A 111529-nucleotide genomic window follows, 5' to 3' on the forward strand; every position below is an offset into this window, starting at 1 on the left:
CTCGCATTCTTTTAGCAGGTGATGGTCAGACGATCAGGTCGCCGCCGTTGATGTCGACGGCGGCGCCGGTGATGTACGCGGCGCGGTCGGAGGCGAGGAACGCGACGAGTTCCGCGACCTCCCAGGCCCGTCCGGCCCGCGGCACCGGGAACGTTCGGGTAGCGCGCTCGAGGTCGCCGCCGGGCAGCAGGCCGCGCGTCATCGGGGTGTCGATCAGGCCGGGGCAGACCGCGTTCACCGTCACGCCGTCCGGCCCGTAGTCCTTGGCCAGATGCCGGGTCAGCCCGAGTACGCCGTGTTTCGCGGTCGTGTAGTGCGCGCCGCCGGCTGTACTGATCGTCTTGCCGGCGGTGGACGAGAAGTTGACGATCCGGCCCCAGTGCCGGTCACGCATCGCCGGAAGCGCCCGCCGGCAACACAGGAACGTGCCGTGCACGCTGACCGCGAGGACGCGGTTCCACTCGCTGTCGGTGATCTGCTCGAACGTGGTCGGCGGTGCGATCCCGGCGGCGTTCACGAGGATGTCGAGCCGCGACTGCTCTGCCAGCAGCGAGGCGAACGCGTCGTCGACCTGATCGCCGTCGGTGACGTCGACCTGCACCGACCGCACGTCGTCGACCGTTGCCTCGAGCATCGATGCCAAGTCGCTCCGGCGAGGTGGCGCGACGTCGAACACCGCCACCGTCGCACCCCGGCGCACCAAGGCATGTGCGGTCGCCAGCCCCATGCCGCTCGCTCCACCGGTCACGACCGCGACCCGGCCCGTGAGCTCGTTGCCGTCGGCACTGACCGGAGCACCGAGACCTGCCGCGGTCGTGGTCATGCAGCCGCCAGTGCCGTACGGGCGCGGGCGAACGCAGCCGCCGCGAACTCGAGCTGCCCGCTCGTGTGCGCCGCCGACACCTGGACCCGGATCCGCTCCTCCCCGGCCGGGACGACCGGATGGGAGAGCGCGAACGCGAGAGCCCCCTCACGGCGCAGAGCCTCCGCGACGTCTCGCGCCAGCGTCCCCCCGCGCAGCATCACCGCGACGATCGGGTGCTCCCCCGGCAGTACGTCGTACCCGAGATCGCTCAGTGCCCCGCGCAGCCAAGCCGTGTTGGCGGACAGACGCTCGCGCAACTCAGAGCGTTCGCGCGCGATCCGGATGGACGTCAGCGCTGCGACGGCGAGCGCGGGGGCCATCGCGTTGGTGAAGATGTACGGGCGCGAGCTCTGACGCAACGTCTCCACCACAGCACGAGGCCCGGCGACGAATCCGCCGGCCCCGCCGCCGAGTGCCTTCCCCAGTGTCCCTGTCAGTACGTCGACGTGCTGTACGCCGAAGTACTCCGCGGTGCCGGCGCCGGTCGCACCCAGTACGCCGGTCGCATGCGAATCGTCGACCAGGAGCGCGGCGTCGTACTGCTCGGCGAGCTTGCACAGCGCCGGCAGCGGGGCGATGTCACCATCCATGCTGAAGACGCCGTCGGTCACGATCAGGCGGTGCCGCGCGTCCTGCGAGTACACGAGACCGCGCTCGAGGTCGTCCAGGTCGGCGTGGGCGTAGACGCGGGTACGGGCGCGGGTCAGGCGGATGCCGTCGATCAGGCTGGCATGGTTGAGGCTGTCGCTCAGAACGACGTCGTCCGCGCCGAGCAGCGCGGCGAAGACGCCGAGGTTCGCGTCGAAGCAGGAGCTGTAGAGCACGCTGTCCTCGGCCCCGACCAGGCCGGCGATGCTCGCCTCGAGTTCGCCGTGGACGCCGCGGGTACCGCACAGCACCCGGCCCGCGCTGACGCCGAGCCCGTGCTCGCCGAGCGCCCGCCGTGCCGAATCGATCACCTCGGGATCACCGGCGAGTCCGAGGTAGTCGTTCGACGCGAAGTTCACCAGCGTCTCGCCCGCCACCTCGAGCGTCGTACCTTGCGGGCCGGAGGCAACCAGATCGCGCCGCAGCCCGGTCGCGGCCGACTGCGCGTCGAGTTCAACTGTGAGACGGGTCAGCAGCCCGGCGTTCACGACGTACTCGCCGCGGGCCAGTCAGCACAGGTGAGCACCTCGAATCCCCGGCTGGGGAAGACCGCGTCCATGAAGAAGTCGTTCATCGCCTGGTCGCCGTCGCCGCAACCGTCCCGCAGTACGGCGACCCCGTACCCGCGGTCCGCAGCGTCGTAACAGGTCGCCGCGACCATCGCGCTCGTCCCGACGCCGGCGATCACGACCTGGTCGACACCGCGCGCCCGCAGCACCAGGTCGAGATCCGTCCCGGCGAAGGCACTCGCCCGGCGCTTCAGCACGACCACGTCGTCGGCGGTCACCGGCAGGTCGATCTCCGCACCCGAAGTGCCCTCGTGGAAGGCGTCCCCGGCGTCGAAGAACGAGCGGAGCAAGGCACTGTCCGGTACGTCGGTCCCGTTCGCACGGAACGCGAAGTGCACGAAGACGACAAGTACGCCGGCCGCGCGCGCCCGCGGGAGCAGTTCGGTGACGGCCGGAACGACCGCGCCCGCGAACGAGTAGTTGCGCGTGATGCCCTGCTGAAGATCACCGATGATCAGTGCGGTGGTCATGGACGACTCCCAGATAGTTGTTCCATTCGGCGTCCTGCGGTGAGCAGGACGAGCATTCCGGCGGCCATCAGGATCGCGATCGTGAGCAGCGCGTAGGTGAAGCTGCCGGTCGCGGTCTCGATCCAGCCGGTGATGTACGGCCCGACGAATCCGCTCAGGTTGCTGACCGAGTTGATCAGCGCGATCCCGGAGGCGGCGGCCGCGCCGGTCAGACCGATCGCGGGGATCCGCCAGTACTGACCCATCGCGCAGACGATCCCGGTCACGCTCAGGCAGACCGCCAGTACGAACGGGATCCCGCTGCTGGCCAGCGTCGCGAGCACGAGTCCGACCGCGCCGAGAGCCATCGGGATCATGGTCGCGGTGACTGCGCTCCGGCGTGCTGCCAAGGACGCCCAGATCAGCAGGCCGACCATCGCCGCGGCCCAGGGGATCGCGGACAGCAGCACGCTGCTGACGTCGCCCGCGGGGCCGATGCTGTGCGTGATCGACGCGATCATCGTCGGCAGGAAGTACGCCAGCGGGTACAGCCCGAACGCGATCGTGAACCAGGTCACGGCCATCGCCCAGACCCGTCCGCTGCCCAGGGCCTCCCAGAGCCCGGAGAGTGCACCGTTCGCGCGGTGTTCGGCGGCCTCGGCGGCGATCACGTTCTCGATCCCGTCCCGCTCGTGCGGCTCCAGCCAGCGGGCGTCGCGCGGACGGTTCGGCAGGAAGCAGAAGATCAGCACACTGACCACGACCGTCAGCAGCCCCTCGACCAGGAACAGCGCCCGCCAGCCGGTGATGCCGAACACCCGTTGTCCCCAGGTGAGCACCGCGGCGGCCAGCGGCGAGCCGATGATCGCGGAGATCGGCGTCATCAAGATGAACAGCGACATCGCCCAGGCCCGCTGGCGGCGCGGGAACCAGTACGTCAGGTACAGCAGGATCCCCGCGCCGAGGCCGGCTTCGGCGAAGCCGAGCAGCAACCGGGCGAGGAAGAGGGTGCCGGCGGAGTTCACCGCCGAGGTGGCGGCCGTGATCAGGCCCCAGGTGATCATGATCCGGGCGATCCAGATCCGGGCGCCGAAGCGGCGCAGCAGCAGGTTGCTCGGTACCTCGACCAGGACGTACCCGATGAAGAAGACGCCCGCGGCCAGGCCGATCTGCCGGCTGGACAGGTGCAGGTCGCGTGACATCGGGGCGGCGATGAACCCGAGGTTCGCGCGGTCGGTGAAGCTGACGACGTAGGCGAGGCCGATCAGCGGAATGATCCGCACACTGACCTTGCGCCAGGTGCTGGGGGCGACGGAGTCCTTGGTGCTTGCAGCGGTTGAACTCATCTCGGTCGGTCCAATCGGGAGTAGAGAGGGGGTGTCAGCCCGCCTGACCGCGCAACCTCGCGGTGGCGTCCACATCGATGGCGTCGTCGTCGGTGATGACGACGCCGTAGTCCCGCTCGGCACTCTTATGGGTGACTTTGCCGTCAAGGACATCTTCGAGCACCCGGTCGGGGTCACGCTCGAAGGGGACTCCGTGTCCGCCACCGCCCGCGGTGACGTGCCGGTGCCGGGTACCGGCCGTCATCACGAGGTGCGGTTTGGAGTCCAGCAGTTGTTCGCCCGGCCCGTCGGGGTCGAGGACGTTCAGTGAGGGCGTGCCCGGGGCACCGCCGGCCAGTCCGTACGGAAGGAACTTCCGCCGGTCCGACCTGATCTGCACGCTTGCCTCGGGGACCAGGACGGTCATGTCCCGGAAGGTCGCGAGCCCACCGCGCCAGCGGCCGGCCCCGCCGCTGTCCGGGAGGTAGCCGTACCCGTCGAAGCGGATGTGCCCCGACTGTTCGAGCTCCTCGACCGGCGTGTTCGTCAGGTTGGCGCCGAGCGAACTGATCCCGTCGACACCGTCGCGGTCCGGGCGCGCGCCCCACGCGCCGGCGAGCGCGTCCCACAGGACGACGGACTCGCCGTCCTCGCCGACGATGCCGATCGCGATGCCGTTCGGGCCGCCGTCGCCCGCGGCCGGGACCCGGTTCGGGAACACCGGGGCGAGCGCGCCGAGCACCGCGTCGACGATCCGGAAGCCGACCAGGCCACGGGCGCCGCGCGCGGACGGTCTGCGCCCGTTCAGGATCGACGCCTCCGGGATGACGAACGTGAACGGCCGGTAGAAGCCGCTGTTCGCGGGGATGTCCGAGGCCAGGACGCCTTGCAGGGCGGCGTACCCGGCCGATCGGGTGAACGACTCGGTCGCGTTCAGCGCGGAGTTCACCTGCGGGGCGGACCCGGTGAAGTCGAGCTCGATCCCGGCCGCCGACAGCGTGGCCCGCACCTTGATGACGATCGGCCCGGACCCGAGGCCGTCGTCGTCGATGTGGTCGGTGAACTCGTACGTACCCGGAACGGCTTCGGCCAACGCGTTGCGCAGCAGGGTCTCCGAGTAGTCGAGCAGCTCGTCGATCAACTCGGCGTACCGATCGACGCCGTAGCGCGCGGCCAGGGCGCGCAGCCCTTCGGCACCGGTGTGGCAGGCCGCGAGCTGGGACTCCAGGTCGCCGCGGAGCAGCTCGGGTTCGCGGACGTTGCGCAGGATCAGCCGCAGGAACGACTCGTTCATGGTGCCGGCCTCGATCAGCCGGGTCGGCGGAATCTGGATGCCTTCGGCAAAGATGTTGGTCGACTGCACCGCCATCGAGCCGGCCGCCCAGCCGCCGACGTCGGTGTGGTTGACGACCGTGACCGAGAACCCCAGCAGGGTCTCACCGGCGAAGACCGGCGCGAACACGAAGATGTCCGGCAGGTGCATCCCGCCCAGCGACGGATCGTTGAGCAGGTAGATGTCGCCGCGGTGGATGCTGTCCCCGAACTCGTCGAAGACCGCCTCCATCGCGGCCGGGATCGACCCGAGGTGCAGCGGCAGCGTGTTCGCCTGCGCGATCACCCGGCCCCGCGGATCGCACAACGCCGCCGAGAAGTCCATGCTGGTGGCAACGAGTTGTGAGTGCGCGGTCCGCAGTACGGTGATCGCCATCTCGTCGGCCAGGCCGGTGACGGCGTTGCGGAAGACCTCGAAGGTCACGGCGTCGCGGATCATGAGGCGCTCCACGTGATGACGATGTTGTTGAACCGGTCCCGGTGCACTCGCGCGCCGGGCGGGACGAGCGTGGTCGCGTCCATGTCCTCGATCACCATCGGGCCGTCCACAGGGTCGGCTCCCAGCGCTGTCCGGGGTACGACGGGCGTCGGCAGGTTCTCGTCGAACCGGCACTCCCGGGTGTCCGGCGCGCGGTCGGCGTCGTCGGGGAGATTCAGTACGTCCGCAATCGACACCGGCGTCGGTACGGCGCCGCGCACCCGGAGATTGACCAGCTCGACGAGGTCGTCCGTCCCGGCGCGGCCGTAAGTACGTTTGTGCTCGGCGTGGAAGCGGGCGCGCGTCTCGGCGAGCAAGTCGTCGGTGAGATCACCGTCCGGCACCCGGATCCGCAGTTCGAACCGCTGACCGCGATAGCGCATGTCCAGCAGGCGATCCACCACGGCCTCCGGTCCCAGCTCCGCGCGGACCTTGCCGGCCAGCTGGTCGAACTCGGCAGCGAGCGCGGTCACGTCGGAGAGCTCCGTACGGTACGGCGTGAGCTCGTGCCGTTCGGTGTCCGCGACGAGCAAGCCGAGGCTGCTGAACAGGCCCGGGTACACGGGCACGATCACCGTCGAGATGCCGAGCTCGCGGGCCAGCGACGCGGCGTACAGCGGGCCGGCACCACCGAACGCGACCAGAGTCGCCTCACGCGGATCGCGACCGCGCTCGCTGGTCACCGCTTTCACTGCAGTTGTCATGCTCGAGACAGCCACCTGGTACGCGCCGCGCGCCGTACCGGCGATGTCGGTACCGAGCTGGTCGGCCACGGCGGAGAGGGCTTTCGTGGCAAGGTCGGGATGGACGGCGACACGTCCGCCGGCCAGCGAGTGTGGACTGAGATATCCGAGTGTCACGTTGGCGTCTGTCAGGGTCGGCAGCTCACCGCCGAGGCCGTAGCAGGCAGGCCCCGGACGCGAACCGGCGCTGGCAGGGCCGACATGCAGTGCACCCGCGGCGTCGACCGAGATGATGCTGCCGCCGCCCGAGCCGACCTCGGCGATGTCGATCGAGGGCGCCCGCACCGGGTAGCCGGCGCCGGAGCTGAGGCCGCGAGCAACGTTCATGCCGCCGCCGACCTCGTAGTCGGCGGACACGAACGGCTCGCCGTCCTCGATCAGGGACGCCTTCGCCGTCGTCCCGCCCATGTCGAACGCCACCACGGTGGACAGACCGATCAGCTGCGCAAGCTTCTGTACGGCGGTCACACCGGCGGCCGGGCCGGACTCGATGATCTGCACCGGTCGCTTGGCGACCGATGCCGCCTCGAGCAGTCCCCCGCTGGACTGCATGACCATCAACGGGGCACGTACTCTCGCGGCACGCAGTCCCTCCTCGAGCCGCGTCAGATACCCGTGCACCGCCGGACCCACGTACGCGTTGACCGCTGCAGTGCTGGTGCGTTCGTACTCGTGGGGCTGCGGCGAGACGTCAACAGATGCGGTCACGTACACGTCGGGGAGCTCGGCGCGCAGGAGGTCGGCCACCCGTCGTTCCTCGTCGGGGCAGGCGTAGGAGTTGATCAGGCAGACAGCGACCGCTGCGATGCCATCGGCCCGGAGCTGCTTCGCGAGTGCGCGCACCTGGTCCGCGTCGGCCGGTGGGTCGAGTTGTCCGTCGGCGGTGATCCGCTGGTCGAGTTCGTACCGGTTCCGGCGGCGGGCGAGCGGCGTGGGCTTGGTCCACGAGAGGTCGTACAGGATCGGCCGGCGCAGCCGCCCGAGCTCCAGCACGTCCCGGAATCCGTGGGTCGTCACGACCGCCGTACGGACGCCACTCATCGAGAGGATCGCGTTGGTGGCCACGGTCGTGCCGTGCAGCATGGCGCTCACGGCCGTCGGCTCGACCGCCGCCGATGCGAGGACGTCGGTGGTTGCCGTCACCACGCCTGCCCCGTAGTCGGGCGGCGTCGACGGCACCTTCATCGCCACGACCTCGCCGGCCGGGCCGAGCGCGATGACGTCGGTGAAGGTCCCGCCGATGTCGGCGCCTACGCGCCAGCCACCGGTTCGCGGGTCGTGACTGGAAACCACTGCGATCTCCTTCACTCGAGCTGGAAGTGAGATCACAGTAGATGCGAGTTGAGATATCAGCAAGGGCTAGATGGAGTTTCATGGATTCGCTGGTGATCCAGCACGTCGCGGGGATGCAACGCGTGTGGTACTACTACCGGTATAACTATCCCGGAGGAATCATGGTCGAGCTGAAGACGCCGGCGGAGATCGAGCGGATGCGCGCGGCCGGTCGGGTCGTTGCCACTGCGCTGCACACCGTGAAGAAGCACGCCGCGGCCGGGGTCTCGCTGCGCGAGCTCGACGAGGTGGCGCGGGACGTGTTGCGCTCAGCCGGGGCGGTCTCGTTGTTCGACGGGTACCAGCCCGGGTTCGCCACGTCACCGTTCAGCGGCGTGATCTGTACGTCGGTGAACGACGCCGTACTGCACGGCCTGCCGAACGACCTGTGCCTCACCGACGGCGACCTGCTGAACGTGGACTGCGGCGCGTCGATCGACGGCTGGTGCGCCGACTCGGCGATCAGCTTCTGCGTCGGGACACCGCGGACCGAGGACCTCGAGCTGATCGCCACGACCGAGAGCGCACTCGCCGCAGGGATCGCCGCCGCGGTCCCGGGCAACCGGATCGGCGACATCGGCGCCGCGATCGGGCGGATCGGGACGGACGCCGGCGTCGGCACCAACCTGGACTTCGGCGGGCACGGGATCGGACGCCGGATGCACCAGGAGCCGCACATCCCGAACGGTGGCCGCGGCGGCCGCGGCCTCAAACTCCAAGCCGGCCAGGTGTTCGCGATCGAACCCTGGTTCTGGACGGGGCCCGGCTCCACCTACCTGATCGACAACGACGGCTGGACCCTCCGCTCCGCCGACCGAACCCGAGGCGCTCACGCCGAACACACCGTGGCCATCACACCCGACGGCCCCGACATCCTCACCCTCCCTTAGAACAAAGGCTCTTGCGTCGGTTTGGGCGGCGGATGCATGCCGCTGATCGGCTGGGAGCGGTGCATGGAGTCGCCACCGAAGCCATGTTTGCGGAGCAGCGGCTGGATCTTTTGGGTGAAGGCCTTGCGGTAGGTGGGAGCCGCGTACGAGCCGTGCGCATACAGCGATTCGTAGCGACTGACCAGGTTGGGATGGTCGTGCGCGAGCCACTGCATGAACCAGTCCTTGACGCCAGGGCGCAGATGCAGCAGCAGCGGTGTGACTCCGGTGGCGCCCGCGTCGGACAGCTGGGCCAGGAGTTGGTCCAGCTGGTCTGTCGAGTCGGTCAGCCACGGGAGTACTGGCGCGACCATCACGCCACACGGCAGCCCGGCCTCGCGGATCGTACGGATGAAGTCGAGGCGACCGCGCACCGACGGCACGCCAGGCTCCAGGCGACGACGTAGCTCCTCATCCCCCAACGCGAGCGAGACCGCGATCCCGACCGGCACCTCGGCAGCCGCCGCCGTGAGCAGACCGAGGTCGCGACGGAGCAGTGTCCCCTTGGTGAGGATGGACAGCGGCGTGCCGGACGAGGCGAGTGCATCGATGATCCCGGGCATCAGGCGGTACCGCCCCTCGGCCCGCTGGTACGGATCGGTATTGGTGCCCAGGGCAACAGGTTCGTGGGACCAGGACGGGCGGGCGAGCTCGCGGCGCAGCACCTCGGCGACATTGGTCTTCACCACGATCTGCCGATCGAAGTCCTGCCCGGTGTCGAGCTCCAAGTACCGATGGGTCGGCCGCGCGAAGCAGTACCGGCAAGCGTGCGTGCAGCCGCGGTACGGATTGACGGTCCAGTTGAACGGCAGCGCCGAGCCCGGCACGGAGTTCAGCGCCGAACGCGCCAGCACCTCATGGAACGTGATCCCCTGGAACTCCGGCGTCGTCACCGACCGAACCAGACCCGCGATCGACCCGAGCCCCGGCAACGCCCCCGGAGTCTCGACGTCAATCCGCTGACCTGCCCACCTCATACCCACAGTCGAACACATGTTCGAGATCAGGTCAAACCACGCCGCCCGAAACCGGGTTGACGGTGCACGGGCCGAGCCGTTCCGATGGGGCTCGTGAGTCCTCGCAAGGTCCATGCCGATCAGATCCACATCGACACGCCGCTCGTCCGCGAACTGGTGGCCGGCCAGTTCCCGCAGTGGGCCGCGTTGCCGCTGGAACCGGTCGACTCCGGCGGGATGGTGAACGCGATCTACCGCCTCGGTTCCGACCTGTCCGTACGGCTGCCGCTCCGGCCCTCGAGCATCGACGCAGTCCGGCGGGAGCAGGCGAAACTCGCGGCACTCGCACCGGTCCTGCCGGTGGCCATCCCCGCTGTCGAGGCGATCGGCTCACCCACCGACGCGTTCCCGGGCGAGTGGTCCGTCCACCGTTGGCTGACCGGTACGCACCCTGCCGCCGGCGCGCTCGCCGACCCACACGGGCTGGCGACGGACCTCGCGGCGTTCGTCGAAGCGTTCCGGCGGATCGACCTGCCGGATCGGCCGCCGGCGTATCTGGGCGAGCGCCGTACGCGCGCTCCGATGGTTGACATGGACGACTCGACGCGACAGGCGATCGGCGAGCTGGACAGCCTGATCGACACTCGCGCAGCGCTGACCTCGTGGGAGGAATCGCTCGCGGCGCCGTACGACGGTCGCGAGGTGTGGGTGCACTCGGATCTGACGCCGGGCAACCTGCTCGTGTCCGCGGACGGCCGACTGACCGCGGTGCTCGACTTCGAGACCTGCGGTGTCGGTGATCCGGCGTGCGACCTGTTCCCCGCATGGCACCTCCTGCCGACGAACGTTCGCGACGAGTTCCGTACGGCGCTGAACGTGGACGATGCGACTTGGCTGCGCGGACGCGGACGTGTGCTGTCCCAGGCCGTGAACGTCTGGGCGTACCAGAAGGACACCAACCCGGCGATCGCGAACTACGCCCGGCCCGTCATCAGCGAGGTGCTCGGCGACGCCTGAAACCCCGCTGCGGTCCTTCAGTTGCGCGCGGCCTCCTCGACCCGGGCGCGATACGCCGCCCACCAGGCCGCGTCCTGCTCCGGTAGGTTCGAGTTGCCTGCGCTCATCCCGCCGGCGCCGTCCAACTGCTCGCGCAGGATGTCCGCGTGCCCCGCGTGCCGGTTCGTCTCGGCGAGCACGTGGACGAGCATCGCATGCAAGGTCACCGACGACTTCCCCCACCACGGCACCTGGCCCGGCGCGTCCAGCTCCAGCGCCTCGATCGTCGCGTCGGCGTGCGCGCACGCTCGCCGGTAGCGGTCGATGATCTCGTCGCGGGTCTCGTCCGCGGTCGCCCACATGTCGATGTTGGGCTCCGCGTCGTCGTCCCACCAGTCCAGTTCCTCGGGGAACGGCCGGTCGAACGTCTTGCCGAAGTACCACGCCTCGACGATCGACAGGTGCTTGATCAGCCCGAGCAGATTCGTCCCGGTCGGCGTCAGCGGCCGCCGTACGTCGTAGTCACTCAGCCCGTCGAGCTTCCAGAGCATCGCTTCGCGGACCTCACGCAGATAGCCGTGCAGAGTCGTCTTCACCCCCGCGATCATGCCAGTCAGCGGAAGGCGTCCGCATGAACAACAGCCCATTCGGCGTACGTCATCGGCGCCCGTCCGGTCAGGTCGAGGACCGCCGGCTCCGGCTTCATGGGGTGCTCGGCCATCATCCGGAACCCGTCCAGCAACCACTGCGCCGTCTGTAACCCGATCACCGGTGCCAGCCCATCCACGTACTCCGACGGCGTCAGCTCCTCGAAGCGCACCTCCCGCCCGATCGCGGCCGAGATCTGCGCGACCTGCTCCGGCGGCGTGATCCCCTCCGGCCCGCTCATCGCGATCTTCTGACCGCCGTACTTCTCCGACAGCAGCACCACCCGCGCCACCGCCGCGATGTCGCCGAGGTCGATCGGCGTCTGCACCGCGTTCGCGTACGGCGTGCGCACCACCCCGTCGGCCCGGATCGACGCCGCCCAGTCGAGCGTGTTCGTCATGAACTGTCCCGGCCGCAAGAACGTCCACTCGAAGCCGGCCGCCTCGATCGCCTGCTCCAGGCGGTAGTAGTGCCACGTCGACGGATCCCCCTGCGCCTCGTAGTCCGCCGGCTCGCCCGACAGTACGACGACCCGCCGCACACCGGCGTCCCGCGCGCAGCGGACGAAATCATCGACGTACGCCGGAAGCGGCGCGAGGTACACCGTGTCGATGCCCTGGAGCGCCGCGGGCAACGTCCGTGGTTTGCCGAGGTACCCGCGGGCGACCTCCACACCGTCCGGCAGCGCGGCCCGGGCCGGATTGTTCGTCAGCGCCCGCACCGGCGCCCCCTCCGCCAGCAACTCGTCGACCAGCAGCCGCCCCACGCTCGCCGTCGCGCCCGTCACCAAGATCGTCATCAACGTCCCCTCTCGACTCGAATTCCCGTAGGGTATACGAGAATTCAAATCAGCGCCTATCGTTGGCCCGTGAGCGAGCGGCGCAGTGGTGAGGGGCAGCCGGACCGGACGCTGGCGTTGCTGTGGCGCAACCACAGCCGGCCGACCGTGCCCGCCGGGGAACCGGCCCGGAAACGTGGCGCCGGGCGGCGGCCGTCGCTGACCGTGGACGACGTCGTCGAGGCAGGGATCCAGCTCGCCGACGAGCAAGGCCGAGCGGCCGCGTCGATGGGCGGGCTTGCGAAGGAGCTCGGCGTCGGCACGATGACGCTGTACACCTACGTACCGTCGAAGGAAGAGCTGCTCGACCTCATGGTCGATCAGGTGCTCGGCGAGCGCCGCCTCCCGGCTCCGGGCGAACCGCGGCCAGCAGACTGGCGCGAGCAGGTGGAGATGTACTCGGTGGAGACCCGCGCCATGTTCCAGCGGCACTTGTGGTTGTCGCAGGTCTCCACGATCCGCCCGCCGGTCGGCCCGGGCATGCTGGCGGGCCGCGAGTACCTGCTGTCCGTCCTGCTCGATCTCGGCCTGACTCCTGTGGAGACGAACACCGCGGCGCTGGCCATCACCACGTACGTCGACTCAGCGGCCGGACTGGAAGCGGAGAGCCGACTCGTGGAGCGGACGACCGGACAGACCAACGACGCCTGGTGGTTCGAGCGGAACGACCTGTGGGAGACGTACTTCGACGTCGACCGGCACCCCGCGATGACCACCATCTGGCACGCCGACGGCTACAAGTCGACCGCCCACGACGCCTACCGCTACGGCCTCGACCGCCTCCTCAACGGCATCCAGCCGCACTGACATGTACAGCTCGACAGTACGTATATGTCCACTGCCGACGCGGCCACGCTCAGCCGCGCAGTAGTTGCGGCCGGAATCGCATACACATCCTGTCGAGCTGCACATCTAACAGCGGGCTCCGGTGAGGACGTGGGCGCCTACCGGGTTGAGGATGTGTTTGACCGAGCTGCCGGTGCGGTGGGTGGTGACCAGGCCGGTGTCGTGCAGGACCCGCGCGTGCTCGCTGGCCGACGCGAGCGAGATCCCGGCGCGGACTGCCAGTTCGCTGGTCGAGCAGGCTCCGGCCGAGATGCTCTTGAGCACCCGCGCCCTGGTCTTCCCGAGCAGGTCCGCGACAGCACCCTCGCGATCCGGTCGCCGTACGACGGTTGCTGTCCCCGTTGCATCGCTTCGCACCGGATAGACCAGCACGGGCGGCAGCTCCGGATCGAGCAGCATCATCGGGTACTTCCAGCAGAAGAACGACGGCACCAGCCGCAGGCCCCGACCGTTCAGGTACAGGTCCCGGGAGATGTGCGGCATGTCCACCGACAACACCGGCGCACTCCAGCTCAGCGACCGGTGCAACTCCGGCAGCAACGACTCGAATCCGTTGCTGGCAACGGTTTCGCTGTACTTCGCGACGGCCGGCTCGATCGCGCCGGCGATCATCGGCATCTGCGGCGCGATCTTCGTCCGGTGGAACGATCGGAGCCCCTGAACGAGCCGCTGCATCAAGCTGGTCTCGCCGGCCGCGAGGCGCCGCGTCCAGCCAGGCAGCCGCACGCTGTCGGACAGTTGCCGCAGCTCGGCCGTCAGTTGTGCGGGTGGAGTGGCGGCGACCGCCGTCAGCCCCGCCTCGAGCCCTTGCGCCGCGGCACCTGGTGTCAGGAAATCCGGCGAGTAGCCCACCGGTGGCGCCAGCGCGAGCAGGTCGTGCTCCAGCTCGGTCAGCCGCGCCCGGGCCCGCTCCCGCCAGGTCCCGAACACTTCCGGCTCGTTGTCGCCCTGCAGGACGTGGAGGCCCAGCAGGACCTCCCACAACGGATCCGGCTGCTGAGCGATCGTCGTTCTCGCCAGATCTGCGCAGTCGAAATGAATGCGGAACACCACGATCTCCTCCCCCGAGGAAATCACCCGCCGTGGTCAACGGGTGACGATTCCGACACTAACAGTCGCCGGGGTCGCCCGCTGTGATGTGAACTACTCCCACTCGATGGTGCCCGGCGGCTTGCTGGTGACGTCGAGGGTGACCCGGTTGATCTCGTCGACCTCGTTGGTGATCCGGGTCGAGATGCGTTCGATCACGTCGTACGGGACGCGGGCCCAGTCCGCGGTCATCGCGTCCTCGCTGGTGACCGGGCGCAGCACTACCGGGTGCCCGTACGTCCGGCCGTCGCCCTGGACGCCGACCGAGCGGACGTCGGCCAGCAGTACGACCGGGAACTGCCAGATGTCCCGATCGAGCCCGGCCGCGGTCAACTCCGTACGGGCGATCAGGTCCGCGGCGCGCAGAATGTCCAGCCGCTCGCGCGTCACCGCGCCGATGATGCGGATCGCCAGACCGGGCCCCGGGAACGGGTGCCGGTAGACCATCGTCTCAGGGAGCCCGAGCGCCAGCCCGAGCTCGCGAACCTCGTCCTTGAACAGGGTCCGCAGCGGCTCGATCAAGCTGAACTCGAGGTCGTCCGGCAGACCGCCGACGTTGTGGTGCGACTTGATGTTCGCCGCACCCGCGCCGCCACCGGACTCGACCACGTCCGGGTACAGCGTGCCCTGGACCAGGAACTCGATGTGCCGCTCGGCGTCCACCTTGCGCGCGGTCGACTCGAACGTCCGGATGAACTCGCGGCCGATGATCTTCCGCTTCTGCTCCGGGTCAGTGACGCCGGCCAGCGCGCCCAGGAACTGGTCCTCGGCGTCGATCGCCTCCAGGCGGATCCCGATCGCGGCGGCGAAGTCCTTCTCGATCTGCTCGGACTCGCCGGCGCGCTGCAGGCCGTGGTCCACGTACACACAGGTCAGCTGGTCACCGATCGCCTTGTGCACCAGGGCTGCCGCGACCGCGGAGTCGACGCCGCCGGAGAGCGCGCACAGCACCTGCTTGTCGCCGACCTGCTCGCGGATCAGCGCGACCTGCTCCTCGACCACGTTGGTCGTCGTCCAGTCACCCTTGCAGCCGGCGATCTCGTACAGGAAGTGCTCCAGCACGGCCTGCCCGGCCTGCGAATGCAGGACCTCCGGGTGCCACTGCACACCGGCGAGCCTGCGGTCGAGGTCCTCGAACGCGGCCACCGGTGCCCCGTCGGACGCGGCCAGTACGGCGAACCCGGCCGGCGGCGCGTGCACGGCGTCACCGTGCGACATCCACACGTTCAGATCCTCGGGTACGTCGGCCAGCAGCCGGCCCGCCGCGGTCACGGTCACCGGCGTACGGCCGAACTCACGCAACCCGGTCCGCCGGACCTCACCGCCGAGCGACTGCGCCATCGCCTGGAACCCGTAGCAGATCCCGAACGCCGGAACGCCCGCCTCGAACAGCCCGGAGTCGACCCGCGGCGCACCCTCGGCGTACACCGACTGCGGCCCGCCGGACAGGATGATCGCCTTCGGCCCCTTCGCCAGCATCTCCTCGACCGGCATCGAGTGCGGCACGATCTCGGAGTACACCTTCGCCTCGCGCACCCGCCGCGCGATCAACTGCGCATACTGCGCCCCGAAATCAACAACCAGAACCAGCTCATGCTCCGCCACCGCCCCAGCGTATCGGTGCACCTCAGCAGGACTGTAATCCTGCACCGACGCGCCGAGGCGTCACCAGGAGTTGCCGGGGTGCGCGGAAGGACAGGAGGTTGATCGTCGGCGCCGGCTCCGCCAGCTGCACGGTGGGTAGGAGGGGTTGGGCGGCTTCGAGGGCTATTCGGGTTTCCAGGCGGGCGAGGGTGGCGCCCAGGCAGCGGTGGATGCCTAGGCCGAAGGCCAGGTCGGCGGGGCCGTTGTGAGCGGTGAGGCCCAGGAGGACGGGGGCGCCGGCTGGGAGGTCGACGTCGCCGAGGGTGGTCGGGGCGGCGGTGATGCGGCGCCAGGTCGGGACGGACGAGGACTCGCGGAGTACCTGTTCGACGACCTCCGGCGGGTCGATCGTCCGGCCGAGGGAGCGGTGGAAGGCGGTGGAGATGAGCTGGGTCGTGGTCTCCTGGCCGGCGATCAGCAGGAAGTAGCCGACCGCGCACACCTCCTCGTCTGACAGCCCAAGTCCGACCAGCACACCAAACAGGTCACCACCTACCCGCGCAGCCTTGCGAGCGGCCGTCGTACGGGCGCGCAGCCAGGCGTAGAACTCGGCTGCACTGTGTGCCAGCTCCAGCTGCCGGTCTGCGTCCGGCCAGCCCCAGAACAGCTCGAGCGAGTCGAGACTCCAGTCCTTCAACGCCGGTACGTCAACGTTCGTCAGCCCGAGCAGGTGGAGCAGAACGAGCGCAGGCGGCTCCGCGGCGATCGCCTGTACGAGATCGACCTGCTCGCCGTTCGCCAGCGCTGCACTGGCCGCCGCGACCCGCTCCACGTTCAGCTCCCGCGCCAGCGGCTCGATCGCGGCCACCCGCGCCGGGCTGAAGAACCGCGCGACGGCCGCTCGGATCGGGCGGTGCGACGCGCCCCCGTTGTTCGCCAGCGTCGGCGGCAGCGCGAACCCGACCGCCGACAGCACCCGCAGCGCCTTCACGGACAGCGGCGTGTGCGCCAGTACGGCGTTGTCCGGGCGGAACGTCTGCGGGTCGAGCAGCACCTCGCGCGCCAGCGCCGGATCGTCCACCCGCCAGTACCCGAGTGCGTCGTCGAACCGCGCCGGGCAACCGCTCACTCGAACCATCCCGGTACGGCCGCCCGGAACTCCTCCCGGGACCAGCCACCGACACCGGCCGGGATCCGCGCGATCACCGGCACCCCCGTCGTCGCCGGAAGATCCTCCAGGTTGCAGCGCTCGGCAAGATCCGGTTCCGCCGGCCAGGACCCGATCACGAGCCCCTCGACCGGCAACCCGCGCGACCGCAATGCCTCGACCGTGAGCCCGGCGTGGTTCAACGTACCGAGGCCGGCGCGAGCAACCACCACGAACTGGAACGGCGACGTCAGATGCTCTGCGAGATCCGCGAGGTTGTTGCCCTCGGCATCGAGCCCGACGAGCAGTCCGCCGGCGCCCTCGACGAGCACGGTCTCGTACGTGCGAGCAAGATCGTCGATCGAGGCCGCACACTCCTCGACCGACGGCAGCACGATCCCCGCGCGCCGCGCCGCAGTGGTCGGCGCGAGCGGCTCAGGCAGCCGAACGCCTTCGTGCAGCACGGTCGCGCCGCTGAGCCGACCGACCTCCGCAAGGTCCCCCGGCTCCCCCGGCAGCACACCGGTCTGCGCCGGCTTGACCACCACAACCGACTCACCCGCAAGCACCGCAAGCGCCGCCGTAACAACCGTCTTCCCAACATCGGTATCGGTACCGGTGACGACAATGATCACGAGACCTGACCGATCGCGTCGGTGATCACGGCGCAGGCGCGATCGAGGTCCTCGACAGACAGTCCGGCGTGAGCTGTGAGTCGTAGCCGGGAGATCCCGTCCGGGACAGACGGCGGCCGGAAGCTTCCGACTCGTACGCCGTTGCGCAGGCACAGTTCGGCCGCCTGTACGGTCTCCCGCGGGCCTGGCATCGGGACCGACACCACCGCGCCACGCGACCGCGGCACCTCGCAGGCGTCCGCCAGCCGCGCCGCGGCAGCGTGGATCGCGGCCGGGCGATCGGGCTCGGCCTGCAGAACGCCTAGTGCAGCAAGGGCTGCGGCGCAAGCGGCTGGGTTCAGGCCGGTGTCGTAGATGAACGGGCGGGCGCGGTTGACCAGGTGTTCACGCAGCACGGTCGGACCGAGGACGACCCCACCCTGCGAGGCCAAAGACTTCGACAGGGTCATGGTGACGATGACGTGGTCGAGGCCGGCTAGGCCTAGTGCGTGGACCGATCCGTGGCCGTGGCCGGTTACGCCCAGGCCGTGGGCTTCGTCGACCAGGAGTACGGCGTTGTGTGCGGCGGCGGTGGCGGCGAGGGCGGTCAGCGGGGCCTCGTCGCTGAGGACGGAGAAGACCGACTCGGTCATCACCAGGGCGTGCGGCTCGTTGCGTTCGGCAAGGAGTTTCTCGACGGCGTCGACGTCGTTGTGCGGGACGACCTCGACGCGGGAGCGGGACAGGCGGCACGCGTCCACGAGTGAGGCATGGATGTGTTCGTCGGAGATCAGCAATGTCCCCGGTCCGCCGAGGGCGGTGACGACGCCGAGGTTGGCCAGGTACCCGGACGAGAACACCAAGCCGGCCGGCTGTCCGACGTACGCGGCGAGCTCCGACTCCAACTCTTCGTGCAGTGCGGTGGTGCCGGTGACCAGGCGGGACGCGGTTGCGCCGGTTCCCCACACCCGGAGCGCCTCTGCGGCGGCCTCGATGACGCGGGTGTCCCGGGCGAGGCCCAGGTAGTCGTTGCCGGCCAGGTCGATCAGCCGATCGCCGGCCGCGCGCGGCCGCAGTCGCCGCGTCAAACCGCGGGCCTCCAACGCAGCAGCCTTCGGCCCAAGCCACTCCTCGAGCATCACAACCCGCCCCTCTTGCGCATCAGCCGGCCTCCTCGATGGCACCGGTGATCGCCGTCGCGATCGTGGCGATCTCGTCGGCGGTGCAGATGTAGGGCGGCATGGTGTAGACGAGGTCGCGGAACGGGCGTACCCACACCCCGCGCCGCAGCGCCGCGTCCGTCATCGTTGGCAGGTCCACCGGTCCGGCCAGTTGTACGACGCCGACCGCGCCGATCACCCGGACGTCCTTCACCGCCGGCAACTCCCGCGCCGGCGCCAACCCCGAGGACAGACCGGCCGAGATCTGAGCGACTCGCCCGGCCCAGTCCTGCGATAACAGCAGGTCCAGCGAGGCCAGAGCAACCGCACACGCGAGCGGGTTCGCCATGAACGTCGGCCCGTGCATCAGCGCTCCACCCGGCCCGTCCGAGACGGTTCGCGCGACCTCCGTCGTACACAGCATGGCCGCGAGCGTCAGGTAGCCGCCGGTCAACGCCTTGCCGACGCAGAGGATGTCGGGCTCGACCCCGGCGTGCTCGGACGCGAAGAGCGTGCCCGTACGGCCGAACCCGGTCGCGATCTCGTCGAAGATCAGCAGGAAGCCGTGCTGATCGGCCAGCTCGCGCAGGATCCGAAGACAGGCAGGGCCGTACGGATACATGCCGCCGGCGCCCTGCAGGACCGGCTCGACGACGATCGCCGCGATCTGATCCGAATGTTCGGTGGCCAGCGCACTCATCGCGTCGGCCCACGCCAGCAACTCGGGATCGTCCGAAGGACGGTTGAAGTCGGCCGGTGGTTGCGGGCCGAAGACCTGCTCCTGCAGAGCGCCGGTGAACAACGAGTGCATGCCGTTCACCGGATCGCAGACGCTCATCGGGGCAAAGGTGTCGCCGTGGTAGCCGCCGCGGACGGTCAGCATCCGCGTCCGCCCGACCCGACCGCGAGCCACCTGGTACTGCAGTGCGAGCTTGATCGCGACCTCGACGGAGACCGATCCCGAGTCGCAGAAGAAGACATGCTGCAGCGGAGCCGGCGTGATCTCGACCAGCCGCTCCGCCAGCCGGATCGCCGGTTCGTGGGTCAGACCACCGAACATCACATGACTGAACTCGTCGACCTGGCGCTTCACGGCAGCATCCAGGACAGGATGACGGTAGCCGTGGATCATGCACCACCAGGACGCCATCGCGTCGATCGCCTCGACCGTTCCACCTGCGCCGTCGTCCAGCTGCAGCCGTACGCCGGAAGCGCCCCGGACGAGCCGCACCGGCGACGGTGAGGTCAGCGACGAGTACGGATGCCACAACAGCTCCGCGTCACGCGCCACCAGACCGGACATCAGGACGGCACCCGACCGTCGGCCGCGCCATCAACCGAGTCATCAACCGAGCCGTGCACAGAGCATCGGGCGGTCCAGCCCATCGGGTGCACCTGGACGATCATCCGCCGCCGGCAGTGCGCGCAGTATCGCGGAGGTTCCAGCGCCAAGGCCTGCACGCACGCCTCGTGACGCCCCTCGAGCCCGCAACGACCGCAGTACGTCATAGCGACTTCTGGAGTTCCTTCACCGGCATCTTGAGCTCGGCGAGGAGATCGAGGTCGGCGGTCGCCGGGCGGCCGAGGGTGGTCAGGTAGTTGCCGACGATGACGGCGTTGATGCCGCCGAGCAGCCCGTCGCGGGTTCCCAGGTCGCCGAGGGTCAGCTCGCGGCCACCGGCGTACCGCAGGACCGTCCGCGGCATCGCCAGCCGGAACGCGGCGATGGTGCGCAGCGCGTCCTTGCCGTCCATCACCTCGAGGTCGCCGAACGGTGTCCCGGGGCGCGGGTTGAGGAAGTTCAGCGGGACCTCGTGCGGGTCGAGCTCGGCGAGCTGGGCGGCCAGCTCCGCGCGCTGCTCGAGCGTCTCGCCCATCCCGACCAGTCCGCCGCAGCACAGCTCCATCCCGGAGTCGCGCACCATCAGGCAGGTCTCCCAGCGCTCCTCGAACGAGTGCGTGGTGACGACGTCGCCGAAGTACGACCGGGCGGACTCGAGGTTGTGGTTGTAGCGGTGCACGCCCCACGACTTCAGCTCGTCGACCTGCGCCTGGGTGAGCATGCCGAGCGAACAGGCGATGTTGATGTCGACCTCGGCGTTGATCGCCTCGATGCCGGCCTTCACCTGCGCCATCAGCCGCTCGTCCGGCCCGCGGACCGCGGCGACGATGCAGAACTCGGTGGCGCCGGTCTTCGCGGTCTCCTTGGCGGCCTCGACCAGCTCCGGGATGTTCAGCCAGACCGAGCGCACCGGCGAGGTGAACTGGCCGGACTGCGAGCAGAAGTGGCAGTCCTCGGGGCAGCCGCCGGTCTTCAGCGAGATGATCCCCTCGACCTCGACCTCCTCGCCGCACCACTTGACCCGGACGTCGTGGGCGAGCGCGAGCAATTCCGGCAGCTGCTCGTCGGGCACCCGGAGGACCTCGGCCAATTGCTCCTGGCTCAGCCCGGTGCCCTCTTCCAGAACCTGCTGACGTGCCACGTCCAGGATCTCGCTCATAGTTCTCCTGCCTCATCAGAACGGTCGGCTCAGAGTAGGTCAGGTCCCTCCGCGGGCTCTGCGGCGGGCGTCACGTGGAACACCTCGGACCGAAGTGCCTCACGACCACTCTCCGCACTTCCCGCAAAAGAATCTGGAATTTTCTGCGAAACCTCGTAACCCCCTGTAGAAGGGCTCGTTGATGTGTGCAGAGGCGGTTACCGCAAGGAAGACCGCCACCCGGTTACCAAGAGCAACAATGCCGATCATTACGATCAGCACGCAGAGTGGTCACAAGCCACGAAGCTCCAGGAAATCGGATGTAAGGTAGTAACCAAGAGCTCGGGTCGCCAGCCATGGTTGGTGACCCGATCCCAAGCGCCGGGCGCCTCACCCCGGCTTGAGTGGGTCCCTCGGGAAACGATTTGGGCGGAAACGTTCCCGAGGGACCTGCTCCCTTTTCCGGACCTTTTCGAAAAGCCTCAGCAACTTACTGCTGAGGCTTTTTCATTTGTTGCGCATTCCGTCGTTCTGTTACAACCCCGTCACAGCCTGCTTCCCTCCGGCCCGACACTTCCAGGGGCGTGAACAGTCAGCGGGGACCCACTGCCGTTGCTCCCCTCCCCGCTCCCATCCAAGAGGCAAACGGGCAATCTGAAGGGTGAAGGGATGGCCCAGGCCGCCGCCGGCTGGGATGGGTCGGACTGGGGTGAGGGTTATGGGTTGGGGGTGGGGTGCTTCGGGAAGATCGGGAGCCGGAGGGCCCCGGGGGCGTCATCCGGTACGACCGGGTGCTCCGGCTTCACCGGCTGGATCCGGCGGTACTCCTCGCCCGCCGCCGGCCGCGGGTCCGCCGCGCCCTTGTTCGGCCAGAACGACAGCGCGCGCTCGGCCTGGGCGGTGATCGTCAAGGACGGGTTGACGCCGAGGTTCGCCGAGATCGTGGAGCCGTCCACGATGTGCAGCCCTTCGTACCCGTAGACGCGGTGGTACGGATCCACCACCCCCGAGGCGGCCGAGTCCCCGATCGCGCAGCCGCCGATGAAGTGCGCGGTCATCGGTACGTTGAACGGCTCGCCGATGGTGCCGCCCGGCGTACCGTTCATCAGCTTGGCCATCCGCCGGACCACCTGGTTCGCGACCGGGATCCAGGACGGGTTCGGGGCGCCGTGGCCCTGCTTGGACGTCAGCTTCCAGCGGCCCAGCCGGTCCCGCTTGCCGTACGTCGTGATCGAGTTGTCCGCGGTCTGCATGACGAGCGCGATCACGGTCCGCTCCGACCAGTGCTTCAGGTCGTACAGCCGGCGGATGTTCTTGCGCTGCACGCCCAGCTCGCGCAGCCAGGTCCGCCAGCGGGGCTTGTCGCCGTCGCCGTCGGTCAGCACGGTCTGCAGCAGCGACATCGCGTTGCTGCCCTTCCCGTACCGCACCGGCTCGATGTGCGTGATGTCGTCCGGGTGGAACGACGACGTGATCGCGACCCCGCGGGTGTAGTCGACGTCGCCGTCGCGGGCGATCGCGCCGAGCAGCGACTCGGAGTTCGTCCGGGTCAGTACACCGAGCCGGTCCGACAGCCGGGGCAGCTTGCCCCCGTCGCGCAGCCGGTGCAGGAGCTTTGCCGTACCGAGCGCGGACGCTGCGAACACCACCTGCTGCGCGGTGAAGCGCCGGGTCACCTTGCGATGGGACGTACGACAGGTGTCGATCGCGTACCCGCCGTCCGGCAGCGGCTCGACGGACGTGACCGTGGTCATCGAGTAGACCTCGGCGCCGGACTTCTCGGCCAGGTAGAGGTAGTTCTTGGTCAGGGTGTTCTTGGCGTTGTGCCGGCAGCCGGTCATGCACTCGCCGCAGTCGATACAGCCGGTACGCCGCGGTCCGGCGCCGCCGAAGTACGGGTCGTCAACCTCGACGCCGGGCTCACCGAAGAACACGCCGACCGGTGTCGGGTGGAACGTGTCCCCCACGCCCAGGTCGTCGGCGACCTGCTTCATCACCTTGTCCGCGGGCGTGAAGCCCGGGTACGTCGTGACGCCGAGCATCCGCTTCGCCTGGTCGTAGTACGGCGCGAGCTCGGACTTCCAGTCGGTGATGTGCGACCAGGCGCTGTCGGTGTAGAACGCGGGCAGCGGCTCGTACAGAGTGTTCGCGTACACCAGGCTGCCGCCGCCGACCCCGGCGCCGGACAGGATGATCACGTCGCGCAACGCGCTGATCCGCTGGATGCCGTACATGCCCAGGCGAGGCGCGAACAGAAACCGCTTGGTGTCCCACGAGTTCTTCGCGAACCCGGCATCGTCGAACCGCGCGCCCGCCTCGAGTACTGCGACCCGGTAGCCCTTCTCGGTCAGCCGCAGCGCCGACACCGATCCGCCGAAGCCGGACCCGATGACGAGGACGTCGTAGTCGAAGGTCATGGGGCCTCCCGGTCTGGGCTGAGGAGCGGCGGGAGCGAAGCGACCAGAGCGACGAGGGAAGACCGGGAGTCACAGCCCCATGACCCGCCGAGCGGCAGCGAGGCATTCAACACAGTCATGGACGGCCGATCTTCTTCAGGACTCGGAGGGCGCCGGTCATCAGCTCGGCGAACTTCTCGTCGGAGATACCGTGCGACGCCGCGATCGGGATCACCCGCTGGGTCGCGATCGCCTGCGGTTCGACGTACCGGCGGATGCCCTCGACACCCTGGCGACGGCCGAGGCCGGACGAGCGCATGCCGCCCATCGGAGTGTCGATCGAGCCGAACGTCGCGCCGTACCCCTCGTTGACGTTGACGGTGCCGGCCATCAGCTGCGCGGCGACGGCGCGGCCGCGGCGGCCGTCCCGGGTCCAGACGCTCGCGTTCAGGCCGTACTCGCCCTCGTTCGCGCGCTGGATCGCCTCGGACTCGTCGGAGAACCGGTAGATCGAGACCACCGGTCCGAACGTCTCGTTGTCGAAGCACTCCATCGCCGGGGTGACACCCGACAGCACGGTCGGCTCGTAGAACAGCGGGCCGATGTCCGGACGCGGCTTCCCGCCGGTCAGTACGGTGGCGCCCTGCTCGCGAGCGTCCTCGACGTGCCGGGTGACCGTCTCGAGCTGCGCCTGCGATATCAGCGAGCCCATGTCGACGTCCCAGCCGGTGCCCGCCGACAGCCGCAGGTTCTTCACCCGGTCGACGAACGCGGTCACGAACGCGTCGTACACCTGGTCGGCGACGTACAGGCGCTCCATCGAGACACACAGCTGGCCCGCGTTCGCGAAGCAGGCGCGGACGGCGCCTTCAGCGGCGCGGTTGAGGTCCGCGTCCCGCAGTACCAGCATCGGGTTCTTGCCGCCGAGCTCGAGGCTGCAGCCGATCAGCCGCTCGCCGCACTGCTTCGCCACCAGGCGGCCGGTCTTGGTCGAGCCGGTGAAACAGATGTAGTCGGCGTTCTGGATCAGCGCGCCGCCGACGGTCGGGCCGTCGCCGTTCACCGCTAGCCAGGCTTCGCGCGGCAGACCGGCCTCGTACAGCAGCTCGATGGCGCGGAGCGCGGTCAGCGGGGTCTGGCTGTCGGGTTTGTGGACGACCGTGTTGCCGGCCAGGATCGCCGGCAGGCCGTCCGAGATCGCCATCGTCAGCGGGTAGTTCCACGGCGAGATGATGCCGACGACGCCCTTCGGGACGAAGCGTTCCTCGGCGCGGGTGAGCAGCGGGAAGATCCCGAGCTTGCGCTGCGGCTCGAGCAGCTCGAACGCCTTGCGGCCGTAGTACCGGGCCGTCAGCGCGACGTGCGCGAGCTCCTCGAAGGCCTGCTTCCGCGCCTTGCCGGACTCGCGGATGATCAGGTCGACCAGCTCGTGCCGGTGGTCGAGGACCAGGTCGTGGTATCGCAGCAGGATCGCGGCGCGCTCCGCGAGCGGCACCCGCGCCCAGGTCTGCTGGGTCCTGCGGGCGGTCCGGACCGCGGCAGTCACGTCGTCCGCACTCGAGGTCGGCAGGTCCGCGATCGGCTGCCCGGTGGCCGGCGCGTACGACGTCCGCGTGCCGGACGTGGCCCGCAGCAACCCCGCCAACCGCCGGATCACCGACTGGTCGGTGGCATACGACGCGGTCGGATCGAGCTCAGGATCCGCGGGAATCGACGTCTGCTCGCTCATAGCTGAAGGCTACCTGTCGGTAATAGTCAGTGTCAGTATCAGAGGATGGTTAAGCTGAGCGGCTGAAGCCTGCGAAGGGGTGGACTGTACAGATGGTGGACAGCGGGGGGCTCTGGACGCCTCCTGAGGACGAGCTCGGTGAGGCGCTGCAGACCGCCCAGGTGCTGATCGAGGAAGGCCGGGCCGACGAGGCTGGGCCGTACCAGCAACGGGTCATCGAGCTGGCCCGGGAGCGCGCCGAGGCACGCCCGAACCATTACGAGGCCAAGCACCTGATGGCCGCGACCCAGTACGAGCTGGCCGGCTCGCTGAACGCGTCCGGCCGGCACGAGGAGGCGCTGGCCGCGCTGCACGAGGCGCAACTCGGCTACACCGAGCTCCAGGACGCCGGTGTGCTCGACGCGACCTGCTTCCTCGCGGACGTCCGCGCGCGGCGTGCGATGACCCAGGCACATCGCGGCCACGGCGCCACCGCCGTACTGGAGATGGACGGCGCGGTGATCGCGTACGGCCAGCTCGTCGGCGGCGAGGACGGGCTGAAGCACCAGCCGGACTTCGCCCGGGTGCTCGCGATGAACGCGCTGATCCTGCGGCGGTACGGCGACCCGGCGCTCGCGGTCGCGTCCGCGGATGCGGCGACCCAGCTGTTCCTGCAGCTCGCCGACCAGATCAACGAGAGCCCGCAATCGCTCTCGTACGCCCGCTATCTGTGTACGGCGACAGCGGTGTCGGCCGACGTCCACGCGGCCGAGGGACGGATGGACCTCGCGCTCGAGGCGGACGAGATCGGGCTGACCACCGCCGACACGCTCGCCGACTCGGACTCCGCGACGGACATGCGCACGCTGGTCGCCGCCCTGGTTCGGAAGGGCAAGCACCTCGGCAGCGTCGGACGCCTCGAGGGTGAGGCCTGCCTGCGGACTGCGTACGACACCGACCCGGAGACCGCGGGCCGTGTGGTCGAGGAGCTCGACCGCGGGCTGCCGCCGACGCTGGTGGCGGCGCTTGAGAACGCGGAGGTCAAACTCGGGCCGTTCGAGCAGTACCACCGGCTGGTGGCGCTGAGCGAGCCCGCGCCCGGCATGACCCTGGCCACCGTCTCCGGCCGGACCGATCCGGAGTCGGCGGCACAGCGCGCGACCGAACTGGCGGAGCTGGTGCGGCCGTTGCTGACGCAGGACGGCGCCACCGCACTCACCCTGGGCCTCGAGGCGCACTACCTGTTCGCGATCTCGTCCGAACGCGAGTCGCACCGGATGCGCTTCCAGACCGCGACGTACGTACCGATCTGGGCGCAGCTGCTGCTCGACGTGTCGGAGGCGTACTTCCAGGCCGGCCGGACCGACATCGCGCTCGACCTCGGCGGCTGGTGTGCCGAGGTCGCGACTGCGCTGATCCCGTACGCCGACGACAACGAAACCATGAAGGACCTGGCCGGGTCCTGCTACCGGCACCACGGCAACCTGCTCGCCGCGACCGGCGACCTGGCCGCGTCACACCACGCGCACGAGGCGGCGGAGCAACTCCAACTCGGCCGTTGACGTCCCCGCCTTCCCAGGCGGACGCTGACGCTTGGGGGTGGGGAACGATGGAAGTCGTGGAGCTGCACAACTGCACGGTCGCGAACTTCGCGGAGCTGGTGGCGCAGGTGGGGCCCGGTCAGTGGTCGGAGCCGACGCCGTGCACGGACTGGGACGTCCGCGCGCTGGTGAACCACGTGGTCGGCGAGGAACGCTGGACCGTACCGCTGATGAAGGGCTGGACGATCGCCGAGGTCGGCGACACGCTCGACGGTGATCTGCTCGCGGACGATCCGTCCGGCGCGGCGTCGCACGCGGCCCGGGAGGCGGCCGTCGCGGCGACGCTGACCGTCGACAAGGTGCATCTGTCGTACGGCGACGAGGATCCGCAGGAGTACCTGCGCCAGCTGGCCGCGGATCATCTGATCCACGGATGGGACCTGGCGGTCGCGATCGGCGTACCGCCGCGGCTGGAACCGGAGCTGGTGGACGAGGTCGGGACCTGGTTCGGTGAACGCGAGGAGCTGTACCGGTCGGCCGGGATGATCGGCGCCCGGCTCGACGGGTTCACCGAGTCCGGCGACGCCCTGCTCGCCGCGTTCGGCCGCAATCCGGAATGGAGCCCGGCCTAGACGGTTAGTCGGTGTCCTGGGCCTGAGCGCGGAGGGCGCCGACGAACAGACCTGCCTCGGCCTCGGTCATGCCGGTCTCGGAGACGACCAGCGCGGTCGCCTGGTGGAGCTCACCGGCTGCCTTGAGGGCACGGGTGCGCTCGGCCAGGTTGGTGCCCGGGCGGCGGACCAGCGGCGTACCGGTCGTCGGTGGTACGTACCGGCCGAGGCGGATGTCGTCGACCAGCTCCTTCGACTGCTTCAGGTCGAGGCCGGTCCGGTCCCGGATGAGTTTGACCGCGTGCACGGCCTTCTTGGTGGTGATCAGGAACCGCACCTGATCCACGTCGTCCGCGGACAGCCGGCCCCGTGCCGCGGCGAGGGCAACATTGTCCGTGTCCTGGCTGCTGGTGCGTCGGCTGAACAGTCCCATGCCGCAATCCTTCCAGAACGCGTCAAACCTGGTGCACTCGACGCACGTCGCTCAGGCCCCGAGCAGCTGGAGGATCTCGGGCCACGCGCGGGCACCGAGCTCGCGGTCGGCCTGATCGGTCCCGCCGCGGGCCATCCGCGCCCCTGCGGTCTTCGGTTCCTCGCCGGGCAGCACCGCACGGTGACCGGCCTCAGCCACCGTCACGAGCCGCGTCGGACGGTCGCCACGGCGCCGCACGATCTCCTCCGCGAACTCGACCGCCGGCCAGACCTTGTCGTCGCCGCCGGCGACGAGCAGCACCTCACCACGGATCTGCTCCACTGCGATCCGGGTCTGCTCGGTCGCCGCCTTCAGGCTCTGGCGGTAGCACCCGACGTAGCTCGGTGGGTTGTCGTCCGGCCGCCAGTCGAGATCGAACGGTACGAACGGCAGCGGTGCGCCCTGCCAGGTCCACGCCGACCGCTGACTGCCGTCCTCCAGATTCCGTCCCCACACGTAGGCGCTCGGGGCGAACGCCACCACCGACTCGACCCGCTCGTCGAGCGCACCGAGCAGCAGCGCAGCCTCAGCACCCCACGAGCTGCCCATCGTGATCACCCGGTCGTTGCGAGCCGCCAGCTCGTCGAGCGGGAACGACTCCAGCGGAACCTCATGGGTGACCGGCCAGCTCGGCGCGACCACGTCGTACCCCTCGGCCTCGAGCAGCCGCGCCCGCCCAAGATCCGGCACCCCACTCGAACCATGCAGGAGCAGTACGCCGGTCATGGGGCTCAACCGACGACGACCTCGACCCGCTGAAACTCCTTGAGCTCCGTATAGCCGGTGGTGGCCATCGCTCGCTTCAGGGCGCCGACCAGGTTCATCGTGCCGTCGGGGACCCAGGACGGGCCGAACAGGATCTGCTCCATCGTGCCGGTGACGCCGACCTCGACCCGCTCGCCACGGGGCAGGTCCTGGTGCCAGGCCTCGGCGCCCCAGTGGTACCCACCGCCGGGGGCGTCGCTCGCCCGGGCCAGCGGCGAGCCGACCATCACGGCGTCCGCGCCGCAGGCGATCGCCTTCGCCACGTCACCGGACCGCCCGACCGAACCGTCCGCGATGACGTGCACGTACCGCCCGCCGGACTCGTCCATGTAGTCCCGCCGCGCCGCCGCGACGTCGGCCACCGCGGACGCCATCGGCACCGCGACGCCGAGCACCTTCCGCGTGGTGTGCGCGGCGCCACCGCCGAAGCCGACGAGCACGCCGGCCGCACCGGTCCGCATCAGGTGCAGCGCCGCCTGGTGCGTCGCGCAACCGCCCACGATCACCGGTACGTCGAGGTCGTAGATGAACTGCTTCAGGTTCAGCGGCTCGGCCTGACCGGAGACGTGCTCGGCCGACACCGTCGTGCCGCGGATGACGAACAGGTCGACGCCCGCGTCCACGACGTGCTTTGCGAACTGCTTGGTGCGCTGCGGCGACAGCGCGCCGGCGACCGTCACGCCGGAGGCGCGGATCTCCTGCACCCGCTGGGAGATCAGCTCGGGCTTGATCGGTGCCGCGTAGATCTCCTGCAGCCGATGCGTCGCCTGCTGCCCGTCGAGATGCATGATCTCCTCGAGCAGGCTCGCCGGGTCCTCGTACCGCGTCCAGAGGCCTTCGAGGTTCAGGACGCCGAGGCCGCCGGCCTTCCCGATCGCGATCGCGGTCTGCGGCGACATCACCGAGTCCATCGGCGCGGCCAGGATCGGCAGCTCGAACCGGTACGCGTCGATCTGCCAGGCGACCGAGACCTCCTCAGGATCCCGCGTCCGCCGCGACGGCACGATCGCGATGTCGTCGAACGCGTACGCCTGCCGGCCGCGCTTGGCCCGGCCGATCTCGATCTCGGTCATCTGGTGGATTCCTTCGGTTGGCAGACGGTCAGCGGCCGGAGTAGTTCGGGGCTTCGACCGTCATCTGGATGTCGTGCGGGTGGGACTCCTGCAGGCCGGCCGAGGTGATGCGGACGAAGCGGCCGTTGTCCTGGAGCTCTTCGACGGTGCGGGCGCCCGTGTACCACATCGACTGCCGGAGGCCGCCGATCAGCTGGTGGGCGACCGCGGACAGCGGGCCCCGGTACGGCACCTGGCCCTCGACGCCCTCGGCGATCAGCTTCTCGTCGGAGCCGCCGTCGTGCTGGAAGTAGCGATCCTTCGAGTACGACTTGCGCAGGCCGCCGGACGACATCGCGGCGAGCGAACCCATCCCGCGGTACGCCTTGAACTGCTTGCCGTTGATGAAGACCAGATCGCCCGGCGACTCCTCGCACCCGGCGAGCAGCGACCCCAGCATCACGGTGTCGGCGCCGGCGACGAGCGCCTTCGCGATGTCACCCGAGTACTGCAGGCCGCCGTCGCCGACGACCGGGACACCGGCCGGTTTACAGGCCAGCGACGCCTCGTAGATCGCAGTCACCTGCGGCACGCCGACGCCGGACACGACCCGGGTCGTACAGATAGAGCCCGGTCCGACGCCGACCTTCACACCGTCCGCGCCCGCATCGACCAGCGCCTGCGCGCCCGCGCGGGTGCCGACGTTGCCGCCGACGATGTCGACGCCACGGGTCGCCGGGTCCGCCTTGAGCTTGCGGATGATCTCGATCTGCGCCTTGGAATGGCCGTGGGCGGTGTCCACGACGAGCACGTCGACGCCCGCCTCGACCAGCGTCATGGCGCGCTTGTACGCCTCGCCGAAGAAGCCGATCGCGGCGCCGACCATCAGCCGGCCGGAGGCGTCCTTGGTGGACAGCGGGAACTTGTCGCGCTTGACGAAGTCCTTCAGCGTGATCAGCCCGGTGAGCCGGCCGGCGTCGTCGACCAGCGGCAACTTCTCGACCTTGTGCTTGCTGAGCAGCGCCATCGCGTCGTCGGCGGCGATGCCCTGCTTGCCGGTGATCAGCGGCTGCCGGGTCATCACCTCGCGGACCGGGCGGGACATGTCGGTCTCGAAGCGCATGTCGCGGTTCGTGACGATGCCGACCAGGACGCCCGCGTCGTCGACCACGGGGACACCGGAGATCCGGTACTGCGCGCAGAGCGCGTCGGCCTCACCGATGCTGGCCTCCGGGCCGATGGTGATCGGCTGCGCGATCATCCCGGACTCGGAACGCTTGACCAGGTCGACCTGCTGGGCCTGGTCCTCGATCGAGAGGTTGCGGTGCAGGACGCCGAGGCCGCCCTGCCGGGCCATGGCGATCGCCATCCGGGCCTCGGTGACGGTGTCCATCGCGCTGGACAGCAGCGGGATGTTCACCCAGACGTTGCGGCTCACCCGGCTCCGGGTGCTGACCTCGGAGGGGATGACGTCGGACTCGTTCGGCTGCAGCAGTACGTCGTCGAAGGTGAGGCCGAGGACGGCGAACTTGTCGGGAACTCCAGCGGGGGTGATGTCCATGAGGAAAACTAGCACCTTCGTACGGCGAGAACGGAACCTCATCCTATCCGCGCCCTTACCAGACCCCGAATCCGCCGTCCACAGGCAACCGCCCGCCGCGGGGTGCGCGACGGGCGGCTGGACGGCCGGGTGAGTTACCGCTGCTTGTCGGTCGGCGCGTTCACGATGCCGAGGATCGCCAGCAGGCTGGCGTCGGCGGTGGAGCCGTGGGTGCGTGCGATCGCGGCGTGCTTGCCCTCCGGGTACAGGCCGGTGGAGTGCTTGCCCTTCGCGTAGGACTTGCGGACCGAGCCGGTGCTGACCTTGCCGCTGGAGTGCTTCGCGGCCTTGATCGCGGCGGCCTGCCTGGCCTTCGCTGTGGCCCTGGCCTTCGCTGTGGCCCTGGCCTTCGCGGCGGCCTTGGCCTTCGCCGCACTCCGGGCCTTCGCGGTGGCCTTCGGCTTGGCGGCCGCAGGTTCGCCGGACTTCCCGAAGTACTGATCGGCGCTCTCGAGCGGAGTCTGCTGACCGGTCGGCGTCGGCAGCACGCTCGGGTCCGCGACCGCGTCGACGATCTGGGTCACCACGGTACCGATCGAGCTCGGTACCGCCGACAGGCCGCTGGTCAGCGGGTCGGTCCCCGGCGTGGTCGTCCCGGCCGGGTCGGTGCTCGGGTCGGTGCTCGGGTCGACGCCACCGGTCTCGTCGGCCGGCGGCTTGGTCGTCCCGTCGGCCGGCGCCGTGGTGTCGCCGGTGGTCGGGTCGCCGCTCGGCAGCGTCGTCGGGTTGCCGCTCGGGTCGCTGCCGTCCGGATCGCTGCCGTTCGAGTCGCCGCCCGGCGCGGTGGTCGGGTCCGAGGACGAGCCGTCGTCCGTACTCCCGTTGTCCACGTTCTCCGGCGGCGTGGTGGTGCCCGGGTCCGTCGGTGTCGTGGTCGGAGCACCGGTCGGATCGGTCGTCGGGTCCGCCGGCGTCGACGGTGCCTCCGTCGGCTGGTCGGTCGGCGCGGTCGTCGGCGCACCGGTCGGGTCGCTGGTCGGATCGTCCGTCGTCGTGCTGTCGGTCGGTGCAGTCGTCTCGGTCGCGGACGGGTCCGTCTGCTGGTCGTCGTCCTGCGTCTGCTGCACGACCGGCGGGACGGGTGCGCTGGTCTCGGGGATCTGGACCGCCATCGGCTTGTCCACCGGGAGCGGCGGGAGTACCGGCGGCTCGACGGTCTTCTGCGCCTGTGGCGTGTCGGTCGGGTCGTCGGTCCCGGTCGAGTTGATGTGACCGGCCCGCGTCTTGTCCTGGAAGTCCTTGCCGACCTTGACGATCTTCGACCGGTCGACGACCGGCAGCCCGTCCAGGTCCTCCTTGGGGAAGCTGGTCTGCGGCCGGACCGCGTCGACCATCTTCTCGATGACCTTCTCGTACGGCGACAACGGGTCACCGTTGACCGCCGCCGCCACCCCGGAGACCGACAGTGCGGCGACCGCGGCGACACCGAACGCCAGACCACGGGTCGCCACCTTGCGGGCGAACGGGTCGGTGATCGGGTTCAGCGCGGCGCAGCGCGCCAGGAAGCTCTCCGGGTCGTCGATGGACTCCTCCGGGAGCTCGTCCTCGACCTCCACGGCCAGCCGCAGTTCGGCCAGCAGCGCGATGGCCGGGTCGTGTTCGCCCGCCGCACGGGCGGACTCCCCACCGGCGGCGAGCAGATCGAGCAGTGCGTCATCGGCCTCGATCGCGTCCAGGTCGAAACGGTCAGCCATGATGCCCCTCCCCTGCTCTTCCTCGTTCCAGCTGTGCTTCATGTCCCACATACCCCCTGAGCGTGTTCAACGCTCGATGCTGTGCGACCCTCACCGCCCCCGGTGTCATCCCCAGTGCCCGGCCGGTCTCCTCGGCTGACATCCCCGCAACGACGCGCAGTCGTAGGATCTCGCGCAGTTTCTCCGGCAGCTTGTCCATCAGGCCCGTGATGTGCTGGACCTCGGACTGCCGTACCGCACGCTCCTCAGGCGTCGGTGACTCGTCCGCGCCGTCCGGCAGGTCCGGCGTCGAAACGTCGGCGACCGCGAACGCACGCTGGGCATCGGCGACCTTGCGGGCCGCGATGCCGTAGACGAAAGCCTCGAAAGGCCTCCCCTCGTCCCGGTACCGGCTGAGTGCACCGAACACCGCGACGCAAACTTCCTGGGCGACGTCGTCGATCATGTCGGCGCCGCCGGGATAGGTCCACAGACGGGACCGGACGTAACGGTGCGCCACAGCGCGCACCCTGGTCAGTAGGTCGTTCAGAGCTGCTCGGTCCCCGGCGCCGGCCAGCGCGGCAAGATCCCTGAGCTCGACCTGGGTGGTGTCAGGCACCCGGACCCCCTCGGACCTTTGTCACCGTCTCCCCCTCGTGATCAGACCGGTCAGCCTGAAAGATGGTACGGCGCTCAACTCTTCTTGCCTAGTGCGGAATCTGGTGCAAGCCCTTGTTTTGATCACGATCTGTCACTACTCACCGGTTCGCCGAATGGCGGGCGCCTCGAAGCGGATCAGCTCCGTGGCCTGGTCGCCACCCCAGGTGATCGGGGTACGGCCCTGTTCGAGCCAGCCGGCCCGGCGGTAGACGGTGATCGCCGCGCCGCGGTTGTCGACCACCTCGAGCGAGAGCTTCCGGCCCAGCTCGTCCGCGGTCCGCACGCAGTGCTCGAGTAGCTGCCGCCCGATTCCCTGCCGCGTGGCCTGCGGATCCACGAACAGCCGCTCCACCTCGGCGCGATCCTCGACAGCCGTCAGTACGACATGGCCGACCACCTGCTCGTCCTCACCCACCGCAACCCAACACCCCAACGCACCCTCCGGCGTCAACCATCCCCCCGGATCCCCAGGCCAGTTGATCGGGTAGCCGGCTTGCTCATGGACAGCGCCCAGCAACTCGACACACACCGCCAGATCGTTGTCACGACGTTCACGAATCAGCACCGGCCCATCTCATCAGATCGACCGGAAGCTGTCCGCAGGACAGTGCCCCTGGCGGTGGAGTCGCCAGGGGCACCGCCGGTCTCAGGCCTGCCGCTGGAAGTGCACCGGGTTCTGATAGTGGAGCTTGCCGTCGTCGCCGAGCTTGACCTGCTGGACCGTGATGTCGACGGTCTCCGATTCGGGGATGTCACCGGTGGCCCATCCCGTGCAGTACCCCGACTGGTGACCACGGGTGTCGATGGTCCGGGTGTGGGTGGCATCTCCCCAGTTCAAGCTCACCTGGATGGCCCAACCGTCGCTGCTGGTGTCGCAGGCCTTGATCGCGTCACCGGGGTCGCCGCTGCTGGGATCCGCGGACCACAGGCCGTACCCACCGGCGGTCCACAGGTACTCCGTACTCGCCCAGGCGGGTGCCTGCAGTCCGGCGATCATGGCCGCCGCGGCGATTCCGGTACACAAACCGAGCTTCAAGATTCGCATGTTCCGCCAATCCCTTTCCCGAGATGAACAAATGTCGGGGAATTCTAGGCGGACCGCGACTCGGTTACACCGCTGTTGCAGCCTGTGGAACACGGCTGCCGGTATTTCCGCGAACGACTTAGGATCGCTGGCCGACAAACGGCACGATCTGCCTTTTCCCGAAAGGAACCGAGTGAACATCCGAAACCTTCTCGGCGGCTTGCTGGTCAGCACCCTGGTCACCGGCGCAACCCTGGTGGCCGGCGCCTCGACGGCCGGCGCGGCCGGCTACAGCCTGACCTGCTCACTGACCGACTCCGCGCACAACAGCAAGCTCATCAGGATCTACGACAGCAACGTCAACGAGGTCGGCCAGGTCGAGTGGAACGGTGACCCGGTCAACGGCGACCCGGGCGACGCCTTCCGGGTCTACGACGGCAAGGGCGACGGCTGGGGCCTAGAGGCGCACCTGAGCACCGGCCGTACGGCGACGACGGTCGGCCACACATCCCCGTACTGGAGCCCGTGGGCCACCGGCGACCTGCCCGAGAACACCGATTACAGCCTCTGGGTGGTCATGCGCAACGGCGGCTCGTCGGTGACCACCAACAAATGCCTGGTCACGACCTGAAACAAAAATAGTGCGCAACGTTTTTCCGGCGCGCAACAATAAAACTGATCGGCGCAACAAAAACAGCTCTTCACGATTGGGGGTGCAGCGGATCTAAATCCAGCAGGCACCCGGCGTAGGTTGCCTCGCCGCTGGCGGGTTATGTCACCACTGGCGTGTTGCTCGACGCCACCGGTCAAATAACCCGCCAGTCAGCGGCCTGTGCCATCCGCGTGTGGGTGGTTCACCCCCCGTACCTTCCGCAGCGACGACCGGCCGCGGCTCGCAACACCTTGAAGCACGCAACGAGGAACAAAAGAACACCGCCCGGAGGTCCGAGGACCTTCCGGGCGGTGCTTTGGTGCAGCGCTTCGTCTGCGGTGCTGCGAACTAGCTGTGCCGAGGGTCAGTGACCGTGGCCGTGGCCGTGACCGGCCGCCGCGGGCTCTTCTTCCTCGGGCTTGTCGACCACCAGGGTCTCGGTGGTCAGCAGGAGCGCGGCGATCGAGCCGGCGTTGGCGAGCGCGGACCGGGTCACCTTGACCGGGTCCAGGACGCCCTGCGCGAGCAGGTCGCCGTACTCGCCGGTGGCAGCGTTGAACCCGCTGCCGAGCTCCAGCTCGGCGACCTTGGCGGTCACGACGTAACCCTCGTAGCCGCCGTTCTCGGCGATCCAGCGCAGCGGCTCGACGATCGCCTTGCGGACGATCCGGACACCGGCGAGCTCGTCGCCGTCCAGGTCCAGGCCGCTGTCCAGCACGGAGGACGCGTGCACCAGGGCGGAGCCGCCGCCGGCGACGATGCCCTCTTCGATCGCGGCCCGGGTCGCGGACACCGCGTCCTCGATCCGGTGCTTCTTCTCCTTGAGCTCGACCTCGGTGGCCGCGCCGACCTTGATCACGCAGACGCCACCGGCCAGCTTGGCCAGCCGCTCCTGCAGCTTCTCGCGGTCCCAGTCGGAGTCGGTGCGCTCGATCTCGGACTTGATCTGGCTGACCCGGCCCTCGATGTCCTCGGCCTTGCCGGAACCCTCGACGACGGTCGTGTTGTCCTTCGAGACCACGATCCGGCGCGCCGAACCGAGCACCTCGAGGCCGACCTGGTCGAGCTTCAGCCCGACCTCGGGGGCGACGACCTGCGCGCCGGTGAGCGCGGCCAGGTCCTCCAGCATCGCCTTGCGGCGGTCACCGAAGCCCGGCGCCTTGACGGCGACCGAGGTGAAGTTGCCGCGGATCTTGTTGACCACCAGGGTCGACAGTGCCTCGGCGTCGACGTCCTCGGCGATGATCAGCAGCGTCTTGCTGGACTGCACGACCTTCTCCAGCAGCGGCAGCAGGTCCGCGATCGCGGAGATCTTGCCCTGGTGGATCAGGATGTACGGGTCCTCCAGCACCGCTTCGCCGGCCTCGGCGTCGGTGATGAAGTACGGCGAGATGTAGCCCTTGTCGAACTGCATGCCCTCGGTGAACTCGAGCTCGGTCCCGAAGGTGTTCGACTCCTCGACGGTGATCACACCGTCCTTGCCGACCTTGTCGAACGCGTCCGCGATCAGGGCGCCGATCTCGGCGTCCCGGGCGGAGATGGTGGCGACGTGGGCCATGTCGGCCTTGTCGTCGACCGGCCGCGCGGTCTCCATCAGCTTGGCCGACACGGCGTCGACGGCCGCCTCGATGCCCTTCTTCAGGCCCATCGGGTTGACGCCCGCGGCGACCGCCCGGAGGCCTTCGTGCACCAGCGCCTGCGCCAGCACCGTCGCGGTGGTGGTGCCGTCACCGGCGATGTCGTTGGTCTTGGTCGCGACCTCCTTGGTGAGCTGCGCACCAAGGTTCTCGAACGGGTCGTCCAGCTCGACCTCACGGGCGACGGTGACACCGTCGTTGGTGATGGTCGGGGCGCCCCACTTCTTGTCCAGGACGACGTAGCGGCCCTTCGGGCCCAGCGTCACCTTCACCGTGTTCGCGAGCTTGTCGACGCCGCGCTCCAGCGCGCGCCGCGCGTTCTCGTCGAACTCGAGGATCTTCGGCATGAAAAATCCAGTCCCTCTCTGAAATCTCTGTACCTGCGAGGCGAACCGTCCCGCTGCTCCAGACCGACTCCGCCCCGGCGCCGGGCTACGGCAACCGAGGCGGTGTCAGTCAGGAACAGCGGGGGTTCGTCACTTGCTGACGACTGCGAGGATGTCGCGGGCGCCCAGGATCAGGTAGTCCTGACCGTCGTACTTGACCTCGGTGCCGCCGTACTTGGAGTAGATGACCTTGTCGCCGACGGCGACGTCCAGGGGGACGCGGTTGCCGTTGTCGTCGATCCGGCCCGGGCCGACGGCGAGGATCTCGCCCTCCTGCGGCTTCTCCTTGGCGGTGTCCGGGATCACCAGGCCGGACTTCGTGGTCTGCTCGGCTTCGAGCGGCGCGACGAGGACGCGGTCCTCGAGCGGCTTGATCGTGACCGACACTTGCTGACCTCCACGGTCGAATTCGCTTGTCTGTGGCATGTGGTCGCGCTCCCCTGCCGTCGCGGGGGTCAGAGGCCGGACCGCTGGCACCCTCACACAGAGAGTGCCAACACCGAATCTAGGCCGCGATTAGCACTCGGTCAACTCGAGTGCCAAACCTGGTCCATCTAAAGTTGCCCGGGTGAGTGTCACAGCGCTGCTCGACGGATCGGGCGCCGAGGTGCTGGCAGCTGCTTGTGAGGGGTTTCGGGCCGGTGCGGAGCTCAAGCTGGTCGAGCAGCTCAGGCGGCGGTACGACGCACCGCTGGTCACTGCCGCGGTCACCCAGGCGGCCCTGCGGCACCGCGCCGTCGCCAAGTTCGGTGCGGACGCGGCGCGGATGTACTTCACGCCCGACGGCCTCGAGCAGGCGACCCGGACCACGGTCAGTACGCACCGCGCCATACGGGTGGCAGCGACCCGGATCGGCACGATGGTCGATCTTGGATGCGGCATCGGCGGCGACCTGATCGTGATGGCCCGGGCCGGAATCCAGGTGACCGGCGTGGAGCGGGATCCCGAGACCGCGGCCGTCGCCCGCGCCAACCTGGCTGCGTTCGGGCTGCCCGGCGAGGTCGTGGTGGGCGATGCTGAGACGACGGACCTGACGCCGTACGAGATGGTGTTCGCCGACCCGGCGCGACGAGCTGACGGACGGCGCGTGTTCGACCACAACGCGTACTCGCCGCCATGGTCCTTCGTCACGTCTCTGCTGCAACGGACCGCCTGCGTGAAGGTGGCGCCCGGGATCCCGCACGACGCGATCCCGGCCGGCGTGGGGGCGGAGTGGATCAGCGACGCCGGCGAGGTGAAGGAGGCCGCACTCTGGTCCGGCGAGCTGTACGACGGCACACCCCGCCGCGCGACCCTGCTGCCGGGCGGAGCGACCGTCGCTGATGCACCGGAGGCCGTGACCGGCCCGGTCGGCCGCTACATCTACGAGCCAGATGGTGCCGTCGTACGGGCTGGTCTGGTGACTGCGGTCGCCGCCGAGGTTGACGGTTGGCTGCTGGATCCGCGCATTGCCTACGTGAGCGCCGCCGAGTACGTCCCGACTCGACTCGCGTCGGCGTACGAGGTGCTGGAAGAGCTTCCGTACAAGGAGAAAGCGCTCCGCGCCTGGGTCCGTACCCAAGGCATCGGGACGCTCGAGATCAAGAAGCGCGGTGTCGACCTCGACCCCGCCCAGCTCCGCAGGAAGCTCGCCCCGAAAGGCTCCGCGGCGGCGACGCTGATCATCACCAGGATCGGCCGCGACGCAGTCGCCTACTCCTGCCGCAGACGAACTACCCCCTAACCGGTCACCCCACCCCCTCCACCCCCACCATCCCCTTGGCGTTTGAGAGGTCCACCTGCCAAGTTGCCCCTTCCCACATCGCAGGCAGGCGAGGAACGGACCAGATGCGAGGTGACCCCCCAAACGGGGCCCGGCAGGGCGCGGCGCGGCACTGCGGCGCGGCACGGCGGTGCGGCGCGGTGCGGCGGGGCATGTGGTGCGGCGGGGGGTGTGGTTGCGGGTCGGCTGAGCTGAGTTGCGCTTGACCTGCATTCGAACATATGATCGATCTGCGAGCGGGTCTCCGGGGACTTGCCGACGAGCGAGGTGCTGCGCCCGTTGCTGCACTCCCCGGAGGCCCGCCACTAAGCAGCCATCCTGCGTTCATCTGCGTCCGCCAGGCTGTGGGTGGAACCGGTTGGCCGCTGACCGTTTACCTGGGGTGAGAGCGGCGCAGCAACCCCAGGCCTTTGCTCTTCGTGCTGCTGCCAGACAGCTGGAAGCGTGCTTTCACCCGCAGTCGAAAGCGCGTGGCCGCGATGTCCCACACCGCGGCCAGTGGCGTCGCAGGCTCGAGCTGTGGCAGGTGCTCGGTGCCACCGCCGGCAGCTGATCCGGCGCCGGCAGTTGATTCGGCGCGGGCGGCTGATCCGGCGCGGGCGGACGTGACGAACTCGGCGACCAGCCGGTTCCAGTCCTTGGCGCGGCGCAGCATTGCGTGACCTTCACCGGCGAGCGAGTACGTCGTCACCGCCACCCCGGCGTCGCGCAGCCGGTCGGCGTACGCGGTCGTACCGGCCGGATCGGTGATCGTGTCGTCGGTGCCGTGCACGAACGTGACGGGCGGGCGAAGCGCGCTGAGCGGTTCGTCGACCGGCAGCCACGGAGCCAGCGCGAGCACCCCCGCGACCCGAGGATGATTGCCAGCGGCAACGACAGCGCGGCCACCCATCGAGTGCCCGATCAGGAACACCCGCACGATCACCGACGGCAGTTCGTCCAGGACGGCCCGAAGGTCGAGAGCCGGATCGCCGTCGTCGTTCCACCCACGGAAGCGATACCGCACGAACCCGACCGCGGCATCCGGTGCGGCCGACGCGGCCATCCGCGCGAACGGCCACATCCGCAACAACGCCGGCCGCCACCGATGCGGATCGGCCCGCGAGTACTCCTCACCACCATGCGCGAGCAACACCAGATCCGTCGCACCAACAGGATGCCGAACAAGATCGACACCCGGACAGCTCATGGTTGCGAGTACAGCTCGGCCGGCTCCTGACGGATCGCCATCATCCGGCCCGGCGCCGTCTCCGTGAACCCGTACGAACGGTAGAGCTCGTGCGCGTCGGCGGTCGCCAGCAGGACCTGCCGCAAACCCTTCAGATCCGGATGCTCGAGCAGCGTCGACACAACGAACCGCCCCAGACCGTGACCGCGGTGCGTCTCCAGGACGAAGACGTCGGCGAGCCAGGCGAAGGTGGCGTAGTCCGTCACCATCCGCGCGTATGCGACCAGTGCTCCGTCGGGGGCGTACACGCCGAGGTTCAGGGAGCCGGCGATCGAGCGTTCGACCACGTCCCGCGGGATGCCGGTCGCCCAGTACGACGTACTCAGAAAGCCTTGCACCACGTCGATGTCGACGCGCTCGGGATTGTCGTCCGCCTCGAAGCCGTCCGGGCCGGTCCACTTCATTTGTTGAGTACCTCCGTGATGGGCATCGAGGAGTCTGCGGGCAGGTCCAGCGGCGACGGGGTACGGCCCGCGCGGACGAGCTCCGATCCGAGGGCGGCGACCATCGCGCCGTTGTCCGTGCACAGGCCGGGCCGCGGGACCCGGACCGCGATGCCGGCCGCGGCGGCGCGCTCCTCGGCCATCGCGCGCAGCCGCGAGTTCGCCGCGACGCCACCGCCGATCAGCAGGTGCTCGAACCCGCGGTCCTTGCAGGCGTCGATCGCCTTCCGGGTGAGTACGTCGCAGACCGCCTCCTGGAAGGCCGCGGCGACGTGATTCACCGGTACGTCCTCGCCGTCGCGCCGCTTCGCCTCGACCCAGCGCGCGACCGCGGTCTTCAACCCGGAGAACGAGAAGTCGAACCGGTGCCGTTCGAGGTCCCGCTGCGACGTCAGGCCGCGCGGGAACTTCACGTACAGCCGGTCCCCGCCGTCCTGCGCCGCCTTGTCGATCCACGGACCACCCGGGAACGGCAGCCCGAGCACCCGCGCGACCTTGTCGAACGCCTCGCCGGCGGCGTCGTCGATGGTGCTGCCCATCGGTACGACACCATCGGTGATGTCCTCGACCGACAACAGCGAGGAGTGCCCGCCGGAGACCAGCATCGCGACGCAGCCCTTCGGCAGGTCGCCGTGCTCCAGGGTGTCCACCGCGACGTGCGCCGCGAGGTGGTTCACACCGTAAAGCGGCTTGTCCAGCGACAGCGCGAGGCCCTTGGCCGCGGCGACGCCGACGAGCAGCGCACCGGCCAGACCGGGACCGCTGGTCACCGCCACGGCGTCCACGTCGGTCGGCCGGATACCGGCGGTCTCGCAGGCGCGGCGGATCGTCGGCACCATCGCCTCGAGATGCGCACGACTGGCCACCTCGGGCACCACACCGCCGAACCGGGCGTGCTCCTCGACGCTCGACGCGACCGCGTCGGCGAGCAGCGTCTGCCCGCGTACGATCCCGACGCCGGTCTCGTCACACGACGTCTCGATCCCCAGGATCAGAGGCTCTTGTTCCATGCTTCCTCCTGCCACCGCATGATCACCGCATCCTCGCCACCGCCGTAGTACCCGCGCCGCCGGCTGATCTCCGCGAACCCGAACCCTGCGTACAACCCTCGCGCCGACTCGTTGCCTGCAGCAACTTCTAGTAGGACGGTCCGGCCGGCGCAACGTTCCAGGACGGTGGTCATCAGCTGCCCACCGATGCCTGTACGCCGCGCGTCCGGCGCCACCGCGATCCGAAGCACCTCGACGACGTCCTCGACCACGGGCGGCAAGAGCAGTACGACGTACCCGGCGATCGCGCCCTGGTCCGCTACCAGTACCACCCGGTCCTCGGACAGCCGGTCGAACTCGTCCGCCCACGCGTCGGCGCTCCAGGCGGTCGCGCCGAAGCACAGCTCGTCCAACCCGACCAACTCGGTCGCATCGGCCGCGCGGGCGGGCCGGATGGTGGGTCTCACAGGACGCTCTTCGGGCCGCCGGACATGGTCACGTCCGGGCGGCGCAGATACAACGGCTCCGGCTCGACAACCACCAACGTCCCGCTCGCCACACCCGTAGCAAGCACCTCAGCAGACGGATACTCAACAACACCAGCAACCCCACCAGCCGCGCTGGTGGTGGCGGCTGCTGCGGTGGTCGGCTGGGGGCCGAGTACGTCGGCGTACAGGACTGCACCACGACCGATGACGGGCAGGCCTGACAGGACGTGGGCGACCTCGGCGGGCTTGTCGACGGCTGGTCCCTCCAGGCGGCGACGGCTGCCATCTGCGGCGGGGCCGTCGTACAGCGCCCAGTAGATCTCCTTGCGGCGCGCGTCCGTGGCGACCGCGACCGGCAGCGTCAGCGTCGACTGCCGCGCAAGGACATCCAGGCTGCACACCCCCGCGACCTCGATCCCGAGCACCTCACCCATCGTGCGTGCGGTCACCAGACCGACCCGGAGTCCGGTGAATGGTCCAGGACCGACTCCAACCGCAATCCCGGTCAGCTCCCGCGGCGTGACACCGGCGGTCTTCAGTGCGGCCGCGATCGCCGGCGCCAGCAACTCGCCGTGCCGCAGCGCATCCACAGTCGTCGACGAAGCGACGATCTCCCCGTCCGGCGTCGCCAGCGCAACGGTCACCGCAGCACTCGAGGTGTCGAAGGCAAGCAGCATGTCAGTTCTTCTCTCGTACAGAGATGCGGACACCGGACGCCGCCCAGCGCGGGCCGATCGGTGTGATCCGCAGCGACCGCGTCTCGTCGGAGTCGTCGTCGCCTCGCGTCACGACGATGTCGAGCCGATCCGGCGCGAGCGCCTCGGCGAGGCCGTGACCCCACTCGACCACGGTGACCGCGTCCTCCAGGCTCGCGTCCAGGTCGAGGTCGTCCAGCTCCGCGAACCCACCGACCCGATAGGCGTCGACGTGCACGAGCGCCGGACCGTCAGCAAGCGACGGATGCACCCGGGAGATCACGAACGTCGGCGAGGTGATCGCGCCGCGCACCTTCAGCCCGACGCCGAGGCCTTGCGTGAACGTCGTCTTCCCGGCGCCGAGATCGCCGGACAGTACGAGCACGTCGCCCGCTCGCAGCTGGCCGGCCAGCTCCTCGCCGATCGCCTGCATGTCGTCGGCGGTCGGTACGGTCAGCTCGACCGGCATCGCCTTCGCGTAGATCAGGTTGTGCGCCTGCCGGTCGACGACGGAGTACCCGCGGCGCCGCCAGAACTCCACGGTGTCGGGCAGTTCGACGCGCGCGATCAGGTTCACCCGGCCGAGTCCGCGCCGTACGGCGACCTGCTCCGCGCACCCCACCATCGCCGAGGCGACACCACGCGTCTGGTACCGCGGGTCGACCGAGACGCGGCGCAGGTTGAGGATGTCGCCGGTCTGCTCGAACAGCATCGCCCCAAGCGGAACCCCGTCGCTGAGCACCAGCAGCCCGCCGTGCTCGGCGATCGCTGCGGCCACGGTGGTCGCGTTCTCGGACAGTTGCGTCGAGGGCGGGTCCAGCACCCGGCGCGCGGAGAACGCGTGATGAATCACGGACACAATGTCGTCGACGTGCTCCTGCGTGGCATCGACGACGTGCAGATCGGTCATTGGGGCCCTAACGATTGTTCGGCTCGCTCGATCATCCCAAGGAGGGCGGCGGTGAACTCACGGTGGTGCTCGATCAGGCCCAGGTGGCCGCAGTTCTTGACCTCGACGAGCTCGGCGCCGGGCACCCGGCGGACGATCTCCTCGGCGTGGCTGAACGGCGTCAGCTGGTCCTTGTCGCCGCCGATCACCACGCACTCGACCTTCTGCAGCGGCTCCAGGGACTCGTGCTTGTCGTGCAGCGCGAAGATCGGGTAGAAGTCCGCGATCACCTCGATCGGCGTCGCCGCGATCATCTCGTTCGCGAACTCGGTGAACGCCGGCGGCACCTCGGAGCCGAACGCGTACTTGCGGGTCAGCAGGTAGATCAGGTCCGAGCCGGCCTTCCGGCTGCGCTCGACGATCTCCGGGATCCGGGCCAGTGCGGCCACGGTCGGGTTCGCGAGCGTACGGGCCAGCATGCCGGCCTTGCCCGGGAACACGATCGGCACCTGGTCGAGCCTGCCCGCGCTGGTCGAGCAGAGGCCGACGCCGATCACCCGGTCGCCGAACAGCTCCGGGTGCTGGTCGGCGAGCGCCATGATCGTCATGCCGCCCATCGAGTGCCCGATCAGGATCACCGGGCCGGTCGGGGCGAACTTCTCCACGATCCCGTACAGGTCCTTGCCGAGCTGGTCGATGCTGACGCCCGCCTTCGGCGACCGGCCGGACCGTCCGTGTGAGCGGTGGTCGTAGAACACCATCGTGCCGATGCCGGCGAGATCGCGGCGCTCGAAGTGCCAGAGGTCGAGGTTCAGCCCGTAGCCGTGCGCGAAGATCACGGTCAGGTCCTCGGGTGGTACGGGAAGCTTGCGGCCAAGTCTGCGCTTCGGCGGCGGTGCTGGCCGGCGCGAACGCTTCAGCTCGTCCACCTCGACGTACAGCTCGACACCGTCGTCGGCGGTGAAGATGTGCGGCGTCCCACGCTGGGAGCCGAACGGCTCGGCCTCCAGCTGCTTGCGCTGACCCGACCGCCGGCCGATCACCTGGCGCTCGACCGCGACACCGGCGGCGGCACCCGCGGCCAGCACTCCGACCGCGGCCCCGATCAGACCAGCAGTCCGCCCTGCTTTGGACATGCTGATCTACCTTTCGACTGGGGCGGTGGGACGGTCCTGTGCACTGTCGACGTACCTGCGGGGGATGCGTGCGCCCAGGCGCGTCACGATCTCGTAGTTGATGGTGCCGGCGGCGTCGGCCCAGTCGTCCGCGGTCGGCTCGCCCGACGTACCAGGACCGAACAACACGACCTCGTCACCCGCGGCAGCCTCGTCGTCGCGGAGGTCGACGACGCATTGGTCCATGCAGATCCGGCCGACGATCGTGCGGCGCTGACCACCCGCGAGCACCGGCCCGCCGTTCGAGGCGTGCCGCGGCAGACCGTCGCCGTACCCGAGCGGGATCAGCCCGAGCGTCGACGGCCGCGGGGCGGTCCATGTCAGCCCGTACGAGACGCCTGCGCCGGCCGGCACCCGCTTGACCATCGCGAGCCGCGCCTTCAGCGTCATCGCCGGCACCAGGCCGAGCTCCGACGAGGGCAGCGCGTGCCCGAACGGCGAGAGCCCGTACGTCGCGACACCGGGCCGTACCAGGTTGAAATGCGTGCCGGGCAGCGCGAGCGTGGCGCCCGAATTCGCCAGGTGCTTGAACTCGGCGTCGATCCCGAACGACTCCGCGACCTCGATCGCCTCGGTGAACGTGGCCAGCTGGGTCTCGTTGACCGCACTCTTCGGCTCGTCCGAGGACGCGAGGTGCGACCAGATGCCCTTGATCTCGATCCGCCCGGTCGCCTGCTCGCGGAGCGCGGCGCGGATCAGGGCCGGCCACTCCTCGGGTACGGCGCCACCGCGCGACATCCCCGTGTCGATCTTGAGGTGTACGCGCGCGGGCCGGTCCTGCACCGCGGCCGCCAGCTCGTCGATCTCCCAGGGCGCGCTCGCGGACAGGTCGATGCCGGCCTCGACCGCGTCGGCCAGCGGCTCGCCCGGCGTGGTCAGCCAGCAGAAGATCGGCCCGGTGTCGCCGGCGGCGCGCAGCCCGAGGGCCTCCTCGAGCACCGCGGCACCGATCCAGTCGGCCCCGGCCTCACGCGCTGCGCGGGCGACCGGCACCATCCCGTGCCCGTACCCGTCAGCCTTGACCACGGCCATCAGTTGAGCACCCGGCGCGCAACCACGCAGGGTGGTCACGTTGTGACGGATCGCCGCCAGATCGACAACCGCCTCAGCGCGGACCGGGTGTGACTGATTGGTAGACATGGTCCGACCAGTCTCTCAGGCTGCGTCGATGAGGCCAGGCAGGGCGGTCATGTTGTGGAAAACCGTGTCCGCATCGACAAGTTTCGCGGGGTCGGTCATGCCGGCGTACCCGAAGACCTTCATTCCGGCCGCGACCGCGGCGGCAACGCCGAGCGGACTGTCCTCGATCACCAGGCAGTCGGCCGGCTTCGTGTCCATCGACGCCGCCGCGTGCAGGAAGAGGTCCGGCGCGGGCTTGCCGTGCTCGACGTCCTCCGCGCTGAAGATCCGGCCCTCGAACCGGTCGAGGAAGCCGACCGCGGTCAGCGCCGTCCGGATCCTGCGATGGGTGCCCGACGAGGCCAGGCAGTACGTGACGCCGCGCGCGTCCAGGTGGTCGAGGACCGCCTCGACGCCGTCGATCGCCTGCAGGTGCGCGAACCCGTCGAACAGCCGCTGGTGGTACCGGTCCTCGAGATCGGCGGGCAACGGCCGCCCGAGCTGGGCCTCGGCCTTCAGCCGCATCGACGCCATCGACCCGCCCATGAAGTCCCGTACCGCCTCGTCGAACGTGTACGGCAGCCCGGCCTCGGTCAGCAGCTCCGCCAGAATCCCGTTCGCCAGCCGTTCGGAATCCACCAGCACACCATCGTTGTCGAAGATCACCAGTTCGGTCACAGGTGAACCCTAAGCGGCCGTCGCATCGCCGCGACGGCCGCCAAGGCAGGAGAGCTGGTGGGGTCAGTTCTCCTGGAGGGAGAAGTCGTTGAAGCTGAAGCGCTGCTTGGTGTTGCCGGTGGACACGACCTCGACGCCGTAGTCGACCTGCCAGGTGGTGGCCTTCGGCGCCCAGCCACGGTTCGTCATGTCGGTGAAGAAGCTGGCCAGCGGCATCGTCCCGGACTTCTGCGTCACCTGCGAGACGTACGCCGTGTAGCCGTCCTGATGCCACACGTCGTACGTGAAGCCACCGAACGTGACCGTGCCGACCTTCTTACCGGCCGGGACCTGCGACTTGTTGTCGGTCCAGATCATCAGCTCGTTGTTCAGCCCGTCCCCGATCCAGGCATCGAACGCGACGTTGTAGATGCACCCGCTGCAGTTCGCGGGCGTGGTCGCGGCGAACTTGGCCGACTTGATCTTCGACAGCGGCACGTCGTTGTAGTCCTTGTGCACGTTCGGGTACGCCTGCACGCCGCGATCACCCGGCAGCGGCTGCGTCACGTCGAGGTACCAGTTGTCGTAGTTGCAGGCGCTCAACGTGTACGTACCGTTGTCGTTGTTCCACATGTTGTTGTGCACGTAGTACGCACCGAACGTCCGGCCGTCGCCCTGGTTGTTGGTGGACGTGGTGACGAACGACGGATTCGTGCAGGTCGCGCTCGGACTGGTCGTCGAGGTCGGCGTACTGCTCGTCGAGGTCGGGGTGGACGCCGGCGGCTTGGTCGGCGTCGTCGTGCTGTGTGTGGTCGTGGGCGTCGTCGTGGCTGTCGGCTTCGTTGTCGGGGTGCTGGTCGCCGGCGGCTTGGTCGGCGGGGTCGACGCGGTCGGGGCCGGTGCCGTCGGCTGACCTGCAACGGCGGCGAAGTCGTAGTGCACGGTGTAGGTGAGCTTGGTCCCGGCCCGGTACGGCTTGCCGTCGTACCGGAGCGCGCGCAAACGGTAGCTCTTGTCCGTCGTCCGCCGAGTCTCGATCGACAGCAGTGCGGGACCGGACGCCGTTGCGGTGATCGCGACCGGCTTCCGGCCGAAGCCGTGCAGCACCGTGCAGCCGGAGTACCTGTCGAGCACGCAGGTCTCGACGCGGCCGACGTTCGGGAGGGCGGCCGTGGTGGTGTCGGCGGCGTTCGCGGTTGCGACCGGGGTCTGCTTGTTCGCGTTCACGACCATCGGTGCGACGACGACCGCGCCGGCCGCGAGCAGCACGGCGGGTACGAGGATGCGGGTCCGAGGGATTCGGAGCGAGGGCATGCGAAACCTTCCTGTTTGCTTCGGCGATCCCCCAGGAAGATTGCGTACGGCTGTTGACGTTATCGAACCGTGACCATGAGATGTCAACCCCGGATCGTGAATTAACACAGCCTTCACCTGCAACGCCGAGGCTACTGTCAGCGTCCTTCTGCTGTGAACAAACGGATGCTTGCTCTGATCGGGACCGGTCTGCTCGCCCTGTGTGCCTGCGGTAACGAGGCCGGGGCGGGCGCCGGCTCCGACTCAGGTTCTGGCTCTGGTACCGGCTCGGACTCCGGTGCGGCGCTGGCCGGGCGGACGTTCGTGTCCACCTCGATCGTCGAGAACGGCAAACCGCGGCCGCTGCTGCCGGGCACGCAGGCGCGGGTGCAGTTCACCACCAACGGCCGGATCTCCTGGAACGCCGGCTGCAACTCGTCGGAGACAAGCGTGTCGACCGCCGACCAGCACCTCAGCCTGGGCACCGAGATCACCTCGACGCTGATGGGATGCGGCGGCGGCCGGCAGGAGCAGGACGGCTGGATGGGCGGCGTCCTGACCAAGAAACCGATCTGGAAGCTGGACGGCAGCAAGCTGGTACTCACCACGAGCACCACGACGATCTCGCTGATCGACAAGGAAGCCGTCACCCCGAAGCCGGCCCTCGACGCCACCAAGTGGAAGCTGACCACCTCCGTCACCGGTACGACCGCGTCGAACCAGGCCGGCTTCGCGAAGGTCTGGCTGACGCTGAACGGCGAACGCGTCACCGGGTCGACCGGTTGCAACGAGTTCCAAGGCACGGTCGCACGGTCCACGGGCCAACTCACCTTCGGCGAGCTGGCCACCACCCGCCGGGCCTGCAGCGGCGACGCCGCCAAGGTGGAATCCCTTGTTCTGAAGGCCTTGAAGGGCGACCTGGCCTACCGGATCGACGGCTCGACGCTGTCCCTGCGCAACGCGAACGGCGGACTGGACTTCACCGCGACACGCTGACCCGAGCGAACAGGTCCGCGAGGCGGCCGGCTACGCGATGCGGATGTCGAAGGCCTGGACCTCGTTCTTCGTCGTCTCGTAGGACACCAGCAGGTGGCCGTGATCTTTCAGCTGGAGGCGCTGGGCGGCGGTCAGCGGGATCGTCCAGTGCTGGACACCGCGCGTCACCTTCTGGCTGGCCTGCTTCACGAGATGGCCGCTCATGTCCGGTGACCACGGTGGCGTGGCCCCGTCGGTGATCGCGCACGGCGTGAACCCGTAGTCCGGGGCCGGGTCCGACGTACACGACGTCGTCCACACCGGGATGGCCCCGATTTCGCCCGAGGTCAGGAACGCGCGGGCGGTGCCGGTCCCCTTCGACGAGGTGACCAGTTGGACGGCATTGCCGCGCAGGGCGGCGGACCGGATCTTCAGGTCGTCGGTCGGGACCCTGCCGGAGATCGGTACGCCGTTGCGGACCGACTGCGCAATCGTTTGAGGCGAGAGAGCACCGTTGAGGTTCGGGTTCGAGACGTCAGGCGGCGCCGGGGTGGTCGGACGGTCCGCGGGCGGTGTGTACCCGGGGAGGGTGGCGAGCCCCCAACGGTACGGGTCGGACTGCACGGACCCGAGCGCCGACCAGCCGAGTCGCGTACTCATGTCGATGTGCCGCAGCGTCGTCGTACCGGGCGCTGACGTGTCGTCGTTGTCGTACGGCGTGATGTTCAGCCCGAGCCGCGACGGGTCGACGGCGGCCGGGAGATCGGCGAGCGGGATCTTCACCTCGAGGTCGTACCCGCCGTTGGCGTAGGCGTGCGGCACGGTGGTCTCGTTGCTGCCGACCCACTGCGCGGTCGACGCGACCTGGACGCCGGGCGCGTTGCCCGTGTCGAGCGAACCGCTCGAGTAGCCCTGGTGGTTGTCCGCGTCGCGTTCCCAGCACGGGCCGCCGCTCTGGCTGAACGGGAAGATGCCGAGCTTGAACGTGTTCGCGGTGTCCTTCAGGTCCTGCGACGCGGTGCCGCGCGGGTCGAGCAGGATCTCCACCGAGTCGGCCTGCCAGTGCCCGACACATTCGGCCGGCGTCACGGCGTACGACTGGTAGTCGTCACGGATGTGGACGAAGAAGTACAGCGCATCGTCGGACCAGCTGACCTTCGCGGTACTGCCCTCTCCCGTTGCCGAAACGCCGCAGTCGTCCACGCCGGTGCAACCCGAGGCACCCTGCCAGATCCGCCCGAGGTCGAGCGTCAGCCCCGGGTACTCGCCGGCCTCCGCCTTCCCGTCGACGACAGGCGTCGCCTGCGGAATGACCGTCGTCGGAACGAGCGTCAACGTGAGCGTTTCCGATCCCGTCGTGCCGTCCCCGTACGAGGTTCTGATCGGGATCGCCACGTTCTGCTGCGCGGGCAGACTCGTGTCGGTATTGGTCAGCTTGAACGTCACCGTGACGTCCGCGCCGGGTGCCACGTCGTACGGCTTGTTGTCGGCGTCGACGCGTAAATTGCTCGGGAGGTCGAGCGACACGGCGCCGGTCTGCTGCTCGGCCGACCAGTTGTGCACCACGACCGGTACGTCGATCGTCTGGCCGATGCCCATCGACTGGATCGCCGGCGAGCGGCCAAGGCGGTCCGCCTGCGGCGCGGTGTTCTGCAGCCACTCGTCGTACTCCTGCCAGTTCCCCCATCGCTGGAAACGTCCCTCGGCCGCGGAAACGATCCGTACAACGTTTTCCGTGTAGCCGGTCGCGCGCTTCGTCGAGTACAGCGCGGAGATCTTGGCGTTCTGGCCGGCGGTCGCATCGGCGGCCGGCGTAACGGTGAAGGTGACATCTGCGCTCGAGCCGCCGCGCACCGGCTTCGGCCCGTCGGTCGTCCAACCGGCCGGAACCGTCAGCTGTACGTTGCCTTTGGCAAGCTTTCCGCGGAGGTGCAGGGTGGCCTGGAACGGCTCGCCGGCGACGTTGTAGAAGCGGGAGAACGTCAGGTACTCGAGGGTCCCGAGCGGCAGCCCGCCCGGGTCGGGCTTGGTCGCACCGAACAGGATCGCGTCGTCCCGACCCGCCTGGGTGCTGCTGTTCGGCTGGAACGGCACAAACGATTCCGTCATCCCGAAGCGCGGACAGGCCGGCGTCGAGACGCCCTTGTACATCACGCGACTCTGCGTCGGGTACGCCGCGCGTCCCTCGTCCGACACCTGCTGCCAGATCTTCGGCGTACCGGCGGTCTGCCCTTGCGAGTTGCCGGCCGGCCAGGTGTACGGCGAGTTGTACCCCGTCCAGACGCCCGCGACCGTGTCGACGCCGCTCGGGGTGAACCCGGTGGTGCAGTTCGCGGCCGTTGTCGTACCGCCGGTCCCCGCGGTGCTGCCGCCGGAGAAGACCTTCTTCACCTGCCAGGTGCTCAGCGCGTGCGGGCCCTTGAGCTGCTCCGGGAACATGTTCGGATCGGCGGCCGCGAGCACGCCTTCCCAGATCAGCCGTCCGGCCTGTTGGTGGTTCCCATGGCCCGCGGCCTGCGTCGGCGTGAAGCCGATGTAGACCTCCGGCTGGGTCTCGCGGATCACCCGCGTGACCCGGCGCAGCGTCTCCTGCTCGTCCCAGAAGTACTGCGTCAGCGGCGCGCTCTGGTTGTAGAAGAAGTCGATCCGGTCCAGGTTGAAGATGTCGACCGTCCCGGACCGGTAGTGCGCGACCCGGTCCTCGTTCTCCCGGCGGAGCCCCAGGTCGGGCCCGAGCTCGGTGCCGGCCGCGTTGCCGCCGCCCTCACCGCGGGTCACCATGATCACGCCACACTTCACGCCGTACTGCTGATGCCACACCCCGCACGGCCCGATGAAACTCGTGTCGTCGTCGGGATGCGCCCACTCCCCCATCACGTCGATCTTCGTCTGCCGATCGGCGACGTAGCGATGGGTCGATTGGGCCGACTGCGCTGACTGTGCCTGCGCGGGCAGAGCCGGCAGGACAGCGAGCAGACCCAGGACCAAGAACCCCACAAAACGCTTCACGAGCACGCTCCAAAGGCGGCGGAGGCACCAGCAACCTCTCCAGTCCTACGTCCGCCCCACCCCACCCCGCAACACCAAACCGCGCGCCGAACCCCCGAAACGCCAGTTCAGCTGAGGAGGAGGCGGGTGGCCTCGGGGAGGGCGTGGGCGACGCCCGTGGCGGTGGTTGGGCCGTGGCTTGAGGCGAGGTTGGCGGCGGCTGCGTGGAGATACGCGCCGACGGCGGCTGCGTCCAGCGTCGAGAGGCCGGCAGCCAGGAGGGTGCCGCAGAGGCCGGCCAGTACGTCCCCTGCGCCGGCCGTCGCGAGCCACGGCGTGGCGTTCGAGTTCACCCGGACCTCGCCGTCCGGATGGGCGATCACGGTGGTGGCGCCCTTGAGCAGGACCGTCACGTCGAAGCGCTCGGCCGCCAGGCGCGCGTGCTTCAACCGCTCGGCCTCGACGGTCGCCCGGTCGACGCCGAGCAGCCGGGCGAGCTCACCGGCATGCGGAGTAGCCAGTACGTCGACGTGATCACCGGAGTCGTCGAGCGCCTTCAACCCGTCGGCGTCCAGTACGACGGGCTCGTCGGCGTCGAGCAACGCGCGGACCCGGGCGACGTCGAGCTCGTCACCGAGGCCGGATCCGATCGTCCACGCCTGCACGCGGCCGTCCCCGACCACCTCCGGATGCGCCTCCCGGACCGCGGCAGCCACCGCATCCGGCCCGACGTAGCGAACCATGCCGACCGGTCCGGCAAGCGCGCCGGCGGTAGCGATCACGGCCGCCCCCGGGTACTGGGTGGAGCCGACCATCAAGCCGAGCACACCGCGGGAGTACTTGTCTGACTCTCCGTGCGGGACCGGGTAGAGCGCTCGTACGTCGGAGGCCTGGAGCGACTGCACGGCGGCGGGCGGGAGGTCCAGGCCGATGTCGACGAGGTGGACGGGACCACACGCGGTGGCTGCCGGGTCGACAAGGTGGCAGATCTTATGGGTGCCGAACGTGACGGTGAACGCGGCGCGGACGTGTGGTTCGGGCGCCTCGCCGGTGTCGACGTCGACGCCCGACGGCGTGTCGACGGCCACGATCGGTACGCCGTACTGCTCCGCCAACTGCACCGCCTTGAGCGCGTCGGGCCGGAGCCCGGGGCGGCCGCCGATGCCCACGATCCCGTCGACCACGACGTCCGCGGACGGGATGTCGTCAGGCGATCCGGTCCGTCCACCCGCTGCGTGGAGAGCGGCGAGTCCAGGTGCGTGGGTCTTGGGTGACAGCAGTACGGCGGTGACCTGCGCGCCGCGCCGGGCCAGCAGCGCGCCGGCGTACAGGGCATCGCCGCCGTTGTCGCCGGAACCGATCAGGAGCACGATGCGAGCGCCGTACGTACCACCGAGAAAGTTGCTGATGGCAACCGCCAGGCCGGAGGCCGCGCGCTGCATGAGGGTGCCGTCGGGGAGCTTCGCCATCAGCTCGGCCTCGGCGGACCGTACCTGTTCGACAGTGTGCGCGTAGCGCATCCGCAAACCTCCTTCGGCAGTGCGCGTTGGTCAGCCTTCGAGTACGACGACCGCCGAGGCGATGCCGGCGTCGTGGCTGAGGGAAAGGTGCAGGCTCTGGACGCCGAGCTTGGCCGCCTGCGCCGCGACGGTGCCGGTGACCTCGAGCCACGGCCGCCCGGTCTCGTCGGTCTGCACCTCGGCGTCGTGCCAGTGCATGCCGGCCGGCGCCCCGAGCGCCTTCGCCAGCGCCTCCTTGGCCGCGAACCGCGCCGCGAGCGATGCTGGCGGTTTCACCGCTTCCAGCTCGGTGAACACCCGGTCCCGCAACCCCGGCGTCCGCTCCAGCGTCCGCATGAACCGATCCACGTCGACCACATCAATACCCACGCCGACGATCATGTCCTCACCCTAACCGCCCACCCGCCGCCGACCCGAGCGGCCCGGTAGAGCGACGCAACCGCATGTCGACCGCCAGGTCGAGGCGCAGGGCGGGTGGGGTTTTGCCGCGGGAGAGGTCGAGTACGACGCGGGCGGCGAGCTCGGCCATCTGGTGCAGGGGCTGGTGGACGGTGGTGAGCGCCGGCGTGACCCACTGGGCGACCGGGAGGTCGTCGTACCCGACGACGGACAGGTCGCGCGGGATGTCCAGGCCGAGTTCGCGGGCGGCCTGGTAGACGCCGAGCGCCTGCATGTCGCTGCCGGCGAAGATCGCGGTGGGCGGGTCGGGCAGGCGGAGCAGGGCGAGCGCCTCGCGGTACCCGCCGTCGACCTCGAAGTCGCCCCAGCGGATCAGCGCCGGATCCACCTCGACGCCCGTCGACCGGAGGCCGTCGGTGTAGCCGTCCACGCGTTGCCGCGAGCACAGCGTGTCGATCGGGCCGCCGATCGCGCCGATCCGCTCGTGCCCGAGGGTGCGCAGGTGCGTGGTCGCCAGGCGGCCACCGTTCCAGTTCGCGGAGCCGATGGACGGTACGTCGTCGCCGACGTCCCCGACCGGGTCCACCACCACGAACGGGATCCGCCGCGTCTCCAGCTGCGCCCGCTGGTCGGTGTCCAGGTCCGAGAACACCATGATCACGCCGAGCGGGCGCCGGTTGAGCACCGACTCGATCCACTCCTGCCGCGGGCGCAGCGTCCCGCCGCACTCGGACAGCACCAACTCGACGCCCTCGGAGCGCGCGACCTCCTCGACGCCGCGGATCAGCTCCATCGCCCACTCGCCGCCGAGCTGGTTGAACACCAGGTCGATCATCGGGCCGGCCGCCGTACTCGCACTCCGCCGCCGGTACCCGTGCTCCTGGATCAGGCTCTCGATCCGCGCCCGGGTCGCCGCCGCCACGTCCGACCGGCCGTTCAGCACCTTGGACACGGTCGGCACCGAGACCCCCGCCTGCTCCGCAATTTTCGCAATCGTCGGCCGCTCCGCCACCAGACCTCCGCTCCGAAACTTTCGCTCAGTTTAGCGGTGAATTGTGCGGCCTTGGGTGTCTGGGACTCCGCTGAGGCGGTAGAAGTAGGTGTTCACCTGGTCGCGCCATTCGCGGGCGGTGGCCAGTTGGACGTCGAAGCGGGCGGTCACGTTCTCGCGGACGACGGGCTCGAAGCGCTCGGCGATCAGCCGCCAGCGCGCCACCATCGCTTCCACCTCGGCGTACCCCTGGAAGTGGGTGTCGTAGATGTGTTGCAGCACCGTCGTCCCGCTCTGCAGCAAGTGGTCGTACGGCACGTGGTGGAAGAACAGCAGCAGCTCGTCCGGACACGTGTAGACGTCCTCGTACAGGCTCGCGAGCGGCTCCGGGTACTGGGCGGTGAACGCGGAACCCGTTTTCACGGTCCGATCGGCACCGACGCCGTACCGATCCGCGTAGTGATGCACGCCGCGCCCGGAGTACTCGTACCCGTTCACGCTCGGCCCGTAGTGCGTCGCCGGTGTGACCATGAAGCCGACACCGAGCGGCGCGGTGTACCGCTCGTACGTCCGCCACGAACCCGCCATGATCGTGACCAGCTCGCTCCGCGTCCGGTCGTCCATGGCGAACGTCGCGGCGGCCCACTCGTGCAGCAGGCTGACCGGATCCGCCGCCGGGTCCCACGCGAGCCGGCCGAACGCGTACAGGTTGCTCTGCGCAAGCTTGTGCCCGGTCCAGTTCGGGTCGGCGCCGACGTTGGAGACGGCAACGATCGCACCGATGCGGTCGGCAACGGTCGCCCCGCCGGCGCCGGTGGTGTCGAACTGGAGAATCTCCCGCCACCAAGGCCCCAGGTAGCAGAGGTCCTGCTGCTGACCGGAGTACTCCTGCGTGACCTGCAACTCGACACCGAAAACGGTTTCCTGCAGCTCCCCGAGGAGCGGCGACATCGCCTCCCGGACCTGGAAGCCGAGCGGCCCGTGCTGGACCTGCAAAACAACGTTTTCCTCGAACCGCCCGTCCACCGGGACGAACTCGTCGTACGCCACCCGCGCACGGTCCGTCCGGCGGTCGCGCCAGTCCTGGGCCTGCTGCGCCGCGGAACATCGCCAGAAAACCGTTCCGCCGTACGGCGCCACCGCTCGCGCGAGCAGGTTCGCGCCCTCGAGATCGCGGGCGTTCCGGACCACGAGACCGCCGAGATCCGGCACCGCGTCGTACACCCGGGCCACCGCCGTGGACCACCAGCGCACCACGCGCTCGTCGTGCGGATCGTCGATGAAGTCGATCGCCAGGCTGACCGCGATCCCGTACTCACGGAACACCCCGGCCAGCCGCGCCACGTCCGGCAGTTCCGCGTTCGCCAGTGCGACGGCGTTGATCCCGATCGAGGCGAGCAACCGCGCGTACGCCCGCACCCGGGTCAGGTCCTGGACCACCTCACCACCGGCGAAGAAGATCGATCCGCCCGAGTACCCACGGCGAACCTCGCCGGACAGCTCGTCCCAGTGGTCCAGCATCCGGATCGGTACGACGGGCCGCTCGACGACAGTGAAGTCGGCGGTCATCCACTCGAAGTACCGCAGCAGGTAGAAGTAGCCGTACAGGAGGCCGTGGCCGCCCTCGGCCGCGACCACCAGATCGTTGCCTCGTCGCACCACCACGAATCCCTCGACGCCCAGGCCGTACTCGGGGACGGCGGCCTCGACCTCCTGCCACAGCGGCGTCTCGCGGACCCTGCTGAGGGTGCACACCGCCACCTGGACCTCGGTCCGGAACCGGCGGGTCTGCCGCACCTCGGCCCGGATCGTCTGCGCCAGCACCCCCGAGGCATGCACCGTCACCTCGGGCAGCCGCTGGGTGGCGAGCCACGCTAGATCGCTCATCGCGGGTGATGCTTACATATCAGCCGGTCACGGAACGGTGACCGAAAGTTTCGAGACCGTACCGTAGCTGAGACACTGGGCGGTAGCTGAGACCAAGGCCACGCTCGCTCGATGTGGGTGCATCCGCTGCCGATGGGAAGAATGGGCCACATGCTGCAGCCGTCGCGGGAGGTGACTCCCTACACCGAGCTCGACCGGGCCACCTGGGCCCAACTGGCCGAAACCACCGTCTCGCCGCTGACAGCCGACGAGGTCGAGCGGCTGCGTGGTCTCGGCGACGAGATCGACATGGACGAGGTCCGCGAGGTGTACCTCCCGCTGTCCCGGATCCTGTCGCTCTACGTCCGGCACGCCCGCGCGCTGCACGCGGACACCGAGAGTTTCCTCGGCCAGCCGGCCGCCACCCGGACCCCGTTCGTGATCGGCATCGGCGGATCCGTTGCCGTCGGCAAGTCCACGACCGCGCGGCTGTTGCGTGAGTTGCTGGCCCGCTGGCCCGAGCACCCGCGGGTCGCGCTCGTCACCACCGACGGTTTCCTCTGGCCGAACGCCGAGCTCGAGCGCCGCAGCCTGATGCAGCGCAAGGGTTTCCCGGAGTCGTACGACCGCAAGTCGCTGCTGCGCTTCGTGGTCGAGGTGAAGTCCGGGATGGACGCGGTCGAGGCCCCGGTCTACTCGCACCTGCACTACGACCGCATGAACGGCGTCCGGACCACGGTCGAGCAGCCGGACATCCTGCTGCTCGAGGGCCTGAACGTGCTGCAGCCGGCGCCCCGGCACGCGGACGGGAAGAGCGGCCTCGCGGTCAGCGACTTCTTCGACTTCTCGGTGTACGTGGACGCGGCGGCGGACGACATTCGCTCCTGGTACGTGGCCCGCTTCCTCAAGCTGTGGGAGACGGCGTTCCGCAACCCCGAGTCGTACTTCGTCCGCTACGGCGAGCTCAGCCGCGAGCAGGCGATCAAGAAGGCCGAGTCGCTCTGGGACGGCATCAACGGCCCGAACCTCCGCGAGAACATCCTCCCCACCCGCTCCCGCGCCACGCTGGTCCTCCGCAAAGGCTCCGACCACACAGTCCGCTGGGTCCGACTCCGCAAACTCTGAGGAGTCAGCGGCGTTTGAGTGCCGGTACGACGGCCAGTGCTACGACTGCGGCGGTCAGGGCGAAGGCGGGCTGGTAGCCGGTGCCGGTGACGATTGCGCCGAAGACCAGAGCGCCGAGGCCCCAGCCGCCGTCGTACGCGAGATTCCAGAGCGCGCTGACCTGACCGTAGCGGGCGCGGTCGACGCGGTTGTACATGAGCGTCAGTGTCAGGTTCTGCGCGGCGCCGAAGCCGATGCCGAAGCAGGTCGAGCCCATCAGGATCGCGACCGTACTGGGCAGGAGGACGAGCGCGCCTGCACCGGCCGCGGCGAACATCAGCGCGGGTGCGAGCAGCTTCGCGGGACCGATGCGGTCGGCGTACCGGCCGGCGAGCCAGCGGGCGAGCGGCGCCGCAATCGCCTGCAGTAGCAAGGCCGTCGCCACCATCGATTGCTTGTCCGAGGCAACAGCCAGCGGAAGGAACGTGACACTGATGCCGGCGGCAACAGTGACGGCCGCGAACACCAGCGTCGGCATCAGCAGACCACTTCGCCGGACGCCGCCGAGCACCTGAACGTGCTGCTCCTCGGTGCCGACCCTCGCGGGCAGACCGGTCAGCGTGACGAGACCAGCGAGCGAGGCGACCGCCGCGATCACGAACAGAGCGCCGAATCCGATCACGTGGGTGAGGTAGACGCCGAGCGGGAGGCCGATCACCGCCGGTACGCCGACCGCCACCCCGTACACGCCGAGCGCCTCGCCCCGCCGGGTGGACGGGGCCAAATCCGCGACGAGCGCGACGGCGCCCACGACCAGGATCGCGAGGCCGGCGCCGCGGACGACGCAGACGGCGAGCACGAGCGGGAGTTCGACGGTGGTGAGCAGGACCATGGACGGCGCACCGAGCAGAACCAGTCCGAGACCGAGGACGAGTTGGTAGCCCCAGCGGGCGAGCATCCGCGGTACCAGCAACTCGACGCCGACCGCGGAGAACATCATCGCGGCGGTCGAGAGGCCGGCGCCGATCCCGCCGGCGCCATTGGCCGCGAGGTAGAGCGGGATCACGGAGGTGAGCAGGTACATGCTGAGTCCGGAGCCGAACACCATCACGAGCACCCGCACGAACTGGCCGTTCAGGAGTCGGCCGGCGACTGGCAGCTGGATTGGTTCGCACGCGGTGGTCATGGTTCGACGGTAGGGAGATACCGGTACGGGCTACAGATCCAGTTCCGTGACCGTTGACAGGACCAGTTCTGGACCTTTGTCGACATGGCGCCTCGTGTACCGTCCCGTACGTGGGAAGTTCCGTACACGTCCGCGTGGCCCCCGCCGAGGCGTCACCCCGAGCGGCACACGACCTCCTGCTGAACCTCGCGAGCACCCTCGTCGACGACCCGGTCCTCACGCACGACGACGCCGGTCGCCCTCACATCCCAGGTCTCGCCGTCAGCCTGACCCGTACGCCGCACCGCATCGCGGTCGCCGCAACGTACGACGGGCCCCTCGGCATCGACCTCGAAGAACTCGAGCCGCGAGACTTCACCGCCCTCGCCAACCGTTGGTTCACCCCACAAGAGCTCACCTGGCTGAACCACCAGCCCGACCCCCTGAGCGCCTTCCTGCACCTCTGGACAGCCAAAGAATCCACCACCAAAGCCCTAGCCCGCCCCCTCCACCAAGCCGCCCTCACCCGCCCCGTCCCCCTCCCCCAACCCCCCACCCCAACCACCCTCCCCGCCACCCGCGTCCCCAACCACAACAACCTGGCAGTCATCCACATCCCACTCACCGGAGCAGTCCTCGCCCTGACAGCCCGCACCCAAACCACCGAGGTCGTCTTCCAGGACCACCATTTCGCGGTGCACCCAGCAGCCTGAGCGTCAGAACGACACGACGTCAGCCCCGGCAACTCGTCGACTTGGGGAGGATCCTCTACCCGATTCGGGACAGGATCCTCCCCGGCGGGCCGGGCCCGGCCTGGCCTGGCCTGGCCCAGGCCCGGAACCCAGCTTTCGCGAGACAAGCCCGCGCACCCCGCCGCACCATCGGGGCCGTTTGGATGGTTCACCTCTCAGCTGGCCCGTTCCGCACCGGCATGCAGATGCCGAAGGGACCACTTGAGGGGTGAACCACCCAAACGAAGCCGGGCTCGCAGCGGCTGAGGAGGTGGCGGGGGTGCGGTACGAGTGGCGCGGCGGATTGCTGGATCAACGCACGGGGTGTTACCGAGGGTTGACCTGGTGTGTGGGTGTGGGTAACTTTCGCGTTCTGGGGGAGTATTTGTCATTGAATTACGTTGGCGTTCGCCCTGCCCGCCCGGACTGAGTTGGTGACACCGATGGAACTGACCCGACGCCAGACGCTCGGACTTGCGGCGGCCACCGTCGCTGGATCGACGGTCGCCGGCACCACCGCCGCCGCTGCACACACGGATCGCTGGGTCCGCGACACCCTGCGCCGGATGACGCTCGAACAGAAGGTCGGCCAGCTGTTCGTCTGCTATGCGTACGGCCCGACCGCCGCCACCGCGGATGCTCGCAACACCAGCCTGTACGGCGTCGCGACGCCGGCCGAGGTGGTCGCGAAGTACAACCTCGGCGGCGTCATCTACTTCACCTGGACCGACTCGGTCCATGACCCTGAGCAGATCGCCGGCCTGTCGAACGGTCTGCAGGCGGCCTCGCTCGCGAACACCGGCGTACCGCTCCAGATCGGCGCCGACCAGGAGTACGGCTCGGTCGTCCGGGTCGGTCCGCCCGCGACCCAGTTCCCGGGCGGGATGGCGCTCGGCGCGACCCGTTCGGCCGCGTTCGCGCGCCAGGCCGGGGCGATCGCCGGCCGCGAGCTGAAAGCGCTCGGCATCACCACCGACTTCGCGCCGGACGCCGACGTGAACGTCAACCCACTGAACCCGGTGATCGGCGTCCGCTCGGTCTCCTCCGACCCGGCCCTGGTCGCGGAGCTCGTCGCCGCGCAGGTCAAGGGCTACCAGCGCGACGGGCACATCGTCTCGACCGCGAAGCACTTCCCCGGACACGGTGACACTGCCACCGACAGCCACACCGGCATCCCGGTCATCGACCACACCCGCGAGGAGTGGACGCGGATCGACATGCCGCCGTTCCAGGCCGCGATCCGGGCCGGCATCCAGTCGATCATGACCGCGCACATCGTCGTACCGGCCCTCGACCCCGCGGGCGATCCGGCGACGCTGAGCCGGCCGATCCTGACCGGGATCCTGCGCGAGCAGCTGCGCTTCGACGGCGTGGTGATCACCGACTCGCTCGGGATGCAGGGCGTGCGGGACAAGTACGGTGACGCGGAGATCCCGCTGCGCGCGATCGAGGCGGGCGTCGACCAACTGCTGATGCCTGTCGATCCCGGACTGGCGTACAACTCGGTCCTGGACGCGGTCCGGGGCGGCCGGATCAGCGAGGCCCGGATCGACGAGAGCGTCGAACGCATCCTGAAGCTCAAGCACGACAACGGCCTGGTCGATCGCCCGTACGTCGACGTGTCGCGCGTCCTGAAGATCGTCGGCACGCCGGCCGGTACCGCGGAGGCGCAGCGGATCGCGGACCACAGCACGACCCTGCTCCGCAACGACGCCGAACTCCTGCCGCTCTCCCCCGCACCGCGGACGATCGTCGTCGCCGGGTACAGCCCCACGACGCTCGCGACCGCTCTGCAGCGCCGGGGCGCGACGACGGTCGTGAAGGACACCGGCAGCACGCCCACCGACGCGAAGATCACCGACGCCGTCACCGCTGCCTCGACTGCGGACCTGACCGTCGTACTCACCAACAAGGCGTGGGACACCGCGGTCACCGACAAGCAGGCGAAGCAGCAGAAACTCGTGAACGCCCTGCTCGCCACCGGCCGGCCCGTTGTCCTCGTCCCGGTCCGCGACCCGTACGACGTCGCGTACGTCGATCCGGCGCCGACCGTACTGGTCACGTACGGCAGCACCGCGGTGTCGATGGAGGCGCTCGCGAAGGTGCTGTACGGCGAGATCGCACCAACCGGCAAACTGCCCGTGGAGATCCCCGCGGAAAATGCAGAAACACTGTTTCCGTTCGGGCACGGGCTGACCTTCGACCCGCGGGACACCAGGCTGACCGTTGCCTCGTACAACATTCACGCGGGCGCCGGTGAGGACAACGTTTTCGACCTCGACCGGACCGCGCGGGCGTTGAAGGCGCTGGACGCCGACATCATCGGCCTGCAAGAGGTCGACGTGCACTGGGACACGCGGAGCCAGTGGCTCGACACGATTGCCGAACTGGCAACCAGACTCGGAATGTTTCCGGCGTTCGCACCGATCTACGACCTCGACCCACCGGCCGCCGGTCAGCCGCGCAGGCAGTACGGCGTCGGCGTGCTGTCACGTTTTCCGCTGGTACGCGTCGAGAACCACTCGATCACCCGGCTGTCCACCCAGGACCCGAATCCGGTGCCCGCACCGGCACCAGGTTTCCTCGAGGTCGAGGTGGAGGTCCGCGGCCGCCGGCTGCACGTGTACTGCACGCATCTCGACTACCGGGGAGACCCGACCGTCCGGACGCTGCAGGTGGCCGACACGGTCAAGATCCTCTCCCAGGACCGCCGCGGTGACCTGCAGATCCTCGTCGGCGACTTCAACGCCGAAGCCACAGCGCCTGAGCTCAGCGGTTTGTGGACGCGGCTCAGCGACTCCTGGACCACGGCCGCGTCGACGACCGGCGGTCCGGACACCTACCCGGCGGTGGCCGCGAACAAGCGGATCGACTTCGTCACCGTCGGCTCGGGCCTGAACGTCCGCAGTGCCGCCGTACCCGCCGAGGTCCCGATCGCCGAGGCCGCCAGCGACCATCGCCCGATGATCGCCCACCTGTCCTTCCGCCGCTGACCGTCCTGGTTCCGAGGAGACTCCATGAAGCGACGCAGTTTGCTTGCCGGCGCCGGTGCACTCGCCGCCGCCCCGCTGATCGACGTACCGGCCGCGCAGGCCGTCTCGAACCGGAAGGTGATGACCGGCGCCGAGGTGCTCGCGCGGGACGACTGGCGGGCGCTGGCCGGCCAGAAGGTCGGGGTGATCAGCAACCCGACCGGGATCCTGCCGGACTTCCAGCACGTCGTGGACACCATGCACGCCTCCGGCAAGGTGAACGTGGTCGCGGTGTTCGGTCCAGAACACGGTTTCCGCGGTAGCGCCCAGGCCGGCGGTTCCGAGGGCGACCACGTCGATCCGCGGACCGGGATCATGGTGTACGACGCGTACGGGGCGAACGCCGACAAGCTCGCCGGGCTGTACGCGAAGGCCGGCGTGGAAACGGTTGTCTTCGACATCCAGGACGTCGGCGCCCGGTTCTACACCTACATCTGGACGATGTTCGAGGCGATGCTGGCCGCGGTCCGCACCGGCGCGCGGTTCGTCGTCCTGGACCGGCCGAACCCGGTCGGCGGGTACGCCCGCGGCCCGATGCTGAAGCCCGGGTACACCTCCGGCGTCGGCAAGAAGGAGATCATCCAGCAGCACGGCATGACGGTCGGCGAGCTGGCCCGGATGTTCGACGCGGAGTACCTCCCGCTGGAGCCGAACGGCGGCCGGCTGAAGCAGCTCACCGTCATCGAGACCAAGAACTGGAAGCGCGACCAGTTGTACGACGACACCGGCCTCACCTGGGTGCTGCCGAGCCCGAACATGCCGACCCCGGACACCGCGCTGCTCTACCCGGGCCTGTGCCTGTTCGAGGCGACGAACATGTCGGAGGGCCGCGGTACGACGCGGCCGTTCGAGCTGATCGGCGCGCCGTACATCGACTACAAGTGGGCCGAGGCGCTGCAGACCAAGCACATCCCGGGCGTCGCGTTCCGCGAGGCGTACTTCACCCCGTCGATCAGCAAGAACGCGAACGTGCTCTGCGGCGGCGTCCAGGTGCAGATCACCGACCCGCACAAGGTCGAGGCGATCACTGCGGCGACGCACATGATCGTCGAGGCCCGTAAGCTCTACCCCGAGTTCACCTGGCGGGCGGAGACCCCACCCGGCCGGTGGATCGATCTGCTGACCGGATCGGACCGATTCCGGACCATGCTTTTGGCGGATGCGACCGCCGAGGAGATCGTGGCAGCCTGGAAGTCCGAGACCGACGCCTGGACGGCCCGGCGAGCGAAGTACCTGCTGTACAAGGGAGCTCACCGATGAAGAAGCGGTGGGCCGCACTAACGACACTTTCCGCGGTGATTCTCACGATGGCGAGCCCTGCAGTTGCCGGCGGCAACAACTCCGGCCGGTTCGACCGGCCGTACGACGGCTATGCGCCGAAGACCACGCTGCTGCGCGACGCGACCCCGGCCAAGGCCGGCCTGGACCCGGCGCCGATCGACGCCGCCCTGGCCCAGGTCGCCGCCTGGACCCAGCCGATCGGTACGGCGAAACCGATGTACGCCGGCGCTGTGACGCTGCTCGGCCACGACGGCAAGGTGGTCACCCGGAACGCGACCGGCATGGCGCTGAAGTACGCCGACGGGCAGGGCACCGAGCTGCCGCCGGACCAGCAGATCCCGATGCGTACCGACACGATCTTCGACATGGCCTCGGTCTCGAAGCTGTTCACCTCGATCGTCGTGCTGCAGCTGGTCGAGAAGGGCAAGATCGACCTGGACGCCCCGATCGCGACGTACGTGCCGGAATTCGCGGAAAACGGCAAGGAAAACGTCACCGTCCGGCAGGCACTCACGCACACCACCGGGTTTCCGTCCTGGCTGCCGTTGTGGAGCTCCCAGCCGGACCCGGCGTCCCGCCTGCACATGGCCCTGACCGCGAAGCTGCAGAACCCGCCCGGCTCGACCTACCTCTACAGCGACCTGAACCTGATCTCCCTCGGCGAGGTCGCGCACCGGGTCAGCGGCAAGACCCTCGACAAGCTGGTCGCGGACGGGATCACCAAACCGCTGCGGATGCGCGACACCGGCTACAACCCGGACCCGAAGAAGAAGCCGCGGATCGCCGCCACCGAGTACCAGTCCTCGCCGCCGCGCGGGATGGTGTGGGGCGAGGTGCACGACGAGAACGCCTGGTCCCTGGGCGGCGTCGCCGGGCACGCGGGCGTGTTCAGTACTGCCGACGATCTCGCCGTACTGGCGCAGACCTTCCTGAACGGCGGCAGCTACCGCGGCGCCCGGATCCTCAAGGAATCCTCGGTCACCGCCATGATCACGAACTTCAACCAGGCCTTCCCGGGGAACGACCACGGCCTCGGCTTCGAGCTCAACCAGCGCTGGTACATGGGCGGCCTGTCCGGACCGCGCGCGGCCGGCCACACCGGCTACACCGGGACGTCGATCGTGATCGACTTCGACTCCCGTTCGTTCGCGATCCTGCTCACCAACCGGGTCCACCCGAGCCGTGACTGGGGCAGCAACAACCCGGCCCGGCGTGCGGTCGCACAGGGCCTCGCGCTGGCGCTCGGCGTCGGCCCGCGGCACGGCAAGGACGCCTGGTTCTCCGGGACAACGGACAACTCGACGACCACGCTCGCCACCACCGTCGACGTACCGGCGGACGGCGCCAAGCTCGCGTTCGACCTGTTCGTCGACACCGAGGACTCCGACCTGCTGTACCTGGAGACGTCCACGGACGGTACGACCTGGTCCAAGGTCCCGTTCTCGGTCCGGGACCGGGGTTCGGTGATCGACACCGACGGTTCGATCAGCGGCTCGGGCAACCGGCACTGGCACCAGGTCGCCGCCGACCTCGGGGCGGGCAAACAGACCGTCCGCTGGCGCTACACGAGCGATCCGCTGTACCAGGGCCGCGGCGTGTACGTCGACGGTGTGAAGATCACGAGCGGGAGTGGTGTACTCCTCGACGGCGAACGAACGCCTGAATCATTTACCGCAACAGGTTGGAGACTTTCGCGTCGGTGACCCCATCTCGTGCATGGGCGCCGTACCGTGGCTGTCATGAATTCAACAACCTCTCCAGAACCCACGGGGCCGCTGCTGGTCCGGGTCCGCGCGGTGATGCCCGCGCTGGCGCCGGCCGAGCAGCGGGTGGCGAACGCGGTCCTCGCTGACCCGGGCGGAGTGGCGGCGATGACGATCTCCGAACTGGCCGAGGTGGCGTCCACCTCGGAGACCACGGTCATCCGGTTCTGCAAGCAGATCGGTGTCCCCGGCTACCCGCAGCTGCGGCTGCAACTGGCTGCCCAGTCGGCGCAGGAGAGCATCCGTCCGGAGGTCGGCGGGGACATCGAGCCCGGTGACTCCCTGGCGGACGTGGTCAGCAAGGTGTCGTTCGCCGACGAGCGCGCGGTCCGCGAGACCGCGCAGCAGGTCGACGTGAACGCCCTGGGCAAGGTCGTCGACGCGGTCGCGAAGGCGCCGCGCGTCGATCTGTACGGTTTCGGCGCGAGCGCGTTCGTCGCGATGGACCTGCAGCAGAAGCTGCACCGGATCCGGCGGGTCGCGTTCGCCTGGAACGACGTGCACGTCGCGCTGCCCAGCGCGGCCCTGCTCGGCGACGGCGACGTGGCGATCGGCATCTCCCACACCGGGACGACGGTCGAGGTCGTCGAGGCCCTCGAGGAGGCCGCGAAGCACGGCGCCACCACGGTCGCGGTGACGAACTTCCCGCGGTCCCCGCTGGCGAAGACGGCCGACCTGGTCCTGACCACGGCCGCGCGCGAGACGACGTACCGGTCGGGCGCGATGTCGAGCCGGATCGCGCAACTGACGGTGATCGACTGCCTGTTCATCGGAGTCGCTCAGCAGGTGCTGCCGGACGCCCGGAAGGCGCTCGAGGAGACCGCCACGTCGGTCCGCGGGCACCGGCTCAAGGGATCCGAGTGACGCCGAGCCTGCTTGTCAACGATGAACGGAATTGAAAATCCTTCAGTAGAAAACTAACATCAATCCCGTGACCTCACCGACCGAGCAGCGCAACCCGAGGACGCTGGCCATCGACGCGGTGGGCACGTCCGAGATCCTCCAACTCGTGAACAACGAGGACGCCCTGGTCGCCGGGGCCGTCAGCGCCGTGATCCCGGAGCTGACCAAGGCCGTGGACGCCGCTGTCGAGGCGGTCCGTGGCGGCGGCCGGGTGCATTACTTCGGCGCCGGTACGTCGGGACGCCTGGCCGTTCTGGACGCGGCCGAGCTGCTGCCCACGTTCCACGTACCCGACGGACTGGTGGTCGCCCACCACGCCGGCGGCATGCAGGCGCTGCTCCGCGCGGTCGAGAACGTCGAGGACTCCGAGGAGGGTGGTGCCGCGGACGCGGCCGCTGTCACCGGACAGGACCTCGTCGTCGGCCTCGCTGCTTCCGGGAGTACGCCGTACGTCGCGGGCGCGCTCAAGGCTGCTCGTACGGCCGGGGCAACCACCGTACTGGTGACGTCGAACCCGGACGCCCCGCTGGCACCGCTGGCCGACATCGTGGTGGCTGCGGACACCGGCCCCGAGGTGATCGCGGGCTCGACCCGGCTGAAGGCCGGCACCGCGCAGAAGATGATCCTGAACGCGTTCTCGACGACGCTGATGATCAAGCTCGGCCGGACCTGGTCGAACCTGATGGTCGATCTGGTGGCGACCAACAAGAAGCTTCGCGGCCGGATGCTGCGGATCCTCGGCGAAGCCACCGGCGCCGACCCCGCCGCCTGCGAGGCCGCACTGGCCGAGGCCGACGGCGAGCTCAAGCCCGCCCTCGTCCACCTCCTGACCGGCACTCCCATCCCCGCCGCCCGCGCTGCCCTCGAGGCAGCCGAAGGCCGCGTAGCCACCGCCCTCGCCGAGCTCAGCTAACTAACGCGCTGCACCGGCGGTCTGATGACCAGCGTGGCTACTACTAGCGCCATGAAGACTGCTGTCAGGGCGAACGGGATCGGGATCAGAGGGTCCAGCAGGACCAGGACGGCTCCGAGCGGTACGACGGCGTTGACCACTCGGTCGGCGTTGTCGCGGAGCGCTATCCACCAGACGCCTAGGACGAAGATCGCGATCGGGATCGTCACCGTGTAGGACGCCGCGACCTCGCTCAGCTCGGTGTGGTGCGTGATGCTGTCGATCTCGACCTCGATGCCGGCCGAGAACGCACCGGCGGCAGCGAACACGAAGTAGTGCACGTACCCGTAGCGCAGCGACCGCGCGAACGACGTGATCGCCGTGTGGTGCGGCGGCCAGAAGTAGATCCACCACAGCGCCGCCGTGACGACGAGCATCAGCACCGACAGCGCGATCAGCTTGCCGAGCGACTCGTGGTCGTGGACCGCCTCGATGATCGCGTTCGCGGACGCGAGCAGACTCTCGCCGAGCAGGATCAGGGTGAACAGCCCGTACCGCTCGGTGATGTGGTGCGGGTGCCACGGCGTCACCCCGCGGCGCTCGGCGACCACCGGTACGGCGAGCTCGGCGATCACGAACACGGCCCACGCAGCGAGCTGGATCGACTCCGGGAGCACCAGCAGCACGAGCCAGAGCACCTGGACGATCGCGATCCCGATGGCGTAGATCTGCGTGGCACGGCGGCTCGATCCGGCCGAGCGCGAGGCCCGCAGCCACTGCGCGATCATCGCGATGCGCATTACGACGTACCCCAGCACGACGACCGTGAAGTCGTGGTCGCTGAAGACCCGCTCGATGCCGGCCGCGAGGACGAGGACGCCACTCATCTGGACGATCGTGAGCAGCCGGTACAGCCAGTCGTCGGTGGCGAACGAGGTGGCGAACCAGGTGAAGTTCATCCACGCCCACCAGATCCCGAAGAACACGATCGCGTACGACAGCAGGCCGTCGCCGATGTGCTGCTCGGACAGGGCGTGATGGAGCTGGGCCGCGGCGACGCTCACCGCGACCACGAACACCAGGTCGAAGAACAGCTCCAGCGACGAGGCCACCCGGCCAGGCTCGTGCGGATCCCGCGGTCGCATCGGAACCAGCCGTGCCCGGGTCATGGGAGATTCCATGGCCGAAAGATTAGACGGAGATGTCCACTGAGGGGCGGAGTTCGGCTGCGGCGGCGAGTGCTTGGTGGGCGGGGTTGTCGAGGAAGGTCTTGATCAGGGTCTGGTCGGCGGGGCGGGCCAGGTGCGGGAGGGCGATCTGTTCGTACGCGGCCTGGAAGCGCGGACCCCAGCGCCGGGTGCCGAGGCGGGCCGTACGGGAACAGTTGTCGACCATGTACGCGACATCGCGGGCGTGCATGTACGGCAGCAGCGAGTCGACCGCCTCGATCACCGACTCGTTGACGATCTCCGACCACGCATGCCCCCGCGCAGCAAACTCGTCCACCTGAGCCATCATCGTCCCCACAAACAACCCAGCAGTCATCGCATCAACTCGCACTGCCCCGGCGTCGTCGCCGTTGGGCGTGGACCGGTCTGGTGTTTGCCGGCGGGCGTGGACCTCGGGGCTGTGGGACCACATCGGGCTGCCGCCGATCTCGGTCATCGGGCGGTTCGCGAGCCGCTGCTCGGCGAGGATCACGCTCCGGAGTTCGGTGCCGTCGGCAACCTCGTCATAGATCTCGGCGACCAGGTCCCGCGCCGGTGAATACGCCGCGGAGTAGGCGCGATCGAACAACTCCTCGTCGCCGGTCGCCGCCCGCACCGCGGCCAGCCCGTCGTCCGAGATCGTCCGCGCGATCGGCCCGGTGATCGCCTCGGTGGACCGCTCGTAGGCCGTCACCGGATCCGCACCCTCGATCCGGAAATGCCGGTACAGCGCCTCCACGAGCCCATGCACCGCCCCGAGCAGGATCGCCCGCTCGCCGACGATGTCGGAGTGGTACTCGGCAGCCAGCGTGGTCGCGAATGTGTACGGCGACCCGAGCGCGATCGACCACGCCAGCGCCCGATCCCACCCGTACCCATCCGGATCCGCGTGCACAGCGATGCTCGCATTGATGCCGGCCCCGTTGACGGTCGCGCCCTGCCGATACAGGCGACGTACCGAATCCCCCATCCCCTTGGGGCAGACCGCGATCACGGGATGCCCGGCGGGGAACGTACTGCCGAGCTCCTTCAGATGACCGAGCAGGAAACCGTGGGACAAGCCAATGGTCGCACCAGGCTTGAGCACGGCGAAGATCTCCTCGTGATGCGCCGCCAGCGCCGCGTCCGCGATCAGCAGGATCACCAGATCAGCACCCGCCGCGACCTCGAGCCAGTCACCGAGCGTCCCGTCGGCCTCGCTGAATCCCTGCTCGCGAGCATCCTCCACGGACCGCGACCCCGGCCGCAGCCCGACCGCGACGATGATCCCGGTCCCGTCGAGCGAGTCCCGCAGGTTCAGCGCCTGCGCCCGCCCCTGCGGCCCCCATCCCAGTACGCCGATGCGCTCCACCCCGTGCAGCGCAGCCGGCAGCAGCGGGAACAGGTCCCGCCCACCCCGCACGATCGCCTCGGTCCCGCCCGGCACAACCATCCGCTCAACCCGAAACACCGAACTCTCCATAACCCCCACCCAACGCCCCATCCACGCCTTGCAGCAAGCGCAACCTCCGTACCGCACCGTTGCACCTTGTGAAACACTCGGCTCTGTACCCAAGAACGGGTAGTGGTAGCCGATTCCGGCCTGTCGGGCGGCACGGTCCCGCGGGCCGGGGGTCGCGAGAGCCGACCACTACCCGTCCTTCGGCACACCATCGAGGAGGATCCACGTGGAGCGGCGGGAGTTGGAGCTGTTCTTGCACTTGGGGCGGTCGCTGAACTACGGGCGGACCAGCTTGGAGTGCCATGTCAGCGCCGCCACGTTGACGCGGACGATCCAGCGGCTGGAGGGGCGGATCGGGGCGCGGCTGCTCGATCGTGGGCCGCGGGGCGTGATGCTGACGGCCGAGGGGCGGCGGTTCACGACGTACGCCGAGCGTGCGCTCGAACTGTGGGCGGACTACCAGGCGGGTTCGGACGAGCCGCAGGGGCTGACTGGTGAGCTGCGGATCTTCGCGACCGTTACGGCCTGCCAGACGCTGCTACCTCACTTGCTCAAGCCGTTGCGGATCGCGCATCCGCAGATCCGCCTGAGTCTGCGGACCGGCGATGCGGCGGCGGCGCTCGCGCGGCTCGACGAGGGCGAGGTGGATGCGGCTGTCGCCGGCATCCCGAAGCGCCTGCCGCAGACGATGGTCACCCGTACGGTCGCCGTCACCGACCTCGTCCTGGTGAAGGCTCACGACACCCCGCCCGACGGTCCGTACGTCGTGCCCGCGCGCGGTCTGGTCCGCGAAGCGGCCTTCCGCTGGTTCCGGAACATGAGGGTCAAGCCAACGATCGCCGCCGAACCCGACGGCCACGAGGCGCTGCTTGCCCTGGTGGCGCTGGGATGCGGCGTCGGCGTCGTCCCTCGGCTCGTACTGGAATCGTCGGCCGTGCGGGATCAGTTGGAGGAACTGCCGGCCGACCTCGAGCCGCTCACGATCGGGCTTTGCGCGCGCCGCGCCGACCTGCACCGGCCTTTGGTCGCGGCGCTCTGGGCGCTGCGACCGTAGCGCCCGGGAACAGCTTGGCGGGGACGAGCTGCGGCGGCAGCGGGTCGTCGTCCTCGAGCTGCCGGATCAGCGCCTCGGTGCCCAGCTGACCCAGCTCCGGGCCGGGCGTCCGCATCATCGTCAGCTCGGGATCCGCCATCGCCGCGGTCTCCGGAACCATCAGCAGCGCGAGCACCGACATGTCCCCCGGTACATCCTGACCGGCGCGCTTGAGCCCCGACACCACGCCGAGCGCGGCGTACTCGTTCAGCACGAGCGCCGCGGTCGTCTCCGGATGCTCCGACAGCAGCCGCTCGGTCGCCGCCTTCCCGGCCTCGGTGGTGTCGGAGCAGGGCAGGACCACGACCGGCAGATCGTACGCGGCGGCGACCCGGCGATAGGCATCCTCGACCCGCACCCACGGGCCGTACGCATGGAAGCGCGGATCGTCCAGATCGCCCGAGATCAAGGCCAGCTGCCGATGCCCGTGCTCGTACAGGTGGCGCACAGCATCCTCGACCGTGGTGTCGAAGTCGATGTCGACGTGGGACAAACCGTCCAGCTCCGTGGTCCGTCCGATCAGCGCGAACGGGGTCGAAGCCTTCTGCAGTACGTCGATGCGCGGATCGTCGAGCTGCACCTCCATCAGCACGACGCCGTCCACGAGGCCCTGCCCGAGCAGCTCGCGCAACTCGACGCCGTCGTTGCCGACCGGCCACAGCACCAGGTGGTAGTCCTCCTTGCGGGCGGCCTCGGCCGCACTGGTGAAGAACTCCGCCGTCGACATCCCGAACCGGTGCTCGAGCGCCGGGTAGGCCATCGCGATGATGTGCGTACGCCGGGAGGCCAGCGCGCGGGCGACCATGTTCCGGCGGTAACCGAGGTCGAGCATCGCCTGCTCGATCCGGGCCCGGGTCGCGGCGGTCACCGGCTTGGTGTCGTTCAGCAGGAACGAGACGGTCGCGATCGAGACCCCGGCCCGCTGAGCGACGTCCTTCATCGTGACCATCGATCGACCCCCTCTGACCTCTTGACAGCGATGTGACGTAGGGAACATAGTCCTTCAACACCTCAGTTAAGCGGTTTACCGCCTAATCCACAAGCACTTCCTCCAGCTCCCCGGTCCATCGGTTAAACGCTTAGAAGGAGTCCGATGTCATGATCAGCAAGCGGATCGCCGCCGCGCTGGCGGGTGCGACGACGGTGTCGCTCCTGCTGGTCGCCTGCGGCGACAACGGCGGCGGGCAGTCGTCGTCCACCTCCGGCGACAGCGTCAAGAGCCTCACGATCCTGGACTACTACAACAACGACCCGGACAAGTCCCTGGTGCAGAAGGGACTCGACACCTGCGCGTCGCAGCTCGGCATCACGATCCAGCGCGAGACTGTGCCCGGTGACACCTTGATCCAGAAGGTGCTGCAGCAGGCGTCGTCGAAGACGCTGCCCGACGTCTTGATGCTCGACAACCCCGACGTCCAGCAGATCGCCGCGACCGGTGCGCTGGCGCCGCTGAACGACATGGGCCTGAACGCGGACGGCGTCATCAAGGGCATGGTCGACGCGACGTCGTACCAGGGCAAGCTCTACGGACTGGCGCCGGTGACGAACACGATCGCCCTGTTCTACAACAAGGACATGCTGGCCGAGGCCGGCGTCCAGCCGCCGAAGACCTGGGACGAGCTGAAGGCGGCCGCCAAGAAGCTCACCAAGCCCGGCCGGTACGGCATGGCCTTCAACGCCAACGCGACGTACGAGGGTTCCTGGCAGTTCCTGCCGGCGATGTGGACCAACGGTGGCGACGAGACCGACCTGACCAGCCCGCAGGTGGCCGAAGCCCTGCAATTGTGGACGGATCTGGTCAAGTCGGGGTCCGCGAGCAAGAGCGTCATCAACTGGACCCAGGGCGACGTCAACGACCAGTTCATCGCCGGCAAGACCGCGATGATGGTGAACGGGCCGTGGCAGATCCCGGCACTGAACAAGAACCCGAAGATCAAGTGGGACGTCGTCCAGTTCCCGGTGAACAAGGTCGGCCAGACGCCGGTCGCCCCGCTCGGCGGTGAGGCCTGGACGGTCCCGTTGAACAAGGACCAGGCCAAGCAGCAGAAGGCCGCCGACTACGTGAAGTGCCTGAACTCGGACGAGAACGAGCTGGCCTGGGCCAAGGCCCGGTTCACGATCCCGACCAAGACCGCGCTGCTCGACTCCTACGTCAAGGACGTGCCGTCGATGAAGGCGTTCAGCGAGCAGGTCGTGAATGCCCGGGCGCGGACCGGCAAGCTCGGCGACAAGTGGCCGGACGCCGCGAAGGTGATCTATCAGGCGATCCAGCTGGCGTTGACCGGCAAGGCCTCGCCTCAGGACGCCTTCAAGCAGGCCTCCGGCGGCTGATCGCATGGCGACGCTCACACGTACACCGGGTACGCCGAGTACGCCGCCCACGAACACGGCCGGCCGCGGGTGGGTCCGCGGCCGGCACCACCGGGGCGAGACGCTGACCAAGGTGCTGTTCGTGCTGCCGGCCGCGGTGGCGATGATCGCGCTGTTCGGCTACCCCGTGGTGAAGAACCTGCTGATGAGCCTGCAGGACTACGGGCTGAAGACGTTCTTCACCGGGGTCGCCCCGTGGGTCGGCCTGCAGAACTACCGCACCGTCGTCACCGACAAGCTGTTCTCGGACGCGATGCTGAACACCGCTCTGTTCACGATCGGCTCGATCGCGTTCCAGTTCGCGATCGGACTCGGACTCGCACTGTTTTTCCGAAACCGTTTTCCGCTGAGCGGCGTGCTGCGCTCGCTGCTGCTGTTGCCCTGGCTGCTGCCGCTGATCGTGTCCAGCGCGACCTGGCGCTCGATCCTCGAGCAGGACAGCGGGATCCTGAACAGAACGCTGATGGGGCTGCACCTGATCGGCGATCCGGTGCCGTGGCTGAACTCGCCGTCGGTCGCGCTGATCGCGGTGATCGGCGTGAACATCTGGATCGGCATCCCGTTCAACGTGACGCTGCTGTACGCCGGGCTCGCAGAGATCCCCGACGAGCTGTACGAGGCCGGTCAGCTCGACGGCGCGACCGGGTGGCGGGCGTTCCGCTACATCACCTGGCCGAACCTGCGCTCGGTGGCGAGCGTGCTGCTGATGCTCGGTGTCGTCTACACGATCAAGGTCCTGGACATCATCCTCGGTCTCACCGGCGGCGGGCCGGCGAACGCGACGCAGACACTCGCCACGCAGTCGTACGAGAAGTCCTTCGTGGACTTCCGGTTCGGCCAGGGCGCGGCACTGTCCAACATCCTGATCGCGATCTCGTTCGTGTTCGCGATCTTCTACCTGCGCGGCACCCGTCGCGCGGCCGACGAGTAGGAGGGGCACGATGCGACGTACGGCGTACACCATCATCGGCGTGCTGATCCTGTGCGTGATGCTGTTCCCGGTCTACTGGATGCTGAACGCCTCCCTGCAGCCGTCCGGAAACACACTCACCGCCGGTTTCCTGCCGTTGCATCCAACGTTTTCCGGCTATCGACGCGCCTTGGACGAGCAGGGTGGAAACCTTGTCACGAGCATGATCATCGCGGCCGGTACGGTCGTGCTGAGCCTCCTGATCGCGACCCCGTGCGCGTACGCGCTCTCGCAGTTCCGGTCCCGCTGGGTGTCGGTCGGGCTGCTCGCGATCCTGATCTCGCAGATGATTCCGGGCATCGTGATCGCGAACGCGCTCTACACCGCGTACGAGAAGATCGGCCTGCTGAACTCGATCCCGGGCCTGATCATCGCGAACTGCGCGAGCGGGATCCCGTTCGCGATCCTGATCCTGCGGTCGTTCATGCTCTCGCTGCCGCCGTCGCTGGTGGAGGCCGCGCGGGTCGACGGCGCCGGGCTGTTCCGGGCGTTCGTCGCGATCGTGCTGCCGATCAGCAAGAACTCGCTGATCACCGCGGGACTGTTCAGTTTCCTGTTCTCCTGGAGCGACTTCCTCTTCGCGCTGACGCTGACCACCAAGGGTGGCGTCCGGCCGGTGACGCTCGGGATCTATCAGTACCTCGGCACCCAGGTGCAGAACTGGAACGCGGTGATGGCGACCGCGGTGCTCTCGGCGATCCCGGCCATCGTGCTGCTCGTCGCCGCGCAGAAGTACATCGCCGCCGGCGCCATCGGCGGAGCCGTCAAATAACCATTGGGGATACCAATAATGAACGTACTTGTCTGGGGCGAGAACCGGCACGAGCAGGTCGAGCCGCACGTCCGGGAGATCTATCCCGACGGCATGCACGAGACCATCGCCGCCGGGATCCGCGAGAACCTCGACGATGCCAAGGTCAGCACGACGACGCTCGACGAGCCCGAGCACGGACTGACCGAGGAGGTGCTCGAGCAGACCGACGTACTGGTCTGGTGGGGGCATGCGGCGCACGGCGAGGTCGACGACCAGGTGGTCGATCGCGTCTATCAGCACGTGCTGTCCGGGATGGGTCTCGTCGTCCTGCACTCCGGCCACTGGTCGAAGATCTTCGGCAAGCTGATGGGCACCAGCTGCACGCTCCGCTGGCGCAGTGAGCGGGACCGCGAACTGGTCTGGACGATCAACCCCACGCACCCGATCGCGCAGGGCGTACCGCACCCGATCGTGATCGAGCAGCAGGAGATGTACGGCGAGTTCTTCGACATCCCGGTGCCGGACGAGCTGGTCTTCGTGTCCTCGTTCTCCGGCGGCGAGGTGTTCCGCTCCGGGTGCACGTTCCGCCGCGGGCACGGGAAGATCTTCTACTTCTCCCCCGGCGACCAGGACTTCCCGGTGTACCACCACAAGGACGTCCGTAAGGTGATTGCGAACGGCGTCGCGTGGGCACGCTCGGACCGGGCGGAGCGCGCAGTGCCGACGTTGCTGCGCTACGAGACCGACGATTTCTTCCACGGACACGGGTACACCGGACCCATCGAGGAGCCTGCCGATGCCTGAACCCTTGCGCCTGCTACAGGTCGGAGCCGGCGGCATGGGCCGCGCCTGGCTGCGGAACATCTCGGCCAACCCTGACGTCGTGCTGGTCGGCCTGATCGACCTGGACGTCGAGGTCGCCCGAGCCGCAGCCGACGAACACGGCTACCCGGACCTTCCGGTCGCGGCCTCGATCGACGAACTCGATGCCGACTTCGAGGCTCTCGTCGACGTGACCGTGCCGGTGGCGCATCCGAAGGTCAGCGTCGACGCGTTGCTGCGCGGCATCCCCGTACTGTGCGAGAAGCCGCTGGCGGAAACAGTTCGCGAGTGTTTGCAGATGGCGGCCGCATCCGAGGCCAGCGGCAAGCTGCTGATGGTGTCGCAGTCCCGCCGGTACTTCCGCGCGATCGAGACCTGGCGGCGTCAGCTCGCCGAGCTCGGTCCGATCGGGACCCTCACGTGCGAGTTCTACAAGGCGCCGCACTTCAGTGGCTTCCGTGAGCGGATGGCCGAGCCGCTGCTCGTCGACATGGCGATCCACCAGTTCGACCTGTCCCGCAAGCTGATCGGGTCGGAGCCGGTGTCGGTGTACTGCGACTCGTACAACCCGTCCTGGAGCTGGTTCGACGGCAACGCGGCGGCGTCCGCGATCTTCACGTACGCCGACGGAACACGTTTTACGTTCGCCGGGAGTTGGTGCGCGCCCGGTCTCGAGACGTCCTGGAACGGCCTCTGGCGAGCCAGCACAGCAGGCGGTACGGCGACCTGGGACGGCGACAACGCCCCGGCCGCTGCGCTTGCGTCAGGCGACGTACTGCCTGCAGAGCTCGCGGACGAGCCCGAAGAGATCGCCGGATCGCTCGTCGAGTTCGTGGACGCGGTCCGTACCGGGAAGACGCCGCAGTCCGAGGTGCACTCGAACGTGATCAGCCTGGCGATGGTCGAAGCGGCCGTACGGTCCGCGAACACCGGCGTACCGGTCCGGATCGCCGACGTCATCACCGAGGCATACACCGAAGCCCTGTCCACAACCCAGAACCCCGACCTGCTCGCCGTCCTCAAGTCCTGGCCCAGCCCGCTCGCCGCGGTCGGACTCACCTAACCCCGGCGCGGGGCTGTCGAGCCGGCGAGGCGGATCGTCGGTTGGGGGACCTGGTAGATGGTGGGCTCGGCGCCCTGGATGACGGTGAGGATCGCCTCGCCGACGATCGTGCCCAGGCCGTGGACGTCGACCGTGACGACGCTGAGCGGTGGCGTGGCGAGCCGCGCCACCGCAGTGTCGTCCCAGGCGATGATCGACAGCTGATCGGGGATCGCGACGCCCAGCTCGCGCGCCGCCGCCAGGCCGCCGATCGCCATCAGGTCGTTGTCGTAGACAACGGCTGTCGGGACCTGGCTGCCGGTGAGTAGTTGCTCCGTGGCCTCCCGCCCGGAGTCCTCGGAGTAGTCGCCCTCGATCACCCGGCCCTGCACGTGCTGCTCCGCACAGGTCTCCATGAACGCGTCGTCGCGGGCCTGGCAGTGCAACATGTCCCGCGGCCCGCTGACCCGCGCGATGTCGCTGTGCCCGAGGTCCGCGAGCGCCCGGATCGCCGCGCGGGCACCCTCGGCGTTGTCGACCAGTACGTTCGTGATCGGCGCCTTCAGCTCCGGACCACCGAGCAGCACCGCCGGTACGCCCAGCCGCTGCACCTCGTCGAGCCGCGGATCATCGGTCCGCAGGTCGACGAGGACGATGCCGTCGACGTGCCCGTTCGGCACCCAGCGCCGCCAGATCTCGATCTCGCCGGTAATGTCCGCCGCGAACTCGATCAGCAGACTGCACCCACGGCCGGTGAAGACCTCTTCGATCCCCTGGACCACGTCGGCCATGAACGGCTCCATCCCGAGCAACCGCCCGGGGCGCGCCAGCACCAGCCCCGCGATCCGCTCGCGCGACGCCACGTCCTGCATAAACTTCCCTCCAAGGCGACCGAAGCCACTATATTCACAGACCAAACAAACTCGACAGAATGCGGATGTCCCGATGCAGCAGGTCAGCGACACGTCGCGATCACCGGGTTACGACCCGGCACCGACGAACAGCCGTGCCCTCATTGTGGACAGCATCCGCTCGGCGGGCACGGTCAGCCGGGTGGAACTCACCCAGATCACCGGCCTCGCCGCACCCTCGGTCACCACGCTCGTCCGGCGGCTGATCGACGACGGTCTGGTGGACGAGGCCGGCCGCGGCTCGTCCACCGGTGGCAAGCCTCGCACGATGCTGCGGATCAGGGCGGCGGCCCGGTACGTCCTGGGCGTCCACCTGAGTCCGGACAGCGTGACGTACGTGCTCGTCGACTACGCCGGCGGTGTGGTGGCGCGCTGGCGCCGGGACGGGCCGGGCGACGAGAGCGATCCCGAACAGGTGGTCGAGCGGATCGCGACCGAGACCACCGAGCTGATCGAGCGCGCGGGCGTCGACCCGGCGCTGATCCTCGGGCTCGGGTTCGTCTGCCCCGGCCCGCTGATCCGCAACCTCGGCGTCACCTCGGCCCCGCCGTCGATGGCGAACTGGGTCGGCTTCCCGATCCACACCCGGCTGGAGGAGCGGCTCGGCCTGCCCGCGCTGCTCGAGAACGACGCGACCGCGGCCGCCGCGGGCACCCGGCTCACCACCAGCCACGACGTGTCGGTGATGGCCGGGTTGTTCATGAGTGAGGGCATCGGGTCCGGCCTGCGGCTGAACGGCCACGTCTACCAGGGCGCGCACGGCAACGCCGGCGAGGTCGGCCACATCTGCGTACAGATCGGCGGCCCGCAGTGCTGGTGCGGGAGCACCGGCTGCCTGGAGGCGATTGCCGGCCCTGCCACGGTGGTGGCCAAGGCGCGCGCCGCGGGCCTGGACCTCGGCTCCCAGCGACGTACCGGGGTCGCCGCGTTCGCCGCCATCGCCCGGCTGGCGCTGACCGGGGACTCGCGGGCCGACGCGATCCTGCGGGACTCCGCGTCCTGGCTCGCGCTCGGCGCGCAGGCGATCACCAACATGTACGACGTCCAGCTCCTGGTGCTGACCGGGCCGGCGTTCGCGGTCGCCGGGACGATCTACCTGCCGATCATCCAGGACCGGATCATGAGCTCCGCCTTCGGCCGGGCCGTGAACACCGAAGTGGTGCTGGACGAGCGCGGGCACGACGCGGCCGCGATCGGTGCCGCGCTGATGATGCTCCGCTCCGAGCGCGCGATCTCGGTCTAGCGCGCAATCTGGGCCTAGCGCGCACCAGCAAACCCTTTCCCTGCACGCCCGGTGGCGAAATCGTTACCGTGCCGACCTCTTGCGCCTTCTTTGTTAGCCGAACTAAGTTACGGCCAGCTTCCCTGGCGGGTGCCGGGTGACGCGTTCGAGGACCGCGTTGGAAAGGAATCGATCAATGCTCCGGAACCCGACGAAACATCCGCGTGTACGGCGCCTGGTGAGCGCCGCTGCTGCCGCGACCGCCACCGCCTTGCTGCTCGCCGCCTGCGACGGTGCGGCCGCCGGCAACCAGGCCGCCACGAAGGACGCCTCGGTCACCGTCGCGGCCGGCGACATCACCACCGAGAACTTCAACCCGTTCAGCAGTACGGCGCTGCAGCCCACGCTCGGGGTCATCTACGAGCCGCTGTACTGGTACAACTTCGCGAAGCAGTCCGAGCCGACGCCCGTACTCGCATCCGGCTTCTCCTGGAACGCCGCCGGCACCGATCTCACGATCAAGATCCGCCCGGGCGTGAAGTGGAACGACGGGCAGCCGTTCACCGCGAAGGACGTCGCGTTCACGTTCAACCTGGTCGCGAAGACGCCCGCGCTGAACCCGTCCGGGCTGGCCGCGATCGCGAAGGCGACCTCGGACGACACAGCCGTACTGACGTTCAAGACGAAGTCCCTGATGCAGGAGCCGGCAGTGCTCGCGAACCAGGCGATCGTGCCCGAGCACATCTGGAAGGACATCAAGGATCCGACCACGAACCTGAACAAGAACCCGGTCGGCACCGGGCCGTTCAAGGTGAAGTCGTACACGCCGCAGAGCTTCGTGCTGACGAAGAACGACCAGTACTGGGAGGCGGGCAAGCCGACCATCAAGGAGGTGCGCTACCTCCCGGTCACGTCCGCGGACGCGGCGAGCGCCGCGCTGGTCGCGGGCAAGGTCGACTGGGCGAGCGCATACCTGCCGGGCATCGACAACATCATGAAGTCCGGCAAGAACCTGACGTACGTGAACACGCCTGTGATGACGACCGTGATCGTCACCTGCTCCAACTCCGCCCTCGGGTGCACCGGACCGCAGACCGATCCGGCCGTCCGCAAGGCGATCTCCCTGGCGATGAACCGCGAGCAGCTCGCCAAGCTGGCCGGCGGCGGCGTCGCGGGTGTCGGGTCGCCGACCCTGCTGCTTCCGGGTCGCGACGACCAGTGGATCGCGGACGCCGGTACGGCGAAGCTCCCGCAGAGTGCCGACGCCGACGCGGCGACCAAGCTCCTCGACTCGGCCGGCTGGGCCAAGGGCAGTGACGGCATCCGGACGAAGGACGGCAAGCGGCTGTCGCTGACCGTCCAGACCGTCACCGGGTGGAGCGACTACATCCTGATCAACGACACCCTCAAGCAGCAGCTGGCCGCGGTCGGCATCGAGCTGAAGCCCAGCCAGGTGTCCTGGAACGAGTGGAACGCCGCGCAGACGAACGGCAAGTTCCAGCTGTCGCTGGACTCGGTCGGCCTCGGCGCGTCCACCAACCCGTACTTCACGTACAACAGCAAGCTCGCCACCACGAACACCGCACAGGTCGGCAAGAGCGCCTCGGCCGGCAACCAGGCCCGCTTCTCCAACCCGGCCGTCGATGCGGCCCTGACCGCGGCCGCCGGAACCACGGATCCGGCCGCGCAGAAGGCGGAGTACGCGAAGATCCAGGGCATCATCGCGGACCAGCTGCCGTACGTCCCGGTCTACGTGAACTCCATGCTCACCGAGTTCAACACCTCACGCGCCACCGGCTGGCCGACCAAGGACAACCTGTACGTACTGCCCGCGGCCTGGAAGGCGTGGGACGCCGGCATCGTGCTCAAGACGATCAAGCCCGCCAACTGAGCCCGGGCCGGCTGTGCGCTATCTGCTGCGGAAACTCGCGTTCTACCTGGTCGCCCTCTGGGCGGCGCTGACGCTGAACTTCCTGATTCCCCGGCTGATGCCGGGGAACCCGGTCGACCTGATGCTGTCCAAGCTCGCCACCAAGGGCCCGGTCACGCCAACCACCCGGGCTGCCATCCAGGCGCTGCTCGGGACAGACACCAGTTCGTCGCTCTGGAACCAGTACTGGACGTACCTGCACCATCTGCTGACCGGCGACCTCGGGACGTCGATCGCGTACTTCCCCGCGCCGGTCTCGCAGGTGATCGGCCAGACGCTGCCCTGGACCGTCGGCCTGATCGGGATCGCAACGGTGATCTCGTTCGCCGTCGGGATCCTGCTCGGTCGCGCGGCCGGGTGGCGCCGCGGGTCCTGGATCGACAACCTGATCCCGCTCACCACGATGCTGCAGTCGGTGCCGTACTTCTGGCTCGCACTGCTGCTGCTCTTCGTGCTCGGCAGCACCTGGCCGGTCTTCCCACTGAGCGGCGGGTACGACGTGTACTCGGTGACGCCCGGCTGGAGCCTGCCGTTCGCGCAGTCGGTGCTGTACCACGGCGCGCTGCCGGCGCTGACGATCGTGGTCTCGTCGATCGGCGGCTGGATGCTCGGGATGCGGAACATGATGGTCTCGACGCTGTCCGAGGACTTCGTCGTCACCGCCGAGGCGAAGGGCCTGACCCCGCGCCGGATCCGGTCCCGGTACGTCGCCCGGAACGCGATCCTGCCGTCGGTGTCGGGGTTCGCGATCTCGCTCGGGTTCGTGGTCGCCGGGTCGATCGTCACCGAGGCGGTGTTCTCGTACCCGGGGATCGGCTCCGCGCTCCTGCTTGCCGTCGGCAACAACGACTACGCACTCATGCAGGGCGTCTTCCTGATCATCACGCTGGCCGTCCTCGGCGCGAACCTGCTCGTCGACCTGCTGTACGGCGTCATCGACCCCCGTACGCGGGCGCGGTCCTAGGAAGGGACGACCATGGCAATCACCACCGAAGGCGCGGTCGCCGTCGCCACACCGTCCCGGCGCCGGCTGCCCCCGATGACCCTCAAGCTGGCCGTCGGGCTGTCCATCGCCGGGCTGATCATCCTGTTCGGCGTGCTCGGTCCGTTGCTCGTCGGCAATCCCTCGACGGTCCGGGACATCGGCCTGACCGGACCGGGCAACGGCTTCCTGCTCGGCACCACACAGAGCGGTCAGGACATCTTCGCCCAGCTCGCGTACGCCACCCGCGGTTCGCTGATCATCGGCGTCGTGGTCGGCGCGATCACGTTGCTGCTGTCGTCGTTCTTCGGCGTCGTCGGCGCGTTCGTCGGCGGCTGGGCGGACGAGGCGTTCTCGCTGTTCACCAACATCATGCTGGTGATCCCCGGTCTGCCGCTGGTGATCGTGATCTCCAGCTACGTACCGAACAAGTCGATCTGGCTGGTCGCCGCCGTCCTCGCAATCACCAGCTGGGCCGGGTCCGCCCGGGTACTGCGCGGATTCACGCTCAGCGTGCGCAGCCGCGACTACGTGCTGGCGGCAAGGATCGGCGGCGAGAAACGCTGGCGGATCCTGAGCGTCGAGATCCTGCCGAACCTGATCCCGCTGCTCGCGTCGCAGGTGGTGTTCGCGGTGATCTTCGCGATCCTCGGCGAGGCTGGTCTGTCGTTCCTCGGGCTCGGCGCGTCCGGGTCCTTCACCTGGGGCACGATGCTGTTCTACGCGCAGAACGGGCTGGCCCTGCGGCTCGGCGCGTGGTGGTGGTTCGCGCCGCCGGGCCTGGCGATCGCGCTGTTCGGCGCGGCGCTGTCACTGATCAACTTCTCGATCGACGAGATCATCAACCCGAAGCTGCGGGCGCAGACGCGTGCCGAACGCAACAAGTGGAGCGTGCACGCATGACCGTCCTGATGCCGCGACTCCGTCGCGGCGGGTCATGGGGCTGTTGCTCCCGGTCTTCCCTCGTCACTCCGGTCGCTTCGCTCCCTCCGCTCCTCAGTCCAGGCCGGGAGGCCCCATGACCGTTCTGAGCATCGAGAACCTCAGCATCGACTACCTCGCGGAGACCACCGTGCACGCCGTACGCGAGGTCTCCCTCACGCTGCAGCGCGGCGAGATCCTCGGGCTCGCCGGGGAGAGCGGGTGCGGCAAGTCGACTCTTGCGTACGGCATCACTCAGCTCCTGAAGCCGCCGGCCAAGATCACCGGCGGACGCGTCGTCTTCTCCCCCGAGGACGGTCCCGACGTCGACCTGTCGGTACTGGCCGGTGAGGAACTGCGCGCGTTCCGGTGGGACAAGATCGCGATGGTCTTCCAGGGCGCGATGAACTCGCTGAACCCGGTCCTGCGCATCTCCGAGCAGCTTGAGGACGTCTTCATCACGCACCGGCCCGAGGTCGGCAAGGCGGAACGCCGGATCCGTTGCGCCGAGCTGCTCGAACGCGTCGGCGTCGACCGCGAACGGCTACGCGCGTACCCGCACGAACTCTCCGGCGGCATGCGGCAGCGGGTGATGATCGCGATGGCGCTCGCGCTCGAGCCGCAGGTACTGATCATGGACGAGCCGACCACCGCCCTCGACGTCGTCGTCCAGCGGGAGATCCTCCGCGAGATCACCCGGCTGCGGTCCGAGCTCGGGTTCGCTGTCGTCTTCATCACCCACGATCTCCCGCTGCTGCTCGAGATCAGCGACCGGATCGCGGTGATGCGGGCCGGCCTGATCGTCGAACTGGACGACGCGCTGACGCTGTACACGAAGCCCAAACACCCGTACACGAAGCGATTGCTGTCGTCGTTCCCCAGCCTGACCGGCGAACGCGGCAGCTTCGTCCGGACCGGCGAGATCGCCCTGGACGAGACCGACCAGGAGGCAGTATGACTGAGCTCGAGCTGCGTGACGTGGTGAAGGAGTACCGGCTGCGCAACGGACTACGGACCACCCGGCTGCGGGCGGTCGACAACGTGAGCTTCGAGCTGACGCCGGGCCGGACGATCGCACTGGTCGGGCAGTCCGGGTCGGGCAAGTCGACGATCGCCAAGCTGCTGATGCAGCTCGAACGGCCGACGTCCGGCGCGATCCTCGTCGACGGCGAGCCGATGCGGTACCGGGGTGCGGCCGCGGCGACGTACCGGAAGACCGTGCAGATGGTGTTCCAGGATCCGTTCGCCTCGCTGAACCCGTATCACTCGATCGCCCATCACCTGGAGCGGCCGGTGAAGCTGCACCATCCGGGCTTCAGCCGGGAGCAGGTCGACGAGCGGGTGCTCGAACTACTGCGACGGGTCCGGCTCGACGAGGACTTCGCCCACCGGCGGCCGCACGAGCTGTCCGGCGGTCAACGCCAGCGGGTCGCGATCGCCCGCGCCCTCGCACCCGAGCCGGCCATCCTGGTCGCCGACGAACCGGTCTCGATGCTCGACGTCTCGATCCGCCTGGGCGTCCTGAACCTCCTCGCCACCCTCCAGCGCGAGGAGAACCTCGGCGTCCTGTACATCACCCACGACCTGGCCACCGCCCGCCACTTCAGCGACGAAATCATGGTCCTCTACCACGGCGCCGTCGTAGAACACGGCCCAGCCGACGACGTAATCCTCAACCCCACCCACGAATACACCCAACTCCTGGCCGAAGCCGCCCCCGCCCCCGAACGCCGCCTCACCCAACTGAAGAGCTAGAAAAGAAGAGAAACAAGAATCAAAGAGAGAGGAATTTGGAGAGGTGGCCGGGTCCGGCGACCGACTGACGGTTGCCTTCACCGGATGCAGAGACGTGCGTGGAGTTCCTCGCGTCGGATCTGACTGGTGAGCAGGACTACGCGGCGGCCATGCAGCGTCGGCTTGAACGGCAGCAGATCCTGTACGACCAGTCACACACGTTCGAGTTCCTTCTCACCGAGGCAGCCCTTCGCTGGCGGCCGGGGCCACGTGAGCTGATGGTTGCGCAGTTAGACCGTATCGCCAGCGTTGCCACACTCAGCAACGTGACCATCGGCGTCGTCCCGCTGGATGTCGAGGCGCACGCCGTTCCCTGGCACGGGTTCACTCTCAACGAGGATGTGGACGACGGAGAGCCGTTTGTTCAGGTCGAGACGATGCACGCTTACCTGACGGTTGAACGGCCGGAGGATGTGGACGTGTACCGGCGGCAGTACGCCGTGCTGCGGGAGTCGGCTGCCATGGGGCAACAGCTCACGGACTTCCTGAACTCATTGCGCTTGGAGCTGTAAACGAAAGTGCCGCCGGATTCTCCGGCGGCACTCGATGTTTCAGAGCTTCAGGGAAGTGGCGACTACGTCGGCCAGCGTGTGGGCTATTTCGTGGGCGGTGTCGGAGGATTCGGCTTCGACCATTACCCGGACCAGGGGCTCGGTGCCGGAGGGACGGAGGAGGACTCGGCCGGTGTCGCCGAGGCGGGTGGTCGCTTCGGTGACGGCGGTCTGGACGGCGGGGTCGCTGCCGGCGCGGTTCTTGTCGACGTTCTTCACGTTGACGAGGACCTGGGGCAGACGGGTCATCGCGGCGGCCAGGTCGGCCAGGCTCTTGCCGGTCTGGGCGACCCGCGCGAGCAGCATGACCGCGGTCAGCGTGCCGTCGCCGGTGGTGGCGTGGTCGGACAGGATCACGTGCCCGGACTGCTCACCGCCGAGCTTGTGACCGCCGGCCTTCATGGCCTCCAGTACGTACCGGTCGCCGACCTTGGTCTGCTCGACCGCGATCTGCTCCCGGACCATCGCCTGGACGAAGCCGAGGTTGCTCATCACGGTCGCGACGACAGTGTCGTTCGACAGCCGGCCGCTGTCCCGCATCGCGAGCGCCAGCACCGCGAGGATCTGGTCGCCGTCGACGGGCTCGCCGTTCGCGTCCACCGCGAGGCAGCGGTCCGCGTCGCCGTCGAGCGCGATGCCGACGTCGGCGCGGTGGCCGATCACCTCACGCTGCAGGCCCTCGATGTGCGTGGAGCCGCAGTTCAGGTTGATGTTCAGGCCGTCCGGCGCGGCCGCGACCGTGACCACCTCGGCGCCCAGCCGGCGGAGGGCCTCCGGTGCGGTCTCCGAGGCGGCGCCGTTGGCGCAGTCGATGACGACCTTCAGGCCGTCGAACCGGTTCGGTGCCGAGCGGACCAGGTGCGAGACATAAGTCTCGAAACCCTGACCGTCCTCGGTCACCCGGCCGACGGACGCACCGGTCGGACGCTGCCACTCCTCGCCCATCTGGGCCTCGATGGCGTCCTCGATCGCGTCGTCGAGCTTGATCCCGCCGCGAGCCAGGAACTTGATGCCGTTGTCGGGCATCGGGTTGTGGCTGGCGGACAGCATCACACCGAGGTCGGCGCCGGTCGAACCGGTCAGGTACGCGACGGCCGGGGTCGGCAGTACGCCGAGCCGGACGACGTCGACGCCGGCGCTGGCCAGACCGGCCACCACGGCGGCTTCCAGGAACTCACCACTGGCACGAGGATCCCGGCCCACAACGGCGCGTGGCCGGTGCCCTTCGAAGGCACCGGCCTCGCCGAGTACGTGAGCTGCCGCGACCGAAAGGTCGAGCGCCAGCTCCGCGGTCAGGTCCACGTTCGCCAGGCCACGGAATCCGTCCGTGCCGAACAAACGCCCCATCAGGTGATCAGCGCTTGCTGTACTGAGGCGCCTTACGGGCCTTCTTGAGACCGGCCTTCTTACGCTCCTTGATCCGCGCGTCGCGGGTGAGCAGACCGGCCTTCTTCAGGCCCGGACGGTTGGCCTCTTCGTCCGCGGCGTTCAGGCAGCGGGCGACACCGAGCTGCAGCGCACCGGCCTGGCCGGTGATGCCGCCACCGTTGATCCGGGCGATCACGTCGTACGAGCCCTCGAGGCCCGCGACGACGAACGGCTCGTTCACGTGCTGCTGGTGGACCTTGTTCGGGAAGTAGACGTCGAGCGCCTTCCCGTTGATCTTCCACTTGCCGGTGCCCGGGACGACCCGCACGCGGGCGACGGCCTCCTTGCGGCGACCAGTGGCGCCGGCCGGGTTGATGACCGCGACCCGACCCGTCTCGGCGCGCTGCTCCGGAGCCGGGTTCGTCTCGGAGGTGTAGGCGACCGGGCCCTCGGTGTCGATGGGGACCTCGGTGTCGAGTTCTTCGGTCTCGGTGGTGATGTCGCTCACGCTGTGAATCCTCGTTTACCTGGTTCGTCGATCGCTTACTGGGCGATCTGGGTGATCTCGAACGGCTTCGGCTGCTGGGCCGTGTGCGGGTGCTCCGGACCGGCGTACACCTTCAGCTTGGTCAGCAGCTTCCGGCTCAGACGGTTCTTCGGGAGCATGCCCCAGACGGCCTTCTCGACGGCCTTCCGCGGGTCCTTGTCGAGGATCTCGCCGATCGGCGTGGCGGTCAGACCACCCGGGTGACCCGAGTGGCGGTAGGCCAGCTTGTCGGTCCGCTTGGTGCCGGACAGCGCCACCTTGGAGGCGTTGACGACGACAACGAAGTCCCCACCGTCCACGTGCGGCGCGAACGTCGGCTTGTGCTTGCCGCGCAACAGGGTGGCGATCTGGACGGCGAGCCGACCGAGCGTGACGTCGGTGGCGTCGATCACGTGCCACTCACGGGTGACGTCAGCAGGCTTCGGGCTGTACGTGCGCACGGTCGTTGACCTTCGTTTCTCAGAGGTTGAACAAAACAGGACGTCGGCGAGCGGTCGGCCGACAAGAACTGAGCCTGTACTGGACCTGGAACGCACAACAGCAGCCCAGAATACCGGCGTCGGCATGCGCGGGTCAAAGTGAGCCCGGACGCCGAGGGGACCCCGGCTTGGAACGAGCTGAGGACCGCACTAGTTTAGCGGTGAAGATTGCAGTCCGAACCCGCGTCCCGCCGGCTGATCTACCCTCATTCATCCAGGCGATGACGCCAGCTTCCGAAGAGGGCATTGTGACCGAACAGTCGCTCACCGTCCGGGACAACCGGACCGGCAAGGACTTCGACCTTGCCATCACCGATGGCACCATCCGTGCCGCAGATCTCAAGCAGATCAGTGCAACCGACGGCGACGGTGGCCTGGCCACCTACGACCCCGGTTTCGTCAACACCGCTTCCACCCGTTCCTCCGTCACCTTCATCGACGGCGACAAGGGCATCCTGGAGTACCGCGGATACCCGATCGAGCAGCTCGCCGAGCAGTCGAACTACCTCGAGGTCGCGTACCTGCTGGTGAACGGCTCCCTGCCGAACAAGGCGGAGTACGAGGCCTGGGCGCACGACGTGACGTATCACACGTTCGTGCACGAGAACCTGAAGACCTTCATGCAGGGCTTCCGGTACGACGCCCACCCGATGGGCATGCTGCTCGCCTCGGTGGGCGCACTGTCCACGTTCTACCCGGAGTCGCGGGAGATCTTCAACGAGGAGTCGCGGGCGCTGCAGATCCGCCGGCTGATCGCGAAGATGCCGACGCTGGGGGCGTTCGCCTTCCGGCACGCGCAGGGCAAGCCGTACGTCTACCCGGACAACGAGCTCAGCTACGCGGCGAACTTCTTGTCGATGCTGTTCAAGATGAGCGAGCCGAAGTACGCCGCCGACGACCGCCTGGTGCGGGCGCTGGAGATCCTGTTCATCCTGCACGCCGACCACGAGCAGAACGCCTCCACCAACGCGGTGCGGGCGATCGGCTCGACCCAGGTCGACCCGTACAGCGCCGTCACCGGCGGCATCGCCGCGCTCTACGGCCCGCTGCACGGCGGCGCCAACGAGGCGGTGCTGAAGATGCTGCGCCGGATCGGCACGGTCGACAACGTGCCGGCGTTCATCGAAGGCGTGAAGAACGGCGAAGAGCGGCTGATGGGCTTCGGCCACCGGGTCTACAAGAACTACGACCCGCGGGCGAAGATCATCAAGAAGGCCGCCGACGACGTCTTCGAGGTGACCGGGATCAACCCGCTGCTGAAGATCGCCGTCGAGCTGGAGAAGATCGCGCTCGAGGACGAGTACTTCGTCTCCCGCAAGCTCTACCCGAACGTGGACTTCTACTCCGGCCTGATCTACGAGGCACTGCAGTTCCCGCCGGAGATGTTCACCGTGCTGTTCGCGATCCCGCGGACCTCAGGCTGGCTGGCGCAGTGGGAGGAGTCGCTCGGCGACTCCGACCAGAAGATCGCCCGGCCGAAGCAGATCTACACCGGCGCGCGCGGCGTCCAGTACGTCCCGATGGGCGACCGCTGACCGGCTAGCTGGACCTGCACGCAGGCAGAACCCCCGAAAACCCGCCTTGAGCACCCGCTCAGGGCGGGTTTTGCCTGCGTGGGCGACCAGATTGGAAACGGCCCCGGGCGCGCTGGGTGCCGCGGTCCGGGGCCGTTCGGCGCCTCTGCCGACTACGACGCGGCCGGCGCGCTCTCCGGTTCCGTGAGGTGCGCGACCAGTTCGCCGACCTGGCCGCGGGCGCGGATCATCGCCAGGTGGTCGATGTAGTCCCGGGACTCGACGATCAGCCCGTCGCGGACCCGCAGGACGAAGATCGCCGGCACCCGGAACGGCTCGCCGGTGGCTACCACCGTCCCGGCGTACTCGAACTCCGCGACGATCACCTCCGGGTCGGCGGTCCGGTGGACGTGGATGTTGTCCGGCTGGAAGCGCACCACCTCGGTGACCCGCGGGCCGACGCCGCCGAAGTGCTCGCGGAGCGCGTCCTTGCTGAGCAGCGGGTGGTCGCCGTACGGGTTCATCGGGTGCCGGACGTCGGTCCGCTCGGCATACAGCTCAGGCAGCGCGCCGAAGTCGCGGTCGGCGACGCCGTGGACCAGTTTCAGGAAGACCTCTTCAGGAGTCATCGGATTCCTCACCAGATTAAACGGAGTGACAACTTCGAATATATGGAGTCTCAACTTCGTTTACAACCCGACAACCGTTCGTGGCGTCTTCTAGGCTGAGAACGACGGAGGGGAGCTGGGGTGCGAGCAGACGCGCGGGACAACCGGGCGCGGATCATGACAGCCGCGGACGACGTCTTCGGCCGGTCGCCGGGGGCGTCCACCGACGACGTGGCGAAGCTGGCCGGTGTGGGGATCGCCACGGTGTTCCGGCACTTCGCCACGAAGACCGAGCTGCTCGAGGCGGTGCTGACGCTGCGCCTGGAACGGCTGCGGGACCGGGCCCTGGAGCTGGCCGGCGGTGACGACCCCGGGACGGCGTTCTTCGAGTTCTTCACCCAGGTCGTGTCGGAGTCGGCGTCCAAGCTGGCCATCGGCGAGGCGCTGACCGCGTCCGGCGTGGCCGCCGGCGAGGAGGCACGGACCGCCGGCCGCGGCATGCGGGAGGCGTTCGACAGCCTGCTCACCGCCGCGCAGAAGTCCGGCGCGGTCCGCGCGGACGCCGGCTTCGGAGAGGTCTACGCCCTGCTGATCGGCGCGTCCCGCGGTGCGACCGCGGCCAATCTCGACCCGGAGACCCGCGACCGGATGCTCTCGCTGCTCTACGACGGCCTGAAGCCGCGTCTGTGAGGCGTCGCTGGCGATCGTGGTCCCGAGCGCTCCGCGTCCTGGTGTCCGTCGCCCTCGCGATCGTCGTCCTGCTCGTCGCTCCGCTCGGGACCTACGCAGTCTCCCTGCGGGTGCAGTACGCCGGCGATCCGTCCGCGCGGACCCGCAACCAGGACGCGTTGTGGCTCGGCCACGCCTGGGTCGACGGCCGGAAGACGGCTGCCGACGTGACGGCGCTGGCGCAGCGCCTGCAGGGCACCGGGATCCGCGACCTCTACGTCCACACCGGGCCGCTCGAGCACGACGGTTCGTTGCCGTTGGCAAAAGTTTCCCCGAAGGCGCGGTGGTTCGTCGACGCGATCCGGGCCGCCGCTCCCCGCGTACGCGTACAGGCCTGGCTCGGCGACGTCGTACAGCCCGGCAAGGATCCGGGCATGGACCTCGACGACCCGGCGGTCCGCAAGCGGGTGGTCGAGTCGGCGGGAGCCGTTCTGCAGCAGGGGTTTCAGGGCATCCACTACGACTTCGAGCCGGTGCGGTCCGGGTCGAAGGGCTACCTGGCGATGCTCGACGAGACGCGTGCGCTCGGTACGACGTTGTCGGTCGCGGCGGCACAGATCGACCCGCTCTGGTACCTGCACGCGATCCCGATCGAGAAGTGGTGGTCGCAGGACTACTTCCGCCAGGTCGCCGAACGCGTCGACCAGATCGCCGTGATGTCGTACGACACCGCGATGCCGCTGGAGTCCTTGTACGGCGGGTACGTCGCCAAGCAGACCAAGCTGGCGCTGGAGGTCACTCCCCCGACCACGGACCTGCTGATGGGCCTCCCTGCGTACTGGGAGAACAACCTGGCCCACTGGGGCCACGCGGAGACGGTCACCGCAGCAGTGCGCGGCGCCCGCCTCGGCCTGAGCGACTCCCCGCGCCAGAACTTCGGCCTGGCCCTGTACGTCGACTTCGCCGCCACGGACGAGCACTGGGCCGCCTACCGCGACGGCTGGTGCCTCAAGCCCTAACAAGCCCTAGCGGGCTCGCTGTACGCGGCCCTCGTCCCAGACTGGTTCGTCGGGTTCGTAGACGGAGCCGTCTGCGCCGAAGACCAGGTAGCGGTCGAAGCCGCGCGCGAACCAGCGGTCATGGGTCACGGCGAGGACCGTGCCGTCAAAGGCGTCCAGCCCCTCCTCCAGCGCCTCGGCCGACTCCACGTCCAGGTTGTCGGTCGGCTCGTCGAGCAGGAGCAGCGTCGCACCGGACAGCTCGAGCAGGAGGATCTGGAAACGCGCCTGCTGACCGCCAGACAGGCTGTCGAAGGTCTGCTCCGCCGCGTGCGCCAGCTCGTACCGGTCCAGCTTCCGCGACGCCAGCTCACGCCCCATGCCGTCACGGTGGTCATCGCCGCGATGCAGGATCTCCAGCAGCGTCCTACCCATCAGCTCCGGGTGCTCGTGCGTCTGCGCGAACCAGCCAGGACGTACGCGCGCACCCAGCTTGGCGTTGCCCGTGTGGGCCACAGGTGCGATCTGTACGTCCCCGATCGGCTGGTGCTCCACGTCCGGATCCGACCCGCCATTGGCGAGCAGCCTGAGGAAGTGCGACTTCCCGGACCCGTTGGAGCCCAGTACTGCAACCCGTTCGCCGTACCAGACCTCGAGGTCGAAGGGCTTCATCAGTCCGGTCAGCTCCAGCGCTGTGCACACGACGGCCCGTTTGCCCGTACGGCCGCCGGTGAGGCGCATGCTGACCTTCTGCTCGCGCGGCAGGGCCTGCGGCGGACCTGCCTCCTCGAACTTGCGCAGCCGGGTCTGTGCGGCCTGGTACCGCGACGCCATACCGGAGTTGTAGGCCGCCTTCTGCTTGTACATGAGCATCAGGGCACGCAGCTTGGCGTGCTCCTCGTCCCAGCGCTTGCGCAGCTCCTCGAAGCGTTCGAAACGATGCCGCCGAGCCTCGTGGTACGTCGAGAAGCCGCCGCCGTGCGTCCACGCGGTGTTGCCGGCCGCACCAAGCTCCACGGTGACGATCTGGGTAGCGGTGTTGGCCAGCAGTTCGCGGTCGTGGCTGATGTACAGCACGGTCTTGTCGGAGCCCTGCAGCTGTTCCTCGAGCCACCGCTTCCCCGGTACGTCCAGGTAGTTGTCCGGCTCGTCCAGCATCAGCACCTGGTCCGGCCCGCGCAGCAACGCCTCCAGCACCAGGCGCTTCTGCTCACCGCCGGACAGCGTTTTCACCTCACGCCAGCGGCAGCGGTCGAACGGGATGCCCAGCGCGGAGGTCGTGCAGACGTCCCAGAGCACCTCGGCGTCGTACCCGCCGACCTCACCCCAGTCCGCGACCGCCTGTGCGTACGCGAGCTGGGACTTCTCGTCGTCGGCCTCCATCATCGCGAGCTCGGCCTTGTCCAGCTTGGCCGACGCCTGCTGGATCGCCTCCGGCGCTACGCTCAGCAACAGGTCCCGTACGGTCGACTCGTCCCGTACCGACCCGACGAATTGGCGCATCACGCCCAGCCCACCGGACCGGGAGATGCTCCCGCTGTGCGCCTTCAGATCGCCCGCGATGATCCGGGTCAGTGTGGTCTTGCCGGAACCGTTCGCACCGACCAGCGCGACCTTGGCGCCGTCAGCGACCCGGAACGAGATGTCGTCCAGCAGCACCCGCCCGTCCGGCAACTCGTAGCCGACACCGGCGACCTCCACGTGACCCATTCCCTTAGTCTGACCGGCCACCCCCGCAGAGGCGAACCGATATCGTCGCGGGAGGTGTGGTGGGGGCGAACCTGGGGTGAGGAATGATCGGGGTGGGACAGAGGTGAGGGAAGGTCGGGATGGACGCTTACCGTGAGGCGCAGCGGTTGTATGCCGAGACGTTGTCGTCGGGTACTGCCGGAGCGGAGCGTCTTGCTGTGCTCGAGAAAGCACTGCAGGAGATCGGCGCACTGGTCCCAGAGGCCCTGCCGGACGTACGTCCCGCTCTGCTGCTGATGACCAGTGCACTCGCGGAGCAGATCGCCGGTCTTCGGGAGGAGACCAGGTGACCGATGTGCAACGTGGTCCGGAGATCCTTCCGGACACCTGGGAGTACCGGTGGGTCGCAGCAGTCGTCGCCAAAGCAGCCGAGTACGCGGGCCGGCCCTCCAATTGGAACGGCGAGCTGTACGAGCAGCCCGGCCCGATCAGCGGCGTGTACGAACGCGACGGCAGCATGACAGTCAGCCGCTCTCACGTACTCGACCCAGCGCGCCCCGCGTACACCCCAGGCCACTCGCTGACGTCCGACGAGAGCCAGGCCGCAGCCGGAGCAACCAGAATCCTGGTGTTCCAAGCACGGCTGTCCCTGACGGACCGCGGCGACGACACTGTCCCGGGCGCAACGCCGATCGGATCGCTGGAGGATCTCGCGCTCGAGGGCGGGCTCGCCGACCAGTTCGCCCGGCGCTACACGACCCAGATCGCAGACGAACTGGCCGAGCAACCACTGCCGACGCTCGCCCATCCCCCGGCGTTCCCCGCGTACATCGCGGCCACCGACCGACTGATGTATCCGCTCAGCGGCGCGACGGGGATCGGGCCGGACCAGCTCCGCGACCTGATCGAGAGCACCGAGCGCCCGCAGCGCTTCAACGAGATCGCCGACCGGGTGATCGACCACGAGCTCGGTGATCTGGTCCCGGACGCGCACCGGGACGAGTTGCGCCACGAGCTGACCGGGCCGCTTCGGCGCGGCCTCGGTCACCTGACGCTCGTCGAAGCCGGGCAGCTGACCGATCCGGGGACGAAGCACGGCCAGGGTGACAGTACGGCCGAACTGACCACCCTGGAGTTCCAGGAGAACCTCGACGACATCCTGGACCACTACGAGAGCTGGGCCGAGCAGAATCCAGGCGCGGTGCCGCCGCGGTTGCCGGACTCGCTGCTGGACACGTTCCGCGAGCGCGAGAACGAGGTCCGCGAACTCTGGGCAGCTGCGGGCTATGCGCCGGACGCCCAGCAGCCCGCGGTGCGGAAGGCCGAGATCACCGATCTGCAACGGTTCCTCGGGTCGTACACCGCCACGAGCCGAAACGGCACCCCCAGGTACGACCCGGAGCCGCGTGCCGACAACGTCCGGCCGATCGGATCGGCCCGGACGCCGAAGCGCGAAGTCGAGTGACCTACCAGTCCTTCAGCGCCCGGAGGTAGGTCCCGTCGGTCGGCCGTACGTCACCGACCATGAACAGCTTCAGCGGTGCGGAGAACAGGCCGTACATGTGCGTCCCGGTGAAGAACCCCGCCGAGGTACAGCCGTCGTACTCGACCCAGATCTCCCGTGGCCCGTCCGCGGTCTCGAAGCGCAGCACGATCGCCTCGGACGGCTTCGCTGCTTGCGGTGCGCACTTGAACGCCGGCAGCGCCGCGTTCCGCTCCGGCAGCACCTTGATCGCATCCACCACCTGCTGTGCGATCGCGGCGTCGAACACCTGCTGCCCGAGCACACGGCTGTCCGTCAGGCTGTAGCGGCAGGCCGTCAAGCCGGTCACTGGCGTGTTCACGTCGAGCCCGGCGCCGGTCGGCAATGCGTTCGGCGCCTCGGCCTGCCGGATCGGATGGTCCGGCGGACAAGAGGTGCTTGCCACCTTCGGGGTGGAGATCCCCTCCGACTGGTGCTTCGGCGCAATCGCAGGTGCTGACCCGGCGTCGCTGTGACTCGTCGCGACCGGCGACTCGCCGCCCACCAGCCCCCACACGCCGCCAACAGCTGCAACCACCAGCACTGCACCAGCTGCCATCGACCATGCCTGGCGGCGGCGGTGGACGCGGCGACGCGCCTCACGGGCCATGCCGGTCTTCTGCGTACCTGTCAGGCCGGCGTGGTCCTGGAGCGCGGACGTGATCTTGGGGCCGAGCTCCTGCTCAGGGTCGTGCTCAGGCATCCTCGGCTCCTTCCGTGCTCTCCTGATGGCTCAAGGTGGTCTTCAGTGCAGCCAGTGCTCGATGTACGTGGGAACGGGCGGTCGCCTCGGCGCAGTGCAGCAGCTGGCCGATCTCGGCGTACGACAGCTCCTCGTAGAACCGCAGTACGACGGCGGCGCGCTGCTTGTCCGGCAGCGTCGCGCACAGCGCCCAGATGGCGTCCGCGTCCGCACGGTCCGCCGTACCGTCCGGAACCGCGCGGGCCGTCCGCACCGGGTCGTCTACCGGCGCCTCCCGCCGACGGAAGCGCCGCCACCACGAGATGTGAGCGTTCACCACCATCCGCTTCACGTACGCCTCGGGGTCGTCCGCGCGGCTCACCCGCCCCCACCGCGCACAGGCAGTCGTGAGCGCGTCCTGAACAGCGTCCTCCGCCAGGCTGCGGTCCCCGGTCAGGACGTAGGCGAACCGCAGCAGGGCGTCAGCCTTCTCGGTGACCCACGCCTCGAAGTCGTACGGCTCAGCCCGTACGTCCGCTGCCGCCAAGGCTGCCTCCATGTCCTCAGGACGGTGCCGGTCCTGCATTCGTTGCACGTAGTACGCGGAATCCCTTGGCACTGCCGACCCGCTCGCACGGGTAGCCCTGGTCGGTCATCCAGCGCTGCAGGGAGTCTCCGCCCAGGTTCTTGCCCACGACGAACCATGCCACCCCACCGGGGGCGAGGCGGCCGAGCCAGTGCAGCAACATCTTGTGCAGCTCGGCCTTACCGATGTGGATCGCCGGGTTGGACCAGATCTGGTCGAAGCGCAGTTCCTCGGGTACGTCCTCCGGCAGCACCGCACGTACTCGCTCAGCAACCCCCGTGGCCTGGGCATTCACCTGTGTGAGCTCCAGCGCCCGGTTGTTCACGTCGACCGCCCACACCGTCGCGGCCGGCGCCTCCACGGCCAGTGCGCAGGCGATCGGCCCGTACCCGCACCCCAGGTCCAGGAACGTCCCGCCCGTACGCGGCGGATCCACCTGACGCAGCAGCACCGACGTACCGATGTCCAACCTGTCCCGGGAGAACACCCCGGTCGCCGTCGTGAACGTGTACTCGCGTCCCCAGATCCTCGCCTCGACCGTACGTCGAACGTCGGCCGACTGCGGCTCCGCCGAGAAAAAGTGGTCACCCACGTTGATGTACCTCTCCTCGCACCTGTCGCGCCTGCAACGCCCGCGCAGCCAGCTCGTCGTCCGCCGGGTACTGCACTTCCTCCAGCGTCAGCCCGTGTGCCGGCAGCACCGACACCGCCGAGTCCCGCACCTTGCCGGCAAGCACTGCGGCCGGCCACGCCACGTCCCGGCGTCCGTCGCCGACAGGGATCATCGACCCGACCAGCGCCCGCACCATCGAGTGGCAGAACGCATCTGCGATCACGGTGCCCTCCAACTGCCCAACACCCGTCCGCTGCCACGAGAACTCCAGCAGCGCCCGTACTGTGCTGGCGCCCTCCCGTTTCTTGCAGAACGCGGCGAAGTCGTGCTCCCCGAGCAGCCCGGTCGCAGCTGCGTTCATCCGATCCACGTCCATCGGCCGGCCCACGCGCAAGACATGTCCCCGGGTCAGCGGGTCCCATCCGTCCGGAGCGTCGCACAGCCGGTACACGTACCGGCGGGTCAGCGCGGAGAACCTGGCGTCAAAGCCCTCTGGAGCCGCCGTGACGGCTGTGACAGCCACATCCTCGGGGAGTACGCCGTTCAGCCCCCTGAGGAGCCGTAGCGGGTCCACAGCGCCTTCCAGATCCACATGGGTGACCTGTCCACGCGCATGTACGCCCGTGTCGGTCCGCCCGGCGCAGGTGACGGTCAGCGGGTCCGGCAACCGCAGTACGACGCGCAGCGCCTCCTCCAGCACCCCCTGCACCGTACGGAGACCGTCCTGACGGGCCCACCCGTGAAAGGACGCCCCGTCGTACCTCAAGTCAATCCGCCAACGCACACGGCAATCTAACGCAACGAGGCCCCCGCACCGTGGGGTGCGGGGGCCTCGTCGAGGGTTCTACTTGTCGTCGTCCGAGCCGCCGGCCTTGGCGAAACCAGCCGCCTCGGCGTCCTCGGCGGTCTTGAACCAGACCTCGGCAACGGTCTTGTCGTACCACGGGGACTCGGTGGTGTGGTACTTCATCGAGTCCTCGTTGCCCTTGACCGTGTAGCCCTCCGGCGCGGAGCCGTCGGCGTTCGGCGCGGCCGAGTTGTCGTACTTGCCGGCCACGACGTCCTGCACCGGCGCGTCGGCGGCCGGGGCGTCCTCGACCTTGTCCTCGACCTTGGTCTCGGCAGCGGCGGCCTTCTTCGCCGGAGCCTTCTTGGCGGTCTTCTTCGCCTTCGGCGAGTCGGACAGCGCCTCGACCAGCTCGATCCGCGCCATCGGGGCGTTGTCGCCCTTGCGCGGGCCGAGCTTGGTGATCCGGGTGTAGCCGCCCTGACGGTCGGCGTACCGCTCGCCGATCTCGGTGAAGAGCACGTGCACGATGCTCTTGTCCTTGATCCGCTTCATCACCTGGCGGCGGGAGTTCAGGTCACCACGCTTCGCCTTGGTGATCATCTGCTCCGCCAGCGGCTGCAGGCGCTTGGCCTTCGTCACGGTGGTGGTGATGGCGCCGTGCTCGAACAGCGACGTCGCGAGGTTGCTGAGGATCAGCTTCTCGTGCGCCGGGCTGCCGCCCAGCCGGGCACCCTTGGTGGGGGTTGGCATCTCGTTAACTCCAGAAATCTAAGGCCCGTCGGGCCGAAGGGATGTAGGGCCCGACGGGCCGCAGGTACGCTCAGTACTGCTCGGTCTCGGCGAAGCTCTCGTCCTCGTCGTCCGCCTCGTTGCCGTAGGCACCGGACGCGGCGCGGAGGTCGAACCCGGGCGGGGAGTCCTTCAGCGACAGACCCATCTCGGCCAGCTTCAGCTTGACCTCGTCGATGGACTTGGAGCCGAAGTTCCGGATGTCCAGCAGGTCCTGCTCGCTGCGCGAGATCAGCTCACCCACGGTGTGGATGCCCTCGCGCTTGAGGCAGTTGTAGGACCGGACGGTCAGCTGCAGGTCCTCGACCGGCAGGGCCAGGTCGGCGGCCATCTGCTCGTCCACCGGGGACGGGCCGATGTCGATGCCCTCGGCCTCGACGTTCAGCTCGCGGGCCAGACCGAACAGCTCGACCAGGGTCTTACCGGCCGACGCGACGGCGTCGCGGGGCAGCATCGATGTCTTGGTCTCGACGTCGACCACCAGGCGGTCGAAGTCGGTGCGCTGCTCGACCCGGGTGGCCTCGACCTTGTAGGTCACCTTGAGGACCGGCGAGTAGATCGAGTCGACCGGCATCCGGCCGATCTCGGCGTCGGCGGACTTGTTCTGGACGGCCGAGACGTAGCCGCGGCCACGCTCGACGACCAGCTCCATCTCGAGCCGGCCCTTCTCGTTCAGAGTGGCGATCTTCAGGTCCGGGTTGTGCACCTCGACACCGGCCGGCGGCGCGATGTCGGCTGCCGTCACGTCACCGGGGCCCTGCTTGCGCAGGTACATGGTGACCGGCTCGTCGTGCTCGGAGGAGACGACCAGGTCCTTCAGGTTCAGGATCAGCTGGGTGGCGTCTTCCTTGACCCCGGCAACGGTCGAGAACTCGTGCAGGACACCGTCGATCTTGATGCTGGTGACGGCTGCACCGGGGATGGAGGACAGCAGGGTCCGGCGGATCGAGTTCCCGAGGGTGTAACCGAAGCCCGGCTCCAGCGGCTCGATCACGAACCGCGAGCGGTACTCGTCGACGACCTCTTCGGTCAGGGTGGGGCGTTGTGCGATCAGCACTGTGTTTTCCTTCTTTCGTCGCGACGACCACTATTTGAGGTCGCGAGGGGTGAAGAACGCGCCGGGCCGGCCGGCAGCCCGGGGGCCGCCGGCCGGCACGCGGTCAGTTCTTCGAGTAGAGCTCGACGATCAGGTGCTCGGCGACCTGGGTGTCGATCTGCTGCCGGGTGGGCAGCTGGTGGACGAGGATCCGCAGACGCTCCGGCATCACCTCGAGCCACGCCGGGACGACACGCTCGCTGTGCGCCTCCCGGGCGATGATGAACGGCGTCGTCTCGACCGACTTCTTCTTGACATCGATGATGTCGTGAGCAGTCACCCGGTACGACGGGATGTTCACCTTGACGCCGTTCACGGTGAAGTGACCGTGCACGACGAGCTGACGGGCCTGGCGGCGGGTACGGGCGAGACCGGAGCGGTACACCACGTTGTCCAGCCGGGACTCCAGGATCTGCAGCAGGTTGTCACCGGTCTTGCCGGAGCGCCGCGAGGCCTCCTCGTAGTACCGGCGGAACTGCTTCTCGAGGACGCCGTACGAGTAACGCGCCTTCTGCTTCTCGCGCAGCTGGAGCAGGTACTCGCTCTCCTTCGGGCGGCCGCGGCCGTGCATACCCGGCGGGTACGGACGACGCTCGAACGCCTTGTCGCCACCGACGAGGTCGACCCCGAGACGGCGCGACTTCTTGGTCATAGGTCCGGTGTAACGGGCCATGGTTCGCTACCTTCCTCTCTCTGGGATCAGACCCGGCGCCGCTTGGGCGGGCGGCAGCCGTTGTGGGCGACAGGGGTGACGTCCTGGATGGTGCCGACCTCGAGGCCGACCGCACCCAGCGAACGGATCGCGGTCTCACGGCCGGAGCCGGGACCCTTCACGAACACGTCGATCTTGCGCATGCCGTGCTCCATCGCCCGGCGCCCGGCGGCCTCGGCGGCCATCTGCGCGGCGAACGGGGTCGACTTGCGCGAACCCTTGAAACCGACGGTGCCCGCGGAGGCCCACGAGATGACCGCGCCGGTCGGGTCGGTGATCGTCACGATCGTGTTGTTGAACGTGCTCTTGATGTGCGCGTGGCCGGCGGCCACGTTCTTCTTCTCCTTGCGGCGCACCTTCTTCGCGCCGGCCGCACTGCGGCTCTTGGGAGGCATTCAGTTGCTCCTGGGGTGGTCGAAAGTCATCCGGGTCACTTCTTCTTCTTGCCGGCGATCGCCTTACGGCGGCCCTTGCGGCTACGGGCGTTGGTCCGGGTGCGCTGACCGCGCACGGGCAGCCCGCTGCGGTGCCGGCGACCCTGGTACGACCCGATCTCGATCTTGCGGCGGATGTCCGCGGTGACCTCGCGCCGGAGGTCACCCTCGATCTTGAAGTTGCCTTCGATGTAGTCCCGGAGCGAGACCAATTCATCGTCACCCAGTTCGTGGACGCGCTTGTCACCGGAGATGCCGGTGGCTTCGAGCGTCTTCAGGGCGCGAGTACGACCTACACCGAAGATGTAGGTGAGAGCGACCTCGATGCGCTTGTCGCGCGGCAGGTCGACTCCTACGAGGCGTGCCATGTGGCGGTGTTCCTTTCGTCAGCAGAGGTGTGGTGGCGCGCTGCGTCCCTGCCCGCCTCGGTGAGTTGTTCGTTTCACCGGCAAGGCCCCGGCCTCTGTTCCGGGGGCGACGCCCAGTACGTTCCTGGACGAGCATGCGCGCTGTGGTGCGAAAGTGCTGTGGTACTGCGTGTGGGCTGGTCAGCCCTGCCGCTGCTTGTGCCGCGGGTTCTCGCAGATCACCATGACCCGGCCGTGCCGGCGGATCACCTTGCACTTGTCGCAGATCTTCTTGACGCTCGGGTTGACCTTCATCGAGCTACTTTCTTCGACAGGTGTTGGTGGTGTTACTTGTACCGATAGACGATCCGACCCCTGGTGAGGTCGTACGGCGACAGCTCCACGACGACCCGGTCCTCGGGGAGGATCCGGATGTAGTGCTGCCTCATCTTGCCGCTGATGTGCGCGAGCACCTTGTGCCCGTTGGACAGCTCAACACGGAACATCGCGTTCGGCAGGGCCTCGACGATGGTGCCCTCGAGTTCGATTACTCCCTCTTTTTTGGGCATGTCCTCGCACTTCTGTAGACGTGACTGGCTATGGCTACAAAGAGCCAAGAGAAGAGTCTACGCCACTCACCCAGGCGAAACCCAATCGAGACCCCGCAGCGCAGACTCAGCGCACCCGTGAAGCCTCGAGCTCGGCCAGATGGTCCGATCCCCAGGTGTCCAAGGGTATCAGCGCTTCGTTGAGTGAGCACCCGAGTTCGGTGAGTGAGTACTCGACCTTCGGCGGCACCTGGTGGAAGACCTCCCGGTGCACGATGTCCCGCGACTCCAGCTCCCGCAACTGCTGGATCAGCATCTTCTCGGTGACGCCGGAGACCTCCCGCCGCAACTCCCCGAACCGCACGGCCCGTGGTGCAGCGCCCACAGGATCCGCGGCTTCCACTTCCCACCGATCACCTGTCACCGTTCTCGGGCTCGGCGCGAGGGGACCGCCCTCGCTTTCGCCTTCCTGGCCGCCGGTCATCCGACCACCGTCTGGAACCGCACTCCGGGCCGCTCCCCCGAACTCGACGACCTCGGCGTCACCCGCGCCACCAATGCAGCCGATGCCGTCGCCGCCTCTCCGCTGGTCGTCGTCTGCCTGCTCGTGGACGCAAGCGTCAACGCCGTCCTGGACGACGTCACCGGACCGACCACCCCGAGCGCCGGCCTCGCCGGCGTACGGCAATCTCGTCGCGACGGCAAAGGCCCAGGGCGTCGATCCCGTACTGGTGACTCCGATCGGTGACCTGCTGCGCAAGGCGGTTGCGACCGGCCTCGGCGACCGGGACCTCTCTGCGTTGGTCGGCCTGATCAGGGCTGCTCAGTAGCGGCCCACTGCTCGCCTGCGCGCCAGACCAGCTCCGGCATCAGGTCGAGCAGATCGCAGGCCGCGTCCAGTTGCGCGAGCGCGGTGCCGGAGTCGCGATACGCCGGAAGGATCGCGACGAACCGCCTGCCCTCGCAGCTGAATCCGAACGGCGGTACCTCGGCCAGCGCCTCGACCGTACGCGGATGCAGGACGGCGAGTGCATGGTCCTCACGCCCGTTGAACAACTGGTACTGCGTGGACAGCCCGTCGACGGTGAGCCGCAACGGGAGCAGGCTCGCCGCGGCGACCGGCGCCAGGCCCGCGGGCAGCACCTGCAACGGCGGCAACGGCCGATCCACCTGCAGATCGAGGAAGTCGAAGCCGAGCTCGCGCCGCCGTACCTTGTGCCGGAACCGCCCGGTCCAGAACTCACGGCCCCGATGCCGGCCGGACGTCACGTCCACGACCGTCGCCTTCGGGTCGACGTCGAACGGTGGGAACGGCCAACGATCGAGCAATTCCTGCCCGGACGCACTGATCCGCCAGCCCAGCTGTCCCGCGGCAGCTGCCCACTCCCGCCGCCGACGGCTGTCGCCGACCCGCAGTGCGAGGGTGAACCCAACGAGTACGAGGAACCAGGCCAGCACCATCCAGCCGACCCAGCGTGGCTCCAGCAGCAACCCGGCGATCGCCAGCGGTACAGCGACCACGAACCAGATCACATAGACGATCGCAGCCCCTTGATGCACCTGCCACGCCACATCGGCCCGCAGCCGCGGACCGGTCGCGTGGCGGACGACCGGGGCCGCGGTCAACGGCGCCTGCCGAGACCGCCGAGGGCGATGATCGCCCACGGGATCAGCAACCAGACCGGCCAGAAGTGCGGCCAGTGCCCACCGTTGCCAAGTCCGATCACGAACCAGATCACGACGTTGATCATCACCACACCGGTGAAGCCGCCGATCGCACCGGCCCGGCGGCCGTGGTGCGGGTGGTTGTCGGGCTTGCGCTCCGGGAAACTGCCCGGCTCCGGCGCCGGCTTGGTGTCCTTGACCACCTCGGGCGTCGCGTACGTCCGTACCGGCGGCAGGTCACGCACGAGCGGCTCCAGCTCGCCGTACGTCTGAACGGTGTACAGCTGGTCGAGGCGGGTCGAGAACTCCGGCTGGTCCAGCCGCCCGTCCGCGAACGCATCCCGCAGCCGCCCGGCGATCTTGTCGCGGTCAGCTTCGGTGAATCGCTGGTACGGCTGGTACTGAGGCATGTCTCAAGTGTGCCTCAGCAGCGGTCCGCCCGCGTCCCCCAACGGGTGGACCCGGAGCGTCAGTCGATCAGCTCAGTCGGCCAGGGCGCCGAACTTGATGCCGAGCTCGGCGAGCTTGGATTCGCCGCCGTCGATCGCGGTCAGCACCCACGGTCCTTGCGGAGTGAGAGTGAACGTGTGCTCGGTGTGTGCGGCCGCGCGCCCGTCGTCGGTGACGACGGTCCAGTCGTCCTCGAGCGTGTGGTTGTCCTGCTTGCCGAACGTCAGCATCGGCTCGACCGCCAGCGCCATCCCCTCGACCAGCTTCGGCCCGCGCCCGGGACGACCGAAGTTCGGCACGTTCGGCGGCTGGTGCATCGCCGAACCGATCCCGTGCCCGACGAAGTCCTCGACGATCCCGTACGACGAGTTGGCCCGGACGTGCGCCTCGACCGCGGCCGAGATGTCGGACAGCCGGCCACCGAGCCGTGCGGCCGCGAACCCGCGCCACATCGACTCCTCGCAGATCCGCGCCAGCTCCAGGAGCTCGTCGCCGACCGTACCGACGCCGACGGTGACCGCCGCATCGCCGTGCCAGCCGTCGACGATCGCACCACAGTCGATCGAGATCAGGTCGCCGTCGGCGAGCACCCGCTCGCCGGGGATGCCGTGCACGATCTCGTCGTTCACCGACGCGCAGATCGAGCCGGTGAACCCGTGGTACCCCTTGAACGACGGCGTCGCGCCGGAGGACCGGATGTTGTCCTCCGCGATCGCGTCCAGCTCGCCGGTACTGATGCCGGCCCGGACCGCACCGCGGAGCAGCTCCAGCGTCCGGCCGACCACCAGGCCGGCCTTGCGCATCGCCAGAATCTGCTCGCGGGTCTTGATCTCGATACCGCGGTCCCTGAACATCACGTGCTGTCTTACTCCGTTACGGTTTTCAGGGCGACGAGGACGCGCTCGCTGACCTCGTCGATCTCGCCGACGCCGTCCACCTCGACCAGCAGGCCACGCTGCGCGTAGACAGCCAGCAACGGCTTGGTCTCGGCCGCGTACACGTCCTGGCGGTGCCGGATGACCTCTTCGGAGTCGTCCGAACGGCCCTCGGACTGGGCGCGCTTGAGCATCCGGCCGACGAGCACGTCGGTGTCGGCGACCAGCGCCACCACCGCGTCCAGCATGTGCCCGTGGTCGGCGATGATCTCGTCCAGCGTGCCGACCTGGGCCAGCGTCCGCGGGTAGCCGTCGAGGAGGAAGCCGTCACCGGCGTCGGCCTCGGACAGCCGGTCCCGCACCATCGCGTTCGTGACCTCGTCGGGGACGTAGTCGCCGGCATCCATGTACCGCTTCGCCTCGACACCGAGCGGCGTCTCGTCCTTGACGTTCGCACGGAAGATGTCGCCGGTGGACACGGCCGGGATATTCAGGCGATCGGCAAGCACCTTTGCCTGCGTACCCTTGCCCGCCCCGGGCGGACCCATCAGCAACATTCTCATCAGCGCAGGAACCCTTCGTAGTTTCGCTGCTGCAGCTGAGACTCGATCTGCTTCACCGTGTCCAGACCGACGCCGACCATGATCAGGATCGACGTACCACCGAACGGGAAGTTCTGACTCGCGTTCAGCAGGACGAGAGCGACCAGCGGGATCATCGAGATCGCCGCAAGGTAGATCGCGCCGGGCAGCGTAATGCGGTCCAACACGTGCTTCAGGTACTCCTCCGTCGGCCGTCCCGCGCGGATCCCCGGGATGAAGCCGCCGTACTTCTTCATGTTGTCCGCGACTTCCTTCGGGTTGAAGGTGATCGAGACGTAGAAGTACGTGAAGAAGATGATCAAGGCGACGTAGGTCACCATGTAGATCGGATGGTCGCCCTTGACCAAGTTGGCCTGGATCCAGTTCGACCAGCCCTTGCCTTGCTGGAACTGACTGACCAGGACCGGTAGATACAGCAGACTCGAAGCGAAGATCACCGGGATCACACCGGCCTGGTTGACCTTCAGCGGGATGTACGTCGACGTACCGCCGAACATCTTCCGGCCGACCATGCGTTTCGCGTACTGCACCGGGATCCGGCGCTGGGCCTGCTCGATGAAGATGACCGCGGCCATGATGACCAGACCGATCGCGATCACCACGACGAAGGTGGTGACGCCCTTCTGCTTGCGGATGCTCCACAGGTTCGTCGGGAAGGTGGCGACGATCTGGGTGAAGATCAGGATCGACATACCGTTACCGACACCACGGTCGGTGATCAGCTCACCCAGCCACATGATCACGCCGGTGCCGGCGGTCATGGTCAGCACCATCACGGTGACGGTGAACCAGTCGTCCTTGTACAGCAGCGGCTCGGTGCAGCCCTGGAACAGCCGGCCGGGGGTCCGGGCCAGCGCCACGAACGCGGTGGACTGCAGGATCGCGAGGCCGACGGTGAGGAACCGGGTGTACTGCGTGATCTTGCCCTGGCCCGCCTGGCCCTCCTTCTTCAGCGACTCCAGCCGCGGGATGACCACGGTGAGCAGCTGCAGGATGATGCTGGCGGTGATGTAGGGCATGATGCCGAGCGCGAAGATCGCGAGCTGCAGCAGCGCCCCGCCGGAGAACAGGTTGATCAAGCTGTACAGGTTGGCGTTCTGGCCGCCCTGCGAGATCTTGATACAGGTGTGCAGCGACTGAACGTTCACACCCGGGGCCGGCACCACGGAGCCGATCCGGAAGATCACGACAATGAAGAGCACGAACAAGATCTTCCGGCGCAGGTCCGGCGTCTTGAACGCGTTGGCGAAGGCGCTTAACACCCTGTCCTCCCACATGTTTCCCTTGCCGCGGGCACGGCAGGGGCCTAGCTAAGCCGCTGGGCAAGAGACGAGCCAGGGCCCGTCCGACCGGCGCAGGATATCAAGCACCGGCCGTTACGAGCCCTGGACCTCGTGTCACACCTCGGTCGTGGTTCCCCCGGCCGCCTGGATCTTGTCCGTGGCTGACTTGGAGAACTTGCTGGCCGAGACCTGCAGTGCCACGGTCAGTTCGCCGTCACCCAGTACCTTGACCGGCTGACCGCTACGAACCGCGCCCTTGGCGACCAGGTCGGCAATGCCGATCTCGCCACCTTCGGGGAACAGTTGTCCGAGCTTGTCCAGGTTAACGACCTGGAACTCCACTCGGTTCCTGCTCTTGAAGCCCTTCAGCTTCGGGAGCCGCATGTGCAGCGGCATCTGGCCACCCTCGAACCACTCGGGGATGTTGTTACGCGCCTTGCTGCCCTTGGTACCGCGGCCGGCGGTCTTGCCCTTGCTGCCCTCACCACGACCCACGCGGGTCTTGGCGGTCTTGGCACCGGGCGCCGGACGCAGGTGATGAACCTTGAGCGCCATGTCAGTCGACCTCCTCGACGGTGATGAGGTGGCGAACCGCACGGACCATCCCGCGAACCTCGGGCTTGTCTTCGTGGACGGCGCTGTCGCCGATCCGCTTGACCCCCAGGGTGCGCAGCGTGTCGCGCTGGTTCTGCTTGCCACCGATGCCGGAACGCGTCTGGGTCACCTTCAAGCGTGCCATCAGGAAGCCGCCTCCGCCCGCGCCTTCAGCAGCGCCGCAGGGGCGACCTGCTCGACCGTGAGCCCACGACGAGCGGCCACGGCCTCCGGGGTCTCCAGGCTGCGCAGCGCCTCCACCGTGGCGTGCACCACGTTGATGGAGTTCGACGAGCCCAGCGACTTGCTGAGGATGTCGTGGATCCCGGCGCACTCCAGTACGGCGCGCGCCGACCCACCCGCGATCACACCGGTACCGGGAGCGGCCGGACGCAGCATGACAACGCCTGCGGCCTTCTCGCCCTGGACCGGGTGCGGGATGGTGCCCTGGACCCGCGGCACCTTGAAGAACGACTTCTTGGCCTCCTCGACGCCCTTGGCGATCGCCGCGGGCACCTCCTTGGCCTTTCCGTAACCCACACCGACGGTGCCTTCACCGTCACCGACGACCACGAGGGCGGTGAAGCTGAAGCGACGACCACCCTTCACGACCTTGGCGACCCGGTTGATGGCTACCACGCGCTCGATGTAGGCGGTCTTGTCCGCCTGCTGACCGCGACCACCGTCGCGGCCACGGCGCTCACCACCGGCGCCGCCTCCGCGACGCTGCTGGCCTCCGCTCATTTCGAACTACCTTCTTCCCTTGTCGCCATCAGAAGCCGAGCCCACCCTCGCGGGCGGCGTCGGCCAGCGCCGCGATGCGGCCGTGGTACTTGTTCCCGGCCCGGTCGAACACGACCGAGTCGATGCCGGCGGCCTTGGCCCGGTCGGCGATCAGACCGCCGACGGTCTTCGCCTTGTCGGTCTTGTTCACCTCCGCGCCACGCAGGTCGGCCTCCATGGTGGAAGCCGACGCCAGCGTCTTGCCGGCCACGTCGTCGATGACCTGAACGAACAGGTGCTTCGAGGACTTGCTGACCACCAGCCGCGGCCGGTCGGCCGTGCCGTTGATCTTCTTGCGGACCCGGATCTGACGACGCAGCCGGGAGGCCGTCTTCTTGGCGGAGTGCTTGTGCGGACGCAGTCCGATCGCCATGGTTACTTACCAGCCTTTCCGACCTTGCGGCGCACCTGCTCGCCGGCGTACCGCACACCCTTGCCCTTGTACGGCTCGGGCTTACGCAGCTTGCGGATGTTCGCAGCGACCTCGCCGACCGACTGCTTGTCGATGCCGATCACCGAGAACCGCGTCGGCGCCTCCACGTTGAACGAGATGCCTTCCGGCGCGTCCACCGTGATGGTGTGGCTGTACCCCAGCGAGAACTCCAGCTGGGTCGGGCCCTTGGAGATCACCCGGTAACCGACACCGACGATCTCGAGCTTCTTCTCGTAGCCGTCCGTGACCCCGGTGACCAGGTTGGCGATCAGGGTGCGGGACAGGCCGTGCAGTTCCTTGCTCTTGCGCAGGTCGTCGGGGCGCGTGACGGCGATTGCGCCGTCGTCGTCCCGGCCTACAGCGATGGGCTCAGCGACGACGTGCGACAGCTGACCCTTCGGACCCTTGACGGTGACCGTCTGGCCGTCGATCGTGACGTCGACGCCGGACGGGACCGAGACCGGGAGCTTACCGATGCGAGACATTTCAGTGGTCCTCCTTCCGGTTCTTCGTCACCAGACGTAGGCGAGGACTTCCCCGCCGACGCCCTTGTTCTTGGCCTGACGGTCGGTCAGCAGTCCCTGGGACGTCGAGATGATCGCGACGCCCAGGCCACCGAGGACCTTGGGCAGGTTGGTCGACTTCGCGTAGACCCGGAGGCCCGGCTTCGAGATCCGGCGAACACCCGCGATGGAGCGCTCCCGGCTCGGGCCGAACTTCAGGTCGACACTCAGCGTCTTGCCGACGGCGCCCTCTTTGGGCTCCTCGACCTTGTAGGAGGCGATGTAGCCCTCCTGCTGAAGGATGTCGGCGATGCCCTGCTTGATCTTGCTGTACGGCATCGTGGTCGACTCGTGGTACGCCTGATTGGCGTTCCGCAGACGCGTCAACATGTCTGCGATCGGGTCGGTCATCGTCATGGCCTGGGGCCTCTTTCCCGCCGTGGTTTCGCCGTTCGGCGACCTACGGTGACTAGATGGTGGTGAATGGGGAGAAGTTCTGGGGTGGAGACGGTCACCAGCTGGACTTGGTCACGCCGGGCAGCTCGCCCCGGTGTGCCATCTCCCGCAGGCAGATCCGGCAGAGGCCGAACTTGCGGAAGACCGCCTTCGGCCGGCCGCAGCGCTGGCAACGGGTGTAACCGCGCACCGCGAACTTCGGCTTCCGGGCCTGCTTGACCTTGAGTGCTGTCTTCGCCACGTCAGTTCTCCTTGAACGGGAAGCCGAGCGCCCGCAGCAGGGCCCGACCCTCGTCGTCGTTCGTCGCGGTGGTCACCACGGTGATGTCCATGCCCCGGACCCGGTCGATGCGGTCCTGGTTGATCTCGTGGAACATCACCTGCTCGGTCAGGCCGAAGGTGTAGTTCCCGGTGCCGTCGAACTGCTTGGGCGACAGACCGCGGAAGTCGCGGATCCGGGGCAGCGCGAGCGCCAGCAGCCGGTCCAGGAACTCCCACATCCGGTCGCCGCGCAGCGTCACGTGGGCGCCGATCGGCATCCCTTCACGCAGCTTGAACTGCGCGATCGACTTGCGGGCCTTGGTGACCTGCGGCTTCTGGCCGGTGATCGCGGCCAGGTCCTTCACCGCGCCGTCGATCAGCTTCGAGTCGCGCGCCGCCTCGCCGACGCCCATGTTCACCACGATCTTGGTGAGCCCGGGCACCTGCATGACGTTCGCGTACTTGAACTCCTCGTGCAGCTTGCCGACGATCTCCTCGCGGTACTTCGTCTTCAGCCGCGGCTGGACCTTGCTCTCGGTTACTGCGGTGCTCATCAGATCTCCTCGCCGGTACGCCGGGCGATCCGGACGCTCCGGGTACCGGTGTACGTCGAACCGTCGGGACGGCGCTTCTGCACCTCGACGCGGTTGTAACCGACGCGGGTGGTCACCTTCTGCTTCTTGCCGTCCTTGTCGACCTCGACGAGAAGCATCACGTTCGAAACGTGGATCGGGGCTTCCTGGGTGACGATGCCACCGGTGGTGCCGCCGCGCTGGGCCTGCTGCACCTTGGTGTGCTTCTTCACCCGGTTGACGCCCTCGACGATGACCTTCTCGTCGTTCGGGAAGACCTGGATGATCTTGCCCTCAAGGCCCTTCGAACGACCCGAGATCACACGGACCTGGTCGCCCTTCTTCACGTGCAGTTTCTTCTGGGCCATCTCAGAGCACCTCCGGCGCGAGCGAGATGATCTTCATGAAGCGCTTCTCGCGCAGCTCCCGGCCGACCGGGCCGAAGATGCGCGTCCCGCGCGGCTCGCCATCGGCCTTCAGGATCACCGCGGCGTTCTCGTCGAAGCGGATGTAGGAGCCGTCCGGACGCCGGCGCTCCTTCACGGTCCGCACGATGACCGCCTTGACGACGTCACCCTTCTTCACACCACCGCCGGGGATCGCGTCCTTGACGGTGGCGACGATCGTGTCACCGACACCGGCGTAGCGCCGACCGGAGCCACCGAGAACGCGGATGCAAAGGATCTCCTTCGCGCCCGTGTTGTCGGCGACCTTCAGTCGCGACTCCTGCTGGATCATCTGTTGATCTCCTGGTTGTCTCGCTGGTTCTCACGTCCGTGAGCCTTGCGGAACGAATAATTTCGAATGGTTGCCGGTCGCTGTGCCCTCGAGCACAGCCGACCGGGAACAGCTACTTGGCCTTCTCGAGGACCTCGACGACGCGCCAGCGCTTGGTCGCCGACAGCGGCCGGGTCTCCATCAGGAGGACACGGTCGCCGATGCCGGCGGCGTTCTGCTCGTCGTGCGCCTTGAGCTTGCTCGTGCGCCGGATGACCTTGCCGTAGAGCGCGTGCTTGACGCGGTCCTCGACCTCGACCACAACGGTCTTGTCCATCTTGTCGCTCAGCACCAGGCCCTCACGGGTCTTCCGGCGGCCTCGCGCCTCGGTGGTCGTGCTCACGGTCTCGTCCTTCACGTTCTCGCTCATGCGTTCGCCTTCTCACTGTCGTCCGCGGAGTCCTCGGCGCCGGCCTCGACCGGTGCGTCGACCTCTTCGGTGATGCCGAGCGCACGCTCGGACAGCACCGTGTAGATGCGGGCGATGTCCTTACGGACGGCGCGCAGCCGGCCGTGGGACTCCAGCTGGCCCGTGGCAGCCTGGAACCGGAGGTTGAACAGCTCCTCCTTGGCTTCGCCGAGCTTGCTCAGCAGCTCGTCCCGGCCCAGGTTCCGCAGCTCGGCGGCGGTCAGGGTAGCCATCAGTTCTCACCTGCCTCTCGGGAGATGAAGCGGCACTTCATCGGCAACTTGTGGATCGCACGGCGCATCGCCTCACGG

General features: G+C 68.6%; 115 protein-coding genes and 3 pseudogenes (1 of these 118 only partly in view). 34 read left to right on the plus strand and 84 right to left on the minus strand.

What is annotated here, in order from left to right:
• Positions 1-25 precede the first annotated feature (25 nt).
• The 6 genes from ACGFI6_RS18955 to ACGFI6_RS18980 are packed head-to-tail and all read right to left on the minus strand — an operon-like array spanning position 26 to position 7702.
• Positions 26-823, minus strand: coding sequence for an SDR family NAD(P)-dependent oxidoreductase (locus ACGFI6_RS18955; RefSeq protein ID WP_393120159.1), 798 nt, complete (start codon positions 821-823; stop codon positions 26-28).
• Positions 820-2001, minus strand: a complete 1182-nt coding sequence (locus ACGFI6_RS18960) for a glycine C-acetyltransferase (protein WP_393120161.1) — start codon at positions 1999-2001, stop codon at positions 820-822. The genes ACGFI6_RS18955 and ACGFI6_RS18960 overlap by 4 nt, the downstream gene beginning before the upstream one ends.
• A complete protein-coding gene (locus ACGFI6_RS18965) occupies positions 1998-2552 on the minus strand; it encodes a cysteine hydrolase family protein (protein WP_393120163.1) in 555 nt (184 codons plus the stop codon). The genes ACGFI6_RS18960 and ACGFI6_RS18965 overlap by 4 nt, the downstream gene beginning before the upstream one ends.
• The gene (locus tag ACGFI6_RS18970; RefSeq protein ID WP_393120165.1) at positions 2549-3877 is read right to left on the minus strand and encodes an MFS transporter; all 1329 of its coding nucleotides are present in this window, start codon (positions 3875-3877) and stop codon (positions 2549-2551) included. Before ACGFI6_RS18970 ends, ACGFI6_RS18965 begins: the two co-directional genes overlap by 4 nt.
• Before the next feature lie 34 nt (positions 3878-3911).
• Entirely contained in the window at positions 3912-5639 is a 1728-nt protein-coding gene (locus ACGFI6_RS18975) for a hydantoinase B/oxoprolinase family protein (RefSeq protein WP_393120167.1), read from the minus strand.
• On the minus strand, positions 5624-7702 hold the full coding sequence (locus tag ACGFI6_RS18980) for a hydantoinase/oxoprolinase family protein (protein WP_393120169.1): 2079 nt from the start codon (positions 7700-7702) through the stop codon (positions 5624-5626). Before ACGFI6_RS18980 ends, ACGFI6_RS18975 begins: the two co-directional genes overlap by 16 nt.
• Before the next feature lie 161 nt (positions 7703-7863).
• Here ACGFI6_RS18980 and map (ACGFI6_RS18985) point away from each other — a divergent pair, with 161 nt between their 5' ends.
• Positions 7864-8631, plus strand: a complete 768-nt coding sequence (gene map / locus ACGFI6_RS18985; RefSeq protein ID WP_393121256.1) for a type I methionyl aminopeptidase — start codon at positions 7864-7866, stop codon at positions 8629-8631.
• Here the strand turns inward: map (ACGFI6_RS18985) and ACGFI6_RS18990 are convergent.
• A complete protein-coding gene (locus ACGFI6_RS18990; protein ID WP_393120171.1) occupies positions 8628-9647 on the minus strand; it encodes an Rv2578c family radical SAM protein in 1020 nt (339 codons plus the stop codon). The genes map (ACGFI6_RS18985) and ACGFI6_RS18990 overlap by 4 nt on opposite strands.
• 93 nt (positions 9648-9740) lie before the next feature.
• Between ACGFI6_RS18990 and ACGFI6_RS18995 the strand changes: the two genes are divergently transcribed.
• Positions 9741-10643, plus strand: a complete 903-nt coding sequence (locus ACGFI6_RS18995) for an aminoglycoside phosphotransferase family protein (RefSeq protein ID WP_393120173.1) — start codon at positions 9741-9743, stop codon at positions 10641-10643.
• Positions 10644-10660: 17 nt separating this feature from the next.
• Here ACGFI6_RS18995 and ACGFI6_RS19000 read toward each other — a convergent pair whose 3' ends face one another.
• Both ACGFI6_RS19000 and ACGFI6_RS19005 read right to left on the minus strand, forming a co-directional pair.
• Positions 10661-11218, minus strand: coding sequence for a DinB family protein (locus ACGFI6_RS19000; RefSeq protein WP_393120175.1), 558 nt, complete (start codon positions 11216-11218; stop codon positions 10661-10663).
• Positions 11219-11235: 17 nt separating this feature from the next.
• Positions 11236-12069: an SDR family oxidoreductase gene (locus ACGFI6_RS19005; RefSeq protein WP_393120177.1), complete on the minus strand. Its 834-nt coding sequence runs from the start codon at positions 12067-12069 to the stop codon at positions 11236-11238.
• Positions 12070-12138: 69 nt separating this feature from the next.
• Here ACGFI6_RS19005 and ACGFI6_RS19010 point away from each other — a divergent pair, with 69 nt between their 5' ends.
• Positions 12139-12915, plus strand: coding sequence for a TetR/AcrR family transcriptional regulator (locus ACGFI6_RS19010; protein WP_393120179.1), 777 nt, complete (start codon positions 12139-12141; stop codon positions 12913-12915).
• A 105-nt stretch (positions 12916-13020) separates the two neighbouring features.
• Here the strand turns inward: ACGFI6_RS19010 and ACGFI6_RS19015 are convergent, their stop codons facing one another.
• The 9 genes from ACGFI6_RS19015 to ACGFI6_RS19055 form a co-directional block, all read right to left on the minus strand.
• Positions 13021-14004: an ArsR family transcriptional regulator gene (locus ACGFI6_RS19015; protein ID WP_393120181.1), complete on the minus strand. Its 984-nt coding sequence runs from the start codon at positions 14002-14004 to the stop codon at positions 13021-13023.
• 93 nt (positions 14005-14097) lie between these two features.
• Entirely contained in the window at positions 14098-15648 is a 1551-nt protein-coding gene (gene guaA / locus ACGFI6_RS19020) for a glutamine-hydrolyzing GMP synthase (protein ID WP_393120183.1), read from the minus strand.
• Positions 15649-15670: 22 nt separating this feature from the next.
• Positions 15671-16756, minus strand: coding sequence for a hypothetical protein (locus tag ACGFI6_RS19025; RefSeq protein ID WP_393120185.1), 1086 nt, complete (start codon positions 16754-16756; stop codon positions 15671-15673).
• Entirely contained in the window at positions 16753-17409 is a 657-nt protein-coding gene (gene bioD, locus ACGFI6_RS19030; protein ID WP_393120187.1) for a dethiobiotin synthase, read from the minus strand. Before bioD ends, ACGFI6_RS19025 begins: the two co-directional genes overlap by 4 nt.
• Complete coding sequence (locus ACGFI6_RS19035; RefSeq protein ID WP_393121257.1) at positions 17406-18527, minus strand: 8-amino-7-oxononanoate synthase; 1122 nt, start codon at positions 18525-18527, stop codon at positions 17406-17408. The genes bioD and ACGFI6_RS19035 overlap by 4 nt, the downstream gene beginning before the upstream one ends.
• Before the next feature lie 22 nt (positions 18528-18549).
• A complete protein-coding gene (locus ACGFI6_RS19040) occupies positions 18550-19851 on the minus strand; it encodes an adenosylmethionine--8-amino-7-oxononanoate transaminase (RefSeq protein ID WP_393120189.1) in 1302 nt (433 codons plus the stop codon).
• Between the two features lie 202 nt (positions 19852-20053).
• Positions 20054-21049, minus strand: coding sequence for a biotin synthase BioB (gene bioB, locus ACGFI6_RS19045; protein WP_393120190.1), 996 nt, complete (start codon positions 21047-21049; stop codon positions 20054-20056).
• A 695-nt stretch (positions 21050-21744) separates the two neighbouring features.
• Positions 21745-23445, minus strand: a complete 1701-nt coding sequence (locus ACGFI6_RS19050) for a GMC oxidoreductase (protein ID WP_393120192.1) — start codon at positions 23443-23445, stop codon at positions 21745-21747.
• Between the two features lie 115 nt (positions 23446-23560).
• Positions 23561-25153, minus strand: coding sequence for a succinic semialdehyde dehydrogenase (locus ACGFI6_RS19055; protein ID WP_393120194.1), 1593 nt, complete (start codon positions 25151-25153; stop codon positions 23561-23563).
• A gap of 92 nt (positions 25154-25245) precedes the next feature.
• Here ACGFI6_RS19055 and ACGFI6_RS19060 point away from each other — a divergent pair, with 92 nt between their 5' ends.
• Positions 25246-26694, plus strand: coding sequence for a hypothetical protein (locus tag ACGFI6_RS19060; RefSeq protein WP_393120196.1), 1449 nt, complete (start codon positions 25246-25248; stop codon positions 26692-26694).
• Between the two features lie 47 nt (positions 26695-26741).
• Positions 26742-27305 (plus strand): TIGR03086 family metal-binding protein, encoded by a 564-nt coding sequence (locus ACGFI6_RS19065; RefSeq protein ID WP_393120198.1) that lies wholly within the window; start codon positions 26742-26744, stop codon positions 27303-27305.
• Between the two features lie 4 nt (positions 27306-27309).
• Here the strand turns inward: ACGFI6_RS19065 and ACGFI6_RS19070 are convergent, their stop codons facing one another.
• The 8 genes from ACGFI6_RS19070 to ACGFI6_RS19105 all read right to left on the minus strand — a co-directional run bounded on the left by ACGFI6_RS19070 (position 27310) and on the right by ACGFI6_RS19105 (position 34551).
• A complete protein-coding gene (locus ACGFI6_RS19070) occupies positions 27310-27717 on the minus strand; it encodes a hypothetical protein (RefSeq protein WP_393120200.1) in 408 nt (135 codons plus the stop codon).
• Positions 27718-27768: 51 nt separating this feature from the next.
• Complete coding sequence (locus tag ACGFI6_RS19075; protein ID WP_393120202.1) at positions 27769-28482, minus strand: alpha/beta fold hydrolase; 714 nt, start codon at positions 28480-28482, stop codon at positions 27769-27771.
• 5 nt (positions 28483-28487) lie between these two features.
• Positions 28488-29594 (minus strand): GuaB3 family IMP dehydrogenase-related protein, encoded by a 1107-nt coding sequence (locus ACGFI6_RS19080; RefSeq protein ID WP_393120204.1) that lies wholly within the window; start codon positions 29592-29594, stop codon positions 28488-28490.
• A 28-nt stretch (positions 29595-29622) separates the two neighbouring features.
• A complete protein-coding gene (gene guaB / locus ACGFI6_RS19085) occupies positions 29623-31134 on the minus strand; it encodes an IMP dehydrogenase (protein ID WP_393120206.1) in 1512 nt (503 codons plus the stop codon).
• A gap of 134 nt (positions 31135-31268) precedes the next feature.
• The gene (locus ACGFI6_RS19090) at positions 31269-32867 is read right to left on the minus strand and encodes a hypothetical protein (protein ID WP_393120208.1); all 1599 of its coding nucleotides are present in this window, start codon (positions 32865-32867) and stop codon (positions 31269-31271) included.
• Positions 32860-33465, minus strand: coding sequence for an RNA polymerase sigma factor ShbA (shbA, locus tag ACGFI6_RS19095; protein ID WP_393120210.1), 606 nt, complete (start codon positions 33463-33465; stop codon positions 32860-32862). The genes ACGFI6_RS19090 and shbA overlap by 8 nt, the downstream gene beginning before the upstream one ends.
• Positions 33466-33600: 135 nt before the next feature.
• Positions 33601-34071 carry a GNAT family N-acetyltransferase gene (locus ACGFI6_RS19100; RefSeq protein ID WP_393120212.1) on the minus strand — a complete coding sequence of 157 codons (471 nt, stop codon included), beginning with the start codon at positions 34069-34071 and terminating at the stop codon, positions 33601-33603.
• Between the two features lie 81 nt (positions 34072-34152).
• Positions 34153-34551, minus strand: coding sequence for a hypothetical protein (locus ACGFI6_RS19105; protein ID WP_393120213.1), 399 nt, complete (start codon positions 34549-34551; stop codon positions 34153-34155).
• 172 nt (positions 34552-34723) lie between these two features.
• Between ACGFI6_RS19105 and ACGFI6_RS19110 the strand changes: the two genes are divergently transcribed.
• Positions 34724-35161, plus strand: coding sequence for a hypothetical protein (locus ACGFI6_RS19110; RefSeq protein WP_393120215.1), 438 nt, complete (start codon positions 34724-34726; stop codon positions 35159-35161).
• A 385-nt stretch (positions 35162-35546) separates the two neighbouring features.
• Here ACGFI6_RS19110 and groL read toward each other — a convergent pair whose 3' ends face one another.
• Positions 35547-37166, minus strand: a complete 1620-nt coding sequence (gene groL, locus ACGFI6_RS19115) for a chaperonin GroEL (protein WP_393120217.1) — start codon at positions 37164-37166, stop codon at positions 35547-35549.
• A 129-nt stretch (positions 37167-37295) separates the two neighbouring features.
• Positions 37296-37592, minus strand: coding sequence for a co-chaperone GroES (groES, locus tag ACGFI6_RS19120; protein ID WP_130384566.1), 297 nt, complete (start codon positions 37590-37592; stop codon positions 37296-37298).
• Between the two features lie 181 nt (positions 37593-37773).
• Here groES and ACGFI6_RS19125 point away from each other — a divergent pair, with 181 nt between their 5' ends.
• Positions 37774-38928 (plus strand): methyltransferase domain-containing protein, encoded by a 1155-nt coding sequence (locus tag ACGFI6_RS19125; RefSeq protein ID WP_393120220.1) that lies wholly within the window; start codon positions 37774-37776, stop codon positions 38926-38928.
• 412 nt (positions 38929-39340) lie between these two features.
• On the opposite strand, the gene ACGFI6_RS19130 is transcribed toward ACGFI6_RS19125, so the two are convergent.
• The 10 genes from ACGFI6_RS19130 to ACGFI6_RS19175 all read right to left on the minus strand — a co-directional run bounded on the left by ACGFI6_RS19130 (position 39341) and on the right by ACGFI6_RS19175 (position 47964).
• Positions 39341-40156, minus strand: coding sequence for a dienelactone hydrolase family protein (locus ACGFI6_RS19130; RefSeq protein ID WP_393120222.1), 816 nt, complete (start codon positions 40154-40156; stop codon positions 39341-39343).
• On the minus strand, positions 40153-40599 hold the full coding sequence (locus ACGFI6_RS19135; RefSeq protein WP_393120224.1) for a GNAT family N-acetyltransferase: 447 nt from the start codon (positions 40597-40599) through the stop codon (positions 40153-40155). Before ACGFI6_RS19135 ends, ACGFI6_RS19130 begins: the two co-directional genes overlap by 4 nt.
• On the minus strand, positions 40596-41648 hold the full coding sequence (gene tsaD, locus ACGFI6_RS19140) for a tRNA (adenosine(37)-N6)-threonylcarbamoyltransferase complex transferase subunit TsaD (RefSeq protein ID WP_393120226.1): 1053 nt from the start codon (positions 41646-41648) through the stop codon (positions 40596-40598). The genes ACGFI6_RS19135 and tsaD overlap by 4 nt, the downstream gene beginning before the upstream one ends.
• Positions 41630-42094, minus strand: a complete 465-nt coding sequence (locus ACGFI6_RS19145) for a GNAT family N-acetyltransferase (protein WP_393120228.1) — start codon at positions 42092-42094, stop codon at positions 41630-41632. The genes tsaD and ACGFI6_RS19145 overlap by 19 nt, the downstream gene beginning before the upstream one ends.
• A complete protein-coding gene (gene tsaB, locus ACGFI6_RS19150; protein WP_393120230.1) occupies positions 42091-42792 on the minus strand; it encodes a tRNA (adenosine(37)-N6)-threonylcarbamoyltransferase complex dimerization subunit type 1 TsaB in 702 nt (233 codons plus the stop codon). Before tsaB ends, ACGFI6_RS19145 begins: the two co-directional genes overlap by 4 nt.
• A gap of 1 nt (position 42793) precedes the next feature.
• Positions 42794-43720: a tRNA (adenosine(37)-N6)-threonylcarbamoyltransferase complex ATPase subunit type 1 TsaE gene (gene tsaE / locus ACGFI6_RS19155; RefSeq protein WP_393120232.1), complete on the minus strand. Its 927-nt coding sequence runs from the start codon at positions 43718-43720 to the stop codon at positions 42794-42796.
• Entirely contained in the window at positions 43717-44835 is a 1119-nt protein-coding gene (locus tag ACGFI6_RS19160) for an alpha/beta fold hydrolase (RefSeq protein ID WP_393120234.1), read from the minus strand. The genes tsaE and ACGFI6_RS19160 overlap by 4 nt, the downstream gene beginning before the upstream one ends.
• Before the next feature lie 6 nt (positions 44836-44841).
• Positions 44842-46014 carry an alanine racemase gene (gene alr / locus ACGFI6_RS19165; RefSeq protein WP_393120236.1) on the minus strand — a complete coding sequence of 391 codons (1173 nt, stop codon included), beginning with the start codon at positions 46012-46014 and terminating at the stop codon, positions 44842-44844.
• Between the two features lie 15 nt (positions 46015-46029).
• Positions 46030-46671: an HAD family hydrolase gene (locus ACGFI6_RS19170; RefSeq protein ID WP_393120238.1), complete on the minus strand. Its 642-nt coding sequence runs from the start codon at positions 46669-46671 to the stop codon at positions 46030-46032.
• A 63-nt stretch (positions 46672-46734) separates the two neighbouring features.
• Positions 46735-47964: a hypothetical protein gene (locus tag ACGFI6_RS19175; RefSeq protein ID WP_393120240.1), complete on the minus strand. Its 1230-nt coding sequence runs from the start codon at positions 47962-47964 to the stop codon at positions 46735-46737.
• 165 nt (positions 47965-48129) lie between these two features.
• Between ACGFI6_RS19175 and ACGFI6_RS19180 the strand changes: the two genes are divergently transcribed.
• Positions 48130-48939 carry an META domain-containing protein gene (locus tag ACGFI6_RS19180; RefSeq protein ID WP_393120242.1) on the plus strand — a complete coding sequence of 270 codons (810 nt, stop codon included), beginning with the start codon at positions 48130-48132 and terminating at the stop codon, positions 48937-48939.
• Positions 48940-48969: 30 nt separating this feature from the next.
• Here ACGFI6_RS19180 and ACGFI6_RS19185 read toward each other — a convergent pair whose 3' ends face one another.
• From ACGFI6_RS19185 to ACGFI6_RS19205, 5 genes are all read right to left on the minus strand, one after another.
• The gene (locus ACGFI6_RS19185; RefSeq protein WP_393120244.1) at positions 48970-51927 is read right to left on the minus strand and encodes a PIG-L family deacetylase; all 2958 of its coding nucleotides are present in this window, start codon (positions 51925-51927) and stop codon (positions 48970-48972) included.
• A 107-nt stretch (positions 51928-52034) separates the two neighbouring features.
• Positions 52035-53426: an NAD(P)H-hydrate dehydratase gene (locus tag ACGFI6_RS19190; RefSeq protein WP_393120246.1), complete on the minus strand. Its 1392-nt coding sequence runs from the start codon at positions 53424-53426 to the stop codon at positions 52035-52037.
• Between the two features lie 30 nt (positions 53427-53456).
• A complete protein-coding gene (locus ACGFI6_RS19195; RefSeq protein ID WP_393120248.1) occupies positions 53457-53807 on the minus strand; it encodes a holo-ACP synthase in 351 nt (116 codons plus the stop codon).
• 4 nt (positions 53808-53811) lie between these two features.
• A complete protein-coding gene (locus ACGFI6_RS19200; RefSeq protein WP_393120250.1) occupies positions 53812-54837 on the minus strand; it encodes a LacI family DNA-binding transcriptional regulator in 1026 nt (341 codons plus the stop codon).
• Positions 54838-54867: 30 nt separating this feature from the next.
• Positions 54868-56703, minus strand: coding sequence for an alpha-glucuronidase (locus ACGFI6_RS19205; RefSeq protein ID WP_393120252.1), 1836 nt, complete (start codon positions 56701-56703; stop codon positions 54868-54870).
• 150 nt (positions 56704-56853) lie between these two features.
• On the opposite strand from ACGFI6_RS19205, the gene coaA reads away from it, so the two are divergent.
• Positions 56854-57807, plus strand: a complete 954-nt coding sequence (gene coaA / locus ACGFI6_RS19210; protein WP_393120254.1) for a type I pantothenate kinase — start codon at positions 56854-56856, stop codon at positions 57805-57807.
• A gap of 4 nt (positions 57808-57811) precedes the next feature.
• Here coaA and ACGFI6_RS19215 read toward each other — a convergent pair whose 3' ends face one another.
• Complete coding sequence (locus ACGFI6_RS19215; RefSeq protein WP_393120256.1) at positions 57812-58972, minus strand: MFS transporter; 1161 nt, start codon at positions 58970-58972, stop codon at positions 57812-57814.
• 110 nt (positions 58973-59082) lie between these two features.
• Between ACGFI6_RS19215 and ACGFI6_RS19220 the strand changes: the two genes are divergently transcribed.
• The 6 genes from ACGFI6_RS19220 (at position 59083) to murQ (ending at position 67574) form a co-directional block, all read left to right on the plus strand.
• A complete protein-coding gene (locus tag ACGFI6_RS19220) occupies positions 59083-59664 on the plus strand; it encodes a 4'-phosphopantetheinyl transferase family protein (RefSeq protein ID WP_393120258.1) in 582 nt (193 codons plus the stop codon).
• 461 nt (positions 59665-60125) lie between these two features.
• The gene (locus ACGFI6_RS19225; RefSeq protein ID WP_393120260.1) at positions 60126-62675 is read left to right on the plus strand and encodes a glycoside hydrolase family 3 N-terminal domain-containing protein; all 2550 of its coding nucleotides are present in this window, start codon (positions 60126-60128) and stop codon (positions 62673-62675) included.
• Between the two features lie 24 nt (positions 62676-62699).
• Positions 62700-63974 (plus strand): exo-beta-N-acetylmuramidase NamZ domain-containing protein, encoded by a 1275-nt coding sequence (locus ACGFI6_RS19230; protein ID WP_393120262.1) that lies wholly within the window; start codon positions 62700-62702, stop codon positions 63972-63974.
• Positions 63975-64009: 35 nt separating this feature from the next.
• Positions 64010-65698, plus strand: a complete 1689-nt coding sequence (locus tag ACGFI6_RS19235; RefSeq protein ID WP_393120263.1) for a serine hydrolase — start codon at positions 64010-64012, stop codon at positions 65696-65698.
• 36 nt (positions 65699-65734) lie between these two features.
• Positions 65735-66622 (plus strand): MurR/RpiR family transcriptional regulator, encoded by an 888-nt coding sequence (locus ACGFI6_RS19240; RefSeq protein ID WP_393120265.1) that lies wholly within the window; start codon positions 65735-65737, stop codon positions 66620-66622.
• Between the two features lie 67 nt (positions 66623-66689).
• A complete protein-coding gene (gene murQ / locus ACGFI6_RS19245; protein ID WP_393120267.1) occupies positions 66690-67574 on the plus strand; it encodes an N-acetylmuramic acid 6-phosphate etherase in 885 nt (294 codons plus the stop codon).
• Here murQ and ACGFI6_RS19250 read toward each other — a convergent pair.
• Both ACGFI6_RS19250 and ACGFI6_RS19255 read right to left on the minus strand, forming a co-directional pair.
• Complete coding sequence (locus tag ACGFI6_RS19250) at positions 67571-68722, minus strand: low temperature requirement protein A (RefSeq protein WP_393120269.1); 1152 nt, start codon at positions 68720-68722, stop codon at positions 67571-67573. The two genes, murQ and ACGFI6_RS19250, sit on opposite strands and share 4 nt — an antisense overlap.
• Positions 68723-68744: 22 nt before the next feature.
• Positions 68745-70211 carry a ketol-acid reductoisomerase gene (locus ACGFI6_RS19255; RefSeq protein WP_393120271.1) on the minus strand — a complete coding sequence of 489 codons (1467 nt, stop codon included), beginning with the start codon at positions 70209-70211 and terminating at the stop codon, positions 68745-68747.
• A 217-nt stretch (positions 70212-70428) separates the two neighbouring features.
• On the opposite strand from ACGFI6_RS19255, the gene ilvY reads away from it, so the two are divergent.
• On the plus strand, positions 70429-71256 hold the full coding sequence (gene ilvY, locus ACGFI6_RS19260; RefSeq protein ID WP_393120273.1) for an HTH-type transcriptional activator IlvY: 828 nt from the start codon (positions 70429-70431) through the stop codon (positions 71254-71256).
• On the opposite strand, the gene ACGFI6_RS19265 is transcribed toward ilvY, so the two are convergent.
• Positions 71180-72244 carry a LacI family DNA-binding transcriptional regulator gene (locus ACGFI6_RS19265; RefSeq protein WP_393120274.1) on the minus strand — a complete coding sequence of 355 codons (1065 nt, stop codon included), beginning with the start codon at positions 72242-72244 and terminating at the stop codon, positions 71180-71182. The two genes, ilvY and ACGFI6_RS19265, sit on opposite strands and share 77 nt — an antisense overlap.
• A gap of 149 nt (positions 72245-72393) precedes the next feature.
• Here ACGFI6_RS19265 and ACGFI6_RS19270 point away from each other — a divergent pair, with 149 nt between their 5' ends.
• From ACGFI6_RS19270 to ACGFI6_RS19290, 5 genes are read left to right on the plus strand one after another with little or no spacing between them, the layout of a single operon-like run.
• Complete coding sequence (locus tag ACGFI6_RS19270; protein WP_393120275.1) at positions 72394-73626, plus strand: extracellular solute-binding protein; 1233 nt, start codon at positions 72394-72396, stop codon at positions 73624-73626.
• Between the two features lie 4 nt (positions 73627-73630).
• Positions 73631-74596, plus strand: a complete 966-nt coding sequence (locus tag ACGFI6_RS19275) for a carbohydrate ABC transporter permease (RefSeq protein WP_393120277.1) — start codon at positions 73631-73633, stop codon at positions 74594-74596.
• A gap of 10 nt (positions 74597-74606) precedes the next feature.
• Complete coding sequence (locus ACGFI6_RS19280; protein ID WP_393120279.1) at positions 74607-75407, plus strand: carbohydrate ABC transporter permease; 801 nt, start codon at positions 74607-74609, stop codon at positions 75405-75407.
• An 18-nt stretch (positions 75408-75425) separates the two neighbouring features.
• The gene (locus tag ACGFI6_RS19285; protein WP_393120281.1) at positions 75426-76193 is read left to right on the plus strand and encodes a ThuA domain-containing protein; all 768 of its coding nucleotides are present in this window, start codon (positions 75426-75428) and stop codon (positions 76191-76193) included.
• Complete coding sequence (locus tag ACGFI6_RS19290; protein WP_393120282.1) at positions 76186-77274, plus strand: Gfo/Idh/MocA family protein; 1089 nt, start codon at positions 76186-76188, stop codon at positions 77272-77274. Before ACGFI6_RS19285 ends, ACGFI6_RS19290 begins: the two co-directional genes overlap by 8 nt.
• Here ACGFI6_RS19290 and ACGFI6_RS19295 read toward each other — a convergent pair.
• Positions 77271-78125, minus strand: coding sequence for a LacI family DNA-binding transcriptional regulator (locus ACGFI6_RS19295; RefSeq protein ID WP_393120284.1), 855 nt, complete (start codon positions 78123-78125; stop codon positions 77271-77273). The genes ACGFI6_RS19290 and ACGFI6_RS19295 overlap by 4 nt on opposite strands.
• A gap of 73 nt (positions 78126-78198) precedes the next feature.
• On the opposite strand from ACGFI6_RS19295, the gene ACGFI6_RS19300 reads away from it, so the two are divergent.
• The 7 genes from ACGFI6_RS19300 to ACGFI6_RS19330 all read left to right on the plus strand — a co-directional run bounded on the left by ACGFI6_RS19300 (position 78199) and on the right by ACGFI6_RS19330 (position 85525).
• On the plus strand, positions 78199-79407 hold the full coding sequence (locus ACGFI6_RS19300; protein ID WP_393120285.1) for an ROK family protein: 1209 nt from the start codon (positions 78199-78201) through the stop codon (positions 79405-79407).
• A gap of 175 nt (positions 79408-79582) precedes the next feature.
• On the plus strand, positions 79583-81277 hold the full coding sequence (locus tag ACGFI6_RS19305; protein WP_393120287.1) for an ABC transporter substrate-binding protein: 1695 nt from the start codon (positions 79583-79585) through the stop codon (positions 81275-81277).
• Positions 81278-81290: 13 nt separating this feature from the next.
• The gene (locus tag ACGFI6_RS19310) at positions 81291-82280 is read left to right on the plus strand and encodes an ABC transporter permease (RefSeq protein ID WP_393120289.1); all 990 of its coding nucleotides are present in this window, start codon (positions 81291-81293) and stop codon (positions 82278-82280) included.
• 12 nt (positions 82281-82292) lie between these two features.
• Entirely contained in the window at positions 82293-83201 is a 909-nt protein-coding gene (locus tag ACGFI6_RS19315; protein WP_393120291.1) for an ABC transporter permease, read from the plus strand.
• A gap of 115 nt (positions 83202-83316) precedes the next feature.
• The gene (locus tag ACGFI6_RS19320) at positions 83317-84177 is read left to right on the plus strand and encodes an ABC transporter ATP-binding protein (RefSeq protein WP_393120293.1); all 861 of its coding nucleotides are present in this window, start codon (positions 83317-83319) and stop codon (positions 84175-84177) included.
• On the plus strand, positions 84174-84974 hold the full coding sequence (locus ACGFI6_RS19325) for an ABC transporter ATP-binding protein (RefSeq protein ID WP_393120295.1): 801 nt from the start codon (positions 84174-84176) through the stop codon (positions 84972-84974). The genes ACGFI6_RS19320 and ACGFI6_RS19325 overlap by 4 nt, the downstream gene beginning before the upstream one ends.
• 98 nt (positions 84975-85072) lie before the next feature.
• On the plus strand, positions 85073-85525 hold the full coding sequence (locus ACGFI6_RS19330; protein ID WP_393120297.1) for a DUF5753 domain-containing protein: 453 nt from the start codon (positions 85073-85075) through the stop codon (positions 85523-85525).
• Positions 85526-85564: 39 nt separating this feature from the next.
• Here the strand turns inward: ACGFI6_RS19330 and glmM are convergent, their stop codons facing one another.
• Genes glmM through rplM form a run of 3 tightly spaced genes read right to left on the minus strand, consistent with a single transcriptional unit; the run spans position 85565 to position 87919 of the window.
• Complete coding sequence (gene glmM, locus ACGFI6_RS19335) at positions 85565-86911, minus strand: phosphoglucosamine mutase (RefSeq protein ID WP_393120299.1); 1347 nt, start codon at positions 86909-86911, stop codon at positions 85565-85567.
• A gap of 7 nt (positions 86912-86918) precedes the next feature.
• Positions 86919-87440 (minus strand): 30S ribosomal protein S9, encoded by a 522-nt coding sequence (gene rpsI / locus ACGFI6_RS19340; protein WP_393120301.1) that lies wholly within the window; start codon positions 87438-87440, stop codon positions 86919-86921.
• Between the two features lie 35 nt (positions 87441-87475).
• Entirely contained in the window at positions 87476-87919 is a 444-nt protein-coding gene (rplM, locus tag ACGFI6_RS19345) for a 50S ribosomal protein L13 (RefSeq protein ID WP_131286311.1), read from the minus strand.
• A 287-nt stretch (positions 87920-88206) separates the two neighbouring features.
• Between rplM and ACGFI6_RS19350 the strand changes: the two genes are divergently transcribed.
• Positions 88207-89493 carry a citrate synthase gene (locus ACGFI6_RS19350; protein ID WP_393120303.1) on the plus strand — a complete coding sequence of 429 codons (1287 nt, stop codon included), beginning with the start codon at positions 88207-88209 and terminating at the stop codon, positions 89491-89493.
• A 152-nt stretch (positions 89494-89645) separates the two neighbouring features.
• Here the strand turns inward: ACGFI6_RS19350 and ACGFI6_RS19355 are convergent, their stop codons facing one another.
• Positions 89646-90101, minus strand: a complete 456-nt coding sequence (locus ACGFI6_RS19355) for a nuclear transport factor 2 family protein (protein ID WP_393120305.1) — start codon at positions 90099-90101, stop codon at positions 89646-89648.
• A gap of 120 nt (positions 90102-90221) precedes the next feature.
• Here ACGFI6_RS19355 and ACGFI6_RS19360 point away from each other — a divergent pair, with 120 nt between their 5' ends.
• Positions 90222-90770: a TetR/AcrR family transcriptional regulator gene (locus ACGFI6_RS19360; RefSeq protein WP_393120306.1), complete on the plus strand. Its 549-nt coding sequence runs from the start codon at positions 90222-90224 to the stop codon at positions 90768-90770.
• Entirely contained in the window at positions 90767-91768 is a 1002-nt protein-coding gene (locus tag ACGFI6_RS19365; protein ID WP_393120308.1) for a hypothetical protein, read from the plus strand. Before ACGFI6_RS19360 ends, ACGFI6_RS19365 begins: the two co-directional genes overlap by 4 nt.
• Positions 91769-91774: 6 nt before the next feature.
• On the opposite strand, the gene ACGFI6_RS19370 is transcribed toward ACGFI6_RS19365, so the two are convergent.
• A complete protein-coding gene (locus tag ACGFI6_RS19370) occupies positions 91775-93457 on the minus strand; it encodes an ABC-F family ATP-binding cassette domain-containing protein (protein WP_393120310.1) in 1683 nt (560 codons plus the stop codon).
• A gap of 119 nt (positions 93458-93576) precedes the next feature.
• Between ACGFI6_RS19370 and ACGFI6_RS19375 the strand changes: the two genes are divergently transcribed.
• Together ACGFI6_RS19375 and ACGFI6_RS19380 are read left to right on the plus strand one after the other, a co-directional pair.
• Positions 93577-93786, plus strand: coding sequence for a hypothetical protein (locus ACGFI6_RS19375; RefSeq protein ID WP_393120312.1), 210 nt, complete (start codon positions 93577-93579; stop codon positions 93784-93786).
• Positions 93783-94901: a hypothetical protein gene (locus tag ACGFI6_RS19380; RefSeq protein ID WP_393120313.1), complete on the plus strand. Its 1119-nt coding sequence runs from the start codon at positions 93783-93785 to the stop codon at positions 94899-94901. The genes ACGFI6_RS19375 and ACGFI6_RS19380 overlap by 4 nt, the downstream gene beginning before the upstream one ends.
• 1 nt (position 94902) lies before the next feature.
• Here the strand turns inward: ACGFI6_RS19380 and ACGFI6_RS19385 are convergent, their stop codons facing one another.
• The 13 genes and pseudogenes from ACGFI6_RS19385 to ACGFI6_RS19445 form a co-directional block, all read right to left on the minus strand.
• On the minus strand, positions 94903-95661 hold the full coding sequence (locus ACGFI6_RS19385) for a hypothetical protein (protein ID WP_393120315.1): 759 nt from the start codon (positions 95659-95661) through the stop codon (positions 94903-94905).
• Positions 95654-96199 carry a SigE family RNA polymerase sigma factor gene (locus ACGFI6_RS19390; protein WP_393120318.1) on the minus strand — a complete coding sequence of 182 codons (546 nt, stop codon included), beginning with the start codon at positions 96197-96199 and terminating at the stop codon, positions 95654-95656. The genes ACGFI6_RS19385 and ACGFI6_RS19390 overlap by 8 nt, the downstream gene beginning before the upstream one ends.
• Positions 96200-96203: 4 nt before the next feature.
• Positions 96204-96818 carry a class I SAM-dependent methyltransferase gene (locus ACGFI6_RS19395; protein ID WP_393120320.1) on the minus strand — a complete coding sequence of 205 codons (615 nt, stop codon included), beginning with the start codon at positions 96816-96818 and terminating at the stop codon, positions 96204-96206.
• A complete protein-coding gene (gene truA / locus ACGFI6_RS19400; protein WP_393120322.1) occupies positions 96811-97623 on the minus strand; it encodes a tRNA pseudouridine(38-40) synthase TruA in 813 nt (270 codons plus the stop codon). Before truA ends, ACGFI6_RS19395 begins: the two co-directional genes overlap by 8 nt.
• A gap of 60 nt (positions 97624-97683) precedes the next feature.
• Positions 97684-97839: pseudogene (locus ACGFI6_RS19405) on the minus strand (50S ribosomal protein L17); the annotation flags it as partial.
• Positions 97840-98379: pseudogene (gene rplQ, locus ACGFI6_RS19410) on the minus strand (50S ribosomal protein L17); the annotation flags it as partial.
• Positions 98380-98449: 70 nt separating this feature from the next.
• Positions 98450-99475, minus strand: a complete 1026-nt coding sequence (locus ACGFI6_RS19415) for a DNA-directed RNA polymerase subunit alpha (RefSeq protein WP_393120324.1) — start codon at positions 99473-99475, stop codon at positions 98450-98452.
• Positions 99476-99578: 103 nt separating this feature from the next.
• A complete protein-coding gene (gene rpsD / locus ACGFI6_RS19420; RefSeq protein ID WP_393120326.1) occupies positions 99579-100187 on the minus strand; it encodes a 30S ribosomal protein S4 in 609 nt (202 codons plus the stop codon).
• 26 nt (positions 100188-100213) lie between these two features.
• Positions 100214-100621: a 30S ribosomal protein S11 gene (gene rpsK, locus ACGFI6_RS19425; RefSeq protein ID WP_130384622.1), complete on the minus strand. Its 408-nt coding sequence runs from the start codon at positions 100619-100621 to the stop codon at positions 100214-100216.
• 35 nt (positions 100622-100656) lie between these two features.
• Positions 100657-101028: a 30S ribosomal protein S13 gene (gene rpsM / locus ACGFI6_RS19430; RefSeq protein ID WP_393120328.1), complete on the minus strand. Its 372-nt coding sequence runs from the start codon at positions 101026-101028 to the stop codon at positions 100657-100659.
• 180 nt (positions 101029-101208) lie between these two features.
• Entirely contained in the window at positions 101209-101322 is a 114-nt protein-coding gene (rpmJ, locus tag ACGFI6_RS19435) for a 50S ribosomal protein L36 (protein ID WP_008361054.1), read from the minus strand.
• 32 nt (positions 101323-101354) lie between these two features.
• Positions 101355-101576, minus strand: coding sequence for a translation initiation factor IF-1 (gene infA / locus ACGFI6_RS19440; RefSeq protein ID WP_012923661.1), 222 nt, complete (start codon positions 101574-101576; stop codon positions 101355-101357).
• Positions 101577-101682: 106 nt separating this feature from the next.
• Positions 101683-101972: pseudogene (locus tag ACGFI6_RS19445) on the minus strand (winged helix-turn-helix transcriptional regulator).
• A 52-nt stretch (positions 101973-102024) separates the two neighbouring features.
• Between ACGFI6_RS19445 and ACGFI6_RS19450 the strand changes: the two are divergent.
• Positions 102025-102303 (plus strand): NAD(P)-binding domain-containing protein, encoded by a 279-nt coding sequence (locus ACGFI6_RS19450; RefSeq protein WP_393121259.1) that lies wholly within the window; start codon positions 102025-102027, stop codon positions 102301-102303.
• Between the two features lie 65 nt (positions 102304-102368).
• On the opposite strand, the gene ACGFI6_RS19455 is transcribed toward ACGFI6_RS19450, so the two are convergent.
• The 18 genes from ACGFI6_RS19455 to rplP all read right to left on the minus strand — a co-directional run.
• A complete protein-coding gene (locus tag ACGFI6_RS19455; RefSeq protein WP_393120333.1) occupies positions 102369-103181 on the minus strand; it encodes a hypothetical protein in 813 nt (270 codons plus the stop codon).
• Positions 103178-103630: a DUF1707 domain-containing protein gene (locus tag ACGFI6_RS19460; RefSeq protein WP_393120335.1), complete on the minus strand. Its 453-nt coding sequence runs from the start codon at positions 103628-103630 to the stop codon at positions 103178-103180. Before ACGFI6_RS19460 ends, ACGFI6_RS19455 begins: the two co-directional genes overlap by 4 nt.
• Before the next feature lie 72 nt (positions 103631-103702).
• Positions 103703-104524: a type I methionyl aminopeptidase gene (gene map, locus ACGFI6_RS19465; protein WP_393121261.1), complete on the minus strand. Its 822-nt coding sequence runs from the start codon at positions 104522-104524 to the stop codon at positions 103703-103705.
• 11 nt (positions 104525-104535) lie between these two features.
• Positions 104536-105108, minus strand: a complete 573-nt coding sequence (locus tag ACGFI6_RS19470) for an adenylate kinase (protein ID WP_393120337.1) — start codon at positions 105106-105108, stop codon at positions 104536-104538.
• On the minus strand, positions 105108-106409 hold the full coding sequence (gene secY / locus ACGFI6_RS19475) for a preprotein translocase subunit SecY (protein WP_393120339.1): 1302 nt from the start codon (positions 106407-106409) through the stop codon (positions 105108-105110). Before secY ends, ACGFI6_RS19470 begins: the two co-directional genes overlap by 1 nt.
• Before the next feature lie 135 nt (positions 106410-106544).
• Positions 106545-106985: a 50S ribosomal protein L15 gene (gene rplO / locus ACGFI6_RS19480; RefSeq protein ID WP_393120341.1), complete on the minus strand. Its 441-nt coding sequence runs from the start codon at positions 106983-106985 to the stop codon at positions 106545-106547.
• Between the two features lies 1 nt (position 106986).
• On the minus strand, positions 106987-107169 hold the full coding sequence (gene rpmD, locus ACGFI6_RS19485) for a 50S ribosomal protein L30 (protein WP_130384629.1): 183 nt from the start codon (positions 107167-107169) through the stop codon (positions 106987-106989).
• Positions 107169-107768 carry a 30S ribosomal protein S5 gene (gene rpsE, locus ACGFI6_RS19490; protein WP_393120343.1) on the minus strand — a complete coding sequence of 200 codons (600 nt, stop codon included), beginning with the start codon at positions 107766-107768 and terminating at the stop codon, positions 107169-107171. Before rpsE ends, rpmD begins: the two co-directional genes overlap by 1 nt.
• Before the next feature lie 28 nt (positions 107769-107796).
• Positions 107797-108180 carry a 50S ribosomal protein L18 gene (rplR, locus tag ACGFI6_RS19495; protein WP_393120345.1) on the minus strand — a complete coding sequence of 128 codons (384 nt, stop codon included), beginning with the start codon at positions 108178-108180 and terminating at the stop codon, positions 107797-107799.
• 2 nt (positions 108181-108182) lie between these two features.
• The gene (gene rplF / locus ACGFI6_RS19500) at positions 108183-108725 is read right to left on the minus strand and encodes a 50S ribosomal protein L6 (RefSeq protein WP_393120347.1); all 543 of its coding nucleotides are present in this window, start codon (positions 108723-108725) and stop codon (positions 108183-108185) included.
• Between the two features lie 27 nt (positions 108726-108752).
• Positions 108753-109160, minus strand: a complete 408-nt coding sequence (gene rpsH, locus ACGFI6_RS19505; protein WP_393120348.1) for a 30S ribosomal protein S8 — start codon at positions 109158-109160, stop codon at positions 108753-108755.
• A 94-nt stretch (positions 109161-109254) separates the two neighbouring features.
• Positions 109255-109440 (minus strand): type Z 30S ribosomal protein S14, encoded by a 186-nt coding sequence (locus ACGFI6_RS19510; RefSeq protein WP_012923674.1) that lies wholly within the window; start codon positions 109438-109440, stop codon positions 109255-109257.
• 1 nt (position 109441) lies between these two features.
• Positions 109442-110014, minus strand: a complete 573-nt coding sequence (gene rplE, locus ACGFI6_RS19515) for a 50S ribosomal protein L5 (RefSeq protein ID WP_393120351.1) — start codon at positions 110012-110014, stop codon at positions 109442-109444.
• Positions 110014-110400: a 50S ribosomal protein L24 gene (gene rplX, locus ACGFI6_RS19520; RefSeq protein WP_393120353.1), complete on the minus strand. Its 387-nt coding sequence runs from the start codon at positions 110398-110400 to the stop codon at positions 110014-110016. Before rplX ends, rplE begins: the two co-directional genes overlap by 1 nt.
• Position 110401: 1 nt before the next feature.
• Positions 110402-110770: a 50S ribosomal protein L14 gene (gene rplN / locus ACGFI6_RS19525; RefSeq protein WP_077019238.1), complete on the minus strand. Its 369-nt coding sequence runs from the start codon at positions 110768-110770 to the stop codon at positions 110402-110404.
• Positions 110771-110882: 112 nt separating this feature from the next.
• Entirely contained in the window at positions 110883-111179 is a 297-nt protein-coding gene (rpsQ, locus tag ACGFI6_RS19530) for a 30S ribosomal protein S17 (protein ID WP_393120355.1), read from the minus strand.
• On the minus strand, positions 111176-111451 hold the full coding sequence (gene rpmC, locus ACGFI6_RS19535; protein WP_393120357.1) for a 50S ribosomal protein L29: 276 nt from the start codon (positions 111449-111451) through the stop codon (positions 111176-111178). The genes rpsQ and rpmC overlap by 4 nt, the downstream gene beginning before the upstream one ends.
• Positions 111451-111529 carry the 3' end of a 50S ribosomal protein L16 gene (rplP, locus tag ACGFI6_RS19540; RefSeq protein ID WP_393120359.1) on the minus strand. It continues 341 nt past the right edge of the window, so only the last 79 of its 420 coding nucleotides appear in the window; its start codon lies off the right edge, out of view — the gene reads right to left on this strand; the stop codon is at positions 111451-111453. The genes rpmC and rplP overlap by 1 nt, the downstream gene beginning before the upstream one ends.

The sequence above is a fragment of the Kribbella sp. NPDC048928 genome (assembly GCF_043197975.1).
Classification (GTDB): Bacteria; Actinomycetota; Actinomycetes; order Propionibacteriales; family Kribbellaceae; genus Kribbella.

Excerpts from the sequence above, each read along its gene's own strand:
- ACGFI6_RS18955 (WP_393120159.1), bottom strand. The coding sequence starts at position 823 with ATGACCACGACCGCGGCAGGTCTCGGTGCTCCGGTCAGTGCCGACGGC.
- ACGFI6_RS18965 (WP_393120163.1), bottom strand. The coding sequence starts at position 2,552 with ATGACCACCGCACTGATCATCGGTGATCTTCAGCAGGGCATCACGCGC.
- ACGFI6_RS18970 (WP_393120165.1), bottom strand. The coding sequence starts at position 3,877 with ATGAGTTCAACCGCTGCAAGCACCAAGGACTCCGTCGCCCCCAGCACC.
- map (WP_393121256.1), top strand. The coding sequence starts at position 7,864 with ATGGTCGAGCTGAAGACGCCGGCGGAGATCGAGCGGATGCGCGCGGCC.
- ACGFI6_RS18990 (WP_393120171.1), bottom strand. The coding sequence starts at position 9,647 with ATGAGGTGGGCAGGTCAGCGGATTGACGTCGAGACTCCGGGGGCGTTG.
- ACGFI6_RS19005 (WP_393120177.1), bottom strand. The coding sequence starts at position 12,069 with ATGACGATCTTGGTGACGGGCGCGACGGCGAGCGTGGGGCGGCTGCTG.
- ACGFI6_RS19035 (WP_393121257.1), bottom strand. The coding sequence starts at position 18,527 with ATGCTCGAGGAGTGGCTTGGGCCGAAGGCTGCTGCGTTGGAGGCCCGC.
- ACGFI6_RS19040 (WP_393120189.1), bottom strand. The coding sequence starts at position 19,851 with ATGTCCGGTCTGGTGGCGCGTGACGCGGAGCTGTTGTGGCATCCGTAC.
- bioB (WP_393120190.1), bottom strand. The coding sequence starts at position 21,049 with ATGAGCGAGATCCTGGACGTGGCACGTCAGCAGGTTCTGGAAGAGGGC.
- ACGFI6_RS19050 (WP_393120192.1), bottom strand. The coding sequence starts at position 23,445 with ATGACCTTCGACTACGACGTCCTCGTCATCGGGTCCGGCTTCGGCGGA.
- ACGFI6_RS19055 (WP_393120194.1), bottom strand. The coding sequence starts at position 25,153 with ATGAGCGAGCAGACGTCGATTCCCGCGGATCCTGAGCTCGATCCGACC.
- ACGFI6_RS19060 (WP_393120196.1), top strand. The coding sequence starts at position 25,246 with ATGGTGGACAGCGGGGGGCTCTGGACGCCTCCTGAGGACGAGCTCGGT.
- ACGFI6_RS19065 (WP_393120198.1), top strand. The coding sequence starts at position 26,742 with ATGGAAGTCGTGGAGCTGCACAACTGCACGGTCGCGAACTTCGCGGAG.
- ACGFI6_RS19070 (WP_393120200.1), bottom strand. The coding sequence starts at position 27,717 with ATGGGACTGTTCAGCCGACGCACCAGCAGCCAGGACACGGACAATGTT.
- ACGFI6_RS19075 (WP_393120202.1), bottom strand. The coding sequence starts at position 28,482 with ATGACCGGCGTACTGCTCCTGCATGGTTCGAGTGGGGTGCCGGATCTT.
- ACGFI6_RS19080 (WP_393120204.1), bottom strand. The coding sequence starts at position 29,594 with ATGACCGAGATCGAGATCGGCCGGGCCAAGCGCGGCCGGCAGGCGTAC.
- guaB (WP_393120206.1), bottom strand. The coding sequence starts at position 31,134 with ATGGACATCACCCCCGCTGGAGTTCCCGACAAGTTCGCCGTCCTCGGC.
- ACGFI6_RS19090 (WP_393120208.1), bottom strand. The coding sequence starts at position 32,867 with ATGGCTGACCGTTTCGACCTGGACGCGATCGAGGCCGATGACGCACTG.
- ACGFI6_RS19105 (WP_393120213.1), bottom strand. The coding sequence starts at position 34,551 with ATGCGAATCTTGAAGCTCGGTTTGTGTACCGGAATCGCCGCGGCGGCC.
- groL (WP_393120217.1), bottom strand. The coding sequence starts at position 37,166 with ATGCCGAAGATCCTCGAGTTCGACGAGAACGCGCGGCGCGCGCTGGAG.
- ACGFI6_RS19130 (WP_393120222.1), bottom strand. The coding sequence starts at position 40,156 with ATGAGCTGTCCGGGTGTCGATCTTGTTCGGCATCCTGTTGGTGCGACG.
- ACGFI6_RS19135 (WP_393120224.1), bottom strand. The coding sequence starts at position 40,599 with ATGAAGTGGACCGGCCCGGACGGCTTCGAGGCGGACGACAATCCCGAG.
- tsaD (WP_393120226.1), bottom strand. The coding sequence starts at position 41,648 with ATGGAACAAGAGCCTCTGATCCTGGGGATCGAGACGTCGTGTGACGAG.
- tsaB (WP_393120230.1), bottom strand. The coding sequence starts at position 42,792 with ATGCTGCTTGCCTTCGACACCTCGAGTGCTGCGGTGACCGTTGCGCTG.
- tsaE (WP_393120232.1), bottom strand. The coding sequence starts at position 43,720 with ATGACCGATCTGCACGTCGTCGATGCCACGCAGGAGCACGTCGACGAC.
- ACGFI6_RS19160 (WP_393120234.1), bottom strand. The coding sequence starts at position 44,835 with ATGTCCAAAGCAGGGCGGACTGCTGGTCTGATCGGGGCCGCGGTCGGA.
- alr (WP_393120236.1), bottom strand. The coding sequence starts at position 46,014 with ATGTCTACCAATCAGTCACACCCGGTCCGCGCTGAGGCGGTTGTCGAT.
- ACGFI6_RS19175 (WP_393120240.1), bottom strand. The coding sequence starts at position 47,964 with ATGCCCTCGCTCCGAATCCCTCGGACCCGCATCCTCGTACCCGCCGTG.
- ACGFI6_RS19180 (WP_393120242.1), top strand. The coding sequence starts at position 48,130 with ATGCTTGCTCTGATCGGGACCGGTCTGCTCGCCCTGTGTGCCTGCGGT.
- ACGFI6_RS19190 (WP_393120246.1), bottom strand. The coding sequence starts at position 53,426 with ATGCGCTACGCGCACACTGTCGAACAGGTACGGTCCGCCGAGGCCGAG.
- ACGFI6_RS19195 (WP_393120248.1), bottom strand. The coding sequence starts at position 53,807 with ATGATCGTCGGCGTGGGTATTGATGTGGTCGACGTGGATCGGTTCATG.
- ACGFI6_RS19205 (WP_393120252.1), bottom strand. The coding sequence starts at position 56,703 with ATGAGCGATCTAGCGTGGCTCGCCACCCAGCGGCTGCCCGAGGTGACG.
- coaA (WP_393120254.1), top strand. The coding sequence starts at position 56,854 with ATGCTGCAGCCGTCGCGGGAGGTGACTCCCTACACCGAGCTCGACCGG.
- ACGFI6_RS19215 (WP_393120256.1), bottom strand. The coding sequence starts at position 58,972 with ATGACCACCGCGTGCGAACCAATCCAGCTGCCAGTCGCCGGCCGACTC.
- ACGFI6_RS19225 (WP_393120260.1), top strand. The coding sequence starts at position 60,126 with ATGGAACTGACCCGACGCCAGACGCTCGGACTTGCGGCGGCCACCGTC.
- ACGFI6_RS19230 (WP_393120262.1), top strand. The coding sequence starts at position 62,700 with ATGAAGCGACGCAGTTTGCTTGCCGGCGCCGGTGCACTCGCCGCCGCC.
- ACGFI6_RS19240 (WP_393120265.1), top strand. The coding sequence starts at position 65,735 with ATGAATTCAACAACCTCTCCAGAACCCACGGGGCCGCTGCTGGTCCGG.
- ACGFI6_RS19250 (WP_393120269.1), bottom strand. The coding sequence starts at position 68,722 with ATGACCCGGGCACGGCTGGTTCCGATGCGACCGCGGGATCCGCACGAG.
- ACGFI6_RS19265 (WP_393120274.1), bottom strand. The coding sequence starts at position 72,244 with ATGGTCACGATGAAGGACGTCGCTCAGCGGGCCGGGGTCTCGATCGCG.
- ACGFI6_RS19270 (WP_393120275.1), top strand. The coding sequence starts at position 72,394 with ATGATCAGCAAGCGGATCGCCGCCGCGCTGGCGGGTGCGACGACGGTG.
- ACGFI6_RS19275 (WP_393120277.1), top strand. The coding sequence starts at position 73,631 with ATGGCGACGCTCACACGTACACCGGGTACGCCGAGTACGCCGCCCACG.
- ACGFI6_RS19280 (WP_393120279.1), top strand. The coding sequence starts at position 74,607 with ATGCGACGTACGGCGTACACCATCATCGGCGTGCTGATCCTGTGCGTG.
- ACGFI6_RS19285 (WP_393120281.1), top strand. The coding sequence starts at position 75,426 with ATGAACGTACTTGTCTGGGGCGAGAACCGGCACGAGCAGGTCGAGCCG.
- ACGFI6_RS19290 (WP_393120282.1), top strand. The coding sequence starts at position 76,186 with ATGCCTGAACCCTTGCGCCTGCTACAGGTCGGAGCCGGCGGCATGGGC.
- ACGFI6_RS19295 (WP_393120284.1), bottom strand. The coding sequence starts at position 78,125 with ATGCAGGACGTGGCGTCGCGCGAGCGGATCGCGGGGCTGGTGCTGGCG.
- ACGFI6_RS19300 (WP_393120285.1), top strand. The coding sequence starts at position 78,199 with ATGCAGCAGGTCAGCGACACGTCGCGATCACCGGGTTACGACCCGGCA.
- ACGFI6_RS19305 (WP_393120287.1), top strand. The coding sequence starts at position 79,583 with ATGCTCCGGAACCCGACGAAACATCCGCGTGTACGGCGCCTGGTGAGC.
- ACGFI6_RS19315 (WP_393120291.1), top strand. The coding sequence starts at position 82,293 with ATGGCAATCACCACCGAAGGCGCGGTCGCCGTCGCCACACCGTCCCGG.
- ACGFI6_RS19320 (WP_393120293.1), top strand. The coding sequence starts at position 83,317 with ATGACCGTTCTGAGCATCGAGAACCTCAGCATCGACTACCTCGCGGAG.
- ACGFI6_RS19325 (WP_393120295.1), top strand. The coding sequence starts at position 84,174 with ATGACTGAGCTCGAGCTGCGTGACGTGGTGAAGGAGTACCGGCTGCGC.
- glmM (WP_393120299.1), bottom strand. The coding sequence starts at position 86,911 with ATGGGGCGTTTGTTCGGCACGGACGGATTCCGTGGCCTGGCGAACGTG.
- ACGFI6_RS19355 (WP_393120305.1), bottom strand. The coding sequence starts at position 90,101 with ATGACTCCTGAAGAGGTCTTCCTGAAACTGGTCCACGGCGTCGCCGAC.
- ACGFI6_RS19370 (WP_393120310.1), bottom strand. The coding sequence starts at position 93,457 with ATGGGTCACGTGGAGGTCGCCGGTGTCGGCTACGAGTTGCCGGACGGG.
- ACGFI6_RS19375 (WP_393120312.1), top strand. The coding sequence starts at position 93,577 with ATGGACGCTTACCGTGAGGCGCAGCGGTTGTATGCCGAGACGTTGTCG.
- ACGFI6_RS19385 (WP_393120315.1), bottom strand. The coding sequence starts at position 95,661 with ATGCCTGAGCACGACCCTGAGCAGGAGCTCGGCCCCAAGATCACGTCC.
- ACGFI6_RS19390 (WP_393120318.1), bottom strand. The coding sequence starts at position 96,199 with ATGGAGGCAGCCTTGGCGGCAGCGGACGTACGGGCTGAGCCGTACGAC.
- rpsD (WP_393120326.1), bottom strand. The coding sequence starts at position 100,187 with ATGGCCCGTTACACCGGACCTATGACCAAGAAGTCGCGCCGTCTCGGG.
- rpsK (WP_130384622.1), bottom strand. The coding sequence starts at position 100,621 with ATGCCTCCCAAGAGCCGCAGTGCGGCCGGCGCGAAGAAGGTGCGCCGC.
- rpsM (WP_393120328.1), bottom strand. The coding sequence starts at position 101,028 with ATGGCACGCCTCGTAGGAGTCGACCTGCCGCGCGACAAGCGCATCGAG.
- rpmJ (WP_008361054.1), bottom strand. The coding sequence starts at position 101,322 with ATGAAGGTCAACCCGAGCGTCAAGAAGATCTGCGACAAGTGCAAGGTG.
- infA (WP_012923661.1), bottom strand. The coding sequence starts at position 101,576 with ATGCCCAAAAAAGAGGGAGTAATCGAACTCGAGGGCACCATCGTCGAG.
- ACGFI6_RS19460 (WP_393120335.1), bottom strand. The coding sequence starts at position 103,630 with ATGCCTCAGTACCAGCCGTACCAGCGATTCACCGAAGCTGACCGCGAC.
- map (WP_393121261.1), bottom strand. The coding sequence starts at position 104,524 with ATGTTCAGGGACCGCGGTATCGAGATCAAGACCCGCGAGCAGATTCTG.
- ACGFI6_RS19470 (WP_393120337.1), bottom strand. The coding sequence starts at position 105,108 with ATGAGAATGTTGCTGATGGGTCCGCCCGGGGCGGGCAAGGGTACGCAG.
- rplO (WP_393120341.1), bottom strand. The coding sequence starts at position 106,985 with ATGGCGCTCAAGGTTCATCACCTGCGTCCGGCGCCCGGTGCCAAGACC.
- rpmD (WP_130384629.1), bottom strand. The coding sequence starts at position 107,169 with ATGGCACGCTTGAAGGTGACCCAGACGCGTTCCGGCATCGGTGGCAAG.
- rpsE (WP_393120343.1), bottom strand. The coding sequence starts at position 107,768 with ATGAGCGGAGGCCAGCAGCGTCGCGGAGGCGGCGCCGGTGGTGAGCGC.
- rplR (WP_393120345.1), bottom strand. The coding sequence starts at position 108,180 with ATGGCGATCGGACTGCGTCCGCACAAGCACTCCGCCAAGAAGACGGCC.
- rplF (WP_393120347.1), bottom strand. The coding sequence starts at position 108,725 with ATGTCTCGCATCGGTAAGCTCCCGGTCTCGGTCCCGTCCGGCGTCGAC.
- rpsH (WP_393120348.1), bottom strand. The coding sequence starts at position 109,160 with ATGACGATGACCGACCCGATCGCAGACATGTTGACGCGTCTGCGGAAC.
- rplE (WP_393120351.1), bottom strand. The coding sequence starts at position 110,014 with ATGAGCACCGCAGTAACCGAGAGCAAGGTCCAGCCGCGGCTGAAGACG.
- rplX (WP_393120353.1), bottom strand. The coding sequence starts at position 110,400 with ATGGCCCAGAAGAAACTGCACGTGAAGAAGGGCGACCAGGTCCGTGTG.
- rplN (WP_077019238.1), bottom strand. The coding sequence starts at position 110,770 with ATGATCCAGCAGGAGTCGCGACTGAAGGTCGCCGACAACACGGGCGCG.
- rpsQ (WP_393120355.1), bottom strand. The coding sequence starts at position 111,179 with ATGAGCGAGAACGTGAAGGACGAGACCGTGAGCACGACCACCGAGGCG.
- rpmC (WP_393120357.1), bottom strand. The coding sequence starts at position 111,451 with ATGGCTACCCTGACCGCCGCCGAGCTGCGGAACCTGGGCCGGGACGAG.